This window comes from Bacillus sp. ABA4_010, from assembly GCF_056159105.1.
This window is the reverse complement of the sequence record NZ_JBSWUN010000003.1, coordinates 288,358-403,700: the sequence shown is the minus strand read 5'-3', so window position 1 is coordinate 403,700 and position 115,343 is coordinate 288,358. Positions and strand designations below refer to the sequence as shown.

The window sequence follows — 115,343 nt, the reverse complement described above, 5'->3', positions numbered from 1 at the left end:
TCGACATGATGTCCGGGGTCCACAACATTTAGTCCCATCATCATCGCATCATGAGCGACATGGAAATACAAATCACCCGTCACATAGACATCGGCCCCTTTATACTTGGCGTTTGAGATGTATTTATTCCCATCTCCGCCGAGCACAGCTACTTTGCGAATCTTGTCTTCAAGATTCCCTGTCACTCTTACCGCTTTGACATCAAAAGACGTTTTCACATGTTCCGCAAATTCCTTCAACGTCATTTCATGTTCCAGCTTCCCAATTCTGCCTAATCCATAAGTCATTCCTTGATTTTCTAAAAGATACACATCATACGCTACTTCTTCGTAAGGGTGGCTCTTTAGCAACGCTTGAATGACCTTGCACTCTAACTCTTCTGGGAAAACCGTTTCAATTTTAACTTCCTGAACGTTCTCGAGCTTGCCTTTTTGACCGATGAAAGGATCGGTTCCTTCCCGAGGCAAAAATGTACCTGTCCCTGATGTATTGAACGTGCAGTCACTGTAATTTCCGATATGACCCGCTCCAGCCTGGCAAATGGCAGCACGTACGTTTTCTGCATGTTCCACTGGTACGAAAACTGCCAGCTTTTTCAACTTCACATGTCCAGTCGGTATAAGTACGTCTGTATCCGTTAACTTCAACGCTTCCGCCAATAAATCATTCACGCCTCCTACCGCAATATCTAAGTTAGTGTGAGCCGCGTATATCGCAATATCGTGTTTAATACATTTTTCAAATAAACGCCCAGGCATTTGATCTGTAATAATTTGCTTAAGCGGACGGAAAATCGGCGGATGATGGGCAATAATTAAATCCACTTCTTTGGAGATTGCTTCATCAATTACTTCTTCTAAAACATCTAATGTAATCATCACTTTATGGATTGGTTTGTTTAATGTTCCAACTTGAAGGCCAATTTTATCGCCTTCCATCGCTAATTTTTTAGGGGCGAACGATTCAAATAGCTGAATCACCTCATGGCCATTTGGCAGTTTACTCACCTGTAAGCACCTCCTGAATAATCGCAACAGATTGCTGAAGCTCTCCTTTTCTCATTTTATTTTCAGGCGTTTCTTCTGCTTGCTCAAGTTGAGCAATTACTTTTTCCCAATGTTTTTGTTCATGTGCCCATTTTTTGATGAACGCTTCATTTTTCTCGTTCATTAAAATCGGTCCAAGCAATAAGCCTGCTTCTTTTCGGTCACCGTACGGCTTTAAAGAATCCCCCTTTTCAGCGGCGATAATTTCATAAATCCGTCCGTCTTCTTCTAAAATTTTTTCTTCTTTAATTTCCCATGAATGCTCTATGAGCCATTCGCGTAATGTTTTCGCACCAATATTAGGCTGTAGCACGAGGCGCTGAACACCTTCTAGCTTGCTTTTTCCCTCTTCTAAAATGCTGCGGATTAAGGTCCCTCCCATTCCTGCAATAGTAATGCAGTCCACTTCATTGGCAGAAATGACTTCAAGCCCGTTCCCTTTACGGACCTCAATCACTTGTTCCAACCCTGATTTTCTTACTTGCTGAACAGCAGATTGAAACGGACCTTCTGTAATTTCACCCGCAATAGCTCGTTGAATAAATCCATTTAAATAGGCATAACACGGTAAATATGCATGATCAGATCCGATATCCGCAATCACCGAATTGGCTGGAATAAGCTTTACAACTTCCTCTAAACGCTTTGATAATTGTAATTCGTTCATATTTTCACCTTTTACTATGTATTCGTCTCTTTTTATATGCGTGGTCACAATTTGCTGAGTCAGCTCTGAAGCTGCTCAAAAACACGTCGACATCACTTCACTTATAGACGTTCTCCTTAATCATAAATTGTTCCTCCAACACATGCAAGCGAACTTCTCTTCCTGTCTCCTCTTTGAAAACGTAAAAAAGATGTCTCGCTAAGCTGAATTCAACTTAGCAAGACATCTTCTCTAACCGCTTCATGATTGACGGTTGAAAACCTTGAAGCATGAAGTGATTCATTCAGTTCATTGTTATTTTAATGTACCAAGCCATTCAGCCACTTCATCAGCTTTATCAGCTGGCACCATTCCACCTGGCATGGAACCTCGTCCATTTACAAGAACGTCTTTAATTTCATCTTGAGATAAACGTTCCCCTACTCCCGTAAGAGCAGGCCCTACCCCGCCTTGGTATTGATCACCATGACAGCCAATACAGCTTTGCTTATAAAGTTCTTCTGGCGTTGCTGCAACAGTTTCCTGTTCAGCGCCGCCCCCTTCTTTTTCAGCAGCAATTTCTTTCGCATTGTTCTGACCATTAATGGATAAAACAAGCATAAGAACAAGACCTAATGCCATAATAAGAAAAAAAGGTGCCAACGGATTGCGATTCATTTCATTTACCTCCTTATGTATACGTTATCAATTGTGAATAGTGAGAAAAGTACAAACACAATCTATTTTACTTCAAAATAATAATGAACGAAACCCCTATTCTTTAGGTTCTGTCAGAATTTCACTAAATAACTGAAAAAGTGAAAAATCCTCTCACCCTACCATACCTCTTCTATATGTATAGAAGCTAATATACGATGTCATTCCTTGTCTCTTCTCTTCAACCATACCATAAATAAATGTTTTAAACACCTTTTATTTTACCATTCACGTCCGAAAATGTCATTAAATGGGTTGGTGTGTAATCACCGTCAAAATGTTATATCCTTTTAGCTTCTTTATCATTGTAAATACGCTTACATCAAAATTATAAAACAGCTCCCTTAATTTTCACAACTTTTAAATTTTTTAAAAATTTCATGTTATAATAAAAGAAACTTCTTTTTCTATTTCAAGGTTGCCAGGGCATTGTAGCTTCCCAGCCCATCGCCCTCCAACACAGCACTATTTGCTCATATGAAATATACTAAACGCTGCAATTAACACTAATCCAATAGCTCCTGCAATTTTGAAATAGGGAATCCGCAGACGCACACCTACAACGAGCCACATGACACAATGTAAACCAAGCATCGCAATAAGTATAAACGGATTGCTTGGAAAATAAAGCGAAACAGCTTCATATGACATAATCAATAAACAAAAGGCAATTACACTTAACAATCCATCAACCAAAACTTTTTTTTGTATATAAAATCGTAACGCCACTACACAAATGAAACAAAAAACAGCATAAAGGACCATTTGCAAAACGAAAGACAATTCAGTAAAATAAATGACAAGAAGGATTACTGGTAAAAATAACAAAATTAGTCCAAACAACCATCCTTGGAACTTTTTTTTCGGCGCTTCAGAAAAAGTATGTTCTTCTGTCCCTGCGTCTCCTTCTGTATATAATGCCAATAAATAATCACAGTAATGTGGTGGAAGCAAATGGCTTTCTTTCCACCATTTAATTTCATCGATAATGACATGTTTTTCTGCTTGGCGCTCCATCCGTTTCACTCCAAAAAAATAGTTTACTTCTATAATAAGAAGTAAACTATGGATTGTAAATATATTCTTTATTCTAAAAAGTCTTTTAGACGTTTGCTTCGGCTTGGATGGCGAAGTTTACGGAGTGCCTTCGCTTCAATTTGGCGAATTCGCTCTCTCGTAACACCAAATACTTTTCCTACTTCTTCAAGAGTCCGAGTACGGCCATCGTCTAATCCAAAACGTAAGCGAAGGACATTTTCTTCACGATCCGTTAATGTATCAAGAACATCTTCCAATTGCTCTTTTAATAGCTCATAGGCAGCATGCTCAGATGGAGAAGTCGCATCTTGGTCTTCAATAAAGTCTCCCAAATGTGAGTCATCTTCTTCACCGATTGGTGTTTCCAATGATACGGGCTCTTGGGCAATCTTTAAGATTTCTCGTACTTTATCTGGGGTAAGGTCCATATCTTCCGCAATTTCTTCTGGCGTCGGTTCGCGACCTAAATCTTGAAGTAGTTGGCGTTGAACGCGAATTAATTTATTAATCGTTTCAACCATATGCACAGGAATACGAATAGTTCTTGCTTGGTCAGCAATGGCACGGGTAATCGCCTGGCGAATCCACCATGTCGCATACGTACTAAATTTATACCCTTTGCGATAATCGAACTTTTCTACCGCCTTAATTAATCCCATGTTCCCTTCCTGAATCAGGTCCAAGAACAGCATACCGCGTCCTACATAGCGTTTTGCAATACTTACAACTAGACGTAAGTTTGCTTCCGCAAGACGGCGTTTCGCTTCTTCGTCTCCCGTTTCGATGCGCTGAGCTAATCGGATTTCTTCTTCAGCAGATAATAAGTCTACGCGTCCGATTTCTTTTAAGTACATACGAACAGGGTCATTAATTTTTACTCCTGGAGGCACACTGAGGTCATTGAGGTCAAACTCTTCCTCTTTCGATAAGTCTTGAATGTCCGGATCATCTTCATCGACCTCCGACTCATTCATTACCTCCACACCTTGTTCACCTAAGTATTCATAATATTCATCCATTTGATCTGATTCTAATTCAAATCCGGACATGCGCTCTGCAATTTCTTCATATGTTAAGACACCGCGTTTTTTCCCTATTTCTGTTAACTGTTCTTTCACTTGATCGAGGGTTAATTCAGAGTCCAATTCTTTAGAGCGAGCAGATTTTTCAGCCATTTGGCCCCCTCCTTCCGCAATTGTATTGCTATATGTTAAAGTTATCGTACACACTATTTTAATGCTTTTTTTAATTGAAGAATCTCCATCGCAATGGATGCTGCTGTCACGTAGTCTTTACGTCTGTCAGCTTCTTGTTTATCTTTTTCTTTTTCTTTTATTGTTAACCACTTTGGGTAATTCAACACTTGCTGTACATAATCGTTCAATGCTTGTTCTGAGAGCTCTTCATTAATTGATGTCATCGCTAATTCTGACACAAGTTGTACAAGGCTTTTTTCAGGCAAGTATTCAACAAATAAACTTACATTGGATTCGTGCCCTTCTTCATAAAACCCATATAGATAAGCAGCTAGCGCGCGATGTTCTTCCACATTAAAGCTGCCGCCAATAATATCTTGAATGCGAAAAGCGAGCTCCTGATCTTTCAACATATACGTTAAAAGAATTCTTTCTGCATTTTGATAGGCCGGTAACAAGCTCTTATGAGAAGCCGATTGTCTAGCTATATTATTTCTATTCGGATGAGCATTATCCTTTTTCTTTTTTTCAAATCTATAAATTTGATATTGCTGCTTGAGCGCTTCTAAAGAGATGGAGAATTCCTCTGACACTTGTCGCAAATAGTGATCTCTTTCTACAGCTTTCGGAAGAGAACCTATTTCTTTCAGAACATCATCAATATATTGCATCCGTTCTGCCTCATTTTGAAGATTTCTTCCTCTTCTTAAATACTGCATTTTAAACGACATTAATGTCAGACTTGCCTCAATCACCTCATGCCGGAATTTTTCTGCTCCGAATTGCCTAATATATTCGTCAGGATCATATCCTTTTGGCATCGTCGCAATTCGCACATAGCATCCAGCAGCTTCCAACGTATGTGCTGCCTTATGAGCTGCTTCAATTCCAGCATCGTCTGAGTCATAACAGACGACAATTGACTCAACATTTCGCCTAATGATTTTAGCCTGTTCATCCGTTAAGGCCGTTCCCATTGTCGCAATCCCATTTTCAAACCCTGCTTTAAACGCCGAAATGACATCTGCAAATCCTTCAAACAAGACCGCCTCTTGATGTTTCCGAATGTGCTTTTTAGCACGATGGAAATTATAAATGGTTTTGCTTTTGTTAAAAAGAGTTGTTTCAGGGCTGTTTAAATATTTTGGTTGCCCTTCTCCTAAAATTCTTCCGGAGAAAGCAATCGTTTTTCCTTGCAAATCGTAGATAGGGAACATCACCCGATTGCGGAAGCGATCAAAGTACTTTCCATCCGAATCCCTTTTAACGAGCAAGCCTGCTCGTTCCATTTCATCAGGTGAAAAACCGCGTTTTGTTAGAAATTTCATCGCAAAATCCCAGGAATCGAGTGCATATCCAACTTCAAACTCTTCAATCATATCACTTGTAAAGCCGCGTTGTATTAAGTAATCAAAAGCTTTTTGACCCTCTTTTGTATTTACTAATAAATGATGGTAAAATTTCTTTAAAAGCTCGTGAGCCTCCATCATCTTGTTTGCCGGTTTGTGAATGGAAGATTGAGGCTGATTTGCTGGAAGTTGTACAGGAATACCTACTTTATCCGCAAGCTGCTTGACTGCTTCGATAAAAGTAAGTCCTTCCATTTCCATCACAAACGAAAAAGCATTTCCTCCTGCACCACAGCCAAAGCAATGGTAAATTTGCTTTTCAGGGGCAACAGAAAACGACGGAGTGCTTTCACCATGAAAAGGACATAAACCAAAATAATTGCGTCCTTGCTTTTTTAATTGAACATAATCACTGACAACATCCACAATATCAACAGACTGTCGAATGCGGTCTATGACTTCATCGGCTATACGTTCTGCCATGCTTAACAGCTCCGTGTATTGTATTATTCTTCATAAAAAACTAAATTCCTGCAAGTTTCGACAATAACTTATTCATGTTTGTGATAAATCGTTGCCTTTCTTCTTCGCTAAAAGATTTAGGACCTTTAGAATGACGGCCTGCTCTTCGTTCTTTCGCCGAAAGGTATCGAAAAAAAAGAACCGCATCCATATCTTCTGTATTAAAACATTTCCCTCGGGGGGATAAAGTATAAACACCTTGTTTCACCAGAATGCTTGCTAGCCCTGTATCTTGTGTAACAACGACGTCATGCTTCTTTACATGATTCATAATGTAAAGATCGACCGCCTCCTGGCTCATGTCCACGTATCTCCACTCACCAGCATCTATTTTATGCTGAACGTGCGCGTAAGAAGCAACAAAAATTACATGAATATTATATGTATCGGCAAGCTCCAAAATTTCTTCTTTGACAGGACATGCATCAGCATCGACAAAAATATTGAATTTTCTCTGTGTATAACTCTCTATTCTACATCCCTCCACAGATTCCTTCTTTAAAATGCTATTTTTACTTGCTGATGAGAGGATTTGTCGAATTTTTATCCTATCTCAATTCACCATTTATATAAATAGTTTATTCGTTATAGACAAAGTCTAAACCTAAAACTATTCTTTTTTATCACAATTTTTTATTATAATATAAAATTCAATTATTTGCTACAAGAAAATAAAATATATAAAAGCAATCTCCTCTGTCCTGATTTGATCTGTTACATGAACAAATAAAATTGAACTGAGTGATTGCTAATTCATCTCTTTTATGACTGACGGTGATAAAGATTTAAAATGACATTTGCTGTCTCTTCGACCGCTTTATTGGACACATCAATGACCTGACAACCAATCCGCTCTACTACTTTATCGAAGTATTTAATTTCCTCTTTAATGCGCTCCACATTCGCGTAAATGGCCTGATCGTTTAATCCTAACGACTTTAGCCGCTCCCTGCGTATATGATTTAATTTATCCGGGCTGATTTTTAAGCCAAAACATTTTTCCGCTGGGACTAAAAACAACTCTTCTGGCGGCTCCACTTCAGGAACAATTGGAACATTGGCTACCTTCAATCGTTTATGAGCAATAAATTGTGACAACGGGGTTTTAGATGTACGCGAAATCCCAACCAACACAATATCTGCACGTAAAATACCGCGCGGATCGCGTCCGTCATCATACTTCACCGCAAACTCAATCGCTTCCACTTTTTTGAAATAATCTTCATCAAGCTTCCGGACCATTCCTGGTTCATGCTTCGGTTCTAAATTATAAGCCCCTTGAATTTTATCCATAATTGGACCGATAATATCAAATACCACTACATTCTGTCTACTCGCTTCTTCTAGTAAAAAAGTGCGCATCTCTGGTTTAACAAGCGTAAAGCCAATTAATGCCTTATTCAGTTTAGCAATGGATACTACCTCACATAAAGTAGCTGTATCTTCAACATATGGAACTCGCTTTACGATTACTTCTGCAGGATTGAATTGACTCGTTGCTGCCTTGACAACGAGTTCAGCCGTTTCTCCTACCGAATCGGAAACTACATAAATAAGCGGGCTAGTCATTTATTACACATCCCCTTTAATATCGTTATTCACCATGTTTCTCTATCTCTATGCTGTTAAACAACTTACACTACCTCATCGTTGGCCAATGCTACTAACAGCTTAGTAATATTAGTCTTTGTAATTCTCCCTATCACTTCGTACCCTGCACTTGTTGGTTTGACAACAGGCATCGCGTCAATTTGCTTATCAATTAACGTTTTCCCTACATCAATCAAGTAATCCTCTTTTTCACAAAAAGTAATATTCGGCATTCTTGTCATAATAATATTAACCGGGATTGATGTGAGCTCTTGCTTACCGATACTTGCCCTCAGCAAATCTTTCCTCGAGAGTACCCCAACTAACAATGAATGCTCATCTACCACAAACAATGTCCCTACATCTTCTAAGAACATCGTACAGATTGCATCATAGACAGACACGCCTTCATTTACGACTACCGGGACTGATTGATACTCACCCACTTTCACTTTCCGGATTTTATCCGTCAGCAACTGGGCACCTGTTTTTCCTGTATAGAAGTACCCTACTCGCGGTCTTGCCTCCAAATACCCCGCCATTGTTAAAATAGCTAAATCGGGCCTTAGCGTAGCGCGTGTTAAATTAAGACGATCCGCGATATGCTCACCGGTAATAGGTCCATGATCCTTTACAATTTGCAGGATGTGCTCCTGTCTTTTATTTAATTCGATTGTTCTCACCACCTTCATCGAACGCTATTGTGTCATACTGTTCATATAAATATTATATACTTTTTATTCGGAATAGAAAGAATAATGCACGAAATTTATTAAAAGTACTCTGTTCGCACACTCGTGTTGAACATTGTAGAGAACGCAAAGAAGGATGTGCTGCTTTTGAACACATCTTTTCTTTCCTGCACTCGCTTGACAAAGCCGTTTGTCAACCATTCATACAGTGCGATTCAATATATTCTTCTATCACTTCTCTGTCTGGAAGGTGTCTTTTAAATGATCAATCTGACTTAAAAATCGTTTTGACTTTAAATACAGACCTGAATATTCATCGTAATAACTGTCAATAATTTGCCTTAGTTGCTTTTTTGTCTCTTCTTTCACCGAAACCGTTCCAAGCCTCTTCATATCCATATAATAAAACAATCGAAGCAGTTTGACAGCACCAGGCGTCATCCGAAAACGATACGGATCTTTCTCAAAACACCGGTGACAAATAAAGCCGCCTTCTCTGACCGAAAAGCCAAACTCTCCATCTTTAGCGCCGCACACGCTGCATTCATCCAAACATGGGAATAACCCGAATACATTCAACATTTTCAGTTCATAAATAAATGTCAATACATCTAAATCATAGCCTTCATTCATAAACGATAATGTTTGATAAAGCAGTTCAAATAAAAATGGATTAGCCTTCTCATTGTCAGTCGCCTTATCTGTCAATTCCACAATATAAGAAGCATACGCGGTGATAAATATATCTTCGCGTATGCCTCGCATTGTTGAAATGACATCTCCCTGTTGAAGAGTCCCCATTCCAGAACCTTTTTGCACTAAGAACTGACCATACGTAAAAGGCTGTGTTAAAGAAGCAAGGCGGCTGCTTGGCTTTTTAGCCCCTCTTGCCATTACACCTATTTTCCCTGCTTCCCTTGTATATATCGTGACTACTTTATTGGCTTCTCCATAACTGTTGGTGCGGATTACAATGCCTTCACATTTTTTTAACAACCTGGCCACCTACCGTCTGGAAGGAACGTTTAGGAAATAGGAAGGTTATATTCGCCTACTTCCTCATCTTGGCTATTGTCGGGTATTTCCACGTACTCCTGCTGAAGTTCTTTAAAGAGGAGATACGTATCTATATTACCTGTGCTGCTGAAAACTTTCCAGGTAAAATCTAACATTAAAACCCCACCTTTCTAATCAAAAAGAGATCAGATATATAGTCCAATTCCTTAAGATTAGAGTGGCCTTCCTTCCTTGAAATCATGTAAAACAAATTTTGTCATTTATTTAATATTCGTCTTCACGGAATCCGAAATCACGCAATTGTGATGCTTTATTGCGCCAATCTTTCTGTACTTTTACCCAAAGTTCTAAAAACACTTTTGAACCAAGAAGTGCTTCAATATCAACACGCGCTCTCTGACCGATTTCTTTTAGCATTTTCCCTTGTTTTCCGATGATAATCCCTTTTTGCGAGTCTCTCTCTACAACAATGGTCGCCCCGACATAGACGGTATTACCTGTTTCTCTTCTTTGCATAGAGTCCATCATAACTGCAATAGAATGAGGAATTTCTTCACGTGTTAAGTGAAGGGCTTTTTCACGAATTAGCTCGGCCACAATAAAACGTTCTGGGTGATCCGTCACTTGATCAGCCGGATAATATTGCGGGCCTTCCGGTAATAAGTCTTTAATTTGCGTCAGCAATGTGTCTACATTGTTTCCTTGTAATGCAGAAATTGGAATAACTTGTGCAAAAGAATGTAAATTTTGGTACGTCTCAATAAGAGGCAACAGCTTGTCCGGGTGAATTTCATCAATTTTATTAATGACTAAAAACACAGGAGTATTGGTATCCTTCAGCCGCTCGATGATAAATTCATCTCCTCGCCCAAGGCCCTCTACCGCATTAACCATAAATAAAATTAAATCTACTTCTTTTAACGTATTTTGGGCTACTTTCATCATAAAATCCCCAAGCTTATGCTTCGGTTTATGTATGCCCGGTGTATCAATAAACACAATTTGAGAGTCTGCTTCTGTATAGACTCCTTGAATTTTATTTCTCGTTGTTTGCGGCTTATCACTCATAATAGCAATTTTTTGGCCGATGACACGATTTAAAAACGTTGACTTCCCTACGTTTGGTCTTCCAATAATGGAAACGAAACCTGATTTATATCCTTCTTTATTCATGTGAATCCTCCGCTGAAAATGCTCCAGGCAACTATCCTTCGACTGCAAACTCTTGTCGAGTAGCTTAAAAGCATTCGAAGGGATACAGAAAATCAACCTGACTTTCGCTTTCTGTCAGTTACGGAACATTGATTACTTGTAATAACTTATCTTATCAAAAATCAAGAAAAACAACAACTTTCTTCATTCGACTCGGTTAAAGAGAAGCTGTGTTTTCTTAAAATACATAAACCGCTGTCAAAGTATCATTCATCCCTTATCATTACGTCTTTCTTAGACGATATACTTACTAAATAAAAGGATTCCGACAATAACGGAGGCAGCTGCATAGACGAGAACCGCTCCAGCAGCCGCATCTTTCGCTATTTTTGCTAAAGGATGATAGTCTTTCGTCAAAAGATCCACCGTTTTTTCAACTGCTGTATTCATTAACTCCAGACTAAACACTCCAGTTATCATAATCATCAAAATCATCCAGTCATTCAGCGAAATCTCTAACCAAAAGCCTGCGAATATGGCAACAACGGCGGCAACCGTGTGAATCTGCATGTTACGTTCATGTTTTAAAGTATGAACGATTCCTTCCATCGCATAGTAAAAACTTTTCGTTAGCCGCTGCTTACCTCTTAAGGCCATACGCTTCTAATATTTCCTTTTGTTTATCAAACATTTCCTTTTCTTCCTCAGCCGTTTCGTGATCATAGCCTAATAAATGCAAGAAGCCATGGACCGTTAAAAAGCCAAGTTCTCTCATAAATGAATGACCGTACTCTTCTGCTTGCTCATAGGTTTTAGGAATGGAGATAATAATATCACCTAAAATTGAAGGGATGTTTTCACCAATAATCTCCACTTCTCCTTCCCCCATTTCTTCCATAGCGAAAGAAATAACATCCGTCGGTTTATCTTTATCACGATAGTCGCGATTAATCTCTTGGATTCGTTCATTATCTACAAATGTCACGGACAGCTCTGCTCCATCTGCTACATTTTCCATCTTAGCGGCTAACAGCAACAATTGCTCCAGTTCGTTTTGCTGTTCTTCTGTCACTCCATCGACTTCATCAATAAAATCAATTACCAACATGTTCTTTCACCTTTTCTTTCTTTAATTCTGGGTATTCAATGCGTGAATGGAATATTCCATTTAACGTCTCACAAAGACTTTTCGCAACAAGTTCCAGTTCTTTGAGCGTAATGTCGCATTCATTGAATTGTTCATCTTGCAAACGATCTTTAATAATGCTTCTAACGAGTCCTTCAATCTTTTCTGGTGTAGGGTTTGGCAAAGAACGTACAGCCGCTTCTACACTATCGGCGATACCGACGACGGCAGACTCTTTTGTTTGAGCTTTCGGTCCCGGATAACGATAGTCACTTTCCGTTACAGACAAATCCGTCTGTTCCAGCGCTTTATGATAAAAATACTTCAACAAGGTTGTACCGTGATGCTGTTCAGCAATGTCTACAATTTCCCGTGGAAGTTTATGTTTCCGTAAAATGTCTGCTCCTTCTGACGCGTGAGCAATAATAATATTTTTACTCACCTCAGGTGGCAATTTATCATGTGGATTCTTCCCACCAAGTTGATTTTCAATAAAGTATTGAGGTCTTCTCGTCTTCCCGATATCGTGATAATAAGCCCCTACTCTTGCCAGCAACCCGTTCGCTCCGATTGCTTCACAAGCGGAATCTGATAAATTTGCCACCATCACACTATGGTGATAAGTGCCTGGTGTTTCGGTAAGGATTTTACGCAACAACGGATGGTTCGGGTTTGAAAGCTCAATCAACTTCATTGTCGATAAAATGCCAAATCCCGCTTCAAAAAATGGCAGTAAACCAATGGTCAATACAGCCGCAATGACCCCAGACGCAATTCCCATGAGACCATAATAACTAAGCTCTACACTGTCCAAGTGTCCATTTTTAATTAATAAAATAGACAGCATCACCATAATATTAACAAGCGAGATAAATAAGCCGGCTTGAAGGATTTTCGAACGTCGATGCTGCTGACTTAAAAATAGCACACCTGCCAAACTGCTTACTAATAAATAAATTCCCACATATACATTAAAAGCAGTCGTTACCCCACCATTAAAAATCACACTTCCACAAATCGACAACATAATACTAGAAATAATCGCCAAACGTTCATTGAGTAGGATTCTAATTAATAATCCCCCTGCTGCTGCTGGAGCTAAGAACCCAATTTCTGATATTTCAATTCCTTGAAACAAACTTAATATTTTCATCACGAGTATAGTGACAGTAAAAACGATTACATATAACAACAGCGACCGATCATTGTTTCGCTTCAACCCTCTCACATAATGCATCACAAAACTAATCATAATAATGATAAGCAATAGCAATCCGGCAAGCGGCTGAATCGCACGATCACGGTCTAACAAGCCGACAAGCTGCAACTGCCGGTAAATATCTGTCGTAATTAACTGTCCTTCTTCCACAATAATTTGCCCTTGTTTAATTCGGACAGGCTCCACTCTTTCGCCCGCTTCTTGGCGATTTTCAGCTGTTTTTTGCGGATCATAAACAACATTGGGGATAATGGCAAATTGCGCAACATCATACATCGCTTTTTTCAATTCATCGCTAACATTCGTGTAAATGAGTTGATTTTGAACTTGTTTCTTTTTACTTTCCACGTCGCTAACAGTAATTCGATCTTTCATCACACTATGCACAGCTGTAACGACCGCGTCTTTAGCAATTTTTAGATCCTCACGATTAGCTTGAAGCAATTGCTGCATCGTTTCTGCCGACAAACTTTTTCCGATATTGGAAGGCAATTTCTCATTGAGTACTTGCTGTTGCTGTTCCAGTCTTTCTTCTGGTGTCCATGTTTCTTGCTCGGGAAAATCAGCAATTTCATTATTGACTTCCAAAATAAAATCGAAAATCGACCCCGCAAGATCTACTCGATTTTGAGCATACTCTGTTTTCAAAGTATAGACATCCGTTACTGCATCTTCCGCTTCTTGACGTTTTTTCTCCGTACTTTCTTTATCTTCTATTGCAATGGGAGAATAAACAGTTTGAGGTGATACAGAAAACAGGCGCAAATCTAGCTCCTCAGGCTTAATGTTACTATACATCATGGCATACATAATCATTCCAAGTAGTGTATATAAACCGATATGGACTAACTTAAAGCGGTTCACTTGGGCGGTAGTAAGCTTCCAAAACCTCCAATTTGACACCTGATATGTCTCCTTTCAAAGAAAATAGACCCTAGAAAAAAGGGTCTTATGCTTCATGTTTGTCGTACGCTTCAATAATTCGGCCAACTAATGGATGTCGAACAACATCTGAATGTTCTAAATATATGAATCCAATTCCTTTAACCTCTTTTAATATATCCTGGGTTACAGTAAGACCGGACTTCACACCTTTTGGAAGGTCCACTTGGGAAATGTCCCCCGTAATGACCATCTTGGAGCCAAACCCTAACCTTGTTAAAAACATTTTCATTTGTGCAGGTGTGGTATTTTGAGCCTCGTCCAAAATAACAAAGGCATCATCTAGCGTTCTTCCTCTCATATAAGCAAGAGGGGCAATTTCAATTACTCCCCGTTCAATTAAACGCTGCGTGTGCTCCATTCCTAAAATATCATGGAGTGCATCATATAATGGACGAAGATAAGGATCCACTTTCTCCTTTAAATCACCGGGTAAAAATCCTAAACTTTCTCCAGCTTCAACAGCTGGCCGCGTCAAAATAATGCGTTTAATATTTCCATTCTTCAAAGCATTGACGGCCATAACCACTGCTAAATATGTTTTCCCTGTTCCGGCAGGTCCAATTCCAAAAATCAAATCCTTTGTTCGAATAGCGGATACGTATTGCTTTTGCCCTAACGTTTTAATGCGAATGGATTTTCCTTTTACGTTCTTTGCGATTTCTTCGTTATACATGTCCGTAAAAAATTCAAGCGTTCCATTTTTCGCTAATTGTACGGCATACAACACATCTCGTTCTGAAATGTTAATGTTTCTCCGGATGATCACCAACAGCTTTTTTAAGATTTCAATTGCAAGTTCCGCCTGTCCCAAATCCCCTGAAACAGTAATTTCTTCACCTCGTGAGACAATTGTGACCTGCATTTCTTCTTCAATGCGCCTTAAATGAACATCTTGATTGCCGAATAAAGCAATCGCTTCATTATGATTTTCAAGTTGCAAGTTTGTTGTAACAATCTGTTCTGCCATTCGTCAATCTCCTTGGATAATTGGTTGAGTCGTCGTAATATTTTCAATAACTTGGTAATGTATCGTTAATCTTACTTTACCATTGTCATTAGTTTCGTGCAAAACTTTTTCGTCCTTAACTGTAGCATCTGCATCTAATTTTGAAATTAATTCTTTTTTACCAATTTCTTTCGCTTTTTCTACAGCCTGTTTCACACTGTACTCTCTTGTAACCGTTTCTTCTTCTCTCACTGTTACCGTTTCATAAAATAGAGGAAGCTCCCACTTTAAAAAGTAAACAGGTTTTTTCAGCGTTTCAATTTTCTCCTGTTCATATGACTCCCTTTGGAAAAAGCCCCAAACCGGAATCCCCATCTTGCCAATATATAAAACATGCTTTGTAAAGCTATTTCCTGTTAAAACACGAAAATCGGTTTTCAAAGGAATGTCTACGACCGACTTGTACCACGTTTCGCCGTACACTTCTCCTTTAGCCCCTACCACCCGCTCATAATCCTCTTTACCGATAATACCGGATACTAATACTTGACCTGGCTGTACAAAATCATTGACCTTCACTAAAGGTTGTCCGTTTTCGACAAACATCTTCGTAATGACCGCTTTCTTTTCAGCAACGATATGACTTGGTTTTGTCGCTTCCGCCTGCTTCGGTTTATTTTTTTCTACCGCTTGAAAATAAAAAGTCGTTCCTCTCAATTCAACCCCTATCCACGTGAGGTTGTGAATATTATTAGTCAATTCTCGTTGAATTGACTCGGGGTCTTCCACTAAAAATTGCAGTTTCCCTCTTTTGACTCCCATTTTATTCAGCTCTTGGAGGATTTGATGCTCCGTTTGAGGCTGGGCACCTTTAATCTCAATGTCCCATACCATATTTGAAAACAGCATTAAAAGAAAAAGAAACATCCCCACACCAATTACAAAGCCGCTATTTTTCCACATCCGCTTCATTAAAAACGGAATACCACGCTTTCGTGAAAAATAAATTTTACAGTCGCTTTGACGCACCATTTTTCGAATGGTAGGAATATCCTTCAATAAAATAGTGGCTGTCACACACTCTCCATCTATCCTTTTAATATCGGTCACCGCCAGCTGTTGACGGAAACATTGATTTAAAAAGCGCTCCATTCCCTTCCCTCGAATCGAGATTGTTACAGTGCCAGCTATAAAGTTTGTCCATTGGTTCTTCATCTTGCTCCCCCTCTGCTTACTCTTCTAAATAAAGCACTTGGCCAATTTTCCCTTCAAGAACAATTTCTTCAGGCATAATAACTTTAATAACAAGCTCTTCACCCTTTATTAACAATTGGCCCTGCTTTAATAAAATACGGATTTCGGTATCTGAAAAGGCTAGTAATCCTTTATGATTTTCAATATATACATGAACTTGACCGACCATTGTAATCCGGGGGAGATCTGTTAATACATCGGCTGGTAGTTCCATTTTGCTCGTAATCCAGTTTTTCATCTGATGTTTCCAAGATTTTGCCATAAAAAGAACCCCCTTTCATCTCATATTTATGAGAAAAGGAGGTTTTGTATCACTTCAATTTATTTTCTTTTTGCTTTAGGCGGACCTAAAATTTCTGACCAAATAACTCCTTGCATCGCTTGCTTTTTAGAAAACGTTAAAGAATAACGCCCTCGCCTTTCCTTTCTCAAAACAGGAGGAGAAGAAACGACAAGAGGATTCCGCTTTTCAACTGGCGGCTGAGTTCGGCTGAAGGCCTTCGCTTCCTCCAACTTCGCTTGAATGGATGCTGCCTGCTTTTGAAAACGTTTGGCTTCTTCAACTTCGGAGCGTACATCAACTTCATTCTCAGCTGCTTTTCGCCGCAAAGGCGGTGAAGCTTTCCGCTGCGGTTTCGCTTGTTCTCTGTAGCTTTTCATAATATTAAAGATAAAACCAGCGATGACGACTAAAATGAATGCATTGCTCATTAAGAAATCAAATAGGTTCATAAAAACCCTCCTTCCAAGTAAAGTTGCGCTTCACTTGAAATTGTATCAGCGTCGGGCTCGTTATGTTGCCTGACAACCTGCACAAACTATTTTTCGTCCTCTTCTTCTTCCTTTGTTACTTTGCCAATGGAATTACGCATATCGGTATCAGCCATTACGTTTTTGAAATTCATATAATCCATAACGCCGATATTTCCAGAACGAAGTGCTTCAGCCATCGCAAGTGGAACTTGCGCCTCTGCTTCCACAACTTTCGCTTGCATTTCTTCTACACGAGCACGCATTTCTTGCTCTTGCGCCACCGCCATAGCACGGCGTTCTTCCGCTTTTGCTTGAGCGATATTTTTATCCGCTTCTGCCTGATCAATTTGAAGGACTGCCCCAATATTTTTACCGATATCAATATCTGCAATATCAATGGATAAAATTTCAAAAGCCGTTCCAGAATCTAATCCTTTATTTAATACCGTTTGGGAAATCAAGTCTGGATTTTCCAACACCTTCTTATGGTTATCAGAAGAACCGATTGTACTAACAATCCCTTCACCAACACGGGCCACAATGGTATCTTCTCCCGCCCCCCCGACTAAACGGTCGATGTTGGCACGAACCGTAATTCTCGCCTTCGCTTTCACTTCAATTCCATCCATCGCCACACCTGCAATAAATGGTGTTTCAATAACCTTCGGATTGACACTCATCTGTACAGCTTCTAATACGTCGCGTCCAGCTAAATCAATCGCTGCACAACGTTCAAAGCTCAGCTCAATATTTGCGCGCTGTGCAGCAATTAGAGCGTTCACGACACGGTCCACATTCCCTCCCGCTAAGTAATGACTTTCCAGTTGATTAATGCTGACATCCAAACCAGCTTTACTCGCTTTAATCAACGGATTAACTACACGGGATGGAATAACACGACGAAGTCTCATTCCAATTAATGTGAAAATACTAATGCGCACACCCGCTGCTAATGCCGAAATCCACAGCATCACCGGAACGAATGTAAAAAAGACACCTAACAGGATAATGGCTAATCCTATTCCAATAAAAAATAATATATTTCCAATAATCATTCCTGTAACCTCCTTAATTTTTCGGTTCTTCCAACTTCCTCACAACAACTCGTGAGCCTTCTGTTTTTACAATCCTCACACGTACACCTTCTTGCAAATAACCGCCTTCTGTTACAACATCGACATACTCTCCATCAATCGAAATCGTTCCAGCCGGACGCAGAGGGGTCAATGAAACGCCTTCTTTCCCCATTAATTCTGTCCGATTTCGGTTAGATACATAACCAGCTTCTGTGTTCATAGAATCCATCAAAATAACTTTTTGAAAAGCTACCATCTTTCGTTTGAAAAATTTCATCATCACAAAAGCACCTCCAAGCGATATAACAATCGCTATTAAGATGGAAACGCCCATATAAACATAATTGTCAGAAGCCATAAAGAAACTTGTAATAATTGCCGCTGCTCCGGCAATCCCAGCAATTCCACCAGCTAAAAACAATTCCAACACCAGTAAAAGCAGACCAATTACAAAAAGAATTACTGCCTCTATGCCTGCTAATCCAGCGATGGTGTGGCCGTAAAAGAATAATAAAAGCGATGAAATCCCCATTGTACCTGCTAATCCAAAAGCAGGGGTATAAAGCTCCAGCACAAGCCCTAAGCTGCCAATAGACAGCAAAATCGGTACGACAATTGGATGTGTAACAAAGCGAGCCACTTTTTCTGCAACACTTTCCTCCATATACGTCACATATGCCTTTTCTTTATTCATCTGTTCTAGCAAATCTTCTAAGTCGTTGACCATCCCTTCAGAGTAACCGACTTCCACTGCTTGATCTGCCGTCAAAGTAAGCAGTCTTCCTTTTCCAGCGTCATATTTGGGCAAGTCAATACTCTCATCAGCCATAGCGAGCGCATAAAGCGGATTTCGCCCATTTTGCTCTGCAGCACTTTTCATCGCTGCATTCCAAAACGATTGAGCTTTTTTATCCGCCGCATTCCCTTGTTGGTCAATTACAGCTGCTGATCCAATGGTTGATCCTGGCGTCATATAAATTTCATCTGCATTTAAAGCGATGTACGCCCCTGCTGAGAGGGCCTTTTGGTTCACTAAGGCTACGTTAGGGATTGATGTATTCTTTACAATTTTTCCGATTTCAGATGCAGCATCAACTGCCCCTCCCGGTGTATTGACATCAAATACAATTAAATCAGCTTTTTGCTCCTCTGCCTCTTGAATGCTTCTGTTCAAAAAAGCATAAAGTCCTTTTTCAACTGTTTCTTCTACAGGAATAACATACACATGTTCACCTTCTCGTTCAGCAAAAGCAACAGGCTCCCAATGGCTAAATAATAAGGATAGCAAAAAGATTGCAGCATATATCCATGCCCGTCTTTTCAAAATCACACCGCCTTTCTTATAAGCGACAAGCAAATTTTCCACTGCCTATATATACGATGAAAACCATAAAGGGTTTCATTTGTATAAAAAAAAGCCTTACTAATTAGTAAGGCTTTTTTTTATGACAAGTTCTGAAGAACAAGCTTGTTGACAAGGGAGCCGTCTGCTTTGCCTTTTACTTTAGGCATAATGGCGCTCATTACTTTCCCCATATCAGCTTTAGAGCTCGCTTGTACTTCCGCAATCGCTTCTTTAACAATTTGTGTTAACTCTTCTTCAGTAAGCTGCTTAGGCATATAAACTTCTAAAACAGTTAGTTCTTTTTGAATTTTATCAACAAGGTCTTCGCGACCTGCTTGCTCAAATTCGTGGAGGGAGTCTTTACGTTGCTTTAACTCACGAGAAATAACAGTTAACTCGTCTTCTTCAGTAAGCTCTCTACCTAGTTTGATAGCTTCATTTTGCAAAGAGGCTTTAACCATGCGAATAACGGAAAGTTTATCTTTTTCCTTGTTTTTCATCGCTTGTTTCATATCATCATTTAAACGCTCAAGAAGACTCATAAATACACCCTCTTTTAGAATTTGCGTTTTCTTGCTGCTTCAGACTTCTTCTTACGTTTTACGCTAGGCTTCTCATAGAATTCACGCTTTCTAGCCTCTTGTAAAGTACCAGTTTTAGATACTGAACGTTTGAAGCGACGAAGAGCATCCTCAAGCGATTCGTTTTTACGAACAACCGTTTTTGACATTCTAATTCCCTCCCTCCGAACAAAACCACTAGCATGAAAGTTAAAAGACATGAAAAGACATGTCTTTTGCAATTATAACGCAACGAACTACCAAGGTCAACTCCTTTACCGAAGAAATCCTTTCCACCTAATTAATTTTATTCCTTGTCATATGTGGAAGGACTTGTCTATAAAAATGAAGAAAGAGGTGAATTGAATGCTGAATATTCTTTCTTTCTTCGCTGTCTATATTGCCATCTTTTTATTCGGCATGACGATATTGCGGACTGGATTGTATCATTTATCAAGAGACAGGATGAAGGAATGGCTAATTAAAGTAACAAACTCTCCGTGGCAAGGAATGCTGACCGGCACCATTATTACAATGATTCTCCAAAGCAGTTCAGCCGTCATGGTCCTTACAATCGGGTTAGTTGCTGCCGGCTATTTAACGTTCCAGCAATCCATCGGTATCATTCTCGGGACAAATATTGGGACGACGTTTACGACGGAATTGATCACTTTTCGCCTAGACGATTATATTATTCCCATGCTGGTTGGAGGCGCTGCGCTCCTGTTCATCCATCGGCGCATTCCTTTTTGTCTTGGGAGCATGTTGTTTGGTTTAGGGTGTATTTTTGTCGCCATGAGAGGATTTGAGCAGCTTGCCTTGCCTTTATCTAGCTTAGAAGCTATTCACCACATTATTGAACAAGCAAATACAAACGAAATGCTCGGATTAGGGATCGGTACACTTATAACCGCCGTCATCCAATCCAGCACAGCGACAACTGGCATTATTATGAGCTTTTTAAATGAAAATCTTTTAACACTTAAAACGGGCATTGTTATTTTATTTGGAGCAAATATCGGCACCTGCATTACAGCCTTGCTTGCCACAATAGGAGCGAATAAAGAAGCGAAACTGACCGCTTTTGCTCATGTGTGGCTCAATGTATTGGGCGTTATTTTTTTCTTTCCTTTTATTCAAATGTTTGAACAGCTTGTTAGCCAGCTAACTCCTCTTCCAGATGTGCAACTCGCTCATGTTAGTCTTCTTTTTAACGTATTGTGCTCCGTTTTAGCGCTGCCAATGACCGGCATATTAGCAGCTTTTATCATCAAAATGCATGGAAGGACTTCCTTTCAATAAAAATGACGCGGCCCATTTAATGCCGCGTCATTTTTATTAGAAGGTTTAGTAATCGCTGTCAGCCGTAAGACCATTAACGATAGAGACACCAGAACTCGCTCCAATGCGAGTTGCCCCTGCCTCGATCATGTCTTTTGCTCCCTGTACGTCGCGTACCCCGCCAGAAGCCTTCACGCCAATATCAGGTCCAACTGTTTTACGCATTAACGCAATATCTTCAACTGTTGCGCCGCCTGTTGAGAAGCCTGTTGACGTTTTTACGTAATCAGCTCCCGCTTTAACAGCTAGTTCGCAAGCTCTTACTTTTTCTTCTTCTGTTAACAAACATGTTTCAATGATGACTTTCGTAAGCGCTTTTCCTTTTGCCGCTTCAACTACAGCACGAATGTCACGCTCCACTAATGCGTCATCTTTATCTTTAAGCGCTCCGATATTAATGACCATATCAACTTCTGTCGCGCCTTTTTCAATCGCATCTTTTGTTTCAAACGCTTTCGTTTCAGGTGTATTGGCCCCTAATGGAAAGCCAATGACTGTACATACTTTAACATCTGAGCCGTTTAACATTTCAGCCGCCAGCTCTACCCACGTCGGATTTACACAAACAGATGCGAAGCTGTATTCTTTTGCCTCTTGGCAAAGAGTAACAATTTGCTCTTTTGTTGTATCTGCTTTTAAAGCAGTGTGGTCAATCATTTTAGCAACATTCATTGTCATGACCTTTCTCCTTTCAAACTCTCCTAAGTTGTCCGTACCTCTCCATCATATCATAAAATACAAAAACGAACATGCTTTTTTATTATGTGACTTTTACCGTTTTTTCATTATAAAAGGAGATGTCCAATAAGTCTCAAAATGTTTGGGAAAATGATCGTTTTTCTTTTTATGCAAAATGGACCGTTTATCAAAACCCGTAATATTCCTGGTTTTTTGTAACGGTCCATTTTGCGGGGGTGTCTGAAAAGAGGTGGTTTTCCTCTTTTCAGACACCCCCCTTCATGAATTAATGTCTGTTAAGAACTTATTTTCATTTCAGCTGTAACTGCATTATCCAATACACGAACAAATTGGCCTTCGCTATACGGGTAACCCGCTTTTGTAATTTTCACTTTCACAAGCTGTCCGACCATTTCCTCTGTTGCAGGGAATTTCACTTTCAAATAGTTATCCGTATATCCGATGTATAAGCCACTTTCCGGTTGTTCCTTATCCACCTCTTCTGGAATAACTTCCAATACTTCTCCTTCAAATTGGGAAGCATATTCTTTTGCCAACTGATTAGAAAGTTCAATTAAACGGTGTACACGTTCATTTTTCACACCTTCGTCCACTTGCTCATCCATCCGAGCAGCAGGTGTCCCTGTTCGCTTAGAATATGGAAATACATGAAGTTCAGAAAAACGGTGCTCTCGAATGAAATTATATGTCTCCATAAATTCCTCTTCTGTTTCACCTGGGAAGCCAACAATCACATCAGATGTAATCGCTAATCCAGGGAGCGCCTGTTTCAAACGATTTAATCGATCAGCGAAAAACTCCATTGTATATTTACGGCGCATCCGTTTTAGTACCGTGTCAGAACCTGACTGAAGCGGAATGTGAAGATGGCGGACAATGACGTTTGATTGATCCAGCACTTCAATTATCTCATCGGTAATTTGACTCGCTTCAATCGATGAAATACGAAGGCGTTTCAATCCAACCACTTGCTCTTCAAGATCTCTTAAAAGTTGCGCTAAATTATAATCCTTCATATCTTCACCGTATCCACCTGTATGAATGCCGGTTAAGACAATTTCTTTATAACCTGCGTCCACTAATTGCTGCGCTTGGCGAATTACTTCCTTTGGATCACGTGAACGCATTAATCCACGAGCCCAAGGGATAATACAGAACGTACAAAAGTTATTGCATCCTTCTTGTATTTTTAAAGAAGCACGCGTTCGATCTGTAAAAGCTGGAACGTCCAATTCTTCATACACGCGTGTTTTCATAATATTTCCAACGGCATTAATTGGTTGACGTTCTTCTCTATATTGTTCAATATATCCAAGCATTTTCACTCGGTCCTGTGTCCCTACGACAATATCCACCCCGGGAATCGCCATAATTTCAGCAGGAGAGGTTTGCGCATAACAGCCCGTAACACAGATAACCGCATCAGGATTATTGCGCACTGCGCGGCGAATCACTTGACGGCTTTTTTTATCACCTGTATTAGTAACCGTACACGTATTAATGACATACACATCGGCTGATTTTTCAAAATCAACACGTTCATAGCCATTTTCTTTAAATAACTGCCAAATTGCCTCAGTTTCATAATGATTTACTTTACATCCTAGTGTATGAAACGCTACTGATGACATTGTTTCACCCCATTAATTCAGTATGGTAGGAAACAGCCGCAAGTACATACAACGGTGCCGTTTCTGTCCGTAAAATACGCGGACCAAATCCGCACATGACAAAACCGCTTCTTCTAAACGACTCGATTTCCTGTTCGGTTAATCCACCTTCTGGTCCAATCACAACGAGAAGAGATTCACCTTGTTTTATATCTGATAAAAGGGAAGAGAGGCGGGATTGCTCTCCGCGCTTCGCTTCTTCCTCATATGCTACAATTTTATAATCGTACTGTTCACTCACTTGAAGTAAATCGCGAAAAGACACAGGTTCTGCAACATGCGGCACCACTGTCCGATGAGACTGTTCAGCTGCTTCTTTCGCAATTTTGCTCCAACGCTCAACTTTTTTACTACCCTTTTTACTGTCCCATTTGACGATGGAACGAGAGGCCATAAAAGGGATAAACGCAGATGCTCCCAATTCCGTTCCTTTTTGAATGACCAGTTCGAGCTTATCCCCTTTGGGCATTCCGTTCGCAATCGTTACCGAAACCGGCATTTCCTTTGCCTCATCTAACCATTCTACTACACGTAAATTTACTTCGTCACCGGAAATATCTTCTATTTTACAAAGCACCGATCGGCCGTCAGCATCACAGCAAATCACTTCGGAACCTTCTGTCATTCTCATGACACGTACCATATGACGAGCATCGTCTCCGCTGACAGAAACGGTATCGTTATTGATTTGTTCATTTGTCACAAAATATCGTTGCATGCTTTACACCTTCTCTAACAAGATGATTGTCGTTACTCGCTTTTTTGCGCAGTAATCGCTACCCAGTCTTCCATCACGGTTACTTCCTTGATAGCAAATCCTTCTTTTACTAAAGCCTCTTTCACTTCATCTTTTTTGGCACCAATAATACCAGATGTAATGAACATGCCTCCTGGCTTTAATATACGTGCTGCATCATCAGCAAAACGCACAATAATCTCTGCTAGAATATTAGCAACAACTATATCCACAGGACCTTCCATCCCATTTAGCAAATTATTTTGAGAGACCGTCACCACATCATCTACTTTGTTTAATTCAATGTTAGAACGGGCAGATTCTACCGCTACCTCATCTAAGTCTAGCGCTTGTACTTCTTTTGCTCCTAGCATAGCCGCTCCGATGCTCAATACACCTGAACCAGTTCCTACATCAATGATTTTATCGCCCTCTTGAACATTCCGTTCTAGCGCCTGTAAAGACATCACTGTTGTAGGATGTGTTCCGGTCCCAAAGGCCATTCCTGGGTCCAGTTCAATAATCAATTCATCGGTATTAACAGGCTCGTACGTTTCCCATGTGGGTACAATCGTAAACCGTTCCGAAATCTTGACCGGGTGATAATATTTTTTCCAAGCCGTCGCCCATTCCTCTTCATGAACCTCACTAATGGTCACTTTATTGGCACCAAGATCAAAATCATATACAAGAAGATTATTAATTGCTTCTTTAATCCCCTCTACTGTTTCTCCTAAAAAGCTATTGACAGGTAAATACGCTTTGACAAGAACCCCTTCTTCGGGATAGTCGTCTGAATTGAGTTGGTAGATTTCACCGAAAGTGGTATCCCTCTCTTGCAATAAATCATTCGGATCCTCAATCACAACTCCACTAGCACCCGCCTCATGTAAGATGTTTGATATCGGTTCAATCGCTTCACTTGTTGTATGAATACAAATTTCTGACCACTTCATCTCTACCAACTCCAATCCGTTTACTGTACATGTTATTTCCCATTTTTACCGCAGAAACATATTTCATTCGCTTAATGTTAAAATTCCACCATGAAAGAAGCCACGTATACTTCGCTAAACCCGTCTGTCATTTTACAAGGGTGTGCCGATACCCTTGGTCTCTCCCAAGCTATCAGCACACCCTCTTATTCGCCTTTAAAAGCTCTTTTTACTTTTGCAAAAAAAGAATCATGCTGCTCATCTACGATACCTTGGCCGCTTTGCTCACCAAATTCACGTAAGAGCTGCTTTTGTTTTTCAGACAATTTCGTTGGCGTAATGACACGAACGATAATGTGCTGATCTCCTTGACCATACCCGCGCACATTCGGCACACCTTTTGCCTTTAAGCGGAATTTCGTACCTGTTTGCGTGCCAGCTGGAATTTTCAGCTTCACTTTTCCGTGCAGTGTTGGCACTTCTACTTCATCACCAAGTGCTGCTTGAACAAACGTAAGCGGCATTTCACAATAAATGTCATCGCCGTCACGTTCAAAGAATTCATGGGAACGAACGTGGAAGACAACGTATAAATCCCCTGCTGGTCCGCCGTTGAATCCAGGTTCACCTTGGCCTGCAATTCGCAGTTGTTGACCGTCGTCTACTCCTGCTGGAATCTTCACGTTAATTTTCTTATTTTTGTTTACACGACCTTCTCCATGACACGTTCCACATTTTTCTTCAATAATCTTACCTTTTCCTTGACAGTGCTGACAAGAGCGACGATTAACCACTCGGCCAAATGGCGTGTTTTGTTCTACACTTACTTGCCCAGTCCCGTGACAATGTGAGCATGTGTTCACTTTCGATCCAAGCTTAGCACCTGATCCATGACAAGTTTCACACGTCTCTTCTCGTGGAATGTCGATTGTTGTTTCTTTGCCAAATACAGCCTCTTCAAAAGATAGCGTCATTGTATACTGCAAATCTGCTCCTTGACGAGGCGCATTTGGATCACGGCGTCTTCCTCCACCAAAAATGGAACTGAAAATATCTTCAAATCCAAAACCGCCGCCAAAATCGCCGCCGCCAAAGCCACCGAAACCTTGATTTGGATCTGTATGTCCAAATTGGTCATAGTGCGCTTTCTTTTGATCATCACTCAATACTTCGTAAGCTTCTTTTAACTCTTTAAATTTTTCGGCTGCATCTGCCTCTTTATTAATATCTGGATGATATTTTTTTGACAATTTCCGATAAGCTTTTTTCAGCTCGTCTTTTGTGGCACTCTTACTTACCCCAAGAACTTCATAGTAATCTCGCTTACTCATGAATATTCACTCCCGCTTCTTTTCACATAAAGGTAATTGTATCACTAACGGCATTTTCACCGCAACCTTTTACTCTCATCAAAAAAAGTCAAAGTCAAGGCAAGCCTGACTTTGACTTTTTTTAGTTGACCGTTGCTATGACAGAACGTCAGTCTTTTAAGCTCCGCTCCTTATTGTCTAGCTCTGAAAGCCAAGCTGTACAACTTTCACTTCTTCCTACGGTCATCTCACTCCTTCCTACAGAGGCTAAAACGCTTCTTTGTCCGGAGTTCCAATGCCCTATAGGAGTGAACGAGTTTGCTTCACTTTTCTTATTTATCGTCTACTTCTTCGAATTCCGCGTCGACAACGTTATCGTCTTTTTTCGCTTGTCCTTCAGCTTGACCACCTTGAGCTGCTTGTTGAGCTTGCTCGTAAAGCTTCATTGTCAATTGTTGAACGATTTCTTGAAGAGCATCTTTTTTCGCACGGATTTCTTCAAGGTCATTTGTCTCGATAGCCGCTTTTAAAGCATCTTTCGCTTCATTTGCTTTCGCTACCTCTGCTTCATCTACTTTTCCTTCTAGGTCTTTCAATGTTTTTTCTGTCGTAAAGACCAGCTGATCTGCTTCATTGCGCAATTCTACTTCTTCTTTTCGTTTTTTATCTGCTTCAGCATTCTCTTCTGCTTGTTTAATCATGCGATCGATTTCTTCATCAGAAAGACCTGAAGATGATTGAATTGTAATGGCTTGTTCTTTGTTTGTGCCTAAGTCTTTCGCACGAACGTTTACAATACCGTTTTTATCGATATCGAATGTTACTTCAATTTGCGGAATGCCGCGTGGTGCTGGTGGAATATCTGTTAATTGGAAACGACCAAGCGTTTTGTTATCGCCTGCCATCGGACGCTCCCCTTGCAATACATGGATATCAACAGCTGTTTGATTATCTGCAGCCGTCGAGAACACTTGTGATTTGCTTGTTGGGATTGTCGTATTGCGGTCAATTAACTTCGTGAACACACCGCCCATTGTTTCAATTCCTAATGAAAGTGGAGTAACGTCAAGTAAAACAACATCTTTTACATCACCTGTTAATACTCCACCTTGAACCGCTGCACCTAGTGCTACTACTTCATCTGGATTCACTCCACGATGCGGTTCTTTTCCAGTTGCTTTTTTAATAGCTTCTTGTACAGCTGGAATACGTGTAGAACCACCAACTAGGATGACTTTATCAATTTCATTTGCAGATAAACCAGAGTCTTGAAGCGCTTGACGGACAGGACCCATTGTACGTTCTACTAAGTGCGCAGATAGCTCATCAAATTTCGCACGTGATAACGTGACTTCTAAGTGAAGAGGGCCTGATGCACCAGCTGTAATGAACGGTAAAGAGATTTGAGTTGATGTAACACCTGACAAATCTTTTTTCGCTTTTTCAGCTGCATCTTTCAAACGTTGAAGCGCCATTTTATCTTGCGCTAAGTCAATGCCGTTTTCTTTTTTGAATTCTGCTACTAAATAGTCGATGATTACTTGGTCGAAATCATCCCCACCAAGGCGGTTGTCCCCTGCAGTTGCACGAACTTCAAAGACGCCGTCGCCAAGTTCAAGGATCGATACGTCAAACGTACCGCCTCCAAGGTCGTATACTAAAATTGTTTGATCTTCTTCCATTTTATCTAAGCCGTAAGCTAATGCTGCCGCTGTCGGTTCGTTAATAATACGCTCTACTTCTAGACCAGCAATTTTACCAGCATCTTTCGTTGCTTGACGCTCAGCGTCGTTGAAATAAGCAGGAACCGTAATAACTGCCTTTGTTACAGGCTCACCTAAATAATCTTCTGCATATGCTTTTAAGTGCTGTAAAATAATAGCTGAAATTTCTTGAGGCGTGTATTTATTGCCCTCAGCTTCCACTTTATGATCCGTACCCATGTGGCGCTTTACAGAAATGATTGTATTCGGATTTGTAATAGATTGGCGCTTTGCTACTTCTCCTACTTGGCGCTCTCCACTTTTGAATGCCACAACAGATGGTGTTGTGCGATTTCCTTCTGGATTTGGAATTACCTTTGGTTCGCCGCCTTCTAATACGGCAACACAAGAGTTAGTTGTACCTAAGTCGATACCAATGATTTTGCTCATTGACTTTACCTCCTAGATTGAGTATGTATTTCTTGTTATTGATTGACTTTTACCATGGAAGGACGAATAACTTTGTCCTTTAGCTTGTAGCCTTTTTGAAATTCTTCTACAACTGTATTAGATTCAAATGAAGAATCCTCTACTTGCATGACAGCTTGATGCTGGTATGGATCAAACGTTTGGCCGACTGCCTCAATTGCCTCTACACCTTCTTTTTGAAGGGCTTCAAGAAGCTGGCGGTGAACCATTTCCATTCCTTGCAGTACAGCTTTAAATTGCTCATCTTCTGTATCTACCTTTAACGCTCTCTCGAAATTATCAAGAGCTGGTAATATATCCATCACTAAGTCTTGCGCACGATATTTTTGTGCTGCTTCAGCATCTAAACGAGCGCGGCGGCGGAAATTATCAAAATCAGCTTGCAAACGTAAATAGCGATTTTCTTCTTCTTCCAGTTTCGCTTTTAGCTCTGCCACTTCTACCTCTAAAGAGTTCGCTTCTCCAACCTGCTCACCCTCTGTTTGTTCGTTTGACGTGTGCTCTGTTTCCTCAACTTGTGATTCCACTACATTTTCTTCTGTCATTTGCTTTTCGTTTGTCAACGAATTCACCTCCCTTTAATGTATTAGACAATCTTCACTTACAAGAAGGCATAAATGGTGAGGCGAAGCGGATAACCGCTCCTGCCCGTTAACCAATATAGCCTCGGCTATTTATTTTGATACAGTCTTCTCAACGCATTTGATAAGTCTGATGAGACAAATTGCAGTAAACTAATCACACGTGAGTATGGCATTCTTGTTGGCCCTAAAATAGCGACCGTGCCGAGCTGTTCATCACCTATTGCATAACTAGCTGTAATTAAGCTCGAGCTTTCCATTTCACTAAATGTGTTTTCTCTGCCAATTTTGACATCAATCCCACCCTTATGACCACGCAACAGTTCATATAGTTGCTGTTCTTGCTCCATCATCTTTAAGAGTGATTGAATTTTCCCTACATCATGAAATTCAGGGTGGCTCAACATATTCGTTTTGCCGCCAATAAATGCTTTTTCATCCTGTTTTAGTTGCAAAGCATTTTGCATCGTGTTGAAAAGCTGTTCATAATTCGTAATATGCGTTCTCAGCAGCATCGCTACTTCTTTATACATCTTATCCTTTAAATCCATAATCGACACGCCAGCTAACCGTTCATTTAAGATATTTACCATCTTTTCAATGTCCGATGGATTAACACCATCCGGCAGCGTCAACGTTTTGCTTTCCACATGTCCTGTATCTGTTACAATAATAGCAACAGCCGTTTCCTTGGATAAAGGAATCATTTGAATTTGTTTTAATTTATGATTGACTACCCTTGGTCCTAAAACAATCGACGTTAAATTCGTCATTTCTGACAAAATTTGCGCTGATTTTTGGACAATGGCTTCTAGCTCCACAATATGCTCTGCAAACACTGACTTTAGTTTAGCTGTATCAGATACTGTCAGCAATTGTGGGGATAATAAATGGTCAACATAGTAACGGTAGCCTTTTTCCGAAGGAACTCGACCTGAAGAACTATGCGTCTTTTCAATAAACCCCAATTCTTCCAAATCTGCCATTTCGTTTCGAATGGTAGCAGAACTGAAATTAATTTCTTCTTTTTTGGATAAGGTTCTTGAACCAACAGGTTGAGCAGATCGAATGAAATCATCTACAACGACTTGTAAAATTAACAATTGCCGATCTGTTAGCACATGTCATCACCTCTGTTAGCACTCAAAGAGACCGAGTGCTAAATCTATTAATAAATTACCAAATCACTCTGGCAATGTCAACGATTAGATTACTCCGATGAAGACTTGGAACACCTCATTACCAAGAAACCTACCTTTGCGCGTTAAGGAGACGTATTGATCGCTTTCCTGCAACAGTCCTTTAGTAATTTGCTCCTGTACTTGTTCAGCAAATACATCATTTAATTCCACACCGTACTTTTGTTTAAACACCACTTTGGAGACTCCTTCTGTTTTTCGGAGACCTAAAAACATTTCTTCTTCCATCATTTCTGTTTTCGTGACCGTATGCTCTTCTATGTGAGCGAAGCCAGCTTTAAAAATCGCATCCATGTATTTTTGAATTGGACCAATATTGGCTCGTCTTACTCCTTGAACATAACTATGCGCCCCAGCGCCAATGCCGTAATAATCTTCATTATTCCAATATGTTAAATTATGGCGGCTTTCATAACCACTTTTGGCAAAATTACTGATTTCGTATTGATGAAATCCATACTTCTCCATTTCTTTCATCAAAACATCATACATTTTGGCTTCTTCTTCCTGCGGGGGAACATGTAATTGACCTTTTCGCATCAAATTATAAAATACGGTTTTCGGTTCGATAATTAACGAATAAGCAGACATATGGTCCACATCTAATTGAAAAGCTTGTTCTAACGTTTCAAAAAAATCTTCCATCGTCTGCCCAGGAAGATTGTACATTAAATCAAGACTCAAGTTCTCAAACCCTTTTTTTCTTGCGACTTTAATTGTTTCAATCGCTTCGTTTTTCGTATGCACACGGCCAATCCCTTTTAACAGTTTATCATTGAAGGTTTGAACTCCGATACTTAAACGATTCACTCCATAATCTTTCAAGAGCTGGAGCTTTTCATCCGTTAGTTCATTCGGGTTGGCTTCAAACGTGAATTCTCCTCCTTCAGCTAAAGAAAGATGCTTCCGAGTGACGCGCAAAAAATGATCAAGTTGAGATGCTGTTAGTGCCGTTGGTGTTCCACCTCCCACGAAAATGCTGCGCAACGGAGCCTTCCCATGTTTTTCGACCGTATGCTCCATTTCTTTTTCCATTGCCTCAATATATTGATCCACAGGCTGATTTTCAAAAAACACTTTATTGAAATCACAGTAATGGCAAATATGATGACAAAACGGAATATGCAAATATGCTGCTTGTACCATTAGTTTCACACCTTTTTTTAATTTATCCTGCACAAACACAGTTCAATGTCACAGCGTGAAAGAATCGGATAAGGGCGGCTTGAAAAAGGAAAAATCCTTTTCAAGCCGCCCTTTTTATTATTTCTTTCCGCTGCTGTCTTCCATTTTTAACACAGCCATGAACGCCTCTTGCGGTACTTCTACCGATCCGACTTGTTTCATGCGCTTCTTACCTTCTTTTTGTTTCTCAAGAAGCTTACGCTTACGCGAGATGTCACCACCGTAACATTTTGCCAATACGTTTTTACGCATCGCTTTAATTGTTGAACGTGCCACAATTTTTTGGCCGATGGCCGCTTGAATTGGCACCTCGAACTGCTGACGCGGAATTAACTCTTTTAATTTTTCTACAATGACTTTTCCGCGCTCATAGGCAGAGTCACGGTGAACGATGAAGGACAATGCATCCACTTGTTCACTGTTCAATAAAATATCCATCTTCACTAATTTGGACGTTTTATATCCAATAAGTTCATAGTCAAAAGAAGCATATCCTTTTGTACTTGATTTTAACTGATCAAAGAAATCATATACGATTTCCGATAACGGGATTTCATAGATGATGCTAACACGGTTTTCATCCAAATATTGCATCGTCACAAAGTTTCCACGTTTCTTTTGGCAAAGCTCCATAACCGTTCCTACATAATCATTCGGAACCATAATCGTTGCTTTGACATACGGCTCCTCAATACGATCGATTTTTTGCGGGTCTGGCATGTTAGAAGGGTTATCAACCGCAATCTTCTCGCCATCTGTTAAAAAGACATCATAGATTACACTCGGAGCGGTCGTAATTAAATCGATATTAAATTCGCGTTCAATTCGCTCTTGAATGATTTCCATATGAAGCAATCCTAAGAATCCACAACGGAATCCAAAGCCTAATGCTTGCGATGTTTCCGGCTCAAATTGAAGAGCAGAATCGTTTAATTCTAATTTCTCTAAAGCCTCGCGCAAATCATTGTACTTTGCTGTATCGATCGGATATAATCCGCAGAATACCATCGGATTTAATTTACGGTACCCCGGAAGCGGTTCTGTCGCTCCGTTTTTCACGTGTGTAATCGTATCCCCGACACGTGTATCTCCAACATTTTTAATAGCTGCTGTTAAAAATCCTACGTCACCGACTGTCAATTCTTCTCTCAGTGTTGTTTTCGGAGTGAAAACCCCTACTTCCGTCACTTCGAATTCTTTTCCAGTCGCCATCATTTTAATTTTGTCTCCGACTTTAACTGTCCCTTCCACGACACGAATGTACGCTACTACGCCTCGATAAGCATCATATAAGGAGTCGAAGATTAACGCTTTTAAAGGTCCTTCTGGATCTCCACTTGGAGCTGGTACCTTTTCAACGATTTGTTCTAAAATCTCTTCGATGCCAATTCCGGCCTTCGCTGAAGCAAGTACTGCTTCCGACGCATCAAGACCAATCACGTCTTCCACTTCTTGTCGCACACGTTCTGGGTCAGCACTTGGCAAATCGATTTTGTTAATGACAGGCAAAATCTCTAAGTCGTTATCAAGTGCTAAATACACATTCGCCAACGTTTGGGCTTCAATCCCTTGTGCCGCATCGACAACAAGAATGGCTCCTTCGCAAGCTGCGAGACTTCGCGACACTTCATACGTAAAATCAACATGTCCCGGTGTATCAATCAAATGGAAAATATAATCATTTCCATCCTTCGCCGTATAGTTAAGTTGTACCGCATTTAATTTAATGGTAATCCCGCGCTCACGCTCTAGATCCATAGAGTCTAAAAGCTGTGCTTTCATTTCACGTTGCGTTAACGCATTCGTCTTTTCAAGAATGCGATCAGCTAGCGTTGACTTTCCATGATCGATATGAGCAATGATTGAGAAATTACGAATTTTCGATCGTCTTTCTAATCTTGATTCTTTATTCATCACATATTTCACTCCTACTAAAACTCGACAAGCATTTACACTAGGATTGATTATATCATTATCATCTATTCCATGTCATTATAAAGTAAAGGAGTTTTTACTTTGAGCCCATTGCCATTTGTCCCATTCTTTCGCTTTGTAAGCCCACTCATCCTCCAACACACGATTACCTGTCAATAGCTTTATCGATAATAGAATGAACGGCATCCGCAAATTTCTTCCCAAATGATGAAAAGAAATTAAAAGCTTTATGCTCCTCAAGTTGCTGCTGTTTTTCCTTCAAGTCTACCGCCCTTACTTTAGAACCAAGTACAGAAGCCTCCACTTCCCCTTTTTCTGTTTGGGAAACCGTAAAAGCACTATCAAGTTCCGGGTCTTGGTACCCTTTCATTTTAATCATTCCGTTATTGGCCTGTTGCATACCAAGCAACACTCCGAATAATAAAACCGTTGTCAGCAGGAAGGTTTTCATCATGAACTTGACCATGTTCTTCTCCTTTAATGCATTGTTTATTACTCATTATGGACGTTTCTTCATGAAAACATTACCTGCTTTTCTATTATTGTGTAGATTTAGTCGTTCCATTTACTTTCTCTGCTTGCCAATAGTATTCACTAAATACATCAGCTACGGCCTCGGCAGTCCGGTTCAACTCCTCAAATGAATTGTCAACACCCCCGAATTCAAACAAAATAGCATTTTGAGAAAGATCTTGATTGAACTTTCCATTTGTTCCTTCTCCTCTTTTTGTAATGACCCCTCTGCTCAAGCCGGGATATTTTTGATTAATTAAGTTATGCAAATCTTTCGCCAGCTTAACATTTTGTTCATAGTTGGCATTTTCGCCTCCAATAACAAAAGCAACTTTGGCGTAGTTTTTCCCGTTTATGGAAATGGTCGTTGCTTCTCTACGGTTAGCATCACGATGAAGATCAAATAAATACTGCAGCTCACGATTAGAAGCAAGCGCTGATTGCACGACCTCCCGGGAAGCCGCGTACGATTTAGCATAGTTCCAGCCTTTTTGCTTTAACTTCTCATTCATATCCTCCACATTCACTTGTGTTCCAATTCCTCGTTCCGCCAATTCTTCTGCAAGCTTTTTCCCGACCATTGTAATGTTTACTTTCGAATGATAGGCAGCATTAGGGTCCGTTACCCCTTTCAAGTGAGGCAAGTACGATTCACTGCTATGAGTATGATAAATAAAGACAACATTTTTTCCATTTGTCGATAAATTTGGAGGTTGAATAGGTTCCTGGTCTTCTACTGGCTTGTCCAACTCGGATAGATTTTGAATACTTGCTTCTCTTTCTGCCATCAATACTTCTAAAGGAGGTGCCGATTCATATGGAATGGTCGTATAATCCAACCCTTCTTCTGCCACAATAATCTCACTATCAAAATGATAAAATCCAGGAAGCTCGTTACCAAGCAAACTTCTTGGGTCATCTAGGTTAATTCTTGTTGCAAATTGAAACAATTCACTAAAATATCTCGGGGAAGGAATATCTGGTGAAAGGGCCTGCTTAAAATAATGGTTTTCATAGGACAATAAATGGACAAAAGATGAAATGGATAATTCGTCTGTCACTTCTCCCAAAGAGGAAGAAGCAATTCGATATTGAGGTTTTAACGACGTCAAAACCCCAACCATGACAAAGAGCATGACGAGCCCTAATATGAACACAATCACAAATTTCCGTATTACAGCACCGTTTACAGATACAATAAATTCACCCGGCCGCCCAAATTTCATGTGCTCACCCTTTCAACGCTTCTCTATCTCATGTATATGTACAAGCCTTAATTGATAGAACATTCTAAGCGTGAAGAGGTTTTTTTTCATAAAAATAAACCTTTTCGTTGATAAACTAACGGAAATGCTTCCATCAACGAAAAGGCTCCCTTCGAATTCCCCTGTTTTCTACACCATTTAATGAGTATAAGCTCCTACATTTCCTTGATCGATTTCATGATGCAGGGCGGCATTCAAACCACTTGCTACGACATTTGCCATATCTTCAATAAACATATCAACCTCTTTTGGAGTTACCATTAAATTATGCCCTAAAGGAGAAAGTACTTCATAAATAAGTCTTCGTTTTTCCTCATCAGGCAACATCCCAACAAGTCCAAGGTACGTTTGACGTTGCTCTTCTTCCGGCAAGTCTTCATCAGTCAGCGTCTTTTTTTCTCCAAAGGTCATACTTGACGGTACGAGAGCTTTAGACGGCTTCCCTTGTTCTCTCATCTCGCGTCCAAAATGTTTTAAAATAAAGTCAATCGTATCACTCGTGATAGAAACCGCATCGACTACCGTCGGGATGCCAAGAGCAATGACCGGTATCCCTAATGTTTCATAGCTAATTTCCTTTCTCTTATTGCCAACTCCTGATCCTGGATGAATTCCTGTATCCGAGACTTGGATGGTAGCATTCACACGCTCAATGGATCTCGCTGCAAGCGCATCAATTGCAATGACAAAATCGGGTTTTGTTTTTTGTACAACGCCAAAAATAATATCACTCGTTTCAATTCCAGTTAATCCCATAACACCTGGAGCAATGGCACTGACCGGTCGAAAACCGTCTGCTACATCCTGTGGATCCAGTTCAAATAAATGTCTCGTAATCAATAAATTTTCAACTGCCATTGGTCCGAGCGCATCAGGGGTGACATTCCAATTCCCCAATCCAACAACAAGGCAGCTTGCTTGATCAGGAATACCTAGCTGCCGAATAAAATGATGGAGCTCTTTTGCTAGTACTTCTTCCATCGTTTGTTGTGCTTCGGTGTCTTGTTGACGAATTCCTTGCGCTTCAAGTGTTAAATATCTCCCTTTTTTCTTGCTAATAGCTTCAGCACCCTGCTCTGTAATTTCTACGGATGTTACTTTAATTCCGTCTACTTCTCTTTCTTTGATGATTACTCCTTCAATCTGTCCACGTGTCTGCGCCTTGCTTTTCTCACTTTTTTCTCTTTCCTCTACCACCATTTCATGGGCTTCTACTGCCAAATCTGTACGAACGCTGTATTGACTCAAATCCAGGTTATGACTCATAATCCTTCCTCCCGTCCTAATATGTACTATCCTTAATGTGTACTAAAATTTCCCTTTGCTTGCATAGAAAAATTTACTATATTTATGGAGTAGCTATTTTTTTAGTTTCCCCGTACAATAATCAAGGGCAGAGAAACAACTTTCAAATTCTCATTGGTTTCTTATTTGTATATAGCCATCCGATTAATGAGCAGCAACTGTTCAAAAAATCGACGAGATTAGGCTAATGAAAAGTCGCCATTTTATAACAAAACTAGCTTATTCATATGTGCTTGTATTTTCACCGATTCAGTATTTGTTCATTCATCTCATCATTAAGAGATGTTTGTATAAAAATCATCTCGATATTCTATTGCATTCTTTTTGTTGGTTTGATAGAATATCATGTGTTCTAACTGTAAAAAATGTCGAGTTTAACATAATCTCGATTTTCAATTATTTCGGGAGGTGAAATAAATGCCAAATATTAAATCTGCGATTAAACGCGTAAAAACTAGCGACGCTCGTCGTGCACAAAACGCTCAAGTTAAATCTACAATGCGTACTGCTATCAAAAAGGTAGAAGCATTAGTAGCTAACAACGATATCGAGAACGCAAAAGCTGCTTTCGCTGTAGCTTCTGAAAAATTAGACAAAGCTGCTCGTAAAGGTCTTATCCACAAAAACGTTGCTGCTCGTCAAAAATCTCGTTTAGCTAAACAAGTTAACGGATTATCAGCATAATAAAAAAACGCTTCTCCTTCATGGAGAAGCGTTTTTTTATTATGCTGTATCACCAAAAGATTTTATTCCCTTGACGATGTTACAGAACTTAAGAAAAATAGTTCCAAAATAAGCGATTTATCCATTTTTCCCATTTTCATTTCATAATCCGCTTGTGCAAGCTGTTTCATAATGCTTTGAAGACGTTCTTCACTAAACAATTTACTTTGCTGAGCCGCAAGCTTAATCCGAAATGGATGCACCTTCAACGATTGAGCAATTTGCTGTTGCCCATATCCTTGACTGCTTAATAGCTTGGAGTGATAAATCAACCGAAACTGTGCGACCAATAAAGATAAAATTTTAATTGGTTCTTCGTTGTTTTGCAATAAATCGCGGTATAGAGACATCGCTTTTAACGAATCTTGCTTGACGACCGCCTCGACAAGAGAAAATACATTTTGCTCCAGCGATCTTGCAACGAGAAGTTCGACGGCTTCTTCTGTAATGACTTCTCCTTCTCCTACATACAAAATTAGTTTTTGCAGTTCATTTAACACAACCGTTAAATTGAGACCCGTCAATTGCAACAGCAACTGCTTAGCACCATCTCCCATCGTGACAGATGCTTCTTTGAGCTCGTTCTCCATCCATGTTTTGATGTCCTGCTCTGCCAATTCATTCGCTTCGATGCATTCAGCTTGTTTTTTTAGGTGCTTAGTAATTTTTTTCCGTTCATCAAGCTTTGGATACGGTACGAGAATAACGAGTACTGCAAATGGAGAGGGCGCATCTAAATAACTCTGTAATTTATCAAGATTATGTTCTACTTTCTGCTTCGATTTTTCAGCGGTCAAAAAAACCGCATTGTTAAGAATAATGACACGCCGATCCCCGAAAAACGGCAAAGTTTCAGCATCTTCTACCGCTTGCTCTACAGGAGTCTCCTCCATATCGTAAAGGGATAAATTAAAGCTTTGTTCCTCTTTGCTTAAGGCCGCATCAATAATTTTTTTTCGTGTCTCATTCAACAAAAAGGTGTTAGTACCATATAATAAATACACTGGCGCCAGTTGATTTTTTTTTATTTTTTTCCAACTATGTAGTCCCAAAATCGTTGCCTCTCCCATTCGTTCTTGATCTTCTTTACTATCGTACATAGATTACGCCTTTTTTACAAGTTGTCCGTTTCATCTTCATAATCAAAGGGAATTGCACACGAAAAGCAATTCCCTAATCTATGATAAACACTGACAAAGTAAGTCCCGGGATACTTTTTTGTCAATGATTGTCCCTTTCTAATTATTATGGACAGCGGGGATTGAACTATTTGTGACAACTCTTGTCAACAGAGGAAAACGGTTTCTTGCATATGGATTTTTTCATATTTTTGCCTTATACTAAAAATGATGAAATAGGAGGGGTAGCCGTGAATCAGTTTGAAAAAAACGTCCAAAGCACACGAAACGACGCCGTTGATTCAGGTGTTGGTTTCATCGTTTCATTCGGATTTTTCGCAACAATGTTTATTATCGCAACTATCGTACAACTTGTCGCATCTTGATGTTCGACACAATATCATGACCTACCGCTAGTAGGAAGAGAGCTGTTGAAAAAGACTTTCAACAGCTTTCTCTTTGCTATATGTTATGGGATTTGCCGGTAGAACGTTCCTTTGTTTTGCCAAAAACTATAATGAATGGCTCCATTTTGGTCTGTACGAAAAACGGTAATCCCTCTCGACTCCAGCTCTTGTATAACTGACATGTGCGGATGCTGATATCGGTTGCGCTTTCCCACAGAAATAATGGCCACTTTCGGTTTAATATGATCTAACAGTAAAGACGATGTTGATGTGTTGCTCCCATGATGACCTACCTTCAACACATCAACAGGCAGATGCGGGAACTTTTCGACAAGTCGTTTTTCTCCTTCTAGTTCCAAATCACCCGTAAACAACCATGAAGCACCTCCTAGCGTCGCATAAAGGACGATGGATTGTTCATTTGTTGATCGTTCCTTTCCATTAGGCGATAAGATGTGAAAGGAGAAATCCCCCTTCTGCCATTGAGCTCCTGTTGATACTTGTACAACGGAAATACCATTTGCTAACGCTTGCTTCACCAACTTTCTTTCTAATTCATTCAATGAAGTCTTTTTGCCAATTACAAGCTCTTTTACCTTTACATTATTCAAAAGTGACAAGCCAGCCCCTGCATGATCATAGTCACCATGTGTAATTAACAGCTTATCAATTTGGCGAATCCCTCGTTCATGCAAAAATGGAAGGAGAATATCTTCTCCTACCTCAAACGACGAACGTTTTTTTTGCCATGCTTCTTTTTCAAATGAAAACGAGCCCCCTGTATCCACTAAATACACACCTTTACGATAAGGGAGTTCGATGAGGATGCTGTCTCCTTGTCCAACATCAATTATCGTGATGCGACCTTCCGGGTTGAGGTGAAATTGATAATATTGAAAGATCATAAGCAAAAAGAAGCTAACGCACGACCATTTCCACTGCTTCCCTCCTTGTTCTCCTGTGTGAAACAACCACAATACGGCGACAATTAGACTTATTATTCCCCAAAGAGAGGGACGCCCAAAAATGAGCTGCGTATAGGGGATGGAAACCGTTAACGCTACGATATTGTTGCTTATATTAAGCAGTATGTTAAGCAAAAACACGAGTATATCTGCCACCGACGGAACGATCACCATACAGCATAAAATACATACGCAAATAGGCAGGACAATAATAGAAAAAAGAGGGATGAACAAAAGATTGAGCGGAAGACTTAACATGGAGATTTTATGAAAGTGGTATAAAATAAGGGGCAATGAACTTAATTGGGAGACAATGCTTGCTACCAGTAGCTGAGATCCGAACGAACATGCACGGTTTTCAATAAGACGTGCTGACATGACGAGAGAAAATGTAACGGCAAACGAAAGTTGAAAGCCAACATGGTACATATAATAAGGGTTGAATCCCGCCATGAGAAGAAAAGTGACACTGACAGCATCTTGAGGAGTAAGTACTCTTTTAAAAAGCAACACAGTCAACATCAATTCGGTCATAAGAACAGCTCGAATAACTGAAGGCGCAGCGCCTGCTATAAGTCCATAGAACGGAAGGGTGAACAACAATACTATCATAGCCTTTTCTCGAGTCACACCCAATCGAATCAATAAGTAAAAAACGGCACCTGTTAAAAAGCCGACATGCAAGCCCGATATCGCTAATAAGTGAATGATTCCTCCCTCTTGGTAATGCCGGAGCGTTTCTTCACTAATATATTTTCGCTCACCGTAAATAAGTGCCTGCATCATTCCATTTGCAGGCTGCGGGACATGTTCTTCAATGAAACGAATCCCTTTGTCCCGCCACCTCGGAAACAAATCTCTTATCGTCACATTATCTGTGCATGCTTCAATGGAAAGATGAGAAATCTGCAAAATCCAATGAATTTGTTGATGATATAAGTAGCGCTTATAGTTAAAGGCACCTTCATTTCTCGCTGACTCCGGTTTTACAAGCTCCCCTTCCACCCTACACACAAATCCTGGTTTTAACGATTGAAGCAGATTTTTTTGTTCCATAGTAGGAATCGTATATACCGCTGCAACCTCTTCTTCTGAAAGCTGAAATGCAAACGATAGCGTTTGCCCATTGAAATCGGGGATAGAGGTGATACGTCCATCAAAGAAGCGTTGAGAAGTTGAAAGCGAGGTTTGATTATGCTTTTCAAGCAGTAGATAGTGGACACATAGAACAACCGTAAAAGCCATACCTATATAGAGGACTGGGCGGGGTAGATGAAGGAACAGCCACATGATATAAGCAATCGATAATAGCCATAACACAGGCTCTCTCACAGTCCATCCTACGAATGCTAACGCAACCAATAGCGCTACATACACCCAGTGCCCTTTCAATTCTTTTATCATTCACATATGCAAACACCTCCACGATTCACCGAAACAGCTGATTGATTCTCCCCCTTTATCTTTTATACAGGTTTCTTTTCAGGATGGGGCAGATGAACAACTTCAATATCTTTTAGAAAATATTGGTTCCATTCGTTTGGATAGGCGTTTCGATACACAATTCTTGTAATGCCTGATTGTGCTAACGTTTTGGAGCATTTTTCGCATGATTCATGTGTAATATAAGCAGTCGCTCCTTTGAGCAAATGTCTATCAGCATGAAGTACCGCGTTCTCTTCGGCATGAAGACAACGAATACATCGACCGTTGTGGTCTTTCAAGCACCCCGCCTCATAGCAATGTTCATGTCCATGAATGGAACCATTATAGCCTGTTGATACAATATGACGATCTTTCACAATGACACATCCTACATGAAGTCGTTGACAAGTCGAACGTGTCGCTGCCACTTCTGCAATTTCCAAAAAATACTCATCCCAGCTTTTTCTAGTCACGTTCTTTCTCCCCCTTATGAAAGTTATGAAATATGACATTGGAGCTTAAATTCAGTACGCACCCTCTGCCACTCTTCGCTTTTCTTAAGTGTAGTCCTTTTCGGTAAATGCCGTCAATACGCTTCTCTTTTGCCTTCTTTTTACTGAATGGTGATATGCTCTTTAATTTTTTCAAATGACTTCTCCCCAATTCCTGATACATTTAATAAATCTTCTTTTTTTTGAAATCCCCCTTGTTCTTCACGATAAGCAATGATGGCTTCTGCCTTAGCAGGTCCAATGCCTTGCAGCGTTTGAAGTTCCTCATTTGATGCTGTATTAATATTAACAAGAGCACCTTCGTCCGACTGCTCTATAGCAGCAACAAACGGTGTTGATGGCAGTTCTCCCTCCTTCGGAACGTAAATCACAAGTTCATCTTTCACCTTAGCAGCTAAATTCACTTGTGTTTGGTCAGCATCGTCATGAAATCCCCCTGCCAATTGAATGGCATCTGTGACCCGGTCACCTAGTTTCATTACGTATACTCCAGGTTGCTTCACAGCTCCTTTTACATCTACCATCACTTCATGCTCTTCACGTTCAGATAGCGATGGTTCAAGCGGCTCTTCTTCTTCCGTCTCAAGCATTTGATCCCATTCCCCCGCTGTTGTAGCCGTTTCAACTGGTGAGGGCCGGGTAATGGAAAGAGCTAACAAAAACACAGCCACTAAACTTGCCGCAATCACACTGATAGTTGTTTTAGATATGGTCACCATGCATCTTCCTTTCAGGCAACTTGTATTCATAAACCTATCACTTTTTTCATATTGTGTAGGAGAGAACTTTCCTTTATCTTTTACACCTGTCCGGGATTCCCCTCTGAACATAGACGGAAACGGACAGAAAACACTTATTTACCTCATTATCTTTCAGTGAAAAATGATGAACCACTGGAAGAAATGTCACTTCGTAAAGGAGGGGATGAAACAATGAATATAGGATTTATCGGAACGGGAAATATGGGGAGAATATTAATTGAGGCACTACTTGACTCAAAAGCAGTAGAAGCTCAGCAAGTGACCATTACTAATCGTACGAGTGAAAAAGCATATGCCATAAAAGCACAGCATCCCTTAATCAAGGTTGTGGAATCAGCGAAAGAAGTGGTGCAACATTCAAATATTATCTTTATTTGTGTCAAGCCATTAGATATTCACCCCCTTTTAATACAATTGCAGCATGATTTGCAACCACACCAATGTATCGTGTCCATTACAAGCCCTATTTCCGTTGAGCAACTGGAACGTGCCTGTCAATGCCAGGCTGCACGCATCATACCGAGCATTACGAACCGGGCTTTATCTGGTGTTTCACTCTTTACGTACGGAGAACGTTGCAGCCAAGCATATCAAAAAGTCTTACATGAGATGTTTTCCGCTGTCTCTCATCCTGTTATCATTGATCATTCAATTACGCGAATCGCTTCAGACATTGTCAGCTGCGGACCGGCCTTCTTCAGTTTTTTGCTGCAGCAATTTATTGAAGCAGCAGAGAAAGAAACGAACATTTCAAAAGAAACCGCAACAAATCTTGCGAGCCAAATGATTATCGGAATGGGAAAACTACTGGAGAATGGGGTTTTCACACTGCCTACTTTACAAGAAAAAGTATGTGTCAAAGGCGGAGTGACCGGTGAGGGCATTAAAGTGCTTGAAGCGGAAGTGGGACCATTATTTGAGCATGTATTTCAGCAAACACACGCCAAATATTACGAGGATCTTGAGCAGATTCATCATCAATTTGATACGTGAATGACCATTTTACATTTTTGACATGCATCGACGATTTTCCTGCTACCTTTTCTTTTTTTACATGAAAAACCGCCTGAAAAAAATCAGGCGGTTTTCTCACATTATGTGCGTTTTACAGCTGAAAAAAATAATCGTTCGCTCGTAGTTGAGGGGTGTTCACTGGAAAAATCAGCCGTTATGCGTATCTCCTCAAACCCCGCTGCCCGAAGCCATTGTTTATACGTCTCAGCCGGAAATGTCCGCTGTCGATGCGATTCTTCAAACCGTTCATATCGACCTGTTTCATCTTGGACAAAAAACGTTAATTCATGTTCGACAGCATGCTCTTGTTCTCCGGAAAAACATTCCCAAATATACGATACATCTTCTCCTGTGTAGGCAAATGTTTCTTCTGCAAACACTTCATCCATTTTATAAAGAGAGTGAACATCAAATAAAAACAGTCCACCTTGTTTTAAATGCTGAAAAACAGCTGAAAAAGTTTGTTGCACTTCTTCAGCAGACTGTAAATAATTTAACGAGTCACAAAAAATGCCGACGCAATCAAACGTCTTTCCTAACTCAAGCTCTGTCATATTTTGCTGGAATAAAGGAATAGACAAACCTGCTTGCTCCGCTTTTTCACGAGCAATCATCAACATATCATCAGATAAATCGATTCCAGTCACTTCGTATCCTTTTTGCGCTAAACGAACCGCAATTTGCCCCGTTCCGCAGGCTACATCCAGTATGTCAGGTTGGTTAATCCCAGCTCGATGAAGCTCGTTTTGAATATAGGCTGCCCATTGATCATACGGAACATCTTGCATTAATTGATCATATACATAGGCAAATTGGCCATAACTCATGAATGAAGCACTTCTTCAATATTCACTTCAGGCGCATCTCCCCATAGTCTTTCAAGATTATAGTACGAACGCTCATCCTTATGGAAAACGTGGGCAATAACATCCCCAAGGTCTACTAATATCCAGCGTGCTTCATCAAAGCCTTCCAATCGTTTCACGTCAACGTTGTTCTCATTTGCACGCTCTTTAATTTCACGAGCAATTGCTTGCACCTGCTTATCTGAATTCCCGTGGCAAATGACGAAATAATCCGCAATTAATGAGATCCCTTTCATATTTAATACAATCATATCATCTGCTCTTTTGTCATCTGCTGCCTGAACGGCCATTGATAATAATTTACGTTCTTCCATTTGTTTACCTCCTGCAACTAAGCTGTTGTATGTAAAAATTGTGTCCGGATAAACGGCTCGATTTTTTTTCAATAAAAATGATATCGTGTTCGTTAACGTTTGAAGTAGGGCTTTATCTAAATCTTGCTTTGCCAAGTCCCGAACCTCTTCTACCCCTGGAAAAGCCCTTCCTGGTTCGATATAGTCTGCTACATAGACAATTTTCTCTAAAAGTGTCATGCGAGGTCGTCCCGATGTATGGTAGCGAATTGCATTTAACACCTCTGAATCTGTGATGCCCACTTCTTTTTCCACTAAATATGCTCCAACAGGGGCGTGCCATAATTCAGTATTATGTGTGAGAAGATTCGACGGCATACGTTGTTCCTGAATAATTTTCTTCATTTCTTCCTTTGAGCGAAACTTCGCGTAATCATGAAAGATGGCTGCTAATTCCGCTTTTTTCTCATCCGCTCCGTATTGCTTGGCCAGTTCGACGGCTGTTTCCATGACACCGACAGTATGAATATACCGGTGGTCAGTCAACTGTTCTTTCACAATGGCTAGCGCTTTCTCACGATTCATATAAACGATTCTCCTCTATATAGGTTTTCACATTATCAGGAACTAAATAGCGGATCGTTTTTTCTTCCTTTATTTTCTTTCGAATGATGGAAGAAGATAAATCAACCGCCGGAGCCTCTACTTGTAAAATTGGATATGGAGACTGTGTATGGTAGCCCGGGCGGTTCACACCGACAAACTGAACCAAATTCAGCAGTTCTTCAATGCGGTGCCACTGGGCTAGACTTTCAATCATATCGGCTCCAATAATAAAATAAAAAGCTATCTTTGGATATTGTTCCCGTAAAAGCATCATCGTGTCATATGTATAGGAGGTGCCTTTCCTTTCATATTCAATGGCTTGAACACGAAAGGAAGGCTGACCTTCTATCGCCTTCTCAATCATTTTTAAGCGATGAAGCGGATTTGTTGTCTCATCATTTTCTTTATGTGGAGGCACATACACAGGCATAAACCAAATCTCGTCAAGCAGTAAAGCATCTTTTACTTCATTGGCCATAATGAGGTGCCCTATATGTGGCGGATTAAATGTACCGCCCAAAATACCGACTTTCTTCAAGAATTTCTGCCTCCTTTTATAAATTAGCGAGGAAGAACAATCTGTTTGTTCTCTTTTGACTCCTTGTATAAGATAATGGTATTGCCAATAACTTGTACAAGCTTAGCCTTAGCCCCTTTTGTCAACTCTGCCGCAATTGTATCACGGTCTTCATCACAGTTTTGCAAAATGCTCACTTTAATCAGTTCACGAACCTCAAGCGCGTCCGCAATTTGCTTCACCATGTTTTCATTCACACCGCCTTTTCCTACTTGGAAAATAGGTGTAAGATGATGAGCCTTTGCGCGTAAAAAACGTTTTTGTTTACCAGTTAACATTGTTTTCCTCCAGTTTGCTCTTTTGTTTTATTTCTCAGTTGTTTTAATACGATTTCTTCCATAGCCTCGATGTCTGGGCGGACGGCTGTCCATTTTTCAAAAGCGAGTGCCCCTTGCATGACAAACATCCCGATTCCGTTATGAACAATGCCCCCATTACTAGCAGCATCCTTCAACAACTTTGTTTCAAGAGGATTGTAAATAATGTCGCTAACGAGCGCTCCTTCTTTCATTCCATGAAGTCGCAATGGAGATTCGTCTATATGTGGATACATGCCTACAGAAGTAGTGTTGATGATAACATCGTACGTAGCAATCGCTTCTTGTGCTTCTTCAATGGACAAAGCTGCCGATGCAGTAGACGCTGCATTATCCAGCATTAATTGCTCGGCTTTAGCAACGGTTCGATTACAAATATCAACCCGCTCAGGAGCTTGTTGATGAGCTAATAACGTAAAATAAATTGCCTTTGCCGCTCCTCCAGCCCCAATGATTAACACTTTGCACGTTTCTAGTTCTTTTCCTTGAAGGGCGTGAAGCAGCGATGTAACATACCCTTCTCCATCTGTATTATATCCAATTAAACGCCCATTTTCATTGACAACGGTATTGACGGCACCAATCTGCTGCGCCAACGGATCGATTTCATCCAAATGTTCCATTATTTTGATCTTATAAGGAATGGTAACGTTGAACCCCTCAACTTTTAGCGCCTTTAATCCATCGATCGCCGTCTGGAACTGATCAGGAGAGATTTCAAACGCATGATAATACCCTTCCAGTTTTAAACGCTTGAAAGCATCATTATGCATAATCGGCGACATAGAATGTCCAATCGGATACCCAATAACTCCATACAGCTTTTTCACCAACCGCTCCCCCTCATGGAATGTCTTTTTTCTATTGTCCACACAGAGAAAGAGGGATTTTTAACGATTGCTTCCCCGTTTGACTCTTCTCCCTCTTTCAACTGTGACGATATTCTTCAACGATATAAAAATCCGCAACTTGTGCGCAACGTCTTTAAATAAGAGAAGCTCTTAAAAAGACGCCGACCCCTTTTGGTGCATAGGCAATAACCTTTGCTCCAGGCTCGTTAACGGTTACCCAACCAAGTCCTGAAAACACAATATCAGTTTTCGCTTCTTTAATGACAAATTGATGGGCCTCTAGCTCCGGAAACTCATCCATTTGCTCTCGTCTTGGAGGTTGCAACAACTCTCCTGCATGATTACGATACAGTTCGTCTGCTTTTTCCATCTTTGTACGGTGAATCATTAAATCATTGGAAAGATAACAAGTTAAACTTCTTCTTCCTCCACTCACATAGTCAAGACGTGCCAATCCACCGAAAAATAACGTTTGTTCTTCATTTAATTGGTACACTTTCGGCTTAATCTCTTTTTTCGGCGAAATAATTTTTAAATCGCGCTTATCTACAAAGTGTGCCATTTGATGATGGTTAATAATACCTGGCGTATCATACAAAACAGCGTCTCCATCAAGTGGTATTCCAATTAAATCAAGCGTCGTTCCAGGATATTGAGAAGTGGTCACGACATCCTGCTCCCCGCTGAATTCTTTAATTAACGTATTGATAAACGTTGATTTTCCTACGTTCGTACATCCTACAATGTATACATCTTTACCGAAGCGGTAAGCCTCAATAGCTGCTGCCAGCTCTTTAATACCTTGTCCTTTAGCTGCACTAATTAAATGGACATCCATCGGCTTTAATCCAAGTTCTTTCGCTTCTTTTTTCATCCAGTTAATTAATCGGTTTTGCTTCACAGACTTCGGAAGCAAGTCCACTTTATTTCCAACTAAAATGACATTGTTGTTTCCAACGAAGCGGTGCAACCCAGGGAGCCAGCTCCCATTAAAGTCAAAAATATCGACAATTTTCACAACCAGTGCATCGGATTGTCCAATTCCATTCAAAATTTTCAAGAAATCATCGTCCGTTAACGAAACATCTTGAATTTCATTATAATGCTTTAAACGAAAACAACGTTGACAAATAATCACTTCTTTTTCTAATGCTGATGGCGGAGTATACCCAAGCTCATTTGGCTTTTCCGTTTGCAGAGCCACTCCGCACCCTACGCATTGCAGTATTTGTTCACTCACGAATTTACTCCTCCCAATTTATCATGCCTTTTTTCTTCATCCAATTTAAAATGTGACGCTCCATTTTGCGATTGAATCGGGTGAAAAAGCCGTCTGTTTGCGCAACAGGTACGACTAAAATGGTATAAAGACCAAGACGGTTTCCACCAAGAACGTCTGTTAAAAGCTGATCACCAATCACGACAATTTCGTCATTTTGGACCTTCATCAAGCTCAGTGCTTTTCGAAACGCTTGCCCCATCGGCTTTCTTGCTTGAAAGATAAAGGGAATCCCTAAAGGGTCTGAAAACAGCTTAACTCTTTTCTCCACGTTATTCGAAACAATTGTTACTTGAATGCCGTGTTCTTGCATGTCTTTAAACCATTCCATTAGCTGAGGAGTTGCATTTGGACGGTCCCATTCGACTAAAGTGTTGTCAAGGTCCGTGATGATCCCTTTTACTCCTCTTTCCTTTAACATTTGCGGCGTAATATGAAAAATGCTTTTTACATGTTCATTTGGCAAAAAAAGTTTTAACACGTATGTCACACCTCTATTAATAAAATAGCGTTCCTCCGCCTTTAATATAGTCACAGGCGGAATAAATACACAATAAACAATTATAACGCTAGTTCTTCATTTTCCAACAAAAAACTTGTTAAAACGACCTGTATTTCTTCACAAACAAAGGAAAAACGTCCAACCTCTGAAAAAAGAGTAGTTTTTTGACGTTTAATGCAAATATTTCGACAAGCTCCTCGCTGCGCCCTGCTGTGGATAACTTTATACACATTTTACCAAGCGACTTTCAACAATTAATGGTAATTATAAACAAATTACCCACAAATTATCCACTACTCATTGTGGATAAGAGAACGGTTGTTCCATTTTTCATTTCATGGTAGATTATGGTTACCAACTATCCATCTTATGATTTTTCGGATACTAATAGAACACCTATTTATGAACCATAAAAAATATCGGAGGTGAAGGCCTTTTACTAAATGTAGATAAAAAAGGTAAAATAGAGACTCCCCGCTATTTCGACCTGTATTTTTACCTACCTTTAAAAGGCAAATGTATGCAAAAACTATCTGACAAGCTCCTAATTGAATCTTATTTAAAAGCTACCGAGTTGCAGCTAAGCCCTGAGTTTATTGAATTAATTGAACAAGAAATGAAAAGAAGATCTCTAAGCTTAAAAGTAAAGTTATCTTCTTAAATTGGTCTTTGCTTATCGGCATAAACCGATAAGCTGACCAACCTGAACAGCGTGACCTCTTTTAATACTTGATTCAACTGTAAACGTATCTTTTTCAAATAGCAGAACAACCGTAGAACCAAACGTAAAATATGCCATCTCTGCGCCCTTTGTAACGGTATCACCATCATGCGTTCTTTCAATACTGTTGACATACATGGCACCGACCTTCACCATCAATACATGTCCATTGCTATGCTGGATTTCAGTTAGTTTCCGATAATTTTTAACGAGCGGATCTTTGCCATATTTCAATCCCCATTTGTTAACCGGATATGATGATTTCCCTAAAGTCCACATGTTTGTAATTTTTCCGTTTACTGGACTATGAATACGATGATAATCGCTCGGACTCAAGTATAGAATCATAAATTGGCCTTCAATGTACTTTTCAAGTCGCTCATCGTCGCTCACCATTTCCTGAATGGAGTACATTTTCCCTTTAACTTCAATCTGTTTTGTCGGTTGAACAAAGCCATAATCTTCAACGACCGCATCTACCGGGCTCACGACTCCACCCGGCGTCTGTTCAATTGGACGGACGCCTTCTTTTAATTCCCTCGTAAACAGTTCATGCAGCGTTTTATACGAGGAAAGGGGATTTATCATTTCTGCTTGATTAATTTTATAGACACGAGCATATGATGATATTAGCGATGAACTTGCACGGGACGTTGAAAACTTTTGCAGCCATCTCGAAAAGAGGGCATGGTTCGTTAACTCAATAAAAATTTGATAAATGCGTTCAAACAAGAAAGTTGACCTCCAATTATTTAATAGCCCTTTACTAACTTAGGCTTTACGTCTACAATAAGTATACGTCTGAAAATAGGTGCATCCCATTCTCTGCAAAGGAGTGAAGAGAATGTTTTTATTAGAATACTTAGACCATACAGTCAAAAAGATTAAAGCACAGGCAGCAAATGCGTTAACTTTATTAAATCTAAGTCTAGGGGCTTTCGCAATTCTTTTTGTACTAAAAGACAACCTTAAATTGAGCGTTTTATTAATCTTTTTAGCGGCTTTAGCCGATCGCTTTGATGGGATGACAGCGAGAAGGTTAAACATTGAATCAGAATTAGGCAAACAGCTCGATTCCATGTGTGACATTATATCATTTGGTATCGCTCCAGCCTTACTTCTCTATGAGGGCATCCTAATTGAATACGGAGCACCAGGAGCATTATTTACCATTTTGTATATTGCTTGCGGTGCACTAAGATTAGCACGATTTAATATTTCAGAGAACAACGGCTATTTTACCGGTTTGCCTATTACAGCTGCCGGCTGTATCCTCACATTAAGCTATTTAGGCATTCCTTATTTCCCGGAACAGTTTTTCATGTTTTTAATCATTTTTCTAGCCTTTTTAATGGTTAGCACGTTCAAGTTGAAAAAAATATAAAAAGCTCATGGGAAACCATGAGCTTTTTATATTTTAACAGAAATAATTTTGATGGCAATAGAAAGCACGAAATATGACAATCAAAACAGAGAACCTACTCATTGCAACCAGCCATAATATTGTCAAAATTAATGGAAGTCTTAAAAAGTTATACGGAGAGCATAAAGATTAAGCGAAATATGTCGATAAAATGGTAGAGGCAGAACTATCAAAATATGTACTACAGGGTGATTATATGGACAAAACTTCTTTATTTGGAATTCTTTTAGCTCTTATCGGCGTATTTGTCGGAATGGTACTAAAAGGGGTTAGCCCCGCCGCTTTATTAAACATTCCTGCATTGCTCATCATTTTCATTGGTACTGCAGGGGCAGTAACCATCGCTTTTCCATCGCGGGATATTAAAAACGTTCCGAAGCTTTTTGGAATTTTATTCAAAGAAGATAAAACTCCAAAAATTGAAGAGCTAATTCCGCTATTTGTTGATTTAGCAACAGTAGCAAGAAGAGAAGGGTTGCTCGCTCTCGAAAGTAAAATAAATGATATTGAAGATCCTTTTTTGAAGAATGGCTTAAGTTTAGCCGTCGACGGCCAAACACAGGAATTTATTCGCGATGTCATGACGGAAGAAACGACAGTGATGGAAGAACGCCATCAAATCGGTGCTTCTATTTTCACACAGGCCGGTACATACGCTCCTACTCTCGGGGTATTAGGAGCCGTTGTCGGTCTTATTGCAGCCCTGTCGGATATGAGTAATATGGATGCTCTAGGTCATGCCATTTCAGCCGCTTTCGTTGCCACACTATTTGGGATTTTCAGTGGTTACGTTTTATGGCATCCATTTGCAAACAAATTAAAGAGAAAATCAAAATACGAAGCAAAAGTTCGTTATTTAATGATTGAAGGTGTACTATCGATCGTCGAAGGTCAAGCTCCAAATGTAATCGAACGTAAATTAGCTTCCTATTTACCTGTAAATGAGCGTGAAAAATTCTTTAGTGAAGGTGAAAAAACTAATGAGTAAAAAGAAACAGCATAGTCATCACGAAGAACATGTTGATGAATCATGGCTCATTCCTTATGCGGACTTACTGACACTGCTGTTAGCTTTATTCATCGTTTTGTTTTCCATGAGCAGTATTGATGCTGTCAAGTTTAAAGAAATGTCTCGCGCACTGAATTCATCATTTGACGGCGGAACTGGAGTGTTTGACTATCCGAGTGCCATCCCTCCGGAAAATAGCTCTGTTACCTTAAGTAAAGAAGAGGAACAGCAAGAAGCAGCACATGCGGAGAAAAAATATTTACAAGAAATTCAGCAAAAAGTAAATGAATATATTACAAGTCGCGACCTAACCGGAAAACTCAAGACAAGTTTAACCGATGAAGGTCTTCTCATTACCATTTTAGATAACGTCCTGTTCGATTCAGGAATTGCCGAAGTTCGTCCGAACGACCGACAGCTTGCTAAAGAAATTTCGCAACTGCTCGTTATGGACACTCCTAAAAAGGTGATTGTTAGCGGCCATACAGATAACGTTCCCATTCGAAACCGTTATTTTGATTCCAATTGGGATTTAAGTGCGATGCGCGCCGTCAATTTTACAAAAGTACTGTTAGAAAATAAAAACTTGAATCCGGCACTTTTTAGCGCCAAAGGATATGGAGAGTACCAACCGATTGCAGATAACTCCACGGCAGAAGGCAGACTAAAAAATCGTCGCGTAGAAATTTTAATTGTTCCAGACGAAGGAACCGCGCAATAACCGTAATATTTAGCCTATAAATGACCGGGAGCACATTGAAAGACCTGTGAAAGCAGGTCTTTTTTTGTTGTACAGACACGGCCAAGCAAAACAAAACATATGAATAAAGTATGGGTTAAGGTTTGGGATAAGGCGTAGATACAGATAGCGGAGGTGAGGAGATATGTCCGCATTGATTACAGGATTGGGCTATTTAATCAAAGAACTCATTTTCCTGGTTTCCTATGTCAAAAATAATGCTTTTCCACAGCCTCTTTCTTCAAGCGATGAGAAAAAATATTTAATTCTAATGGAACAAGGCGACCAGGAGGCACGAAATTTACTTATTGAACACAACCTGCGACTTGTAGCCCACATCGTCAAAAAATTTGAGAATACAGGCGAAGATCCAGAAGACTTAATTTCCATCGGCACGATTGGCTTAATTAAGGCGATTGAAAGCTACTCTCAAGGGAAAGGGACGAAGCTGGCAACATATGCGGCAAGATGCATTGAAAACGAAATTTTAATGCATTTACGTGCGTTAAAAAAGACAAAAAAAGATGTGTCTCTACATGATCCGATCGGACAGGACAAGGAAGGAAATGAGATTAGCCTCATTGACGTTTTAAAGTCAGAGTCAGATGACGTCATTGATATGATTCAACTCAATATGGAACTAGAAAAGATTAAAGAGTATATTGATATTTTAGATGAACGGGAACGGGAAGTAATTGTAGGGCGATTCGGACTGGACTTACAAAAAGAGAAAACACAGCGAGAAATCGCAAAAGAATTGGGAATTTCCAGAAGCTATGTATCGCGGATTGAAAAAAGAGCGTTAATGAAAATATTTCATGAGTTTTTCCGGGCCGAAAAAGAGAAGAAAATGAAATAAATAGAAGAAAGAGCCGTCATAAACGCTCCAACGTATTCAAGAGGTTTAGACGGTTCTTTTTTTATTGTTTGGCCATTTATCTAAATGAGGTATTTAAATAAAAAATACATTGTTTCGGCTTTGCTTGCATGCGACTTTTCCGTACAACCTACTGGAAACTGTGCTGTTCTTACGCCTCTTCCCGCTTTAGTTCTTCGCGGAGCTTTTTAATTTTATTCACAAAATAAAAGGCTAGTGACAGCAAAAAAACTGTCGTACCTGACATAACCATCAGTTGAATTGGAGCTTTTTCTCCGTTACCAATAATCGTGCCTAAATAGAGGAACGTACTGACAGCGAGTAATATATATATATATCTAGTATAATCAGAAATTCTCATTTGGATGTTTCGTTTTAATTGTTCGTTCATGTGCATCACCCTTATTCAACATGATACTTTTACTGTACCATAAGCTAGCAAGCTATGAATCATGTAAATTCAACCAAAAAAGCTGCGGCAATCGCCTCAGCTTTTTTGGTTGAACTTATTTTCTTCTTACGCTAATGCTGCCTTCAAGTCCTCAATTAAATCTTCCACATCTTCCAAGCCTACAGAAATACGAATTAATCCGTCTGTAATTCCAAGCTCTTCACGACGCTCTTTTGGGATAGACGCATGAGTCATTTTTGCGGGCACCGAAATAAGGCTTTCCACTGCACCAAGACTTTCTGCTAACGTAAAATATTTCACGTTGTTTAACACTTGCTCTACTTTCTCTTCACTGCCTACATCAAATGAAACCATGCCCCCAAATCCACTGCCTTGTTTTTTCGCAATATCATGGTTAGGATGGTTCTCTAACCCCGGATAATAGACTTTGTTCACTTGAGGGTGGCTCACTAAAAATTCAACGATGGCTTTTGTATTTGCTTCATGCTCTTCCATACGCACACCTAATGTTTTGATTCCACGCATTAACAACCATGAGTCTTGAGGGCCGAGAACGCCTCCTGTGGAGTTTTGGACAAAATGCAAATCTTCAGCAAGCTGAGCGGAATTCACTACCGCTAGACCAGCAACAACGTCGCTATGGCCTCCTAAATACTTCGTCGCACTATGAATGACGATATCGGCACCGAATTCAATCGGGGTTTGCCAATACGGTGTACTGAATGTGTTGTCGACAATTGTCAATAAACCGTTCGCTTTCGCAATCGCTGATGCTCCTTCAATATCTGTAACTTTTAATAACGGATTTGTTGGCGTTTCTAAATAGATTGCTCGCGTCGTCGGACGGATTTCTTTTTCGATATTGGAAAGGTCGCTCGTATCAACAAACGTAGATTCAATCCCTAATCGATTTAACACTTTCGTCATGACACGGTACGTACCACCGTAAACATCGTCTGTTAAAATAACATGGTCTCCGCTGTTGAACAGCATCATAACAGCCGTAATAGCTGCCATCCCTGAACCGAAAGCAAAGCCAGCCTCACCGCCTTCAATATCTTTAATTAACTCTTCCAGCGCATGACGTGTCGGATTTCCTGTACGTGAATACTCAAATCCTTTATGACCGCCAACTCCCTCTTGTTTGTACGTGCTTACTTGGTAAATGGGTACCGATACCGCTCCAGTATGTGGATCTCCTGCAATTCCACCATGAATTAACTTTGTTTTCCGTTTCATGTTAAATGCCTCCTTCATATATCTTTTTACTTAAATAACGATCACTGCTATCCGGGAAAATCGTGACAATATTTGTTCCTGCCGGCGCTTTTTCTGCTTCTACTAAAGCTGCATGTAACGCTGCACCTGACGAGCTACCTGCTAAAATTCCTTCTTTTTGGGCCAATTCCTTCACGCGTTTAAACGCATCTTCGTCTAAGATAGTATGGATTCCGTCGAAATAAGCCTCATCCATATACTCCGGTAAAAATTCCATTCCAATTCCTTCTGTCTTATGCGGACCTGGTGCACCACCATTTAAAATAGAGCCTTCCGGTTCGACAATTACCGTTTTAATGGCGGGAATATGCTCTTTCAAATACTTGGCTGTTCCCATAAACGTGCCACCGCTCCCTGCTCCTGCCACAAAGATATGAATTTCTCCATCAAGCTGCTCGTAAAGCTCAGGGCCCAGCGTTTTATAATAAGTAAGCGGATTGGCTGGGTTTCCAAATTGCTGTGGCACATAAGCGTTTGGAATCTCGCTAGCAAGTTCATATGCCTTATTGATTGCCCCTTTAATTCCATCACTTGTTGGTGTATGAACAATCTTGGCTCCAAAAGCTTTCATAATCTCTTGTTTTTCAATACTAAATTTTTCCGGCACACAAAATATTACTTTCATTCCATGCTGAAGGGCCGATAATGCCAAACCAATTCCCGTATTTCCTGCAGTAGGCTCGATAATTGTTCCTCCTGGTGCCAATTTTCCTTGCTCCATCGCATCGCGAATCAATTCTTGGCCAAGACGGTCTTTCACACTACCTCCTGGATTGAAATTCTCCAGTTTTGCAAATAAGCGCACACCTTCGGGCAACGGAAACTTGGTCAGCTCAACGACAGGTGTTTTTCCGATTAATTCATGGATGCTTTTGACAACCTTCACGCTTTCACCCCATCTATGTTCTCGAAACAAAGTAAACACCCTTGTTTACTTTGTTTTTATTTACACTACACTCTATTTAGCATCGTAACGTTAGCTTTTCATAAAAGACCCTCCCCCCTCCTCTATGAAATGGAAAGGGAGAGGGTCTTGTTGTAACTCGTTTATTAAGCTGTTGTTTTCATTTTTTCTACAATGCGCACAACAAGGTTCGTTGAATTGATGGCCGCTGTTTCTAAAAATTGCTCAAATGAAACATTGGATTCTTTCCCTGCAATATCCGATAATGCACGGATAATGACGAAAGGCTTACCGAATTGGTGACATACTTGGGCAACTGCTGCTGCTTCCATCTCAACAGCCTGTAAATCTGTAAATTTCCCGCGCACAAACTCTACACGAGTTGGATCATTCATAAAAGAATCACCTGTTACAATTAATCCTTTTACAACTTGTACATCGGAAATTTCCTTCGCACTTTCTTCAGCGATGTTTACTAAATCCGCTGCTGCATCAAAAGCAGCTGGCATGCCCGGTACTTGCCCGTACTCATAACCAAAAGCTGTTACATCCACATCATGATGGCGAACTTCTGTTGAAATGACAACATCTCCTACGTTTAATGCAGGATTATAACCTCCCGCAGATCCTGTATTAATAACGTAGTCAGGCTGAAATCTTTCTAGTAAAATCGCTGTGGAAAGAGCCGCGTTCACTTTTCCGATACCTGATTTTAATAAAATGACCTCAACTCCGCCTATCGTTCCTTCAGAGTACTCACAACCGGCAACGATTGTTTCTTTTCGATTCTCTAATTTCCCGCGTAAAATGGTGACTTCTTCTTCCATTGCACCGATAATAGCTACTTTCATGCTGGACCCTCTTTCTTTCCATTCGTTATTGTTTCACAGCATTTAACAACCAAACGAAATGATTATAACGGGTAAATGTAACGTTAAACCCATGCTTTTCAAAAATATAGCGAAGCACTGGAATAGTCGTGTAATACTCGCGCTCTAAATCTTCCGCTAAATTATTAAACCCTTGCTGTTTTGCCTGCTCAATGGTGTCTGAAAATGTCTTATCACTCTCAAACATTGTATCAGCAAATATTATTTTACCACCAGCCTGCAGTAACTTTCCATACTTTGCAGCAGCTTCTTCTTTTTCTACATCGGTCAAATGGTGAAACGCATACGTACTAACAATGCTATCGATTTTTTTAGACGGCAAAGGAAAGTTTAAAAAGTCCCCGTCTTCAATTAATACTTGCTCGCCCAACTTCTCAACCGCCAATTCCCTCATCGGTTTTGACGGCTCAATTCCATATACATCCAGCCCTTTTTGAAGGAGCTTTGCTGTTAAATTGCCTGTTCCCACTCCAAATTCCAATACGTGACCAAATGCTTGATCAGCTGTTCCTTGTAAAATGAATTCGTAGTTCGCAAAAACTTCTTTATATTCCTCATCATGGCCATAAACGGAAGAATCATATTGTTCTGCCCAACCCTCAAAGATGTTTAAAAATTCCCGTCCCATGTTCAGCACCCTTTCAATACTTATAATTCCTATCAATATACTATGTTTTAAAAGATGAATTGTCCTTAAAATATCATAAAACGATACCTTTCATCAAGAAAAAAATCTTGGAAACAGACTAAACGATTCCTCTTTGTCTCAAGCACAGAACCTTGTATACTATGTAAGACAGTATTTGCAGAAGAAGGAGTGAAGGAAGTTGCCGTTTCAACTGGATATTTTAGAGGATAAAATTGAAGTCTTTGAAGCAACTGACATTCAAACATTAGAAAAACAAATTAACGAGAAAATAGAGCAAAATAAAGCCATCTTGCTCCACGTTCACAATGTGTCTCACCAAATGTCCATTGATTATGAGCATGGCCGCAAATATTATTCTGCCGTCGTCCACTTCAAACTAAAAAGCACTCTTAAATAACCATAAAAAGAAACGCGTGTGACTCATACGAATCATACGCGTTTCTTTTTATTGTCTCAGTTCTTCTACAACGACTGGCTTCCATCCTTCATTTTCCACCCAATCAATTTGAACTCGATATTTCTGTTGGCTTGTCTTTGATGAGATGGTCGCAACGGCTTTATTTGGCCCCCCATTGTTTCCGATACGCCATACCGTCATGTCATCAGTGCTTACCCCTGTGGCATAACTGACTGCCTGAAGCATCTCGTTCCAGTCGACAGAGCTGGAATCATACGTTGCTGTATGAGGCTCAGATTGCTGTGTGCCAATTGGCTCCCAAGCTGGATTGGTAATAATTCTTGCAGCATCAGAAGAAGGATCAGTATTTTCTTCAATAATCGGCTCTGATTCTTCTGCCATGGCCTCTTCACTTTCTTCTTCTGTTGTCTCCTCTTCAGAAGCTTCTTCCTCCGAAGTCGCTGGTGTTTCTTCTGCTTCTTCATAAATGGACATGCTATCTTCATTATCCTGTTTATTCGTTTCTTGTTCTTGTGATGTTGCCGCTGTACTCGCATTTTCTTGTTTGTCTGATTTGCCAAACATCATTTGTCCGCCGACAAACACAATGAGTACCCCCACTAATACAATCAACACATTATAAACACGATTGACTTTTAACTGCCTTTTTTTATGTCGTTGTTCAAATCGTAATTTTTCCATTTGTACAACTTCCTCCAAATTCTATAATGCTTTATTTTAACATTAGAAGCGATTTCGATGAAGTCTTGACGGATAATTGACGCATAAATGTAACGTTTTTGATACATTTTACCTATTTTTCATTTGATCAATTTCATAAATCTCTTGGACTATATCATAGTACATACTATTTGTAACCGCTTTTTCACTTGTTGTAGACAAATCCACGACAACGAGCGCATATTTAGGAGCAGAAGCCGGAAAATAACCCGCAAACCATTTATTCACTAAATTGTTTTCTTTTCCGCCAAGTTCAGCGGTCCCTGACTTTCCAGCTACTTCATAAGGCAATGATTGAAACCTTCTCCCTGTTCCCTTATCATCTGTTACAACTTGGCGCAATACCTTTTGAAGTTGAAGAGCCGTATATGGTTCAATCTGTTCAGCCTTTACCTTTTGGTTAGAAAATTCATATAATGAAGCGCCGTTTTTATATTGAATCTCATTGACTGCTTTGACTGTATATCTTTCGCCACCTCTTGCAATGGAAGCCATCATGTTCGCAACAGCGAGCGGCGTTACTTTAACATCCTTTTGCCCTATCGCTGTTTGACTTACTTCTTTCCAATAGCGCTGGTTGCTTTCGGTGCTCCACACCACTCCAAGCTTCTCTTCTTTCAATTGCCGAAAGTGCTCAAAATGAAACACATCTCCATACCATCCGGTCAAATCAATTAAGCCTAGCTTTTCGGCATACGTTTGTAACACTTTAACGTCTTTTTCCATCATTTCGTTCGCCAGTTCTCCAAATGTATAGTTACAACTTTGCGCAAAGCTCTCTTCAAACGTCAATAATCCCATTTGTGCGTCCTGTTCTAACTTCTCTTGATAAATGTCTAAATCACAATCAAATAATCGTCCGTAAATATCTCCTTTTTCTTCAATCGCTGCCGCAGCGACAACCGTTTTAAAAATTGATCCTGGTACTTGAGGTGTAAGCATGCGGTTTTCAATTCCTTTTTGCTCGTCGTACGGATTAGCACGATTAATATCAGGTTTGCTGACCATTGCCAGCAGCTCATTCGTTTCTACATCAAGCAAGACAACTCCGCCTTGTTTTAACGCATATTTTTCAGCCATTTCTTCCGTCATCTTTTGCATCTGCTCATCGATAGTTGTTTGTACATTAACTGGATAGAAAGGGTTGGCTGTTCCTGTATACTTCACATTAAGTCCAAATAAAGGACCACCGAAACGATCGACATGATAAAGTAGCTTCGATTCTTGTTCCGGAAGCAAAAATTCATCAAATGAAGATTGCAATCCTGTAATACCAACAGGAGTATGAACAGACAAATCACCTTTTTGTACTGCGTCTCCATATTTTTGCTCAATCAATTGCTCGTTTTGTCTTACGACACCGACAAGATGATAAGCAAGAGGTAGCGAATGCGTTTCCTGCAAAGAGACCGCAAACACCCCTGGATATTGCAAATCATTAATTTTCTTCATCTCCAAAACAGTCAGCTCTTTGTCGATAATGACAGGTTGTTTTTGATCGTTTAATTCGCCAATCAACTGAGAAGCAGAAATATTCATAATGGCTGCGATGTCGTTCACAGGCCACTCCATGTTTTCAAGAAAAGGAAACAGCACTAATCGATTTTTCAATTCATATGTAAGTGGTTCTCCATTCCGCGACATGAACTTCCCACGGCCATCATCAATCGTCATTTCCTGTGTTCGTTGTTTTACACTTGCTTCAATTAAATTCACATTTTTTTTAGAGAAAGATTCGGTACTAATCAACTGAATGTGCGCCAATCTCCCAATTAAAATAAAGATGAGACTCATAACCACCGCAAGCAATATATAAAAACGCTTTGTATTTTTCATAAAAAAACACCTCGTTACAATTGTCGACGAGGTGTTTCTGTTTAAATCATGAAATTGAAATTTTTTTAAAAGCAGACATAGTACTGATGCCTGCTCTCACTAACAAATAAAACGGTAATTTTTTACCGACGGTTACTTTTAGCTTACAGAAACGATACGAACGTTCATTTCGCCGCCTGGTGTTTGAACAACCACTTCATCCCCTACTTGCTTGCCCATTAAGCTTTTAGCAATTGGAGAATCGTTTGAAATTTTTCCTTCGAACGGATCTGCTTCTGCACTTCCGACAATCGTATACGTTTCTTCTTCGCCATCTGGCAACTCTACAAATGTAACCGATTTCCCTAAAGAGACTGTTGTTGAGTTGTCTGCATCTTCTTGAATGATTTTCGCATTGCGAATCATGTTTTCAAGCGTCGTGATGCGTCCCTCTACGAAAGCTTGTTCTTCTTTCGCTGAATCGTATTCGGAGTTCTCCGATAAATCACCAAAGCTTCGTGCGATTTTAATACGCTCGACTACTTCTTTACGTTTCACCGATTTCAATTGTTCAAGTTCTTGCTCTAACTTTTCTTTTCCTGCTTGTGTCATTGGAAACACTTTTTCTTGTGCCATAGCCCTTCACTCCTTCTCATTTTAAAAGCCATCTCTAACATGCTGGTTCTCTTTATGTATAAATGACAGAAAACTTGCAGATGTTGACTGAAATAGACGGTATCATGCAACTGTGTATAAAGCATGATATGTTGAATCAGCTTGATGACGCTATGCATCATCAAGCTGGACTGTCAATGTCGTATTCTTTATAATTTGTGTTTCTTCTGAAAAGAATATGAATATGTGACAAACAATTTTTCAAAATTTTTTCCAAATAAATTCCGTCATCTCTGATATGTTATTACAAAATGGCATTTTGTTCAAGAATTGTTTTAATCTTCGTTACCATCAAGTCGATTGCAACGTGGTTTTGACCGCCTTCTGGAATAATAATATCCGCATAACGTTTTGTCGGCTCAATAAATTGGTTATGCATTGGACGAACAACCCCAACGTATTGCTCAATGACCGATTCCAACGTGCGGCCTCGTTCTTTAATGTCACGAAGCATGCGGCGGATGATGCGTAAATCAGCATCCGTATCCACATACAGCTTAATATCCATTAAATTGCGAAGACGTTCATCTTCTAGCACTAAAATTCCTTCTAAAATAATAACGTCTCTCGGCTCTACATGAATGACTTGTTCGGAGCGTGTATGAACAGTGTAATCATAAACAGGCTTCTCAATGCTGTTATAATTCAACAAGTCATTCAAGTGATCAATTAATAAATCATTGTCAAACGCTAATGGATGGTCATAGTTCGTTTCCAATCTTTCCTCAAGCGGAAGATGGCTTTGATCTTTATAATAATAATCTTGTTCAAGCAGCAAGATTGAATGACCTTTAAAGCATTCATAAATTGCTTTTGTAACACTTGTTTTACCAGAGCCCGATCCTCCGGCAATTCCTATTACAACTGGCTTCTTCCCCATCTGTTGTTAAATCCCCTTTCGCATCATATTGTATGGGAAGACAGGTTGGTCTACCTTAAATCGGACAATCTGCAGCGGATGACGGGCAGCGTCTAATTCATTTCCATCTTCGTCCCAAATCGTCTCAATGACTTGTGTAAAGTTTTCAATTTCCGGACCGAAGAATTCCACTTCTTGGCCTGGCTTGAAGTAATTGCGTTGCTGTAATGTCACCATTTTCGTTTCTTCATTATAGTCTAGGACGAGACCAACAAAATCAAACGTTGTTTTTTTGCTATGATTTCCAAACATTTGCTCTTTATGCCCTGGCACCCCTTCAAAAAATGCCGGTGCTGTATCACGATTCGCACATTTATCAAGCTCATCAAGCCACTCTTGTTGGATAACAAAGTTGTCAGGGTCTGCACAGTATGCATCAATCACTTTACGGTATACACTAACAACTGTTGCTACGTAATGGATTGACTTCATGCGTCCTTCAATTTTCAAGCTGTCAATGCCCAGCTCAATCATTGTCGGAATCGACTGAATTAAGTTCAAGTCTTTTGGACTCATCGCAAAAGGGGCATCCTCTTCATCAAACAATGCTACTTCCTTTTCGCTATCGTCTAATTGGTATAAATCATAATCCCAACGACATGACTGACAGCATCCACCGCGGTTAGAATCACGTGCAGTCATATGATTACTAAGCACACATCGACCTGAATAAGCAATACACATTGCTCCGTGAATAAATGCTTCAATTTCAATGTCTACTTTTTCTTTCATTTCACGAATTTCTTCTGCACCTGTTTCACGGGCTAATACAACACGCTCCAGCCCTTCTTCTTTCCAAAACTCCACAGCTTTCCAGTTTGATAAAGATTGCTGAGTGCTTAAGTGCACTTCTAATTTAGGGGCTACTCGGCGGCACGTTTCAATAATTAGCGGGTCTGCTACGATAATTCCCGTTACGCCAGCTTTCTCTAACCCTTGTAGATATTCTTCTAATCCGTCCATGTTTTCGTTATGAGCATAAATGTTTGTTGTTACATAAATTTTCGCCCCATATTTATTAGCGAATTGTACACCTTCTGCCATTTCTTCCAATGAGAAATTATCGGCGTTCGAACGAAGACCGTACTCTCTTCCTCCAATAAATACCGCATCCGCTCCATAATGGACGGCAACTTTTAATTTTTCGAGGTTGCCTGCGGGCGCCAATAACTCAGGCTTTTTCGTAATGACACGCTTTCCGTCAATCACTGCATCAATTTTTACAGCCATCGTTGTTACCTCCTTTGAAATATATAAACTATCCGTTCATCTTTATATGAAAATTGAATGCATCCAACGAAGGCATGCATTCAATTGTTCTTAATAAACGCTTTCCTTAAAGAAGAACCCTGTATCTAATGGACGGTTTACTGGTTGAATTTCTTCAATTTCAGCTAGTAAATCATCTTTAATATCTTCGTATTCATCACGGTTTTCCACACATGTGTCAATCGCTTGACGATATTTTTTCGTAACTTCAATAATGTACTCAGGCTTCTTTAGCACTCCATCAATTTTAAAGGAGTCCACACCCGCATCAATCATTTCTGCCAGTTCATCAATAATACAAATATCGTTTGGACTCATAATGTGTGTCCCGTTTTCATCTTCATAGATTGGGTATTTATTCCCGCGTTCCTTATCATGTAAAAACATGTCTTGTTCTAGACGGCGGTTTTCGACTTCCATCACTTTATCCTGATAAAGGAAATAGTTCCCTAAAAGCGAACGTTTTGATTGGAACATACAGGTCATGCCGTGCACTTGTACTTCGATTTCAACTTCTGCATGTTCTTTCATCTCAAGAATCGTATCCATGCTTAACTCTCTCGCAAGTACCGCACGCTTTGCCCCTTTTCTTCCCCAATAATTACACGTAAACCAGTTCGTCGCTGTTGTTTCCGTATTCCAGTGGAGGCGCATGTCAGGAGCCGATTCACGTGCTGCCATTAACACCGCAGGATCTCCAAAGACCACCGCGTCAACACCCACTTGACTTAAAAAGGACAAATACTCGCCTAATTCATCCACTTTATCATTATGAAAAATGGCGTTCATCGCCACATATACTTTTTTATTTTTAGCGTGGGCCGTTTTGACAGCTTCGGCTACTTCTTCACGTGTAAACTCACCAGCTAGACGTAAACCGTAACGCTGTTCCCCAATCATAAAAGCATCTGCACCTGCGTCTGCAAGAGGGGCAATGTCAGCAACGGAAGTTGGTGTCACTAATAACTCTGGCTTCTTCATTTCTCTTCACCTCTTCTTTTAGTAATGGCGATGCCATCTCCGATCGGAAGAATCATCGTATAAAAGTTTGGATGATTCATCAACCATTCATTATATTTCTTAATTTTTGCTGTTAAACTTCGAATCCGTTTCGTTTCAATCATCTCTTCGGATTCCGCTACATACCCTTTAAACAGCACATTATCTGAAATGATTATCCCGTTTGAACTTAAATACGGTTCAAACAGTTCAAAGAATTTTTGATACTGTCCTTTGGCAGCATCAATAAAAATCATGTCATATGGAGCTTTGCTTTGAATTCCTTCCGTTACCTCAAAAGCATCGCCAAATAAGACATGAATTTGTTCTTGCTTATTAGCTTTCCCGATAAAATAAAGAGCTTTATCATAGCGATCCTTGTCCCGTTCCACGGTTACAATCGAACATTCAGGAACAGCCGTCGCCATACGTATAGCTGAATAGCCAATCGCTGTACCGATTTCTAAAATCGTTTTCGGCTGTTGAATACGCAAAAGCTGCAATAACGTTTCAATTCCAATCAATTCCATAATCGGAACTCGCTCTTCTTTTGCATATTGCTCCATTTCTTCCAACAAGGGTGAACGAGCTGGAATGAGGGACTCTATATATATTTCCACTTCTTTTGAAAGCAAGGACATTTCCTCCCATCAGCGAAGCATTTCGTTTATTTAAACGTCCAATTCGAACACTTCATTTAAAATGCAACCTTTATATTATAACGATTTTAATCCACCTAGTAAACCCGATATATTTTAACACAAAGTTCAACTTCCATCAGCAAAAATGCTCGATTGCCGACGGAAGTTGAACTTTACGAACCTGAATTTTGTTTATTCGTAATATGAATAGCCTTTTGCTCATTATGCTCTTTTAACGTTTTCGTGAAAATAACCTCGCCGGTAGAAGTAGCAAGGAAAAATAAATAATCCGTTTGAGCCGGTTGTAAGGCTGCTGAAATTGACATTTCTCCTGCATTCGCAATCGGGCCAGGCGGCAATCCTTTGATTTTATATGTGTTATATGGAGAATCCACTTTCAAATCTTTATAGAAGACCCGATCTTTATGTGTGCCAAGTGCATAAAGGACCGTTGGATCTGTCTGAAGCGGCATTCCAATTTCAAGCCGATTGTAAAACACGCTGGCAATTTTTTCGCGATCTGTTTGCTGTGTCGCTTCTTCTTCAATCAAAGACGCCATGGTCAATAACTTATGCCCTGTAACATTTTGTTCTTTCATTAACGAAGAATAATTTTGAACGACTTCGTTCGTTTTTCCTACCATTTTGTCCAAAATTTGTTCAATCGAAACTTGATCTGTGTAAAATAAGTATGTGGCCGGATACAAATAGCCTTCAAGCGGGTATTGAACTGATTCGGCAAACACTTCATCTGTTAATAAATCCGGATACTTTTTCATCAAGGATTCAATAAACGATTTATCTGAGAGCTTGTTTAAGACGTCTTCTTCCGTATACTTTGTATTTGTAGCAATGATTTCAGCAATTTGCCAAAGCTGACTTCCTTCTGGAACGGGAAGTTTGAATTTTGGCGTTTGAGCGCTTTCTCCTTTTTGGAGACTATCAATAATATCGGCGACCCCCATCGTTTGGGCAAACGCATAACTTCCGGCTTGAAAGCCTTGCTCTTTTTTCAGTTTGACGTAGTAACGGAACACTCTCTCATCACGAATGACCCCTTCATCTTCCAACTTTTTTGCGATGCCAACAATAGATGAGCCAACAGGGATGGTTACTTCTACAATCTCTTTATTTTCTGGATTTACCGGCGCTAAAGCCGATTTGATGTATAAATAAGAACCTAATGCCACACCAGCCATCAGCAAGCCTGCCACTAAAAAAAGAGCAGCCATTTTTTCGGCTTTCGTCTTGATGATTGATCATTTACATATAATGGCTTTGACAAACCAATCATCCTCCCTTCACTGCGTTTTATTATACTACAATTTTTCGTCATTTTCGCCACCGTTAGACAAAAAACTACTGCCAAAAGATACCGTATACTGTATAGCCACTTCGTTCCCACAAGACTGAAGTTAGCTGGCATAAATTTTTCTCAATGAAAGAGACAATTGTAAATCTACTGGCTGAATAAACAAAAAAGAGGACGTTCCTTATAAGGAACGTCCTCTTTTTTGTTTATTCGCCTTCTTCTTCGTCAAGGAACGTATTAAGCATTTCTTCGATTAAATCCCACTCTTCTTCTGATTCAATCGGTTGAAGCTCGCCGTCTACACCATTTTCTCCTGCTGTAAAGCTAGACGCATGAATTTCAATCTCTTCATCGTCTTCTTGCTCACTGCTCATTGGATAGTAAAGAACATAAGATTTTCCGAATTCTTCAGAGTCAAATGTGAAAAGTACCTCACATAATTGCTCATTTCCATTTTCATCAATAACTGTAATATTTTTTTCGCCGTGTTCCATTGTTTTACACCTCATTTTTTTATTTGAGTGATGACTCTGACTAATAAAGGTAGAGACGAGACCATCATTTTCCATCCAAAAGCGGATGATCTCGCCTGCCACTGGAGTTCCTTATGAGCAAACAGCTGGCATCATTTTCCCTTACTGTCCAAATATCCTTGCAGAATCATCACCGCTGCCATTTTATCAATGACTTTCTTACGTTTTTTTCGACTGACATCAGCTTCTAACAGAACGCGTTCTGCCGCCATGGTAGAAAGACGCTCGTCCCACATGATGACCTCTAAGTTGAGCGTTTGCTTTAGCTGTTCAGCAAATTGTAAACAAGCTTCACCACGCGGCCCAATCGTGCCATTCATGTTTTTCGGCAGCCCTACCACAAGCTTGTCTGCCTCGTATGTCTCAATAAGCTCTTTTAGCCTCGGGATGGCCTTTTCTGTCTGTTCGTCTTCAAACCGGATGGTCTCCAGTCCTTGCGCCGTCCAGCCCATACCATCACTCACGGCTACGCCTATTGTTTTTGTTCCGACATCAAGTCCAAGTGTGCGCATGCATTAACCCTCTCGCTGTTGTTTTAAATAAGATTTTACAAGCTCCTCAATTAGTTCGTCGCGCTCCAACTTTCGAATGATGTTACGTGCGTCTTTATGACGCGGAATGTAAGCAGGATCCCCCGATAGTAAATAACCGACGATTTGGTTAATCGGATTGTAGCCTTTTTCTTGCAGAGCATCATAAACTGTAAAAAGCACCTCATGGACATTTGTATCTGCTGGCTCTTCGTTAAAGTTAAACTTCATCGTTTGATCAAATGAGCTCATGCTTTGCACCTCACTCTCATAGTCAATGGACGAACTCTCGCTGACTTGTCTTATTCTATTCTACACCAAATGTACGGAGAATTAAACGGATTTCACCCATTGTTCAACGAAGCTTAACGCTTCTTCAATTTTGCTGGCATCTTTTCCGCCGGCCTGAGCCATATCCGGACGTCCGCCGCCGCCTCCGCCGCAGCGTGTTGCAACTTCTTTTACAAGTTTTCCAGCATGGTAGCCTTTATCCATTAAATCTTTTGTAACACCCGCTACAATGTTGACTTTATCGTCATTAGCAGATGCTAATACGATAACAGCAGAGCCTAATTTTTGTTTTAAATCATCTACCATTCCACGTAAATTGTTCATATCTGTTGCATTCACTTTGCTTGCAAGTACAGGAACTCCATCTACTTGCTGTACTTTATCAACAAGGCTTCCAGCTTCAATATTACCCAATTTTGCCGCAAGTGATTCATTGTCACGCTGTAAACCGCGAATCTCTTCTAACAGCCCTTCAAGACGCGTCACTAAATCACGAGGGTTGGCTTTCACTTTCGCTGCCGCTTCTTTCAATAGTGTGACTTGATCATTCATCAATTTATAAGCATGCTCGCCTGTGACTGCTTCAATACGACGAGTTCCTGCACCGATCCCGGATTCAGATACAATTTTAAATAATCCAATAACAGATGTATTTGGAACGTGGCATCCTCCGCATAGCTCTAAGCTGTAATCTCCTACTTGAACAACGCGAACGATATCGCCGTATTTTTCACCAAATAACGCCATTGCTCCCATCGCTTTCGCTTCATCAATGGCTTTATTTTCAATCACAACCGGGATGCTTTTCCAAATTTTCTCGTTTACAATTTGCTCAATTTGCTCTAATTCTTCTTGTGTAACTTGACCAAAATGTGAGAAGTCAAAACGTAAGCGCTCAGCGTTCACAAGAGAACCTGCTTGGTTAACATGTGTACCAAGGACATCTTTTAATGCTTGATGCAATAAGTGTGTCGCTGTATGGTTTTTAATAATATGACCGCGTTTTTCTTCGTGAATGGCCGCTGTGTACGTTTCACCTGTTATTAATACACCTTCCACTACTTGAACGTGGTGCAAGTTTTGGCCGTTCGGTGCTTTTTGTACATCTTTTACAATTACTTTTGTTGTGCCATTTATAATCTCGCCTCGGTCAGCAGTTTGACCGCCGCTCTCTGCATAGAAAGGTGTTTCGCGCAAAATAATTTGTGCTTCCTCTCCTGTTTGAACTTTGTCTACAAGCTGTCCATCTTGAACAATAACGTCTACAAATGTTTCCACTTTTGATTTATCGTATCCAACGAATGTGCTCTCTGCTTTAATTTCTCCTAGCACACCGCCTTGAACCTGCATGGAATCTACATCTTGACGAGCGGCACGAGCCCGTTCACGCTGAGCGTTCATTTCATGTTCGAATCCTTCGTGATCGACTTTCATCGCTTCTTCTTCAGCATATTCTTCTGTCAATTCCACTGGGAATCCGTATGTGTCATATAAACGGAAAACAGCTTCTCCAGAAATGATGTCGCTTCCCTTTTCTTTTTCCTTCTTGATGACGCTCGATAAAATAGCGAGTCCTTCATGAAGAGTTTCATGGAAACGTTCTTCTTCATTTTTGATAACTTTTTGGATGAAGTCTGTTTTTTCTTTTACTTCCGGATAGTAATCCACCATGATTTCGCCCACCACTGGCACAAGCTCATACATAAATGGACGGTTAATGTTCAATTTCTTTGCATAACGAACAGCACGGCGCAGTAAACGGCGAAGAACATAACCTCGCCCTTCGTTTGAAGGAAGTGCTCCATCGCCAACCGCAAATGTTACCGTACGGATGTGGTCAGCAATCACTTTAAACGCTTCGTCCTTTTCTTTCTCTACCCGATATTTTTCACCAGCAATCGCTTCTGTCGCTTCAATAATTGGCATGAACAAATCTGTATCAAAGTTTGTCGGTACATCTTGAATAACTGAGCACATGCGCTCTAAGCCCATTCCTGTATCGATGTTTTTCTTTGGAAGCGGCGTATAGGTACCATCTGGATTATGGTTGAACTGCGAGAACACAAGATTCCACACTTCTAAATAGCGCTCATTTTCCCCGCCTGGATACAATTCAGGGTCGCTCGGGTCGTTTCCATAAGCTTCACCGCGGTCATAGAAAATTTCCGTATTCGGTCCGCTTGGGCCCTCTCCAATATCCCAGAAGTTGCCTTCTAAACGAATCATACGCTCAGCCGGAACTCCCACTTTCTTCGTCCAAATATCATAAGCTTCCGTATCTTCTGGATGCACAGTAATAGAAAGGCGCTCAGGATCAAACCCAATCCACTTCTCACTCGTTAAAAACTCCCATGCCCATTCAATAGCTTCTTCTTTAAAGTAATCGCCAATAGAGAAGTTGCCTAGCATTTCAAAAAATGTATGATGGCGGGCTGTTTTCCCAACATTTTCAATGTCATTTGTACGAATGGATTTTTGTGCATTACAAATTCTTGGATTGTCTGGAATAACACGTCCATCAAAATATTTCTTTAGCGTTGCTACACCACTGTTAATCCATAACAACGATGCATCGTCAATCGGCACTAGCGGAGCACTCGGCTCTACTGCATGGCCCTTTTCCTGGAAGAAGTCTAAATACATTTGACGCACTTGCGCTGAAGTAAGCTTTTTCATGTCAAATAACCTCCTTGGTTTATTATCATTTATCTTCGCTGCTGTACTTATAACAACGTCAAAACGGGGTAAACGGCAAACAAAAAAACCCTCATCCCTGACAGGGACGAGAGTTTCGCTCGCGGTACCACCCTGATTATGGGCATAATAAACACACCCATCACCTTAACAGCTTTAACGTTGCTTGTACGGCAGGTTTTTCCTGCACTCGGGATTAGCCTTCTGTCGCTCTTCATCTGGACTGTCTTTCAGCCAAGGACATTCCTCTCTTGTAGACGGGCTTCGACATACTCGATCCTTCTTTGTTTTTAAAATATGTAAGGCTTTTCGAATACTTATGGCGCTATTATGACAAATTCAGTCCCCTTTGTCAACGTTCCGAAAACCGCAGACGCAGATGAAGAATAGTCACTTTTAGAACGGCCAAAACAGGGACAGCCAAAATCAGCCCAATCACTCCTCCCACCTCGCCTCCAATTAAAAGAGCGAGCATAATAAACAGCGGATGGATATGGAGTGTTTTCCCGACAATCAAAGGCGATAACACATTTCCTTCTAAAAATTGCAGAGCAAATACAATAGCCAGCACGATGAGGACAAGTTTCGCAGAAGTAGCAGCGGCAATAATTGCAGCTGGAGCCGCACCGATAATAGGACCAAAATACGGAATGACATTGGTTAACCCGATAATGATGCCAAGCAACAAAGGATACGGAACATGAACAAGCCAAAGTGCCACTGCCGCAAGCGCTCCAATAATTAAACAAACTAATAACTGGCCACGAATGTAATTGCCGAGAGATTCATCCACATCTCGCAAGAAACGTTGACCTGACTGATGCCACTTTTGAGGCGTAATCCACCCCGCTGCCTTCTCAATCAGCGGAAAGTCTTTCAGCATATAAAACACGATAAATGGAATCGTCACAAGTAAAATGATGTAATTTAACATTCCTTTAAAGCCGGTCATAATACTTGTTAACCATGCTCCTAAAGTAATTTCCAACTTGTTAATGCTAGACTCTATTCGCTCATGAAACCCGTTAGGAAGTGAGGAGGTTTGTTCATGAACTTCAGCAATCCACCCTCGGTACATTTCCGTAAATTGAGGCAAATGCTCGTTGAAATCTTTAAGCTGATGAATAAAAAGCGGAATGCCTTTATACAGCCCGTACCCGACTCCACCGAAAAAGAACAAATATATAATAAAAATAGCCAAAGGTCTCGGCACACCACTTTTATGCAATTTTTCAATAATAGGATGCAGCAAGTACGTAATAAATCCAGCGATGATAAAAGGGATTAACGCTGTAAAGACGACTTTGACAACAGGTATCCAGAGAAACTGAATTTTAAAAAAGACATACACACATAAAAAAGAAAGCAAGATGATTCCTAACCGATAAAACCATATTACTGACACTTGTTTCATCCAAAAACGCCTCCTATCGGTTAGTGTTAGGCATCTTTCCACTAATCTATACGAGAAATCGTCTTATTTCTACCATGACAGTTTCTTCTCTAATCGTTCAAAAAGAAAAGAGGGCTTCGCGCCCTCTTTTCTTTTATGAAAAACTTTTCATCACACGTTTGCGCATTTTATTCATATTGCGTCTTGTTAGCATTTTTCGATCATCTGCCATTTTATACGCGTATGCACCGACTCCAAATGCAACCATTGATGAAATTAGTCTGTTCATGGTGATCCCCCCGTTAGAGATTGATGGTGCGCTCATCATCTGAAAACAAGTCGTCCAATGAACTTAATGTACCGTCTTCTTCTACTTGATGTGTATGAATAACCCCTTTAGAAAGAGTCAGCTCAATAAAACAGTTCCAGCAATAATACTGATTAACACCAATTTTGCCGACATCAATGCTTTTGCAGTTTGGGCATTTTAACAACAAGGACAAACACCTCTTCGTTTCGTTTCTTTTTACTCAGTGTTGTCCTTTTTCCCATTAATATACACATCAAGCGAAATTTATCCAGCATGGACACGAAGATGAACGAGCTCGCACATTTTCATGTACGACTACACTTAGCGTTCCATTCCTTATAAGAAGTCATACGGCGTAACGTTTTCCATTCCAATATTCGCATCCTTCATAAAGGGCACTTCATCTTCTATATCTTCCTCTGCTAGCATCTCCATCAACGTTGTTTGACGCAATGCATCATCATCTCGCTTCACACTTAGCTGCAACGCTTCCTCTTCACCGCATAAAATAAGGAACTGCTTACTTCGTGTCACTGCCGTATAAATTAAGTTCCGACGCAGCATCCGGTAATAACTTTTCACCACTGGCAAGATGACAATCGGAAATTCGCTTCCTTGAGACTTATGAATGGAACAGCAATATGCGTGGGTGATTTGGCCAAAATCTTGCTTCGTATATGTGACTTCATTTCCATCAAAGGAAATGACGAGCATATCTTGCTTCTCCGTGTTTTCTTTCGCGTAGAAAATCGATACAATCTCCCCCATGTCACCATTAAAAACATGGCTTTCAGGCTGATTGACTAGTTGCAGCACCTTATCCCCGACGCGGTATGTCACGTCTCCATATTTCAATTCCCGCCTCTGTCCATTTTCTGGATTAAACAGTTCCTGTAACACTACATTCAGACGATCAATTCCGGCATTGCCTTTATACATCGGAGCGAGCACTTGAATATCTTTCACACTGTATCCTTTTTTTAATGCACTGGCACAAACTTTCTGCACTACATCCGTAATTTGATGAGATTGACATTTTATAAAGGAACGATCGGGCTTGGCCACTCCGAGATCGGCAGGCAATTGTCCATTTTTAATGGAATGCGCCAGCTCAATAATGGAGGAACCGCCAGCTTGACGATATACATCCGTTAACCGAACAGTCGGCACTGCGTTGGAACGAAGTAAATCCTTCAACACTTGTCCAGGTCCGACCGACGGAAGCTGGTCTTCATCTCCTACGAGAATGACTTGCACATGGTCAGGTAATGATTTAAATAACTGATGAGCTAGCCAAATATCAACCATCGACACCTCATCGACAATGAGAAGTTTTCCTTCAATTGGATTGTCCTCTCCATGTTCAAAGCCTTCCTGACCGTTCCATTTCAACAACCGGTGAATGGTCACAGCAGGAAGTCCCGTCGCCTCACTCATTCGTTTCGCTGCCCGTCCAGTCGGTGCCACAAGCAAGACCGGAAACGGATTATCCTTTTTATAATCTTTCGGATCTAAAGAGCAGCCATGCAAATCCGCATATAATTCAACAATTCCTTTAATGACCGTTGTTTTTCCCGTTCCCGGTCCTCCTGTCAGCAGCATCATCGGTGAAAGCAACGCAGTTTGAATGGCTTCTTTTTGAGAAGGTGCGTATTGTACGCCAAGTCGTTCTTCCAACTGACCGAGCGCCAGCAAAAATTCCGATTCAGGAAACTGACTTTCATATTCAGCTTGAGAAAGAACTTTGTTAACGGCCTTGACGACTCCTTTTTCCGCGTAGTATAGCGGCGGAATGTATACTTTATCTTCCATAATCTTCACTTTTTTATCTACTTTTAACTGCTCAAGCTCTCTCATAATGTCGATATCCGAGACCGGTTCGTGTCGGCTGTGACCTAATAAAGCAGCGGTCTGCTCCAATAATTGATCAAGCGTCAAATAAATATGACCAAGTTGGACACACTCTTGTTCAAGCACATATAAAATACCCGCTCTCATGCGGTCAGGATGATTGTTGGCCATTCCGAGATGCTTCCCAAGCTCATCTGCCCGATTAAAACCGATGCCTTGAACATCTTCAACGAGCTGATAAGGATTTTCCCGAATGACAGCGAGCGCTTCATTTTTGTAAGCCTGAAAAATCTTCATTGACAACTGTGGTCCGAATCCATAATCGGACAACCGCACCATTACCTCTTCCAGTCCTTCATGTTCCCTCAGCTGTTGGACAAGCGACTGAGCTTTTTCTTCTGACAGCTTTGGGACTTGCTTTAGCACAGAAGGATCGTGCAACATTTTATATATGGCTGTCTCTCCAAGAACATCGACAATTTTTTCGGCCGTTTTCTTTCCTATTCCATGAAACAAATCGCTCGATAAATATTGAATGACTCCTTGTCTTGATTGCGGAAGCTCTTTTTTAAAGCGCTCGACATGAAATTGCCAGCCGAAACGCTGATGTTCTTTTAATGCTCCGTAAAAAGTGTACGCTTCACCTTCATGAAGACGAGGAAAATAACCAGTCACAGCCATTTCTTTTTCCTCTGTCTCCACATCTGTTTCTTGAATGCGAATGCGTGACACATTGTACAAATTGTCCTCATTATGAAAAACCGTTACAATCAACGTTCCTTTTATGTATGACAAATCACCTTGCCCAGACGGCCGTGTTGTATCGTCCATGTTCCCCCTCCTTTCCGTCCATCCTCATTCTGTTAACGGCCAAAAAGAAGATCCGAACTCACTGCTCCTCTGTCAATAGACGCAAACCATTCCCTGCTAAAAGATGATCTGGTTGGATTTCAACAGCTTTTTGGAACATTTCAATGGCCTTTGGTTGATCTTCTTTAAACGCATACGCCACCCCGAGATTATAGTAAGCGTCAGCATGTTCTTCCCGTTCGGTAATTTGAACAAACTGCTCCATCGCCTCATCAAGCATCTCAAGTTGTGCCAAACATAACCCATATTGAAAACGTGCCTCGACATCCTCCCCGTTTAGCTCAACTGCCCGTTGTAAATAAGGCAATGCAAGGCGAAACTGGTTCGTATAAACAAGAGATAATCCGAGCATAAAATGAACATCAGCCGAATCTAACCCCTTTCGAAGTGCTTGTTCAAAATGCTGCCTCGCTTCATCCAACTGTTCTAACTTAAAATGAACGTTCCCTGCCCCATAATGTGCCGTTGCCGCTTCTGAATCCATTTCAAGGGCACGTTCAAAAAACTTTAATGCTTTTTCATTTTCTTCTACTTCTGCTAATAGATTGCCGAAATTAATGTAGCCAATGGCTTCTTTCGGCTGTTCTTCAATTGCTGCCGAAAATGCTTGGGCTGCTTCGTCATATTTTCCTTCTTGCATATATTGAATTCCTAATTGATTATTATCCAATGTTGATCACTCCAATATTTACTCATTTTTCTACGATAAGTATAGCACAAAGCGAAATGAATCATGTTTTGGAAACGAAAAAAGCGAAAGATGGGATGCCTATTCAGGCACCCCATCTTTTACACATACCAAAGTTCTTCTTCGTTTTTAAACACTTGATCGATTGTTGCTCCACCAAGGCATTCGTCGCCATTGTAAAACACAACCGCTTGTCCAGGTGTAATCGCACGAATCGGCTCATCAAACACCACTCGTACCGTATTCTCATCCACTTTTTCAACCGTCACTTTGTTGTCCTCTTGACGGTAGCGGAATTTTGCCGTGCAAGAAAAAGATGCTGGCAATTCACGATCGCTTACCCAGCTGACATTGGTCGCCATAATGGAGTCTGAATAAAGGACATCATTGTGGAAGCCTTGGTCAACATATAAAATGTTCTTTTCGAGATTTTTGCCGACCGCAAACCAAGGTTCTCCGCTTCCTCCGATGCCAAGGCCATGACGCTGACCGATTGTATAATACATTAAGCCGTCATGCTTGCCTTTCACTTCTCCATCGAGCGTTTGCATCTCGCCAGGCTGCGCAGGTAGATATTGACTTAAAAACTCTTTAAAGTTGCGTTCACCAATAAAGCAAATACCTGTACTATCCTTTTTCGTCGCAGTTGCAAGACCTGCCTCTTTCGCGATTTCACGAACCTTTGCCTTATCAATATTCCCAATTGGGAACATCACCTTCGACAATTGCTCTTGTCCAAGTTGATTTAAGAAATATGTTTGGTCCTTATTTTCATCAAGTCCACGCAGCATTTTATATTCGCCATCGCGGTATTCAACACGCGCATAATGACCTGTTGCTAAGTAGTCTGCCCCAAGCGTCATCGCATGCTCTAAAAAGGCTTTAAATTTAATTTCTTTATTACACATCACATCCGGATTCGGTGTACGTCCTGCTTTGTATTCATCTAGGAAATACGTAAACACCTTATCCCAATATTGTTTTTCAAAATTGACAGCATAATAAGGTATGCCAATTTGATTACATACACGAATGACATCTTCATAGTCTTCCGTAGCGGTACATACTCCGTTTTCGTCTGTGTCATCCCAGTTTTTCATAAAAATCCCGATGACATCATACCCTTGTTCCTTCAGCAGCAATGCTGCAACAGACGAATCGACACCACCGCTCATTCCGACAACAACACGTGTGTCTTTCGGCGCTTTTGTCAACTTGTCCACCTCCATATTATCGAGTGAGCCGCTTTACGATTTTAGCCGTTTCACGTGCCGCTCTTTCAATTTGTTCTATTGTTGTACCAAGCCCGAAGCTGAATCGAATCGAAGAAATCAACCGCTCATCCCCTTTGCCGAACATCGCGACCAGCACATGCGAAGGGTCGATGGAACCTGCTGTACAAGCAGAGCCGCTTGATACAGCAATTCCAGCTAAATCAAGATTCACAAGCATGGATTCAACATTCGTTCCCGCCAATGCAAGATTTAGCACATGCGGAAGAGATGACTCAAGTGAGCCATTAACGGAGAAATCTACGTTCTCTTCTTGCAAAATCTCCATCATCTTTTCTTTATATTTTGTATAAAGAGCGGATTTTTCCGCTGATGTCTGCTGAAAAAGCTTAACTGCCTCTTCAAATCCTGCAATACTCGTTACATTTTCCGTTCCGGCTCTCCGTTTACGTTCCTGCTCCCCTCCAAATAAAAGCGGAGACATCGGAACATGGGAAGCCGCATATAAAAAACCGATCCCTTTTGGTCCGTTTATTTTATGAGAAGATACGGATAAAAGATCCACGCCAAGTTCTTGTACAGAAAGCGGAATCAGTCCATATGCTTGAACAGCATCCGTATGAAAAAATGCTTGATGATGTTTCAAGATTTCACCGATTTCAGCGATGGGCTGAATCGTTCCCACCTCGTTGTTTCCATACATGATGGTGACAAGAATCGTATCATCTCTCAATGCTTCTTGCAACTGTTTTGCACTAATCATTCCTCTTTCATCCACCGGCAAATACGTTACATCAAATCCTTGTTTTTCTAAAGCCTGACACGTATGGAGTACTGCATGGTGCTCAATTTGCGTCGTGATAATATGGTTACCTTTATGACGGTTAGCGAGCGCTACTCCCATTAACGCCATATTATCCGCTTCCGTACCGCCGCTCGTAAAGATGATTTCATTTTGTTTTGCCCCAATACTGGAAGCCATCGTTTGTCGGGCCTTGTCTACATATTGTCTGCTTTCACGTCCATAAAAATGAATGCTGGAAGGATTTCCGAACACCTCCTTCATAACAGTCGTCATTTTATCAATCACGGCTGGATGCATCGGTGATGTCGCAGCATGATCTAAATAAATTCTTTCCAACCTTAACACTCCTTTAAAAGCAAATTCTCGTATAGCTAAAGATCGTTCTATATGTAAAACATATACGAACTGGCATCTCCTTCACTATGATTCGCTAAATCTTCTAATGTTGTACTATCAAGCACTTCTCTTACCGCATCGCGAATGCGAATCCATAATTCCCGTTTCGCTGGCTCCTCTTCTTCAAGTCCCTCAACCGGACTGATCGGTCCTTCCAAAACCGAAATGATATCCCCTGCTGTAATAAGCGCAGGTTCTTTCGCTAAAATATACCCGCCGTACGCACCTCTTATACTTTTGACAAGTCCTGCATTACGCAAAGGAGAGATTAGTTGCTCTAAATAGTGTTCGGATAAATCATGCGTATGAGCAATCGTTTTAAGCGAGATTGGTCCTTCTCCTGATTTTCTTGCCAGTTCAATCATGATGGTCAGTCCGTAACGTCCTTTTGTTGAAATTTTCATATAGGTCACCCTTCCATTCCGGTCTCTTTTATCTATAAAATAAGTGATTCTATTATATCAAGTAATCCTATCGTTATTGTACCAAAAATAAGACCATGACATTATAGCATATTATCCATATGAGATGCATTTTCGCCTACAGTTCCCTATAATAAGGCTCATGTATAGTAAATAGGAGAGATGACTATGAGCAAAAAACCGCTCGCTTTTCGCATGCGGCCTGAGAGCCTTGAAGATGTGATTGGCCAGCAGCATCTTGTTGGAGAAGGAAAAATCATTCATCGAATGGTCAAAGCAAAACATGTTACTCCCATGATTTTGTATGGTCCTCCAGGTACGGGAAAGACGACCATTGCAACAGCTATTGCCAAAAGTACTCATACCGCCTTCCGTCAACTAAATGCTGTCGTCCATAACAAAAAAGACATGGAGATTGTCGTACAAGAAGCAAAAATGTCCGGCAAAGTCATTCTTTTGCTGGATGAGGTGCACCGGCTCGATAAAGCGAAACAAGACTTTCTTCTTCCATATTTAGAAAACGGCATGATTATCTTAATTGGCGCCACTACAAGCAATCCCTATCATGCTATTAACCCTGCGATCAGAAGCCGCTGCCAAATCTTCGAGTTACAGCCGCTTACACCTGAAGAAGTGAAAACGGCTTTGCTTCGCGCTTTAGAAGATGATCAAAATGGACTAGGACGCGAAAAAGTGACCATTACCGATGAAGCGATTGAGCATTTTGCCAGCGCCTCCAACGGCGATGTCCGCTCGGCTTTAAGCGCTTTAGAATTAGCTGTATTATCGACCGATTCTGATGTACATGGAACGATTGTCATTAACCTTGCCATTGCAGAAGAATGTTTGCAAAAAAAATATATGACACATGATAAAAACGGGGATGCCCATTACGATGTACTGTCTGCCTTCCAGAAATCCATTCGCGGAAGTGATGTGAATGCCGCTCTCCACTACTTAGGTAGGCTGATTGAAGCAGGAGATTTAGTAAGCATCAACCGAAGATTACTCGTGATTGCCTATGAAGATATCGGGCTGGCAAATCCTCAAGCTGCTCCGCGAACACTTGCGGCAATTGAATCATCTGAGAGGCTCGGTTTTCCGGAAGCGAGAATTCCGCTTGCCAATGCGGTAATTGAACTTTGCTTATCACCAAAGTCCAACTCCGCCTATAAAGCGCTCGATGCCGCTCTAACCGATATTCGAACAGGGCGAACCGGCCCTATTCCCGCTCACCTGAAAGATGCACACTATAAAGGAGCTAAAGAGCTTGGTCGCGGAATTGGCTATTTATATCCACATGATGCCGAAACAGGCTGGGTAAAACAGCAATACTTGCCAAATTCCATTAAACATCAGAAATATTATGAACCTAAAAAGACAGGAAAATTTGAGCAAGCCCTTGCCCAAATTTATGAGAAGATTAACCGCAGCGAATAATGGACCGTCCTACAGGTAAGCCTATTAGCAACAAATCTATTAACGATAGGAGTGGGTCCCGTGAAGGTTAGACAAGATGCTTGGTCTCATGAAGACGATTTACTCTTGGCCGAAACAGTGCTCCGCTACATTCGTGAAGGGGGCACGCAGCTGGCAGCTTTTGACGAAGCAGGAGATACGCTGAACCGCACATCTGCCGCGTGTGGTTTTCGATGGAATGCGGAAGTTCGAAGAAGATACACTGAAGCAATTAGTCTTGCGAAAAAACAGCGAAAAGAACGAAAAAGAATGCTGGATCGTCAGAAAAAAGAAGCCGTTCAATCATCTGCGCCTCCCATCGAATCTTTACGAAAAAAGCCGGAACAGCCGACAATACAGGAGAATACTCCTGACCTTACAACCCCTTTCTCCACTATTGGGTTAGGCGATGTTATTACGTTTTTAAGCGAGCTGAAAACAAACACTGCTCAATCCCATAATCTTATAAAGGAAAATGAAGCACTTCGCTTTGCCAATAAAGAGCTGGCTATTCAAAAGGAACAGTTAGAAGCGAAATTAGCCTCTTTGCAGAAACAGCAAGCCATCGTTCAAGAAGACTACCGCACACTCCTTGCCATTATGCAGCGAGCTGAGCGAATTGTTTCTTTAGAGGATGATGAACCTCTCCCTTTCCTACCTGATGAAACAGACGAAGCACTAATCATTCAAACATAACAAAAGCTTGTCAGCCACACGGCTGACAAGCTTTTTTATTTCGGATCTTGACCGACACGGTAAATCGTAATATCGCTTAACAATTCTGTTACAACATGTCCTCCCATAATTAAACCAGCGACAGACGGCACGAACGCATTAGAAGACGGCGGCATTTTCGCTTTACGAATTTGTGCTTTGTCGTTTCCAACTACTTGGCGCACCTCTTCACGAGTGACAATTGGGCTTTCATCAGAGAAGACCACCTTGATGCCCTTTTTAATTCCTTCTTTGCGCAAGCGAGTGCGAACGACTTTTGCAATTGGGTCTGTATGTGTTTTGGAAATATCCGCAATACGGAAACGCGTCGGATCCATTTTGTTCGCCGCACCCATACTAGAGATAATCGGAATGTTGCGTCGTAAACATTCCTTCATCAAGTGAATTTTGTACGAAATGGTATCAGAAGCATCAATAACATAATCTAAGCCATAGCTAAAAAATTCTTCATATGTCTCTTCTGTATAAAACATTTTAAGCGCGATCACTTCACATTCTGGATTAATGTCGGCAATACGCTCTTTCATTAATTCTACTTTTTGGCGCCCGACTGTAGACAAGAGGGCATGGATTTGACGGTTAACATTTGTAATGTCGACATCATCTTTATCGACTAGCACAAGGCGACCAACACCTGAACGGGCTAATGCTTCTGCCGAAAACGATCCAACTCCGCCGATTCCGAGAACCGCAACGGTGCTCCCTTTCAATTTATCTAACCCTTCTTTTCCTATCGCAAGTTCATTGCGCGAAAATTGATGCAGCATTTGTTTCACACTCCGTTATTTTTCTGATTCTTGTGTAGTATTTGTTTAAAGTTTGACTATATCATACTTTTTTGTTAATACTACTAACTCGATTGGTTTTTACCTCTTTAGAAATTGCATATGAAAACCCTATGCAATTGTGCTGCATAGGGTTAAATATACGAATCAAGTCAAAGAAAGTCCCAATCGTGCCGTCTTCAGATGCCTTCGTTTTGAACCCGCTCACAGCAGGTGGGTGCTCTGTTTCCATCGTTGTGAGTCCCTGTGAAAAAGGCATTCACGCTGACAAAAAACTCCGAGCTCCCTTATAACTTATTGTTCGGTCAAAACAATAGGTTATAAGACGAACACATCAGGACTTCTTGTTTCTTGACAGTATCTTATCATAGAATAAATTCGTTTTCAAGCGAGCAAAAGAAAACGATTACTCACTTTTTTTAACGCGTGTTTCTAGATGAAGCTCATCTAATTGAGCCGTACTTACTTCTCCAGGAGCATCGGTCAGCACGCAGCTCGCGCTTGCCGTTTTCGGGAAAGCAATCGTATCACGCAAGTTCGTACGTCCTGCTAATAGCATAACAAGACGGTCAAGACCAAGGGCAATTCCGCCATGCGGAGGCGTTCCATATTCGAACGCTTCAAGTAAGAAACCGAACTGCTCTTGAGCTTGCTCAAGTGTAAAGCCAAGAACTTGGAACATCTTCTCTTGAATATCACGTTCGTAAATACGCAATGATCCTCCTCCAAGCTCATAACCGTTTAACACAAGGTCATATGCTTGAGCGCGCACTTTTCCTGGGTCTGTATCTAAGTAAGATAAATCATCGCGAACAGGCATCGTAAATGGATGATGCGCTGCGTAATAACGACCTTCTGCCTCATCGTACTCAAGAAGTGGCCAATCTGTTACCCATAAAAAGTTGAATTTCGTTTCATCGATTAAACGAAGTTCTTTTCCAAGCTTTAGACGAAGAGCGCCTAGAGCATCTGCTACAACGTTCTTTTTATCTGCGACGAATAATAGTAAATCTCCAGGAGCCGCATCTAGTGCTTTAATAAATTGCTGTTGCTCGTCTTCATTAAAGAATTTAGCGATTGGACCTTTTAAGCCGTCTTCTTCCACTTTCAACCATGCTAACCCTTTTGCCCCGTATACTCCCGCATATTCCTGTAAACTGTCAATATCTTTACGCGAGTAGTTAGCAGCTGCACCTTTTACATTAATCGCTTTAACTTGTCCGCCGTTTTGAACTGCACCACTGAACACTTTGAAGCCGCAGTCTTTCACAAACTCAGATAAGTCTACTAACTCCATCCCAAAGCGCGTATCCGGTTTATCAGAACCATAACGGCTCATTGCTTCATCATAAGCCATACGTGGAAATGGCGCCGGTACATCAATCCCTTTTACATCCTTCATCACTTGAACCATCATTTTCTCTGTTAACGCGATAATCTCATCTTGTGTGAGGAAAGATGTTTCAATATCGACTTGCGTAAATTCTGGCTGACGGTCTGCACGTAAATCTTCATCACGGAAGCAGCGGGCAATTTGGTAATAACGCTCTACACCGGAAACCATTAGCAACTGTTTGAAAATTTGCGGTGACTGTGGGAGTGCATAAAACTCACCAGGATGCACACGGCTCGGCACTAAGTAATCACGTGCTCCTTCTGGTGTACTTTTCGTTAAAATCGGCGTTTCCACATCTAAAAAGTCGTTATCGTCTAAATAGTTACGAATAGTCTTTGTTACGTCACTGCGCATTTTCAATGTTTCAAACATCATCGGGCGACGCAAATCCAAATAGCGATATTTTAATCGAACATCTTCTGCGACATCCGTTTTATCTTCAATCATAAACGGTGGTGTTTTCGCCTTGTTCAACACTGTAATTTGGCTAGCGTGCACTTCAATTTTTCCTGTTTTTAAATTGTTGTTGATTGTATTCTCTTCACGCGCCACGACCGTCCCTTCAATATGAAGAACAAATTCGTTACGTACGCTTTCTGCTACTTTCAACGCTTCTTCTGACACTTCTGGATTGAACACCACTTGAACGATGCCGGCACGGTCACGAAGATCAATAAAAATAAGTCCACCTAAGTCACGACGTTTTTGAACCCACCCTTTTAATTTAACGGATTCACCAATCGCTTTTTCTGTTACTTCTCCGCAATAATATGATCTTTCTTGCATGATGAATGTCCCCCTTTATTGTAATCCCTTTAAATATGTCATCAGTTCAGCAATTGCTACTTCTTGCTGTTCGCCCGTTTCCATGCTTTTTACATTGACCACTTGCTTGTCCAGCTCTTCGTCTCCAAGCACAATGACAAAACGAGCTTTTAATCGGTCAGCCGCTTTAAACTGGGCTTTCATTTTTTTATCTTGGTAATCTTTCTCGGTAATAAAGCCGCCCATGCGTAAATGGTTCACAATGGATACTGCTTCATCTTTCGCTGCATCGCCCATTGCCACAACATAACAATCAATGCTTTCTTGAATTGGCAGCTCCACGTTTTCTGCTTCAAGAGCCGCCAGCAAGCGCTCAATACTTAAAGCAAAACCGATTCCCGGTGTTTCGGGACCGCCAATGTCTTGAACGAGGCCATTGTATCGTCCGCCTCCGCAAAGCGTTGTAATCGACCCGAACCCTTCCGCATCACTCATAATTTCAAATGCTGTATGATTATAATAATCAAGACCGCGCACAAGATTTGGATCAACGACAAACTCAATTTGCAAATTCGTCAAATATTGCTGCACCTTTTCAAAGTACTGTTTGGAATACTCATTTAAATAATCAAAGATGGACGGAGCTGTTTTCATCAGTTCATGATCTCGGTCTTTTTTACAGTCAAGAATGCGAAGCGGATTTTTCTCTACACGACTTTGGCAGTCTGCACAAAATTCTCCGATTCTTGGGGAGAAATGTTCAATAAGTGCTTGGCGGTGTGCCTGACGACTTTCTGCGTCCCCTAAACTGTTAACGACAAGACGTAATTTTTTCAATCCAAGCGATTGATAAAATTGCATCGCCAACGCCATTACTTCTGCATCAATTGCTGGATCGCTGCTTCCTAATGCTTCTACGCCAAACTGTACAAATTGACGGAAACGTCCTGCTTGAGGGCGTTCATAGCGGAACATTGGCCCGATATAAAATAGCTTTGTCGGCTGATTAGGACTTCCAAACATTTTCTGTTCCACAAACGAACGAACAACAGCAGCTGTCCCTTCTGGACGAAGCGTTAAATTACGGCCCCCGCGATCTTCAAATGTGTACATTTCTTTTTGAACGATATCTGTTGTATCTCCTACACCGCGTTGAAATAATTCCGTATGTTCAAACATCGGTGTGCGAATTTCTTTATAGTTAAACGTGCGGCAAATCTTTCTCGCCTGCTCCTCCACATACTGCCAAAGTTCCACAGTGCCTGGAAGAATATCTTGTGTACCTCTTGGAATTTGAATAGACATAAGTCCTGTGTGCCTCCTACTTTCTTTTTTCCAGCTTTCTTAAAAAGCTTCGCCAAAGACCATTTGTTGTCATAAGGCTTAAAAAAACAAAAAACCCCCATCCCTACACAAATAATATGTAGGGACGAGAGTTATTTTTCTCGTGGTACCACCCTAATTGAAGCAGCCAATATGCACTGCTCCCACTTAAGTCGTTAACGCCTGAATACGTTCAACTCCTACTAAGCTAACAATCGCTTTTCAGAGAGAAACCTCGAGAGTGTTCATTCGTTCAGTCATCATGTAGAAATGTTTTCAGCCTCAGACATTTCCTCTCTTTTCCATGTGTAATCTCAACTACTTTTCTCTGTCAACGGTTTTTTACTGGTCTTTATTCGTATGTAGAATGATAGCAATTGTCTACTATATTACGAATGAAATTCCGAATTGTCAAGCACTTAATTTACGTTCCAGAAAGCATCAACAAAAGCATTTTTCGACCGTTACACCTTCCACATTTCCTTTGTTGTTCAGGAACGTGACAAATTCTTCTTCAGCGCTTGAACATCTCGCAACGTCAGGCCAAATTCCGATGCCAATTCAACTGGAGTCGTCGTCGCTTCCCGCTGGATAAAATCGTGAAAATTCACTCCAAACATTTGATTTCGATGCGTGAATGACTGTTCCCCTTTAGAACTGAATTTCATCAAATCCCCTTCTTTCCTGTCAATGAATGAACGATGGTCTACTTTCATATCCTTTCCATTTTTCCGTGGGAACTTACAGGAATTTTCCGTTTTCCCTAGAAATAGTAAGTGACAAATAAAGGAAAAGGAGTTGCCGGTGTTATGGCTAAATATAAAAAACTTTTACTTTATGCTCTGTTCGGGCTCTGCCTCTTTTTTTTAACTTTCCAGCCGGAAACGAATGCCCAAAGTGAATTTGTATCCGTTAAGGTGAATGTGCTAAATGTCCGGAGTGGTCCAAGTACAACTTATGAAATCGTGGAAAAAGTAAGACACGGAAGTATTTTATCGGTTTTAGAAAGGGAAAAGGACTGGTATCATGTACAATTAACGAGCGGTCTAAAGGGATGGGTAGCCGAGCGTTACGTCGGTTCTTTACCAGACATTCCCGATTCTCCCTTCAATCAGCAGTACCTCACCTTTTCCTCTGCTTTACAACTGCAAGACTTGTATGGCGCCTCACTGTCTACACTTGAAAATAAAACCATCGTCATTGACCCTGGGCACGGTGGACACGATAAAGGCGCAACCGGAACGTTTGCCTCTACACTTGAAAAAGATTTAAATTTGATTACTGCGAAACTGCTTGAAAAACGATTACAAACACTCGGCGCAACTGTCATTTTGACCCGTTCAACCGACCAATACATTTCACTGGAAGAAAGGGTGGCCATCGCCGAAGAAAACAAAGCCGACGTTTTTTTAAGCATTCACTATAATAGCTCACCTGACACTTCTTTAAAGGGGATCATCACTTACTACGACAAACACGCACAGCTTGCGGAAAATATTCATGATGAATTAATTTCGCTCACCGCCTTTGCCGATAAACATGCACGTAGCGGTGATTATTATGTCCTTCGCGAAAATGCTCAACCTGCCGCCTTGCTGGAGCTTGGCTTTTTAAGTCACGAAAGGGAAGAACAACATTTGCAGACAAAAGAATTTCAATACAATGCCGTGACGGCCATTATTAAAGGACTCGCCGTCTATTTTTCAAAAGAAGCGTCCTAAACAACAAAAAGACCTTTCTCCCAAACGTGTGGCTTTCTACACGTTGGAGCGAAAGGTCTTTTGTCCATCTTCTTTATTTACTTTCTATAATGAGCGTAACAGGGCCATCATTGGTAAATTGGACATCCATCATAGCACCGAATATCCCAGTTTCTACCTTTAAGCCTTTTTTTCTTAGCTCTTCATTAAATTGCTCATAAATGTCATTCGCATAGTCAGGTTTAGCCGCGTCCATGAAATTAGGGCGTCTGCCTTTTCGGCAATCTCCATATAAGGTAAATTGGGAAACCGATAGCACTTCCCCGCCTATGTCTAATAGAGACAAGTTCATCTTTCCAGATTCATCTTCAAAGATACGCAAATTCGCCACTTTTTCTGCGATATAAGCCGCATCCTCTGCCGTATCCGAATGGGTAACCCCCACTAACAGCATGACTCCTTGATCGATAGCGCCTACCGTATTTCCTTCGACCACTACCTTTGCATTTTTTGCTCGCTGAACTACTACACGCATAGAGAAAAATCCTTTCTAATGCATAATTCTTCGTACTGAATAAATATCCCGGATTTGCTTAATCCGCTCGACCACCTTATGAAGGTGATTAATATTTTGAATGGAAATCGACATATTGATGGTAGCCATCTTATTCCGATCAGATCTCCCTGACACAGCCGAAATGTTTGTCTTGGTTTCATTGACAGCTTGCAAGACCTCATTCAACAAACCTCGGCGGTCAAAACCGGAAATTTCAATTTCAACATTGAATTCCCTGCCCTCTTTAATGTGAGACTCCCATTCCACTGCGATAAGACGGTTTTCCGCTTCTCCTGTATGAACATTCAAGCAATCGCTGCGGTGAACAGATACCCCGCGTCCTTTTGTGATAAATCCGACAATTTCATCTCCAGGTACAGGGTTACAGCATTTGGATAAACGAATTAATAAGTTATCAATTCCTTGAACAACTACACCAGAATCTCGTCTTTTCCCTTTTAGAGCTGGCTTGCTTTCATTCATAATTTCTTTAATTTCTTGCTCTTGGTCCCGCTGTTTTCGCCATTTTTCGGTTAGACGGTTCGCAATTTGAGCAGCTGTAATACCGTTATAGCCAACGGCGGCATACATATCTTCTTCATTGGAAAAGTTAAATTTCTCTGCCACTCTTTTTAGGTTATCTTGAGTAAGCACTTCTTTAAAATCAAAGTCGGAATTACGGATTTCTTTTTCAACAAGCTCTTTTCCTTTTTCAATGTTTTCTTCACGACGCTGCTTTTTGAAAAATTGACGGATTTTATTTTTCGCCTGAGAAGTTTGAGAAAGTTTTAACCAATCTTGGCTTGGTCCGTATGAATGCTTCGATGTTAAAATTTCAATGATGTCACCGGTTTTCAATTTGAAATCAAGCGTCACCATCTTGCCGTTTACTTTCGCACCAATTGTTTTGTTGCCGATTTCTGAATGGATGCGGTAAGCAAAATCGATTGGAACAGATCCCGCAGGAAGTTCAATAACATCTCCCTTCGGCGTAAAAATGTACACCATATCCGAAAACAAATCGACCTTTAATGATTCCATAAACTCTTCTGCATTTGTGGACTCATTTTGGAATTCTAGTATTTCTCTGAACCATGTGAGCTTGTCCTCAAAAGAAGCAGGATCATTCACGGTTTTCCCTTCTTTATAGGCCCAGTGTGCCGCTACCCCGTATTCAGCAATATGATGCATATCGACTGTACGGATCTGCACTTCTAGCGGATCACCTTTAGGTCCAATAACCGTTGTATGAAGAGATTGGTACATGTTTGGTTTCGGCATCGCTATATAATCTTTAAACCGGCCCGGCATTGGTTTCCAGCATGTATGAATAATACCTAATACGGCATAACAATCTTTAATGCTATTAACGATAATCCGAACCGCCAGCAAATCATAAATCTCATTAAATTGTTTGTTTTGCAACGCCATTTTTCGGTAAATAGAATAAATATGTTTGGGTCTCCCCGAAATTTCCGCTTTAATGGAAACTTCGTTCACCCGTCCCCGTACTTCGTCAATCACTTCTTCAATGTATTGCTCGCGCTCTGCACGCTTTTGTTTCATTAAATTGACAATCCGGTAATATTGTTGCGGATTTAAATAGCGCAAAGCCGTATCTTCTAATTCCCATTTAATTTTGGAAATCCCGAGACGATGAGCAAGCGGCGCAAAAATTTCCAACGTTTCATTGGCAATACGGCGCTGCTTTTCTTGAGGCAAGTGCTTTAGCGTACGCATATTGTGCAAACGGTCTGCCAACTTAATTAAAATGACACGAATATCACGAGCCATCGCTACAAACATTTTGCGATGATTTTCCGCCTGTTGCTCTTCTTTTGACTTATATTTAATTTTTCCGAGTTTGGTCACACCATCGACTAACATGGCAACGTCATCGTTAAATGTGTCTCTTAATTGTTCAAGTGTAACATCTGTATCTTCTACCACATCATGTAAAAATCCCGCTGCAATGGTCGTTGGATCCAACTCTAAATCAACCAAAATCCCTGCTACTTGAATTGGGTGAATGATATACGGCTCCCCTGATTTGCGATATTGCTCACTATGAGCATCTTTTGCAAATTGATAGGCTTTTGCTACTAAGTCTATATCATCACCAAACAAATATTTCCCAGCATTCTCAATTACTTGTTCAGCTGTTAACACTTGCTCATTTGCCATGAAATCACCTTTTATCAATAAAATAAACCTTCCATCATTGAAAGGGTCTATAATGTCATTTTATAAATTCATATTGTAACTATTATCATGAAAATGTTCAAAGATGTAAAGCATTTCTCGAAAGATTTTTCAGACACCTTCCGTTTCATCTTGCTCATAAACATTTCGGGATAAACAGAAATCACCTTTTACCATTCATAAACAATGGTAAAAGGTGATTTCCTGTGTTCATTTGAATTGAACGCATCCAAAGAACTTTTTGGGTTCTTCGGCAATTCTTATTAATAGTTCATTAATGTAAAGACATCGTAGCCGTTTAATTTGTCACGGCCGTTTAATTCTGACAGCTCAATTAAAAATGCCGTACCTACAACAATTCCGCCAAGTTGCTCAACAAGTTTAATTGTCGCTTCAATCGTGCCGCCAGTTGCCAATAAGTCATCTGTAATTAATACACGTTGTCCAGGTTTAATGGCATCTTTATGCATCGTGAGAACATCTTTTCCGTACTCAAGACCATACTCAACTTTAATGACTTCACGCGGAAGTTTGCCTTCTTTACGAACCGGTGCAAAGCCCACACCTAAAGAATACGCAACTGGGCATCCAATGATAAAGCCGCGCGCCTCTGGGCCTACGACGATATCAATTTCCTTTTCTTTTGCGTATTTCACGATTTCATCTGTTGCTGCTTTATACGCTTCGCCATTATCCATCAACGTTGTGATATCTTTAAAGATAATGCCCGGCTTTGGCCAATCCGGCACGATTGTTATATATTGCTTGAAATCCATTAATTTGTTGCCTCCTCATCAATTTCGCAGTTGTTCAGTATCTCATCAAACAACTGCTTCAGTTGGCCATACGATGTGTATACAAATTTTTTCTCCAACTGAATTTGTTCTTGTTTGCGACGATAAGTCGCAGATTCTATTAAATCACGTTTTGCTCCATTTTTCATCAACGAAATGAGACCATTTTTTATTGTAACAAATTCTAATTCAAAAAACACCTTTGACATGAAATCAATTGTATCTTTTGACCACCCTTTTCGGATCGCTAGTTCCTCTTTATAACGATTCAAATCAAATGGACTGTTTTTCGCCAAAAACGCATAATACCATTTAAAATGATCGCGTGTTGGAATCGTGTGAAAATAATGGTCCTCTTTTGATAGAAATACGGTATAAATCCGTGAAGGTGTTCCACTCCGGAAAAGCGTTTCTATAAGCTCCATAGAGGAAGGCAAGTCCAGTAACACTACCTGTTTTTCATTTGAATCAAAAGCGGACGCTGCTTCCATCCCTGGAATATAGACGAGATGCTCCCCAAACGTTTGCTTGTCGTTTTCTGTAATCGTCTCTTCAGCAAAATAAACGACCGTCATATCTGTTGTGAACATGGATTTAAAAAATTGTTCTGTACTTCTTACGCTTCGATAATCAAACAGCTGCCACTCGCTAACGCCAATATCTTCAATCATTAACTGCGGCTTTCGCATATTATTCCATTCGTTAATCGTCAACTCGCCCACAAGGGAAATTTTCGAAATGGGGGATATTTCATCATATAAACGACCTAAACCGAAACCAACTCCGTCTACTGTTTTCCCGTCTTCTTCAAACGTCAATTTCAAATGAGTTTGATCGGCTCCAATTTTTCGAATGGATGAAATATGGACATTTTCTACGAGTACTTTCGGTTTCGTATTGCTCATGCCGAAAGGAGCCAGTTTTCGTAGCTGTTCAATGGCGGAAAGAGTAATATCTTCTACCTGACAAACAGTATCGACCATAGTAATGGGAATAAAATCCTCTTCGGTCAGTTTTTCGTACGCTAGTGTGTTCAAGCGGCTTCTTAATTCATCGACATCCTGCATTTGCAAGGTCATCCCAGCTGCCATTGGATGACCGCCAAAGTGGGGCAAAATATCTCGGCATGTTGATAAATTAGCAAATAAATCGAAGCCTTCAATGCTTCGGGCAGAGCCTTTGGCCATGCCTTTTTCAGAATCGATGCTTAACACAATAGTCGGACGATAAAAACGTTCCACTAAACGTGAAGCCACAATGCCGACTACCCCAGCATTCCAGCCTTCTTGGGCAATAATAAGCACACCATTTTCTTCAGGGGGATACAGATTTTCAACGATAGAAATCGCTTCTTCCGTCATTTCATTGACTAACTGCTGTCTCTCTTTATTTAATCCGTCAATTTCTTCTGCAAGTTCCCTCGCTTCGCTTTCATTTGTCGTCATAAGCAAATGAACGGCCGGATCTGCCGATTGCAAACGACCAACCGCATTAATACGCGGACCGATAGCAAACCCAATTGTATCTTCATTGATGTCTTCCTGCTTAACACCACATACGCGCAAGAGCGCCTGAATGCCAGGACGGTTCGTTCGCTGTAAATGCTTCAATCCTTTGCTTGCAATAAGACGGTTTTCACCTTGCAGCGGCACCAAATCGGCAATCGTTCCAATGACAGCAAGCTCTAGCAAATGCTCTGGCACTTCCCCAAGTAAAGCATGAGCAAGTTTAAAAGCAACACCAACACCCGCCAATTCTTTAAATGGATAGTGGCTGCCAGGCTTTTTCGGATGGATAATGGCATACGCTTCTGGAAGCTCCGGGCCTGGTTCATGATGGTCTGTAATAATTAAGTCAAAGCCAAGCTCTTTCGCCAAAGCGGCTTCATGAACGGCCGATATTCCTGTATCGACCGTAATAACGAGCTGATAGCCTTGTTCACTAATCAAACGAAAAGCTGACTCATTCGGTCCGTACCCTTCTGTAAAACGGTTTGGAATATAAAAATCGACGTCCGCCCCCATCATAGTTAAAGCTGTCAGCAGAACAGATGTACTACTGACCCCATCCGCATCGTAGTCGCCAAATATCATAATCTTTTCATGATGTTCAATTGCTTGTTTAATTCGTTCCACCGCTTCATTCATTCCATCCAATAAAAATGGATCATAGAATGATTGTTGATCTATCTTTAAAAACTGTTCCGCAGATTCAATTGTCGTAATGCCGCGATTAATTAACAGTGAAGCAACGAGAGGTGTAATCTCGAGGGTTGTCACAAACTGTTCAATCAGTTCATGATTTGTCTGTTGAATCCTCCATCGTTTTTTTGATTTCAGCATATCCTCACCCCTTAACCCACATTATTATACTAGAGTGGATGCGGACCGGCAATGGAACGATGCTTGATAGTTATCAATCCTCTGAATAAGGATTAATATGCACTAATACATCTTGAATGTTTGGCTCTTCCATCAGCTTCATTTTCACCGCTTTTCCGATTCGGTGCCCTTCTTCTACCGTAATCATCGGATCTACTGAAATCTTTAAATCAATGATAACATAATGGCCATGTTCCCTTGCCTGAAAGGACGTTAGTTTCTTCACCCCCGGTACTGCCATGACCATTTCTCTCAGCTGAAGAGTATCTTCGTAATGAAGGACATGGTCCAATGTATTGTGGATGGATTGTGAGCCAAGCTGCCATGCCATCTTTAATACCAGAAACGACACAAGGAGACCAGCCATCGGGTCTGCATAGACAAGCCAAGGTACACCAATTCGTTCACCAAGAATGGCTGCCCCGATTCCAATTAAAGCTGCGATAGATGAAAACACGTCTGAACGGTGCTCATAAGCATTAATAATAATCGCGTCGCTTTTAATTCGTTTCCCTAACTTATATTTATAACGAAACATGCCTTCTTTCACGATAATTGACAGCAATGTAGCATAAATAGCGAGCATTTTCGGAGGTTCAATCGGTTCAAAAAACGCTTCAACGGAAGATTTGAAGATCTCAATCCCTACAATAAACAACAAAACAGCTACAATAATGGCTGCAATCGATTCGGCCTTGCCATGTCCATACGGGTGATCCTCATCAGGCGGCTCCTTTGCTACTTTTACCCCTATGTAAACCGCCAAAGAACCAGCCACATCGGATGCTGAGTGAACCGCATCTGCTACAAGGGCACGACTGTTTGAGACAACGCCAGCCCACCATTTAATGCCGGCTAATATAATATTGCCAACAATCCCTATCATCGCTGCGAACTGGGCTTGCTTAAACCGCTCTTCTTTATTCACATTCCACACCTCTTTTAAATGAGCATCACTAACAGTATATAGAATACCCGACTTTTCCCATGACATGAAGATTTCCCGCTTTTCTCTTCTTTTACACAAAAAAGCCGCAAGAAATTTCCTTGCGGCTTAGCATTGAATTATGGTTCAATGATGTCTTCTTCAATTTTACGCGGTTTATTTAAAGATTTTGTCTTCCATACAAGCCATAGCTGTGCGGCAATAAATAAGGAAGAGTATACCCCTAGTGTTAATCCAACAAGTAAAGCAATAGAGAAGTTTAAGATTGCTTCGCTTCCAAAGAAAATAAGGGCTACAACGGTGAAGATTACCGTCAACACTGTGTTAATGGAGCGAGCAAACGTTTCTCGCAAGCTTCGATTCACAATGTAAACTAAATCTTCTTTCGTCTTCACCTTTCTATCGTTCATATGTTCACGAATACGGTCAAACGTAACAATCGTATCATTGATTGAATAACCAATAATAGTCAAAACAGCAGCAATGAACGTTAAATCCACTTCTAAACGTGAAAGGCTAAAGAACGAAATCATAAAGAATGCATCATGCAGCAACGCAATAACAGCTGCTAACGCCATGTAAAACTCGAAGCGCACAGATACGTATAAAATAATGCCGATTGATGCAATCAACACAGCAATCAAAGCATTGCGGGCTAATTCTTTTCCGACTGTCGGCGAAACCGTGCTAACATTCGGTTCTGCTCCATATTTCTCTTTGAAATATGTTTTCAATTCTCCGATATCGTCTTTTGAAAGAACCCCAATAAAACGAGCCACCCCAACATCATTGTTATTACCAGAGATGACAACATCTTTCGGTTCTAAATCAAGATTTTTTAGCTCTTCTTTAATGCTATCAGCGGAAACAACTTCTGTTGCTGTAATTTCAACACGTGTTCCACTCGCAAAGTCAATCCCTAAATTCAGTTTGAATATGGCAAGAGACAACACACCTAAAACCGTAATAACAATCGAGAAGGTAAAGAATACCTTTTTATATTTAACAAAGTCAAGGCGGTCAAATCGTGTTGGAATCTCTTGATTTCCATCATCTTTTGATAAATCTTGAATATCAGAAGGTTTCACACCGAAGAAAGAAGGTTTTTTATTTAAGATGCGACTGTTGACCCATAGCCCTAAGAACAACCTCGTTCCGTATACCGCGGTAATAAAGCTTGCCAAGATACTGATGATAAGCATCGTCGCAAATCCTTTAACAGAGCTTGTACCATACGCAAACAGCACACCTGCTGCCAAAAGGGTCGTAATATTGGCATCTAAAATGGTCGTCAGCGAGCGTCGGTTACCTGCTCGATAAGCGGAAATGACCGACTTCCCTGACTTCAGTTCATCTTTAATCCGTTCATATGTGATAATATTGGCATCTACCGCCATCCCTACCCCTAAGAGAAGGGCTGCAATACCAGGAAGCGTCAGAACCCCGTTCATCCAGTCAAACACAAGTAAAATAAGGTATACGTAGATGCTTAATGTGATGACTGCAATTAAGCCTGGTAAACGATAGTAAAAAAGCATAAATAAAAAGACAATTCCAACCCCGATAAATCCTGCATTAATCATTTTATCAAGAGCTTTTTCACCAAACTGAGCACCGACCGATGTAGAATACATTTCCTCTAATTCAACTGGTAATGCACCTGCGTTCAATAAATTCGCTAACTCTTGCGCTTCTTGTACCGTGAAGCTTCCAGTAATCGTCACTTCATCAGTGTTGAATACTTGGTTTACAGATGCTGCGGATAAATATTTCGGCTCTTGTTGTCCTGTTTGCGCTTGGAAGGAATCTTTTCCTTCCTCATAATCAAGCCAAATAACAAGAAGGTTGTTTGGTGAACCCATGCTGAGCACTTGCTCTGTCACTTGTTTGAACTTCTCTGCACTATTCAATTTAAGTGCCACATTCGGTTGACCTGTTTCATCAAACGATTGCTGGGCACCATTTTGCGCCAAATCTGTTCCATCCATCAATAATTGATCATTCACATCACGGAATGATAATTTCGCTTGAGTAGATAGAAGTTCACGAGCTTTGTTTTGATCCTTTACGCCCGCGAGTTGAACACGAATGCGATTTTCGCCTTCAATCTGAATGCTGGGCTCACTCACTCCCAGTACGTTAATACGCTTGTCCAACGCTTGCACAGTGCTATTCAGCACTTCTTGATTAATGACATCGCCCTCTTTAGCCGGCTTCACTTCATATAACACTTCAAAGCCGCCTTGAAGGTCCAGGCCGAGCTTAATTCGATTTGTAATGTCGCTGACTGTCGCTCCCATTGTGCCAAAAATAAGCAGCACTAAGAGGAAGAACGCAACGATACGTCCTCTCTTTACCATTCGTAAAAAATCCTCCTTCTTATGTAAGCAAGAACATGCTGAGAAAATAAGGAAAGTAACTCACCAATATTCCTATTATCATTCATAAAAACAAACCTGTCAAACAAGCTTTTCTTATCTTTATTTCAATAAGTCCTTCCATTCTTCCATAAAATCCTCTTTTTCAAAAGAGGTATTTTTATATGATTGCATGGCCATAAAATTAATGATATCCCCTGCTTTAACGGTCATGATATCGTTAATAATCTGATGGAGCATTTTGTCTCCCTCATCTTTTTTCCATTTTTTATTTTCTAAATAATCCCATATTTGTTTTTCTTCAATATGACCATACCCTATTAATTGGAATTCTTCCATTTTACTTTGAATTGCCGGCTGTGCTTTTGTCCGCAGCTGCCTTGCTCCTTCATTCAACATCCAACCCACCCTCTTCATTTCGCACTTACATCACGCGCTTTTTTCATTATCGTCCAGCTTTTCTGTTTCCAATCTCCCTTATAATTTTGACGTCTTCATCCTCCGCTCATTGATTCATTCGGTTATCCTTCCTCTTAAGAGGATAACTTCTTCACGCTGTAAAAGGATGACTGTAGATTTAGATAACTGTCATGCTTGGCCATGGGACTTGCATATATTTTCATTGTATAAAATAATAAATCGTTTGAGAAGGCAGGGAGTATAGCATGTCTAAATTTTTGAAAGGTACGCTCATTTTAATCCTTGCTGGATTAATTACACGTGTACTTGGATTTATTAATCGAATCGTGATTGCACGGTTAATTGGAGATGAAGGTGTAGGACTGTTCATGATGGCTGTCCCTACGATGTTTCTTATTATAACAGCTACACAGCTTGGCTTGCCCGTAGCCATTTCGAAGCTAGTGGCGGAAGCCGAGGCACTAAATGATAGACGAAAAATAAAAAAGATTTTAATTGTTTCTCTTTCCCTTACATCCATACTAAGCGTCATTTTTACCGTTTTATTAGTTGTAATGGCCCCTCTCATTGCGAAAACGTTTTTTACAGACGAACGTACCTACTATCCGCTTATTGCCATTACGCCTGTTATTCCTATTATCGCAGTTTCTTCCATCATTCGCGGTTATTTCCACGGAAGACAGCAAATGAAGCCTGCTGCTTATTCTCAAGTAATTGAACAAATTGTTCGGATTTTACTTGTCGCTGTCTGCACAAAAGCGTTTCTCCCATACGGAATTGAATATGCCGCGGCAGGCGCTATGCTATCAGCCGTCTTCGGGGAGCTCGCATCTTTGATATATATGTTGTTCATGTTCAAATTAAAAAAACACGTTAAAGTTCGCCCACGTTTTTTCCAATCGTTAAAAAGCGGAAAAGTCACATTTTACGAATTAATGAGCATTGCCTTGCCGACAACAGGAAGCAGAATGATTGGATCCATCTCTTGGTTTTTAGAACCGATTGTTGTTGCTCAAAGTCTAGCCATCGCGGGGGTGACAACGATTACAGCGACTAAACAGTACGGGGAATTAACTGGATTTGCTCTACCCCTTCTCATGCTCCCTTCTTTTATTACCGTTTCGCTTTCCACCTCTCTCGTTCCCGCCATTAGTGAAGCAATGGCCCAGAAATATTTTTTACAAATTCAACATCGGCTTCATCAGGCATTGCGCTTGTCATTCGTGACAGGAGGACTGGCTGTTGTTGTGCTATATATTTTCGCAGAACCAGTCATGCAACTCATGTACGGCTCTGCGAAAGCAGCTGTTTTCGTTCAAGTTATGGCGCCATTTTTTATTTTTTATTACTTCCAAGGCCCTCTACAAGCGGTACTACAGGCTTTAAATCTGGCACAGGCTGCGATGATGAACAGCTTTATTGGCGCCGCTGTTAAGATTGCGTTAATTTTCATGCTGGCGACAAGACCAGGTTTTGGCATTATGGGCGCTGCGCTTGCCATCGTCATTGGCATCATGCTTGTCACACTTCTTCACCTCTCGACAGTTATGAAAGCTATATCCTATAAACTTCATATTGCCGATTATGTGAAAGGGTTTATCGTGATGATTTTAACTGGATTCATCGCCCATTTTACTTATATGCCGTTTCTGGAAAAAGGAAACTTAGCCCTTAACACCCTTGCAGCTATTTCCATGACGTCCATCATCTATTTCCTCTTGCTCTACCTATTCAAACTAGTTACGAAGGAGGAAATCCGGCGCTTTTCTGCTTTAAATCCGTTCCGAAAACGATAGAACAGTTTGACTCGATAACGACGAACCAATAGCAACAGCCCGAACCGAAAACATATACACGATGCTTTCAGTTCGGGCTGTTCATTCATCTTTTAAATCGATATAGAAGACACCGTTGTTATAGCTGCAATATGAAATTTGCTTTATATCCTTGTAACCGAGTTTCCGCAATTCTTGCCGAAGCCATAAATGGGTTTTATCTTCACGTGCTAGGTGATTCTCTTGAATGATTCCATCCACAATGAAGGGAAGATTTAAGCTCGTTGGCTGTTTTTTTCGTTTATGCTGTTCTTCTTTTTCAAAGACAGACAGCTTTCCAGACGGCTCTAAAATGGCAAATTCCACATCTGCAATGTTCTTAATGTTTTTATCCCGAAGCTGGACGAGCAAATCATTAAAATTGTAACGCTGTTTTTTCATTTCTTCTTCATTAATTTTTCCGTGCTCAATAATTACGCTAGGCTTCCCATCAAGCAACTCTCTTACTTTTTGGTTTTTTAATGACCAATAAGCTAATCCCACTTGAATTACAAACAGAACAACCATCGGTAAAATCGTGTGAATTAACGGATCTTTCGGCTCCTCGATGGCCAATACCGCCATTTCTGCAATCATGATGAACACAACGAGATCTAAAATGCTCAATTCGCCTATTTCTCTTTTTCCCATCAATCGAAAAATGACTAAAATGATAAAGTACAAAAGAACCGTACGCGCGACAATGATGAGCAACTCCATGTTTATAACCTCCGTCTCAACATGTATCACCACATAGTGTGTACAAGTAGATAAAAAACATGACAGCAAATCTGTAATTCTATTTTCGGAACAAGCTGAATATGCTCGTACTAAAGGTATCTACATTATCCAACCGCTAAAAGGAGGCGTGCATCATGGACAGTAGACGAATGGGAAGTGCCGTTTTATTCGGGGTAGGAACGATTTTGGTACTGGCGCTTATGGTTGGGCTTTTATTTTCTCTTTTATTAAAATTCACCAACCTTAACGAACAATCCATTTACTTACCTGTTTTAATTTTATCTTTCCTCACATTGTTCATCGGAGGATTTGTATCAGGAGGAAAAGGTCAAACAAAAGGATGGCTACTAGGAGCAGCTACAGGTCTTTGTTACTCGGTTGTTGTATTTTTAATTCAGTTTTTAGGCTATGATACACTCTTCACCCCCCAGCAGCTAATGTTTCATGGCGCATTTATCGCTACAGCAGTTTTAGGCGGCGTTTTCGGGGTAAATCTTACAGCCAATAAATGATGAAAAAATCGTAAAACCTTTTCAACATCGCTCACTCACATAATGAAAAAAGCCCTCTTCCTTGTCACGGTTTATCCGGGAAAGGAAGAGGGCTTCACACATTAGTCGTTTTTCACTTCACGAATGGCTGCACGATCAAACGTTAAACGAGCGCCATCGCCACTTTTAATGACAACCTGTCCTTCATCGATAGCATCCACCATTCCGTGCATACCGCCGATTGTGACAACTTTGTCCCCTTTTTTCAAATCAGACTGCATTTGCTGTACAGCTTTTTGACGCTTTTGCTGTGGGCGAATTAACAAAAAGTAAAAAATCGCAAACATTAATAAAAGCGGCCAAATACTTGCAAAAAGTTCCATTATGTATGTTCCTCCTTTTTTATAAAATGGTCGGCTTCTTCTCAATAACGCCGCCTATTTCTCCTGACTGATGACATCGTGAAAGCAGCAACAGTTCGCTATTTCCTCGTTTCTCCCAAACAGAAGAGGCTAGAAAAAGCCTGACATATAAAGCAAACTTCCGCTCTAAAAAGGAACGATACCTTCTTTTGAGCAGAAGTTGAACTTATCGACAATGACGGACCGCTTATTCTTCGTCAAGCGGACACTTTAAGATAAGTCTAAGAGAGTAGATCCCTCTCTTTTTCCAACCTTTTTGTGGCATTAGAAATTTTTCGCGTTCGGTTTATTGAACCCGTATTTTTCAAAGAACTCTTCACGGAAATCGCCCAGACGGTCTTCACGGATTGCTTCACGTACTTGCTCCATCAATTTTAACAGAAAATAAAGATTATGGTAAGATGTTAAACGAATTCCGAATGTTTCATCACAGCGAATTAAGTGGCGAATGTACGCTCTTGAATAGTTTTTGCACGTATAGCAATCACAATTTTCATCAAGCGGGCGGAAATCATCCGCAAACTTAGCGTTTTTCACCACAAGTCTTCCTTCGCTTGTCATTAACGTGCCGTTACGGGCAATACGTGTTGGCAATACGCAGTCAAACATATCGATTCCACGAATCGCTCCATCAATTAAGGAATCTGGTGTTCCTACGCCCATTAAATAACGCGGTTTGTTTGTTGGCAATAGCGGCGTCGTAAACTCAAGCACACGATTCATCACATCTTTCGGCTCTCCAACAGACAACCCTCCGACTGCATACCCTGGGAAGTCCATTGAAACTAAGTCATTCGCACTTTGTCGGCGCAGCGCCTCATACTCGCCTCCTTGAACGATACCAAACAACCCTTGGTCATTTGGACGCGCATGGGCTTGTAAGCATCGTTCTGCCCAGCGGCTTGTACGCTCGACAGACGACTTCATGTAATCATATTCAGCTGGATATGGTGGACATTCATCAAAAGCCATCATAATATCCGAACCAAGTGCATTTTGAATTTCCATCGCTTTTTCTGGGGACAAGAACAGCTTATCGCCATTTAGATGGTTGCGGAAGTGTACCCCTTCCTCTTCAATGCGGCGGAACTCACTCAAACTGAATACTTGGAAGCCGCCTGAATCTGTTAAAATCGGACGGTCCCAGTTCATGAAACGATGCAGTCCACCTGCTTTTTGCACGATTTCGTGCCCCGGACGAAGCCAAAGATGGTACGTATTGCTTAAAATAATTCCAGCACCCATTTGTACCAATTCTTCCGGCGACATCGTTTTAACTGTCGCTAATGTTCCGACCGGCATGAAAATCGGTGTTTCAAACGAACCATGAGGTGTATGAACGATACCGAGACGTGCTCCTGTTTGCTTACAAGTTTTAATTAATTCGTAACGTATAGCCGTCATGTTTTTTAATCTTTCCTTCCTATGTTTTTAGCTGTGACAAAAGTTCACCAAGCCAAATGTTTAAATAATCAGCATTGCATCGCCAAAGCTAAAAAAGCGATATTTTTGCTCTACCGCCGTGTTGTAAGCACGCAATACGTGTTCACGACCGGCAAGGGCACTCACCAACATAATCAATGTTGATTTCGGCAAATGAAAATTCGTAATCATCCCATCAATGGCCTTAAATTCATAGCCTGGGAAAATAAAGATGCTTGTCCAGCCTGAAGATGCGATAAACTTCCCATCATGCTGAGACGCAATGGTTTCAAGCGTTCGCGTTGTCGTCGTCCCGACAGAAACGATACGTCCGCCTTGCTTGCGTACCTCGTTTAACAAAGAAGCTGTCTCTTCGCTCATTTGATAAAACTCCGCATGCATATCGTGCTCTTCAAGATTATCTACACTAACAGGTCTGAACGTTCCAAGACCGACATGTAGCGTAATGAAAGCAATATGTATCCCTTTGCTTTTTATTTCTTCAAGTAATTCTTCTGTAAAGTGAAGTCCTGCCGTTGGGGCAGCAGCCGATCCTTGTTCACGAGCAAACACCGTTTGATAGCGCTCTCGGTCATCCAGACGTTCTTTAATGTACGGCGGTAAAGGCATTTCGCCAAGTTGCTCTAACACTTCATAGAAAATACCGTCATACTTAAATTGAAGTACACGACCTCCCTGTTCGCCCATTCCGACACATTCCGCTTGCAAACGGCCGTCTCCGAATGTAATAATCGTTCCTTCTTTCACTCGTTTAGCAGGCTTAATAAGAGTTTCCCACACGTCACCTTCCGTTTGCTTCAAAAGGAGCACTTCAATTCCAGCACCCGTATCTTCTTTTGTTCCGAATAAACGAGCCGGCATTACTCTCGTGTCATTTAACACAAGGCAGTCTCCCTCTTTTAAATGGGATAACACGTTAGGAAAGGTTTCATGCTGCAAATCGCCCGTTTCTTTATTTAATACCATTAATCTTGACGCATCTCGCTGTTGAAGCGGGGTTTGAGCGATTAATTCCTCTGGTAAATAAAAATCAAACAAATCCACTTTCATACTTGTCACCTGTTTCTGTATAAATCTTACTTAATGTTTTCACATCATTCATCGTTTTTATTCTTGCCGTCCTTTTCCACATTTACTTGACGTTCACGCAGAAAAGGAAAAATCACTCCACATTAGTACTTTAATATGGATTATTTTATTTTGCCAATTATAAAGAAAATCAATGATAACACAACACTCACCACAATAGAAGTAACAATGGGAAAATAAAACGTCGTGTTTTCCTTTTTAATCACGATGTCACCAGGGAGCTTTCCGATAAATTGTAAAAGAAAGCCAACAATCAATAAAAGGCCCCCCATTGCCATCAGCATTTTTGGAAGCTCTGTCATCTTTCCGGTACCTCCATTTGAAAATGCTCATACACAAGATTTGTAACAATTCGTCCACGCGGTGTTCTTTGCAGAAAACCAATTTGCAGTAAGTACGGTTCATACACATCTTCAATGGTGTGAGACTCTTCTCCAATGGTAGCAGCAATGGTATCGAGTCCAACAGGGCCCCCGCGAAACTTTTCAATAATCCCCGTCAACAGTTTATGGTCAATATGGTCAAGTCCTAATCGGTCTACTTGAAGGAGTTCTAACGCTTCTCCCGCCAGTTTCGTCGTAATGTCTCCATCGCCTCGCACTTGGGCAAAATCACGAACACGGCGCAATAAGCGATTGGCAATACGCGGCGTGCCACGAGACCTTCTCGCAATTTCAACGGCGGCTTTCGCTTCAATCCCGACGTCAAGAATAGCAGCGGTCCTTTCTACAATATTAGCCAAGTCCTCTGTTTGATAATACTCCAAACGACTTAACACCCCAAAGCGGTCTCGAAGAGGTGATGAAAGCAACCCGGCTCTCGTCGTCGCCCCAACCAATGTAAAAGGCGGTAAGTCAAGACGCACAGACCGGGCGCTCGGTCCTTTCCCAATGACAATATCCAGACAAAAATCCTCCATGGCTGGGTAGAGAACTTCTTCTACCGAACGATGAAGACGATGAATCTCATCAATAAATAATACGTCACCTGGCTCTAAACTAGTTAAAATGGCTGCAAGATCCCCCGGACGCTCAATTGCCGGTCCTGATGTCGTCCGAAGCTGTACGCCCATCTCGTTGGCAATAATCGCCGCAAGCGTTGTTTTCCCCAATCCTGGCGGACCATATAAGAGTACATGATCCAACGTCTCATGGCGCATTTTGGCTGCTTCAATAAAAATCTCCAAATGAGATTTCACTTTTTGCTGACCAATATATTGCTGCAGCGTTTGGGGACGCAAGCTTTGTTCCAAAAGTTCTTCTTCTTGCATCGCATCCCCCGTTATAATTCGTTCATCCATACAATCCCCCTCTCCTTTTCCCGCCATCATTCTTTCTTCACTGTCTATGTTCATCTGTCCATGTCAAACCGGTCTCTATTTTAACAGCTTTTGCAAAGCTTTTTTAATATATTGATCCGTTGTCAACTTTTCTTTCATTAGCTCCGGAATGACTTTGTTAATTTCACGTTCCGCATAGCCGAGTACTTTTAACGCTTCAACCGCTTCATCCAACGCTTCTGACCCGCTTGTCATTGTGTCGAGCTCCTCAGCATCTGTAAACAAGTCTGGCATAACACCAGGCAGTAAATCTTGAAGCTTTCCTTTCAAATCTAAGATCATCTGCCTCGCCGTTTTCTTTCCGACCCCCGGGAACTTCACGAGAAACTTCTCATCTTCCTCTTCGATGGCCTGAACAAGCTGTGTTGGATTTCCTGATGCCAAAATCGCCAACGCTCCCTTTGGACCAATTCCTGACACACTCAATAACTTCATAAATAATCCTTTTTCTTGACGGGACGAAAATCCGTATAATGCAATGATATCTTCACGCACATAATGATACGTGTAAATGGTCGCTTCCTCTTCTAAATTAATCGTAAATACATACGGATTCGGCGTGAACAATTGATAGCCAATTCCATTGTTTTCGATGACAACATATTCAGGATTTAAGTACGTAATAACTCCTTTTATATAATCAAACAATCTATTCTCTCCCTCAATGATTTCACTTCGTCATTCTTAAACTGGTACTCATTTTCATATCCCAGTGTATAAACAGCAGACTACTGCCTATAAACAGACATTTTCTTTATGCTACCACATTTAAAATGAATTTGACTACTTCCATTATACCATGTTCAACAAACGTACGTTCCTTCATTTTAGGGCAGTTAGTTCCAACTTCATCTTCTCCGATTACCCAAGTTTTGAGGTCTAGATTCTACTGCCCATTAATACGAGACAAAAATTCACCGCTTCTGCATGCTAAACGTTCTTAAGTAGCCTGCAAAAGCGGTGAAAAACTTAGTCGTTTACGGGGAACGAAGCGAGTACAATTGAAAAAATTCCATAAGCGCTACATACTCATCCTTTGAATGAACCCGTATACCTTTTTTTAATTTTTGTCGATGATGACTTTCGAGCTTCTCTACATCAATTTGAAAAAACGATTGAATAACTTTTGTAGATTCAGCAGGGTCTCCTTCGTAAATGGACAAGATATTGTCAACGGAAATGCCTAAATAGCCGTTAGCCTTTAATAACGGAGAAATATCATCGACATACGTACGCAAAATCAGCTCACGTTCTCCCTCTTTAATCACCCTCCAAGGCTCATAAACCTCTAAAATCTCTTGTTTCGAATTGCTTGCATGACGGATGACTTCTTGACTGACCACTCCGTCCACATATACCCTTTCTAAAAAAACGGTGATGCCTTCTTCAACTTGTTGGGCTTGAACGCTTTCACCAAATAGATTTGTATATATGAATACGCCGATCATCAAATAAAAAATGCCGGTTCGCTGATGAATGAACATCCCATCTCACCTTCCTACAGACAAAATTAAAACTTCTAAATGGGGATAAGACTATTTATATCTTTTCCTCATCTAGAAGTTTTATCCTTTTTAAATAAATCGACCTAGAAAGCTCAGCATGACCAAGGAACAGATCATGTCGGGCTTTTTAGACCTAAGCGGCTGTCGCCCCCCTTTCGAGGTTGGCGTCAGCCGCTTAGGTGAAGCTTTGTCGGTTCACTCAAGAGGGACATAAAGAACACCAAATCAGCGTTATTTTTTCCATATAAAACCACATTTAGTTATAAAGCAGAATATATCCGTCCGACACACTGAAAGAACGGATATGCCAAACTTTTTCATTCTACTAGAAAAGCATATGTGCAATGAGTGCAGCAATTGGCAATGTCACAAGGGTGCGCTGGAGGAAGATAATGAATAGCTCTACAAAAGTCAGCGGAATATTAGAGCGCATAATTAAGATACCGATTTCCGACATATAAATTAATTGTGTTAACGAAACAGATGCAATGACAAAGCGTGTCAATTCACTCTCAATGCCGCTTCCAATAACAGCCGGTAAGAACATGTCAGCAAACCCAATCATTAATGCTTGCGCCGCTTGTTGGGCTTCTGGGATTTGCAGAACATTCAAAATCGGGATAAGCGGATACGAAATAATTTGGAAAAAGCTTGTGTACTCCGCAACAATTAAAACTACTGTTCCTAAACTCATCACAAGCGGTAATAATCCAAACCAAATATCAAGCACCGTTTCCACTCCATTTTTAGCGAGTGTTTTCGCATCGGCAGCACGATTGGCTTTGTCTGCTGCTTGCTCTAGTCCCCACTTCCACTTAGACACGCCTTCGGGAATCGTTTCGTCAATTTGCTTTCCAGCATGTTCATAATACGTATCTTGCTTTCGAGAAAGAGGAGGAATTCTCGGAACGATGACCGCTGCCACTACTCCTGCTATAACAACGGTTAAGTAAAATGGCACAAACATATGGCTTAAATTTAGAAAACTAATGACAATTAAACTAAAAGCAATGGAAGCAATGGAGAAATTAGTCGCGATGACCGCGGCTTCCCTTTTCGTATAATAGCCTTCATCGTATTGTTTAGTTGTTACAAGCACCCCGACTGTGCCTGCTCCCATCCATGAAGCAAGGCAGTCGATGGACGAACGCCCCGGTAAAGTAAACAGCGGACGCATAATTTTTTGAACTAGTACACCAATGAATTCCATTAAGCCAAATTCCACGAGCAGCGGAAGCAAGAGACCTGCAAAGAGGAACCAGGCTACTAGAACGGGTGCAAGATCAAATAACACGACCCCTCCCGTCCCTCTTGACCAAATGAACTCTGGACCGATTTGCCATAAAGTAAGCGCCGCAAACACAAACCCGACGACGCGAACAATGATTAACCCAACACCGACTTTAAACAGCCCGCTAAAAAAACGACTCTCATTAATTCGCTTTATGTCAAATAGTTTACATACAACCGATAATAAAGCGGAAACCCCCATAATGGCTACAATGAGACCTGGTAAATAATCAGCCAACATCTCTTGCAGATAAGCGGCCATAATCCCTACACCGATAGTCACTTCTCCCTTATAGGTGACTGGAATTAAAAACAACAAAACTCCAATTAATGAAGGAAGAAAAAATTTCAAGTACCCTTTACTGCCTGCTCGTTCTTGAATTTTAATTTCTGCCTTCATCCGCTATGCCCCCATTTCATTTGCTGTTCATATTCTTGAATGGCTTCCTCCAGCACGTGTAACCCTAAATCAATTTCTTCTTTTGTAACCACTAACGGAGGAATCATGCGAATAACTTGCCCGGAGTTTCCGCATAAGTAAAATAGCACTCCTTTTTGCAAAGCCGCATCTAAAATCTTTAACACCGCTTCTCCATCCGGTTCATTTGTCAGCGGATTGCGGATTTCAATACCAATCATTAGCCCCACTCCGCGCACGCTTGAAATGATGGAATATTGATTTTTAAGCTGTTCTAGCTTTTCCATCGCATAACGCCCTGTTTCTCTCGTATGTTCAAGAAGCCCTTCTTCTTTTATGACCTGCATAGAGGCAAGTGCCGCTGCACAAGCAACCGGATTTCCTCCAAAGGTTGTACCATGGGCACCAAGCGGCCATTTCGCCATTAATTCCTTCGACGCAACCGTCGCACTAAGCGGCAGACCCGCGGCAATTCCTTTTGCAATAGCCATAATATCTGGTGTGACTTCAAATGTATGAGCGGCAAACCATTCCCCTGTGCGACCAAACCCTGTTTGCACTTCGTCGAAGATTAACAAGATTCCGTAACGATCACAAATTTCGCGCACTTTCTGCAACCAGTTTTTCGGTGGAATAATGTAGCCGCCTTCTCCAAGAACCGGTTCAAGAATAACGCACGCTACTTCTTCAGGGTCTACTTGATGATTGAAAAGGGTTTCAAAATCTCGCTCCAGTTTTTCTGTTAAATAACGTTCTACTTCCACACCTTCCGGACATAATTCAGGATCCGCATACGGCAGCTGATATGTGAGCCACGATGGTTGCATATGCTTGCGGTACTTACTTTTTGAAGTCGATACACTTAATGCTCCCATTGATCGTCCATGAAAGCAGCCAGTAAATGAAATTACGTACGGACGCTTCGTCGCATATTTAGCTAACTTAATTGCCCCTTCAATCGCTTCTGTTCCACTATTGGCAAAGAAAAAGCAATCCAAATCCCCCGGTGTGATGGCTCCTAATTCTTCTGCCAACCGTAAAATGGATTCATAAATGATGACACCTGAAGGTCCATGAACGAGATGATCAATGCTGTCCTTCATCGCTTCAACAACTTTTGGATGGCGATGACCAACGTTTTCAACAGCAATTCCTGAGGTGAAATCTAAATATTTACGCCCATCTGCTCCGTAGTAATAACAACCTTCCGCCTTCACAACAGGCAAATTAGGATGGTCTTTTGCCATACTCGGTGCTAATAAATTTGAAATATTATCCACTAATGAAACCCAATCTTTTGTCATCATACATGTCCCCCGCCTTTTATCTAATAGATGTTTTCGTTACTTTGTGTATTTTTTTAATTTTCTGACCACACTAGGCTGACTAATCCCTAATACTTTAGCCATTTCAATGGTTGTCCCGCATGTTTCTAACGCTTGTAAAATCATATTTTTTTCTACCTGCTCCAACACTTCTGGCAGCGTTTGATTGCTATCTAAAGACAGGCTATTCTTTCCTTTCAGTGATGAATACGAGGCTGATCCATCTTCTTCATAACCAACACTAACATCCCCCGTAATGACCATTCGTTCCATCACACTCTCTAGTTCTCGTACATTGCCTTTCCATGAAAGACTTGTTAATCCATTTAGTACGGAATCCTCCAAAGTTATGCTTTTCTGATGAAGGGAAGAAAATTTGTCTAAAAAGAATGGAATTAATGCCACTAAATCTTTTTTCCGTTCTCTTAATGGCGGAATATGGATTGGAATGACATTCAACAGGAAAAATAAATCTTCTCGAAACACGTTTTCCTCAACCGCTTTTTCCAATTGGTGATGAGATGCGGCAATTAATCGGAAATCTGCCTTAATCGGTGTTTTTCCGCCCACACGGTAAAACTGTTTTTCCTGCATAACTTTCAGCAATTTCACTTGCATCGGTTTAGAGAGCTCATTTATTTCGTTTAAAAACAGCGTTCCTTCTCTAGCCATTTCTAAAATTCCGACTTTTTCTTGCTTGTCTGTGCCGTCGAATGTTCTTCCTTCGTACCCAAAAAACTCTGCCTCAAACAAAAGCTCTGGTGTTGTGCTGCAATTAACCTCAATGAACGGACCGTTTTTTCTTGAACTTTGTTGATGAATCCATTTTGCAATGGTCGATTTCCCTACTCCAGACTCCCCCGTTAACAGTACGGTTACATCAAAGTCAGCCACTTTTTTCGCTTTCTCTACTACATGCTTCATTTCTTCACTTTCGGCTATCAGACCTGAAATATGAAGATGCTGCTGCCTAAGCACCGCTAGTTCGCCTTTCATTCTCGACATCTCTTCTTCGAGCTCTTTCAAATAATCTTTGATGACAAGCATCTCTGAAAGGTCATATGTGTAGCTAATGATGCGTTGAATGGCTCCTTGTTCATCAAAAAGCGGAATACCTGTAACTAAAATTTTCTTTCCTGTGGAAGTTGTCTGAATTAAAATCACTTTTTTCTTTTGACGCAGTACGTACGGAGTAATAGCCGGATCGAATACCCCTTTCTTCTCCAAATCATATACATTCTGACCGAGAAGACTTTCCGGCTTCACTCCATAATGCTCTCCACTTCCTGTCGTCACCTTAATGATTTTTCCGCTAACATCTGTAACGATGATGTCTTCATCAAATGACGAAAGAATTTCTTCTTTCTCGTCCCATTCAACCAAAATATTCATATCATGCATCTTCATCCCCCCTCCCACCTTATTCAGTTATGAATAACACTATACACAAATGAATATAAAAACAACATGATGAATAAAATTTCATTAATTGATGTCATTATATACTAAAACCATTGATAAATACCACTTTTTTTCAAAAAAAACTAAAAATTTTTGCACTTTCACTACTTCGTTTTTATTCGATTATAAATATATTATTCATAAAAGAATAAAATCCTTTCATCCGTGAGTTTTTTATTTTTTTACTGCTCATCGTTTGTTGACATTACGGGTTTACTAACCATTAATAAGACACCCTTTCGTAAAGCAAAAACAGATTCACACACAAAAAAAGCCGTCATAAAAACCCTTTATGACAGGATTTTTATGACGGGTTGTTGTAAATATTGTGTTGATGTTTTAACTTAGCGTGTACTTCGGTTTACTTGTTCATCAATGGTTTCAAACAAACTGTTAATGTTTGTGCGAATTAATCCATCAGCTCCTCCGTCACGTAAATCATTGTCAATGTTGCGGGCACTGTTATAAATCCCATCATCAACTGTAACTTGAAGGTTGTAAGCTGATTGAACATCTGATAATCGCTGACGAATTTCTTTTTCAAGCAAAGCAGAATTTGTCGTATCGGCGTCCACGGCTACAAGCATACGCTTGCCCTCTTTTAGTACGCGTGCATCTTCTACACCTTTTATACGTTCTACCCTGTTCACAATATCTTGAAGAAAGTCGCCATCTTTTCCTTCATAATAAGAAGTCTTAGCTCTGGCATCCGTCGAATTTAAATGACCATGGTAATTACGGTCATCGTCTGCACCAAGTCGGGCACTCCCGTAAAACAATCCATCCCGTTGATGTCCGTATGGGAGCGTAGGCGCTTCTGACATCGTGTTCATACGGTTAATGCTATTACGTACATTCAACGTGTCTCCATTTTTAACACCGGCATCTCTTGTCGTACGATCCATGATTTCAGTAACTGGACCATCGTTGTCATTCATAATAACAGCATTTCCGTTGCGATCGTTTGCATTGTTTCGATTTACCATACGCATATCTTTTTCATTGGAGTAATACCCAATAGGTCTTGTTGTATCATCATAGCGCTGGTTTCCCGCTTCGTCGTTTGTATTACAAGCTGTTAAAGCAGCGGCACAGGCAAAACTAATTACGGCGGCATTTACTTTATTCAACACAAATCCCCCCTACGCAACATTTGAGCGCACAAAACGATAACGCTCCTTCATAGCATTTAGCTTTTACGGGAGGATTATGCTGTTAGTTACCGGTAACTTATCCAAACGTCTCATTACTTCATGCGTAAAGGACTGACGATAATGGATTTCTTCTTTCGTTCGATTAACTAAAATTTGAAGTCGATTTGCTGGAATAGCCCTTGGCCATGCGCATAAGTGATTCCACTCTCTCATCAAATCCGAAGGAAACAGAAGTAAACATAGCACCCAATGGCTCTTCAGTAAATTCCGGATAAACAGATGCTGTTCCAACGTCGATAACGACCATTTCGTGTAGATGAAAAATCGCTGAATAAGCTGAATGTATTCATATTCTTTACATCCAACAGCCATTAAGTCAAAATCAATAAGCCATAACCTGGCATTTTGCGTTCTCAACACGTTATGTGATGCAAGATCTCCATGTAAAATAGTGCCACTTGCGGATGGCTTTGACCAAAGCTGCTGAAATAGAAAAAGACTTTTGCGTCCCCATTCGCTCATTAATTTTTGATCCGATTCTGATATGTACGGAAGCAACTTCTCATAGTTTTCCTCAAATCGTCTTAACCTGCTCTTCCAATAGTCAGCTAAATAAAACTGTGGCAAAAAATTAGATATAGCAGATAAGACGCTCTTCCCGCATTGATGAAACCACTTCATTAAGTAAATCATCTCCTCCCTGTCATGGAAGGTATCGTACCGAATTGGTGAGCCAGAAGGAACATATGGCATCATCGCCCAATGTTGATTGCTAAACAAAACAGCCAATTCTCCATTCGGATAAGGCTCATATAAAACCGCATTCGTAAAACCAGCGTTCACCATTTCCTTCAACGAGACATGAATCGATTGAAGGCGAGCCAAATCTGCATAGCCTTTAATGACCTTCTTGCCTCTCTTTGTGTAAAGAAGATACATGTTCTTGTTAAGAACCGAAGCTCCATAAATAGGCAGACCTGTTTGCTTCTTTAGAAAGAAGACGAGACGATTGATAAACAAATCGTCTCGTTCTACTCTGCTATTAAACGATGTCGTCATCGTCTTCTTCAAAATCAGGGAAGCCAAAGAAATCATCGTCTTCCATGCGCGGTTGTTGTGCGTATGGCTGTGCCATTCCCATTTGCTGCGGCATGTAGCCAGGCATCATTCCGTATGGATTCATTTGAGGCGCGTACCCGTATGGAGCAGCCGCCTGTGGCATATAACCATATGGAGCTTGCGGCATCGCATAAGGCATAGGTGCATAATAAGGCTGAGGTGCGCAGCCACAGTCCTGCATCGGTGGCATTGGCATGTACGGAGCAGCACCATATCCTTGAGGCATTGCCATCCCTTCTACCCCTTGCATACCTTCTTGCGGCATCATTGGGGCCCCTTGCATCGGCATATCATATCCTTGTTCGGCGTCCATACCGTAGTCAGACATGTGAGGTGGCATATACCCTCCATCTCCCATGTCTTGCATGCCCATCACTTCAGGTGACTCTTCCATCATAGGAACTCCTTGCATTTCTTGCCCAGCCATCATCGAAGGGGCATACATTGAATGATGACCCATAACTGGGTACTGCATCGGCATGGCACCAGGAGGACAAGGGACGCATGGAACAAAATTGTATCCATAACCTGGCATCACCGGCGTGATTGGAACAGGCATACATGTCGGATGTACCGGAACGCATGGCGGCATATAGGTCGGTGCGGCCATCGGCATTTGCGGCATTTGTGGCATCATCGGCATCTCCATCTCTTCTGAAGACTCTTCCATGACCGGCATTTCTTTCTCTGGCTTTGGCGCTTCCGGCGGCTTTGGTGGAAGGGACATGTTTAACGTATAAAAATTTGTATTAATGTCTGTATTCGTCACATCTACATCTTGTTTCATCGGCTGAATCGGAGGCAGCTTTGGCAGTACCGGCATTTTAGGTACGACTGGCATTTCTTTTTTCGGAGCCACCGGCGCTTCTTTCATCGGCTGCATTGGCATTTCTTTTATCGGCATTGGCTGCATCGGCATCTCTTTTACTGGCATTTTAGGAGCAGGTTCATCATCAATTTCCGTCACTGGATACGTTTTTGTTTGATCTGCATATGGATGTTCTGCCATCGGCATTTCTTTCATGCCACCTGACATTCCTTCTTTTTTAACTGATACGCTTCCGCTAGGAACTTTAATTTTCATTCCAGGCATAATCATATCAGGGTTGCTCAATTGTGAGTTCATTTTCTTTAACTCTTCAAAATCGACTCCATACTTTTTAGCGATTTTCCAAAGAGTATCCCCTTTTTGGACGATATGGATTTTCAAAATAATTCCCCTCCCGAGAAAAAATCTTTATAGTGTATGTCGTTATAGGCAAATTGCTAATATGCTTCATCACAACATATGCTTGGGATGGTTGATTTATTCTTCACAAAAAGAGGCTGGCCCACTCCACACCAAAAGCACACCAGCTTATCAGCAACCTAAACAGTTCAAACTAAAACATTCTCTGCAATGCTTTTATCGCGTCGTCTGCCGTTTTTTCAGGAACAGTGATTCGATTGATTGGTTCTCCCTGCTCCACTGATTCTAGCGCCCAGACAAGATGCGGCAAATCAATTCTGTTCATAGTCAAACATGGACACATATGGGGATTTAATGAAATAATTTTTTTATCCGTATGCTGATTGATTAACCGTTTCACTAAGTTCATTTCTGTTCCAATTGCCCATTCAGAACCTGAAGGCGCTTCTGAAATTTGATCGATAATATATTTGGTCGACCCTGCCTTATCAGACAAAGCTACCACTTCTCGGCGGCACTCGGGATGAACGATAATGTTCATCTTTGGGTAGTTTTGGCGAATGTCTTCTACATTGGCAACCGTAAAATTTTCATGAACAGAACAATGACCTTTCCATAAAATCACTTTTATGTCTCGTATATCCCCTTCAAACTCCAACGCCTCAGTGAGCGGGTTCCAAACAGCCATTTGTTCGAGCGGAATACCGATGTCATACGCTGTATTACGACCAAGATGTTGATCCGGAAGGAAAAAAGCCGCTCTTTTTGTGTAAAAGCCCATTGAATCATCTTTTGTGCATTGGATGACGTAACGGTCGCTCCGCCATTTCGTCCGACAAACGCTTTAATTTCAGCCGTGGAATTGACATACGTCAATGGCAGCATGCTCTCTCCGAACAGCTGCTGAAGCTTTTCCCATCCTCGCTCTGTTTGCCTTATATTGGCCATATCGGCCATCGAACAGCCTGCCCGCATATCAGGTAAAATGACTTTTTGATGGGGCTCTGCTAAAATATCTGCCGTTTCAGCCATAAAATGTACCCCGCAAAACACGATAAATTCTGCGTCTTTCTGTTTGGCTGCCACTTCGGCCAATTGAAGGGAATCTCCTGTTGCATCTGCAAATTGAATAACTTCATCCTTTTGATAATGATGCCCTAAAATAAACAGCTTTTCCCCCATTGTCTGTTTAATAGCTCTAGCTCTTGCGACAAGTTCTCCTTCGGTCATCTCTTCATATTTGGACGGCATACCGTTAGCTGCCGCCTGTTGTAAAATGGATAACATTCCTTCTCATCTCCCCTCATATTGCCTTATATGTTAATATCTAAACTAATGTCCAAGCTTTTCACAGAATGCGTAAGCAGCCCCAACGAGATATAATCGACACCTGTCACACCGTATTCGTGAAGCTGATTCAACCCGATCCCTCCAGAAGCTTCCGTAACGATGGAAGCTGGCACAAGTTTTATCCATTCTTTAATCACAGCTGGTGAACAATTATCAAACATAATAACGTCCACTTTGGCGTCAATTGCTTCAAGCAACTGCTCTTTCGTTTCCACTTCCACTTCCACTTTCACCATATGTCCCGTTTTATTACGAATTAGCTGCACAGCCTTTTGAATTGAGCCCGCAAAAGCAATATGATTGTCTTTTAACATGACACCATCATATAACCCGTAGCGATGGTTTACTCCACCACCACAGCGAACTGCATATTTTTCAAACATCCGCAATCCAGGTGT

General features: G+C 40.8%; 114 protein-coding genes, 1 other RNA gene, 2 pseudogenes and 2 other annotated features (2 of these 119 only partly in view). Of the genes and pseudogenes, 15 read left to right on the top strand and 102 right to left on the bottom strand.

The window, feature by feature from the left end:
• The 23 genes from ACXAEO_RS03180 to rpsU form a co-directional block, all read right to left on the bottom strand.
• On the bottom strand, positions 1–1,007 hold the 5' portion of the coding sequence (locus ACXAEO_RS03180) for a Nif3-like dinuclear metal center hexameric protein (protein ID WP_474877895.1). It extends 115 nt beyond the left edge of the window; only the first 1,007 of its 1,122 coding nucleotides appear in the window; the start codon lies at positions 1,005–1,007; the stop codon falls past the left edge of the window.
• Positions 1,000–1,713: a tRNA (adenine(22)-N(1))-methyltransferase gene (locus ACXAEO_RS03175; protein WP_474877891.1), complete on the bottom strand. Its 714-nt coding sequence runs from the start codon at positions 1,711–1,713 to the stop codon at positions 1,000–1,002. The genes ACXAEO_RS03180 and ACXAEO_RS03175 overlap by 8 nt, the downstream gene beginning before the upstream one ends.
• 294 nt (positions 1,714–2,007) lie before the next feature.
• Positions 2,008–2,370: a cytochrome c550 gene (gene cccA, locus ACXAEO_RS03170; protein WP_474877888.1), complete on the bottom strand. Its 363-nt coding sequence runs from the start codon at positions 2,368–2,370 to the stop codon at positions 2,008–2,010.
• Between the two features lie 504 nt (positions 2,371–2,874).
• Positions 2,875–3,426 (bottom strand): hypothetical protein, encoded by a 552-nt coding sequence (locus tag ACXAEO_RS03165; RefSeq protein WP_474877886.1) that lies wholly within the window; start codon positions 3,424–3,426, stop codon positions 2,875–2,877.
• 68 nt (positions 3,427–3,494) lie between these two features.
• Positions 3,495–4,622, bottom strand: a complete 1,128-nt coding sequence (gene rpoD, locus ACXAEO_RS03160) for an RNA polymerase sigma factor RpoD (RefSeq protein ID WP_474877883.1) — start codon at positions 4,620–4,622, stop codon at positions 3,495–3,497.
• Positions 4,623–4,675: 53 nt separating this feature from the next.
• On the bottom strand, positions 4,676–6,475 hold the full coding sequence (dnaG, locus tag ACXAEO_RS03155; protein WP_474877879.1) for a DNA primase: 1,800 nt from the start codon (positions 6,473–6,475) through the stop codon (positions 4,676–4,678).
• Between the two features lie 40 nt (positions 6,476–6,515).
• Complete coding sequence (locus ACXAEO_RS03150) at positions 6,516–7,001, bottom strand: YaiI/YqxD family protein (protein WP_474877875.1); 486 nt, start codon at positions 6,999–7,001, stop codon at positions 6,516–6,518.
• 275 nt (positions 7,002–7,276) lie between these two features.
• Positions 7,277–8,083: a pyruvate, water dikinase regulatory protein gene (locus ACXAEO_RS03145; RefSeq protein WP_474877873.1), complete on the bottom strand. Its 807-nt coding sequence runs from the start codon at positions 8,081–8,083 to the stop codon at positions 7,277–7,279.
• Between the two features lie 65 nt (positions 8,084–8,148).
• Positions 8,149–8,787, bottom strand: a complete 639-nt coding sequence (gene ccpN, locus ACXAEO_RS03140) for a transcriptional regulator CcpN (RefSeq protein ID WP_474877870.1) — start codon at positions 8,785–8,787, stop codon at positions 8,149–8,151.
• A gap of 240 nt (positions 8,788–9,027) precedes the next feature.
• Positions 9,028–9,792 carry a DNA repair protein RecO gene (gene recO, locus ACXAEO_RS03135; protein ID WP_474877867.1) on the bottom strand — a complete coding sequence of 255 codons (765 nt, stop codon included), beginning with the start codon at positions 9,790–9,792 and terminating at the stop codon, positions 9,028–9,030.
• Between the two features lie 29 nt (positions 9,793–9,821).
• A complete protein-coding gene (locus ACXAEO_RS03130; protein WP_474877864.1) occupies positions 9,822–9,968 on the bottom strand; it encodes a YqzL family protein in 147 nt (48 codons plus the stop codon).
• 109 nt (positions 9,969–10,077) lie between these two features.
• Complete coding sequence (gene era, locus ACXAEO_RS03125; protein ID WP_474877860.1) at positions 10,078–10,986, bottom strand: GTPase Era; 909 nt, start codon at positions 10,984–10,986, stop codon at positions 10,078–10,080.
• Positions 10,987–11,259: 273 nt separating this feature from the next.
• A complete protein-coding gene (locus tag ACXAEO_RS03120; protein ID WP_474877858.1) occupies positions 11,260–11,622 on the bottom strand; it encodes a diacylglycerol kinase family protein in 363 nt (120 codons plus the stop codon).
• A complete protein-coding gene (gene ybeY, locus ACXAEO_RS03115; RefSeq protein WP_474877856.1) occupies positions 11,606–12,073 on the bottom strand; it encodes an rRNA maturation RNase YbeY in 468 nt (155 codons plus the stop codon). Before ybeY ends, ACXAEO_RS03120 begins: the two co-directional genes overlap by 17 nt.
• Positions 12,060–14,213: an HD family phosphohydrolase gene (locus ACXAEO_RS03110; RefSeq protein ID WP_474877854.1), complete on the bottom strand. Its 2,154-nt coding sequence runs from the start codon at positions 14,211–14,213 to the stop codon at positions 12,060–12,062. The genes ybeY and ACXAEO_RS03110 overlap by 14 nt, the downstream gene beginning before the upstream one ends.
• A gap of 46 nt (positions 14,214–14,259) precedes the next feature.
• The gene (locus tag ACXAEO_RS03105; RefSeq protein WP_474877852.1) at positions 14,260–15,222 is read right to left on the bottom strand and encodes a PhoH family protein; all 963 of its coding nucleotides are present in this window, start codon (positions 15,220–15,222) and stop codon (positions 14,260–14,262) included.
• Positions 15,223–15,225: 3 nt separating this feature from the next.
• The gene (yqfD, locus tag ACXAEO_RS03100; protein WP_474877850.1) at positions 15,226–16,416 is read right to left on the bottom strand and encodes a sporulation protein YqfD; all 1,191 of its coding nucleotides are present in this window, start codon (positions 16,414–16,416) and stop codon (positions 15,226–15,228) included.
• 16 nt (positions 16,417–16,432) lie between these two features.
• Entirely contained in the window at positions 16,433–16,717 is a 285-nt protein-coding gene (yqfC, locus tag ACXAEO_RS03095) for a sporulation protein YqfC (RefSeq protein ID WP_474877848.1), read from the bottom strand.
• A gap of 59 nt (positions 16,718–16,776) precedes the next feature.
• Complete coding sequence (locus ACXAEO_RS03090) at positions 16,777–17,187, bottom strand: hypothetical protein (RefSeq protein ID WP_474877845.1); 411 nt, start codon at positions 17,185–17,187, stop codon at positions 16,777–16,779.
• An 86-nt stretch (positions 17,188–17,273) separates the two neighbouring features.
• A complete protein-coding gene (floA, locus tag ACXAEO_RS03085) occupies positions 17,274–18,263 on the bottom strand; it encodes a flotillin-like protein FloA (RefSeq protein ID WP_474877842.1) in 990 nt (329 codons plus the stop codon).
• 13 nt (positions 18,264–18,276) lie between these two features.
• A complete protein-coding gene (locus ACXAEO_RS03080) occupies positions 18,277–19,614 on the bottom strand; it encodes an NfeD family protein (RefSeq protein WP_474883934.1) in 1,338 nt (445 codons plus the stop codon).
• A gap of 113 nt (positions 19,615–19,727) precedes the next feature.
• Complete coding sequence (locus ACXAEO_RS03075) at positions 19,728–20,171, bottom strand: GatB/YqeY domain-containing protein (RefSeq protein WP_474877839.1); 444 nt, start codon at positions 20,169–20,171, stop codon at positions 19,728–19,730.
• A gap of 14 nt (positions 20,172–20,185) precedes the next feature.
• Positions 20,186–20,359 (bottom strand): 30S ribosomal protein S21, encoded by a 174-nt coding sequence (gene rpsU, locus ACXAEO_RS03070; RefSeq protein WP_003152957.1) that lies wholly within the window; start codon positions 20,357–20,359, stop codon positions 20,186–20,188.
• 196 nt (positions 20,360–20,555) lie between these two features.
• On the opposite strand from rpsU, the gene ACXAEO_RS03065 reads away from it, so the two are divergent.
• Complete coding sequence (locus ACXAEO_RS03065; RefSeq protein ID WP_474877837.1) at positions 20,556–21,491, top strand: Na/Pi symporter; 936 nt, start codon at positions 20,556–20,558, stop codon at positions 21,489–21,491.
• A 45-nt stretch (positions 21,492–21,536) separates the two neighbouring features.
• On the opposite strand, the gene deoC is transcribed toward ACXAEO_RS03065, so the two are convergent.
• The 13 genes from deoC to gpr form a co-directional block, all read right to left on the bottom strand.
• Positions 21,537–22,202, bottom strand: a complete 666-nt coding sequence (deoC, locus tag ACXAEO_RS03060; RefSeq protein WP_474883931.1) for a deoxyribose-phosphate aldolase — start codon at positions 22,200–22,202, stop codon at positions 21,537–21,539.
• A gap of 302 nt (positions 22,203–22,504) precedes the next feature.
• Positions 22,505–23,860 (bottom strand): tRNA (N(6)-L-threonylcarbamoyladenosine(37)-C(2))-methylthiotransferase MtaB, encoded by a 1,356-nt coding sequence (gene mtaB / locus ACXAEO_RS03055; RefSeq protein WP_474877835.1) that lies wholly within the window; start codon positions 23,858–23,860, stop codon positions 22,505–22,507.
• Positions 23,861–23,864: 4 nt separating this feature from the next.
• Entirely contained in the window at positions 23,865–24,617 is a 753-nt protein-coding gene (locus tag ACXAEO_RS03050; protein WP_474877833.1) for a 16S rRNA (uracil(1498)-N(3))-methyltransferase, read from the bottom strand.
• 32 nt (positions 24,618–24,649) lie between these two features.
• On the bottom strand, positions 24,650–25,591 hold the full coding sequence (gene prmA, locus ACXAEO_RS03045) for a 50S ribosomal protein L11 methyltransferase (protein ID WP_474877830.1): 942 nt from the start codon (positions 25,589–25,591) through the stop codon (positions 24,650–24,652).
• Positions 25,592–25,776: 185 nt separating this feature from the next.
• Positions 25,777–26,901 carry a molecular chaperone DnaJ gene (gene dnaJ, locus ACXAEO_RS03040; RefSeq protein ID WP_474877828.1) on the bottom strand — a complete coding sequence of 375 codons (1,125 nt, stop codon included), beginning with the start codon at positions 26,899–26,901 and terminating at the stop codon, positions 25,777–25,779.
• A 311-nt stretch (positions 26,902–27,212) separates the two neighbouring features.
• Positions 27,213–29,033, bottom strand: a complete 1,821-nt coding sequence (dnaK, locus tag ACXAEO_RS03035) for a molecular chaperone DnaK (protein ID WP_474877826.1) — start codon at positions 29,031–29,033, stop codon at positions 27,213–27,215.
• Between the two features lie 35 nt (positions 29,034–29,068).
• Positions 29,069–29,635 (bottom strand): nucleotide exchange factor GrpE, encoded by a 567-nt coding sequence (grpE, locus tag ACXAEO_RS03030; protein WP_474877824.1) that lies wholly within the window; start codon positions 29,633–29,635, stop codon positions 29,069–29,071.
• Between the two features lie 107 nt (positions 29,636–29,742).
• Positions 29,743–30,774, bottom strand: a complete 1,032-nt coding sequence (hrcA, locus tag ACXAEO_RS03025) for a heat-inducible transcriptional repressor HrcA (RefSeq protein WP_474877820.1) — start codon at positions 30,772–30,774, stop codon at positions 29,743–29,745.
• Positions 30,775–30,858: 84 nt separating this feature from the next.
• Positions 30,859–31,998 (bottom strand): radical SAM family heme chaperone HemW, encoded by a 1,140-nt coding sequence (gene hemW, locus ACXAEO_RS03020; protein WP_474877818.1) that lies wholly within the window; start codon positions 31,996–31,998, stop codon positions 30,859–30,861.
• 117 nt (positions 31,999–32,115) lie between these two features.
• On the bottom strand, positions 32,116–33,954 hold the full coding sequence (gene lepA / locus ACXAEO_RS03015) for a translation elongation factor 4 (protein WP_474877816.1): 1,839 nt from the start codon (positions 33,952–33,954) through the stop codon (positions 32,116–32,118).
• A gap of 163 nt (positions 33,955–34,117) precedes the next feature.
• Complete coding sequence (locus ACXAEO_RS03010; RefSeq protein WP_474877813.1) at positions 34,118–34,438, bottom strand: YqxA family protein; 321 nt, start codon at positions 34,436–34,438, stop codon at positions 34,118–34,120.
• Between the two features lie 73 nt (positions 34,439–34,511).
• On the bottom strand, positions 34,512–35,711 hold the full coding sequence (spoIIP, locus tag ACXAEO_RS03005) for a stage II sporulation protein P (protein ID WP_474877811.1): 1,200 nt from the start codon (positions 35,709–35,711) through the stop codon (positions 34,512–34,514).
• 177 nt (positions 35,712–35,888) lie between these two features.
• Positions 35,889–37,016 carry a GPR endopeptidase gene (gene gpr, locus ACXAEO_RS03000; RefSeq protein WP_474877809.1) on the bottom strand — a complete coding sequence of 376 codons (1,128 nt, stop codon included), beginning with the start codon at positions 37,014–37,016 and terminating at the stop codon, positions 35,889–35,891.
• 456 nt (positions 37,017–37,472) lie between these two features.
• On the opposite strand from gpr, the gene rpsT reads away from it, so the two are divergent.
• Positions 37,473–37,739, top strand: a complete 267-nt coding sequence (gene rpsT, locus ACXAEO_RS02995; RefSeq protein WP_474877807.1) for a 30S ribosomal protein S20 — start codon at positions 37,473–37,475, stop codon at positions 37,737–37,739.
• 62 nt (positions 37,740–37,801) lie between these two features.
• On the opposite strand, the gene holA is transcribed toward rpsT, so the two are convergent.
• A complete protein-coding gene (holA, locus tag ACXAEO_RS02990) occupies positions 37,802–38,878 on the bottom strand; it encodes a DNA polymerase III subunit delta (protein ID WP_474877803.1) in 1,077 nt (358 codons plus the stop codon).
• 269 nt (positions 38,879–39,147) lie between these two features.
• Here holA and ACXAEO_RS02985 point away from each other — a divergent pair, with 269 nt between their 5' ends.
• Positions 39,148–39,282, top strand: coding sequence for a YqzM family protein (locus ACXAEO_RS02985; RefSeq protein ID WP_474877801.1), 135 nt, complete (start codon positions 39,148–39,150; stop codon positions 39,280–39,282).
• A gap of 83 nt (positions 39,283–39,365) precedes the next feature.
• Here the strand turns inward: ACXAEO_RS02985 and ACXAEO_RS02980 are convergent, their stop codons facing one another.
• From ACXAEO_RS02980 to ACXAEO_RS02970, 3 genes are all read right to left on the bottom strand, one after another.
• Positions 39,366–41,672, bottom strand: a complete 2,307-nt coding sequence (locus ACXAEO_RS02980; RefSeq protein ID WP_474877799.1) for a DNA internalization-related competence protein ComEC/Rec2 — start codon at positions 41,670–41,672, stop codon at positions 39,366–39,368.
• 62 nt (positions 41,673–41,734) lie between these two features.
• Entirely contained in the window at positions 41,735–42,166 is a 432-nt protein-coding gene (locus tag ACXAEO_RS02975; RefSeq protein WP_474877797.1) for a deoxycytidylate deaminase, read from the bottom strand.
• Positions 42,167–42,306: 140 nt separating this feature from the next.
• Positions 42,307–42,921: a helix-hairpin-helix domain-containing protein gene (locus ACXAEO_RS02970; protein WP_474877795.1), complete on the bottom strand. Its 615-nt coding sequence runs from the start codon at positions 42,919–42,921 to the stop codon at positions 42,307–42,309.
• A gap of 216 nt (positions 42,922–43,137) precedes the next feature.
• Between ACXAEO_RS02970 and comER the strand changes: the two genes are divergently transcribed.
• Complete coding sequence (comER, locus tag ACXAEO_RS02965; protein ID WP_474877792.1) at positions 43,138–43,959, top strand: late competence protein ComER; 822 nt, start codon at positions 43,138–43,140, stop codon at positions 43,957–43,959.
• Positions 43,960–44,060: 101 nt separating this feature from the next.
• Here comER and ACXAEO_RS02960 read toward each other — a convergent pair whose 3' ends face one another.
• From ACXAEO_RS02960 to ACXAEO_RS02925, 8 genes and pseudogenes are all read right to left on the bottom strand, one after another.
• Positions 44,061–44,807, bottom strand: a complete 747-nt coding sequence (locus ACXAEO_RS02960; RefSeq protein ID WP_474877790.1) for a class I SAM-dependent DNA methyltransferase — start codon at positions 44,805–44,807, stop codon at positions 44,061–44,063.
• A complete protein-coding gene (gene rsfS, locus ACXAEO_RS02955) occupies positions 44,804–45,136 on the bottom strand; it encodes a ribosome silencing factor (RefSeq protein WP_474883928.1) in 333 nt (110 codons plus the stop codon). The genes ACXAEO_RS02960 and rsfS overlap by 4 nt, the downstream gene beginning before the upstream one ends.
• Positions 45,137–45,169: 33 nt before the next feature.
• Positions 45,170–45,724, bottom strand: a pseudogene (yqeK, locus tag ACXAEO_RS02950) (bis(5'-nucleosyl)-tetraphosphatase (symmetrical) YqeK); the annotation flags it as partial.
• Complete coding sequence (locus ACXAEO_RS02945; RefSeq protein ID WP_474877786.1) at positions 45,714–46,283, bottom strand: nicotinate-nucleotide adenylyltransferase; 570 nt, start codon at positions 46,281–46,283, stop codon at positions 45,714–45,716. The gene ACXAEO_RS02945 and the pseudogene yqeK, both read right to left, overlap by 11 nt.
• Before the next feature lie 23 nt (positions 46,284–46,306).
• Positions 46,307–46,600, bottom strand: coding sequence for a ribosome assembly RNA-binding protein YhbY (gene yhbY, locus ACXAEO_RS02940; protein ID WP_474877784.1), 294 nt, complete (start codon positions 46,598–46,600; stop codon positions 46,307–46,309).
• Positions 46,594–47,469, bottom strand: coding sequence for a shikimate dehydrogenase (gene aroE, locus ACXAEO_RS02935; RefSeq protein WP_474877782.1), 876 nt, complete (start codon positions 47,467–47,469; stop codon positions 46,594–46,596). Before aroE ends, yhbY begins: the two co-directional genes overlap by 7 nt.
• A 154-nt stretch (positions 47,470–47,623) precedes the next feature.
• Positions 47,624–48,730: a ribosome biogenesis GTPase YqeH gene (yqeH, locus tag ACXAEO_RS02930; protein ID WP_474877780.1), complete on the bottom strand. Its 1,107-nt coding sequence runs from the start codon at positions 48,728–48,730 to the stop codon at positions 47,624–47,626.
• A gap of 4 nt (positions 48,731–48,734) precedes the next feature.
• Entirely contained in the window at positions 48,735–49,250 is a 516-nt protein-coding gene (locus ACXAEO_RS02925) for a YqeG family HAD IIIA-type phosphatase (protein ID WP_474877778.1), read from the bottom strand.
• A 541-nt stretch (positions 49,251–49,791) separates the two neighbouring features.
• Between ACXAEO_RS02925 and ACXAEO_RS02920 the strand changes: the two genes are divergently transcribed.
• Positions 49,792–49,932 (top strand): sporulation histidine kinase inhibitor Sda, encoded by a 141-nt coding sequence (locus tag ACXAEO_RS02920; RefSeq protein WP_474877776.1) that lies wholly within the window; start codon positions 49,792–49,794, stop codon positions 49,930–49,932.
• A gap of 12 nt (positions 49,933–49,944) precedes the next feature.
• On the opposite strand, the gene ACXAEO_RS02915 is transcribed toward ACXAEO_RS02920, so the two are convergent.
• Entirely contained in the window at positions 49,945–50,724 is a 780-nt protein-coding gene (locus ACXAEO_RS02915) for a phosphatidylserine decarboxylase (protein ID WP_474877772.1), read from the bottom strand.
• Between the two features lie 112 nt (positions 50,725–50,836).
• Here ACXAEO_RS02915 and pssA point away from each other — a divergent pair, with 112 nt between their 5' ends.
• The 4 genes from pssA to sigK all read left to right on the top strand — a co-directional run bounded on the left by pssA (position 50,837) and on the right by sigK (position 54,022).
• A complete protein-coding gene (pssA, locus tag ACXAEO_RS02910; RefSeq protein ID WP_474877769.1) occupies positions 50,837–51,376 on the top strand; it encodes a CDP-diacylglycerol--serine O-phosphatidyltransferase in 540 nt (179 codons plus the stop codon).
• Positions 51,377–51,611: 235 nt separating this feature from the next.
• The gene (gene motA, locus ACXAEO_RS02905; protein WP_474877765.1) at positions 51,612–52,403 is read left to right on the top strand and encodes a flagellar motor stator protein MotA; all 792 of its coding nucleotides are present in this window, start codon (positions 51,612–51,614) and stop codon (positions 52,401–52,403) included.
• Positions 52,396–53,145 (top strand): flagellar motor protein MotB, encoded by a 750-nt coding sequence (gene motB / locus ACXAEO_RS02900; protein ID WP_474877763.1) that lies wholly within the window; start codon positions 52,396–52,398, stop codon positions 53,143–53,145. The genes motA and motB overlap by 8 nt, the downstream gene beginning before the upstream one ends.
• 163 nt (positions 53,146–53,308) lie before the next feature.
• A complete protein-coding gene (gene sigK / locus ACXAEO_RS02895) occupies positions 53,309–54,022 on the top strand; it encodes an RNA polymerase sporulation sigma factor SigK (protein WP_474877760.1) in 714 nt (237 codons plus the stop codon).
• Between the two features lie 169 nt (positions 54,023–54,191).
• Here the strand turns inward: sigK and ACXAEO_RS02890 are convergent, their stop codons facing one another.
• The 5 genes from ACXAEO_RS02890 to ACXAEO_RS02870 all read right to left on the bottom strand — a co-directional run bounded on the left by ACXAEO_RS02890 (position 54,192) and on the right by ACXAEO_RS02870 (position 58,152).
• On the bottom strand, positions 54,192–54,431 hold the full coding sequence (locus ACXAEO_RS02890; RefSeq protein WP_474877757.1) for a YrhC family protein: 240 nt from the start codon (positions 54,429–54,431) through the stop codon (positions 54,192–54,194).
• Between the two features lie 126 nt (positions 54,432–54,557).
• The gene (locus ACXAEO_RS02885; protein ID WP_474877755.1) at positions 54,558–55,691 is read right to left on the bottom strand and encodes a bifunctional cystathionine gamma-lyase/homocysteine desulfhydrase; all 1,134 of its coding nucleotides are present in this window, start codon (positions 55,689–55,691) and stop codon (positions 54,558–54,560) included.
• Between the two features lies 1 nt (position 55,692).
• Entirely contained in the window at positions 55,693–56,616 is a 924-nt protein-coding gene (locus ACXAEO_RS02880) for a PLP-dependent cysteine synthase family protein (RefSeq protein ID WP_474877752.1), read from the bottom strand.
• 164 nt (positions 56,617–56,780) lie between these two features.
• Complete coding sequence (gene mtnN, locus ACXAEO_RS02875) at positions 56,781–57,485, bottom strand: 5'-methylthioadenosine/S-adenosylhomocysteine nucleosidase (RefSeq protein WP_474877749.1); 705 nt, start codon at positions 57,483–57,485, stop codon at positions 56,781–56,783.
• A 25-nt stretch (positions 57,486–57,510) separates the two neighbouring features.
• Positions 57,511–58,152: a class I SAM-dependent methyltransferase gene (locus ACXAEO_RS02870; RefSeq protein ID WP_474877748.1), complete on the bottom strand. Its 642-nt coding sequence runs from the start codon at positions 58,150–58,152 to the stop codon at positions 57,511–57,513.
• 199 nt (positions 58,153–58,351) lie between these two features.
• Here ACXAEO_RS02870 and ACXAEO_RS02865 point away from each other — a divergent pair, with 199 nt between their 5' ends.
• Complete coding sequence (locus tag ACXAEO_RS02865) at positions 58,352–58,570, top strand: DUF2536 family protein (protein WP_474877746.1); 219 nt, start codon at positions 58,352–58,354, stop codon at positions 58,568–58,570.
• Between the two features lie 48 nt (positions 58,571–58,618).
• Here the strand turns inward: ACXAEO_RS02865 and ACXAEO_RS02860 are convergent, their stop codons facing one another.
• The 20 genes from ACXAEO_RS02860 to cymR all read right to left on the bottom strand — a co-directional run bounded on the left by ACXAEO_RS02860 (position 58,619) and on the right by cymR (position 78,938).
• Complete coding sequence (locus tag ACXAEO_RS02860; protein ID WP_474877743.1) at positions 58,619–59,272, bottom strand: YrrS family protein; 654 nt, start codon at positions 59,270–59,272, stop codon at positions 58,619–58,621.
• Between the two features lie 108 nt (positions 59,273–59,380).
• Entirely contained in the window at positions 59,381–61,147 is a 1,767-nt protein-coding gene (locus ACXAEO_RS02855; protein WP_474877741.1) for a peptidoglycan D,D-transpeptidase FtsI family protein, read from the bottom strand.
• Between the two features lie 138 nt (positions 61,148–61,285).
• The gene (gene greA / locus ACXAEO_RS02850; RefSeq protein WP_474877739.1) at positions 61,286–61,762 is read right to left on the bottom strand and encodes a transcription elongation factor GreA; all 477 of its coding nucleotides are present in this window, start codon (positions 61,760–61,762) and stop codon (positions 61,286–61,288) included.
• 283 nt (positions 61,763–62,045) lie between these two features.
• Entirely contained in the window at positions 62,046–62,681 is a 636-nt protein-coding gene (gene udk, locus ACXAEO_RS02845; RefSeq protein ID WP_474877737.1) for a uridine kinase, read from the bottom strand.
• Positions 62,682–62,687: 6 nt separating this feature from the next.
• Positions 62,688–63,950, bottom strand: coding sequence for a peptidase U32 family protein (locus tag ACXAEO_RS02840; protein ID WP_474877735.1), 1,263 nt, complete (start codon positions 63,948–63,950; stop codon positions 62,688–62,690).
• A 90-nt stretch (positions 63,951–64,040) separates the two neighbouring features.
• Positions 64,041–64,970: a peptidase U32 family protein gene (locus tag ACXAEO_RS02835; RefSeq protein ID WP_474877732.1), complete on the bottom strand. Its 930-nt coding sequence runs from the start codon at positions 64,968–64,970 to the stop codon at positions 64,041–64,043.
• The gene (locus ACXAEO_RS02830; protein ID WP_474877730.1) at positions 64,967–65,623 is read right to left on the bottom strand and encodes an O-methyltransferase; all 657 of its coding nucleotides are present in this window, start codon (positions 65,621–65,623) and stop codon (positions 64,967–64,969) included. Before ACXAEO_RS02830 ends, ACXAEO_RS02835 begins: the two co-directional genes overlap by 4 nt.
• 179 nt (positions 65,624–65,802) lie before the next feature.
• On the bottom strand, positions 65,803–66,861 hold the full coding sequence (gene mltG / locus ACXAEO_RS02825) for an endolytic transglycosylase MltG (RefSeq protein WP_474877727.1): 1,059 nt from the start codon (positions 66,859–66,861) through the stop codon (positions 65,803–65,805).
• Between the two features lie 286 nt (positions 66,862–67,147).
• Positions 67,148–67,435, bottom strand: coding sequence for a DUF1292 domain-containing protein (locus tag ACXAEO_RS02820; protein WP_474877725.1), 288 nt, complete (start codon positions 67,433–67,435; stop codon positions 67,148–67,150).
• A 131-nt stretch (positions 67,436–67,566) separates the two neighbouring features.
• Positions 67,567–67,986 (bottom strand): Holliday junction resolvase RuvX, encoded by a 420-nt coding sequence (ruvX, locus tag ACXAEO_RS02815; RefSeq protein ID WP_474877723.1) that lies wholly within the window; start codon positions 67,984–67,986, stop codon positions 67,567–67,569.
• 3 nt (positions 67,987–67,989) lie between these two features.
• The gene (locus ACXAEO_RS02810; protein ID WP_474877721.1) at positions 67,990–68,256 is read right to left on the bottom strand and encodes an IreB family regulatory phosphoprotein; all 267 of its coding nucleotides are present in this window, start codon (positions 68,254–68,256) and stop codon (positions 67,990–67,992) included.
• A gap of 81 nt (positions 68,257–68,337) precedes the next feature.
• Entirely contained in the window at positions 68,338–70,971 is a 2,634-nt protein-coding gene (alaS, locus tag ACXAEO_RS02805) for an alanine--tRNA ligase (protein ID WP_474877719.1), read from the bottom strand.
• Between the two features lie 99 nt (positions 70,972–71,070).
• Positions 71,071–71,283: a binding site (T-box leader), on the bottom strand.
• 58 nt (positions 71,284–71,341) lie between these two features.
• Entirely contained in the window at positions 71,342–72,403 is a 1,062-nt protein-coding gene (locus ACXAEO_RS02800) for an AI-2E family transporter (protein ID WP_474877717.1), read from the bottom strand.
• Positions 72,404–72,536: 133 nt separating this feature from the next.
• Positions 72,537–72,671 carry a YrzQ family protein gene (locus ACXAEO_RS02795; RefSeq protein ID WP_474877715.1) on the bottom strand — a complete coding sequence of 45 codons (135 nt, stop codon included), beginning with the start codon at positions 72,669–72,671 and terminating at the stop codon, positions 72,537–72,539.
• Between the two features lie 13 nt (positions 72,672–72,684).
• Entirely contained in the window at positions 72,685–72,876 is a 192-nt protein-coding gene (locus tag ACXAEO_RS02790) for a hypothetical protein (protein ID WP_474883926.1), read from the bottom strand.
• Between the two features lie 152 nt (positions 72,877–73,028).
• The gene (gene recD2, locus ACXAEO_RS02785) at positions 73,029–75,374 is read right to left on the bottom strand and encodes an SF1B family DNA helicase RecD2 (RefSeq protein WP_474877713.1); all 2,346 of its coding nucleotides are present in this window, start codon (positions 75,372–75,374) and stop codon (positions 73,029–73,031) included.
• 58 nt (positions 75,375–75,432) lie between these two features.
• Positions 75,433–76,083 carry a tetratricopeptide repeat protein gene (locus ACXAEO_RS02780; RefSeq protein ID WP_474877711.1) on the bottom strand — a complete coding sequence of 217 codons (651 nt, stop codon included), beginning with the start codon at positions 76,081–76,083 and terminating at the stop codon, positions 75,433–75,435.
• Positions 76,084–76,202: 119 nt separating this feature from the next.
• Positions 76,203–77,315, bottom strand: a complete 1,113-nt coding sequence (mnmA, locus tag ACXAEO_RS02775; RefSeq protein ID WP_474877709.1) for a tRNA 2-thiouridine(34) synthase MnmA — start codon at positions 77,313–77,315, stop codon at positions 76,203–76,205.
• Positions 77,316–77,331: 16 nt separating this feature from the next.
• Entirely contained in the window at positions 77,332–78,474 is a 1,143-nt protein-coding gene (locus ACXAEO_RS02770; protein ID WP_474877707.1) for a cysteine desulfurase family protein, read from the bottom strand.
• Positions 78,475–78,521: 47 nt separating this feature from the next.
• The gene (cymR, locus tag ACXAEO_RS02765; RefSeq protein WP_474877704.1) at positions 78,522–78,938 is read right to left on the bottom strand and encodes a cysteine metabolism transcriptional regulator CymR; all 417 of its coding nucleotides are present in this window, start codon (positions 78,936–78,938) and stop codon (positions 78,522–78,524) included.
• A gap of 186 nt (positions 78,939–79,124) precedes the next feature.
• On the opposite strand from cymR, the gene ACXAEO_RS02760 reads away from it, so the two are divergent.
• Positions 79,125–80,396, top strand: coding sequence for a replication-associated recombination protein A (locus ACXAEO_RS02760; protein ID WP_474877702.1), 1,272 nt, complete (start codon positions 79,125–79,127; stop codon positions 80,394–80,396).
• A 60-nt stretch (positions 80,397–80,456) separates the two neighbouring features.
• On the top strand, positions 80,457–81,110 hold the full coding sequence (locus tag ACXAEO_RS02755; protein ID WP_474877699.1) for an RsfA family transcriptional regulator: 654 nt from the start codon (positions 80,457–80,459) through the stop codon (positions 81,108–81,110).
• Positions 81,111–81,145: 35 nt separating this feature from the next.
• On the opposite strand, the gene ACXAEO_RS02750 is transcribed toward ACXAEO_RS02755, so the two are convergent.
• The 5 genes from ACXAEO_RS02750 to ACXAEO_RS02730 all read right to left on the bottom strand — a co-directional run bounded on the left by ACXAEO_RS02750 (position 81,146) and on the right by ACXAEO_RS02730 (position 86,086).
• Positions 81,146–81,916 (bottom strand): tRNA threonylcarbamoyladenosine dehydratase, encoded by a 771-nt coding sequence (locus tag ACXAEO_RS02750; protein ID WP_474877697.1) that lies wholly within the window; start codon positions 81,914–81,916, stop codon positions 81,146–81,148.
• A 175-nt stretch (positions 81,917–82,091) separates the two neighbouring features.
• Positions 82,092–82,278: non-coding RNA, 6S RNA (gene ssrS / locus ACXAEO_RS02745), on the bottom strand.
• Positions 82,279–82,340: 62 nt separating this feature from the next.
• Positions 82,341–84,116 carry an aspartate--tRNA ligase gene (gene aspS / locus ACXAEO_RS02740; RefSeq protein ID WP_474877694.1) on the bottom strand — a complete coding sequence of 592 codons (1,776 nt, stop codon included), beginning with the start codon at positions 84,114–84,116 and terminating at the stop codon, positions 82,341–82,343.
• A 15-nt stretch (positions 84,117–84,131) separates the two neighbouring features.
• A complete protein-coding gene (gene hisS, locus ACXAEO_RS02735; RefSeq protein WP_474877692.1) occupies positions 84,132–85,400 on the bottom strand; it encodes a histidine--tRNA ligase in 1,269 nt (422 codons plus the stop codon).
• Positions 85,401–85,517: 117 nt separating this feature from the next.
• Positions 85,518–85,762: a binding site (T-box leader), on the bottom strand.
• A 147-nt stretch (positions 85,763–85,909) separates the two neighbouring features.
• Entirely contained in the window at positions 85,910–86,086 is a 177-nt protein-coding gene (locus ACXAEO_RS02730) for an RNA polymerase subunit sigma-70 (RefSeq protein WP_474877690.1), read from the bottom strand.
• A gap of 141 nt (positions 86,087–86,227) precedes the next feature.
• Between ACXAEO_RS02730 and ACXAEO_RS02725 the strand changes: the two genes are divergently transcribed.
• Positions 86,228–87,139, top strand: a complete 912-nt coding sequence (locus tag ACXAEO_RS02725; RefSeq protein WP_474877686.1) for an N-acetylmuramoyl-L-alanine amidase — start codon at positions 86,228–86,230, stop codon at positions 87,137–87,139.
• Positions 87,140–87,212: 73 nt separating this feature from the next.
• Here the strand turns inward: ACXAEO_RS02725 and dtd are convergent, their stop codons facing one another.
• The 7 genes from dtd to ACXAEO_RS02690 all read right to left on the bottom strand — a co-directional run bounded on the left by dtd (position 87,213) and on the right by ACXAEO_RS02690 (position 96,774).
• Positions 87,213–87,653 (bottom strand): D-aminoacyl-tRNA deacylase, encoded by a 441-nt coding sequence (gene dtd / locus ACXAEO_RS02720; RefSeq protein ID WP_474877684.1) that lies wholly within the window; start codon positions 87,651–87,653, stop codon positions 87,213–87,215.
• Positions 87,654–87,668: 15 nt separating this feature from the next.
• A complete protein-coding gene (locus ACXAEO_RS02715) occupies positions 87,669–89,858 on the bottom strand; it encodes a RelA/SpoT family protein (protein ID WP_474877681.1) in 2,190 nt (729 codons plus the stop codon).
• Positions 89,859–90,139: 281 nt separating this feature from the next.
• On the bottom strand, positions 90,140–90,652 hold the full coding sequence (locus ACXAEO_RS02710) for an adenine phosphoribosyltransferase (RefSeq protein WP_474877676.1): 513 nt from the start codon (positions 90,650–90,652) through the stop codon (positions 90,140–90,142).
• Positions 90,652–93,012: a single-stranded-DNA-specific exonuclease RecJ gene (recJ, locus tag ACXAEO_RS02705; protein WP_474877674.1), complete on the bottom strand. Its 2,361-nt coding sequence runs from the start codon at positions 93,010–93,012 to the stop codon at positions 90,652–90,654. The genes ACXAEO_RS02710 and recJ overlap by 1 nt, the downstream gene beginning before the upstream one ends.
• 73 nt (positions 93,013–93,085) lie before the next feature.
• Positions 93,086–93,979, bottom strand: coding sequence for a cation diffusion facilitator family transporter (locus ACXAEO_RS02700; RefSeq protein WP_474883923.1), 894 nt, complete (start codon positions 93,977–93,979; stop codon positions 93,086–93,088).
• Positions 93,980–94,116: 137 nt separating this feature from the next.
• Positions 94,117–96,357, bottom strand: a complete 2,241-nt coding sequence (secDF, locus tag ACXAEO_RS02695) for a protein translocase subunit SecDF (protein ID WP_474877671.1) — start codon at positions 96,355–96,357, stop codon at positions 94,117–94,119.
• Between the two features lie 120 nt (positions 96,358–96,477).
• On the bottom strand, positions 96,478–96,774 hold the full coding sequence (locus ACXAEO_RS02690; protein ID WP_474877668.1) for a post-transcriptional regulator: 297 nt from the start codon (positions 96,772–96,774) through the stop codon (positions 96,478–96,480).
• Positions 96,775–97,040: 266 nt separating this feature from the next.
• On the opposite strand from ACXAEO_RS02690, the gene spoVB reads away from it, so the two are divergent.
• Entirely contained in the window at positions 97,041–98,591 is a 1,551-nt protein-coding gene (gene spoVB, locus ACXAEO_RS02685; RefSeq protein ID WP_474877665.1) for a stage V sporulation protein B, read from the top strand.
• Between the two features lie 81 nt (positions 98,592–98,672).
• Here the strand turns inward: spoVB and ACXAEO_RS02680 are convergent, their stop codons facing one another.
• On the bottom strand, positions 98,673–99,329 hold the full coding sequence (locus ACXAEO_RS02680; protein ID WP_474877663.1) for a DUF421 domain-containing protein: 657 nt from the start codon (positions 99,327–99,329) through the stop codon (positions 98,673–98,675).
• Positions 99,330–99,484: 155 nt separating this feature from the next.
• On the opposite strand from ACXAEO_RS02680, the gene ACXAEO_RS02675 reads away from it, so the two are divergent.
• The gene (locus ACXAEO_RS02675) at positions 99,485–99,862 is read left to right on the top strand and encodes a TIGR04086 family membrane protein (protein ID WP_474877661.1); all 378 of its coding nucleotides are present in this window, start codon (positions 99,485–99,487) and stop codon (positions 99,860–99,862) included.
• A gap of 101 nt (positions 99,863–99,963) precedes the next feature.
• On the opposite strand, the gene yajC is transcribed toward ACXAEO_RS02675, so the two are convergent.
• The 15 genes and pseudogenes from yajC to nadC all read right to left on the bottom strand — a co-directional run.
• The gene (gene yajC, locus ACXAEO_RS02670; protein WP_474877659.1) at positions 99,964–100,224 is read right to left on the bottom strand and encodes a preprotein translocase subunit YajC; all 261 of its coding nucleotides are present in this window, start codon (positions 100,222–100,224) and stop codon (positions 99,964–99,966) included.
• 303 nt (positions 100,225–100,527) lie between these two features.
• Positions 100,528–101,667 carry a tRNA guanosine(34) transglycosylase Tgt gene (gene tgt / locus ACXAEO_RS02665; RefSeq protein WP_474877656.1) on the bottom strand — a complete coding sequence of 380 codons (1,140 nt, stop codon included), beginning with the start codon at positions 101,665–101,667 and terminating at the stop codon, positions 100,528–100,530.
• Positions 101,668–101,727: 60 nt separating this feature from the next.
• Positions 101,728–102,756: a tRNA preQ1(34) S-adenosylmethionine ribosyltransferase-isomerase QueA gene (queA, locus tag ACXAEO_RS02660; RefSeq protein ID WP_474877654.1), complete on the bottom strand. Its 1,029-nt coding sequence runs from the start codon at positions 102,754–102,756 to the stop codon at positions 101,728–101,730.
• A gap of 140 nt (positions 102,757–102,896) precedes the next feature.
• Entirely contained in the window at positions 102,897–103,097 is a 201-nt protein-coding gene (locus tag ACXAEO_RS02655; protein WP_474877651.1) for a DUF2905 domain-containing protein, read from the bottom strand.
• On the bottom strand, positions 103,094–104,095 hold the full coding sequence (ruvB, locus tag ACXAEO_RS02650; RefSeq protein ID WP_474877649.1) for a Holliday junction branch migration DNA helicase RuvB: 1,002 nt from the start codon (positions 104,093–104,095) through the stop codon (positions 103,094–103,096). Before ruvB ends, ACXAEO_RS02655 begins: the two co-directional genes overlap by 4 nt.
• A gap of 75 nt (positions 104,096–104,170) precedes the next feature.
• Positions 104,171–104,782, bottom strand: a complete 612-nt coding sequence (gene ruvA / locus ACXAEO_RS02645; RefSeq protein ID WP_474877647.1) for a Holliday junction branch migration protein RuvA — start codon at positions 104,780–104,782, stop codon at positions 104,171–104,173.
• Between the two features lie 329 nt (positions 104,783–105,111).
• Positions 105,112–105,618, bottom strand: a complete 507-nt coding sequence (locus ACXAEO_RS02640) for a BofC C-terminal domain-containing protein (RefSeq protein ID WP_474877645.1) — start codon at positions 105,616–105,618, stop codon at positions 105,112–105,114.
• A 346-nt stretch (positions 105,619–105,964) separates the two neighbouring features.
• Positions 105,965–107,329 (bottom strand): YjiH family protein, encoded by a 1,365-nt coding sequence (locus ACXAEO_RS02635; protein WP_474877643.1) that lies wholly within the window; start codon positions 107,327–107,329, stop codon positions 105,965–105,967.
• Positions 107,326–108,651 (bottom strand): aspartate aminotransferase family protein, encoded by a 1,326-nt coding sequence (locus ACXAEO_RS02630; protein ID WP_474883921.1) that lies wholly within the window; start codon positions 108,649–108,651, stop codon positions 107,326–107,328. Before ACXAEO_RS02630 ends, ACXAEO_RS02635 begins: the two co-directional genes overlap by 4 nt.
• 39 nt (positions 108,652–108,690) lie before the next feature.
• Positions 108,691–110,079 (bottom strand): sigma-54 interaction domain-containing protein, encoded by a 1,389-nt coding sequence (locus ACXAEO_RS02625; RefSeq protein ID WP_474877641.1) that lies wholly within the window; start codon positions 110,077–110,079, stop codon positions 108,691–108,693.
• 398 nt (positions 110,080–110,477) lie between these two features.
• Entirely contained in the window at positions 110,478–111,263 is a 786-nt protein-coding gene (locus ACXAEO_RS02620; protein ID WP_474877637.1) for a YhcN/YlaJ family sporulation lipoprotein, read from the bottom strand.
• Positions 111,264–111,329: 66 nt separating this feature from the next.
• Positions 111,330–112,346, bottom strand: coding sequence for a phosphotransferase (locus tag ACXAEO_RS02615; RefSeq protein ID WP_474877634.1), 1,017 nt, complete (start codon positions 112,344–112,346; stop codon positions 111,330–111,332).
• Positions 112,330–113,616 (bottom strand): SafA/ExsA family spore coat assembly protein, encoded by a 1,287-nt coding sequence (gene safA, locus ACXAEO_RS02610; protein WP_474877632.1) that lies wholly within the window; start codon positions 113,614–113,616, stop codon positions 112,330–112,332. The genes ACXAEO_RS02615 and safA overlap by 17 nt, the downstream gene beginning before the upstream one ends.
• Before the next feature lie 172 nt (positions 113,617–113,788).
• A pseudogene (gene nadA / locus ACXAEO_RS02605) lies at positions 113,789–114,846 on the bottom strand (quinolinate synthase NadA).
• A 62-nt stretch (positions 114,847–114,908) separates the two neighbouring features.
• Positions 114,909–115,343, bottom strand: the 3' portion of a protein-coding gene (gene nadC, locus ACXAEO_RS02600) for a carboxylating nicotinate-nucleotide diphosphorylase (RefSeq protein WP_474877629.1). 399 nt of this gene lie beyond the right edge of the window; only the last 435 of its 834 coding nucleotides appear in the window; the start codon falls outside the window, past its right edge; its stop codon occupies positions 114,909–114,911.

Bases quoted from the DNA above. Each gene is read 5' to 3' on its own strand.
- ACXAEO_RS03175 (WP_474877891.1), bottom strand. From the start codon at position 1,713: ATGAACGAATTACAATTATCAAAGCGTTTAGAGGAAGTTGTAAAGCTT.
- cccA (WP_474877888.1), bottom strand. From the start codon at position 2,370: ATGAATCGCAATCCGTTGGCACCTTTTTTTCTTATTATGGCATTAGGT.
- ACXAEO_RS03165 (WP_474877886.1), bottom strand. From the start codon at position 3,426: ATGGAGCGCCAAGCAGAAAAACATGTCATTATCGATGAAATTAAATGG.
- rpoD (WP_474877883.1), bottom strand. From the start codon at position 4,622: ATGGCTGAAAAATCTGCTCGCTCTAAAGAATTGGACTCTGAATTAACC.
- dnaG (WP_474877879.1), bottom strand. From the start codon at position 6,475: ATGGCAGAACGTATAGCCGATGAAGTCATAGACCGCATTCGACAGTCT.
- ACXAEO_RS03145 (WP_474877873.1), bottom strand. From the start codon at position 8,083: ATGACTAGCCCGCTTATTTATGTAGTTTCCGATTCGGTAGGAGAAACG.
- ACXAEO_RS03130 (WP_474877864.1), bottom strand. From the start codon at position 9,968: ATGTTAGATTTTACCTGGAAAGTTTTCAGCAGCACAGGTAATATAGAT.
- era (WP_474877860.1), bottom strand. From the start codon at position 10,986: ATGAATAAAGAAGGATATAAATCAGGTTTCGTTTCCATTATTGGAAGA.
- ACXAEO_RS03120 (WP_474877858.1), bottom strand. From the start codon at position 11,622: ATGGCCTTAAGAGGTAAGCAGCGGCTAACGAAAAGTTTTTACTATGCG.
- ybeY (WP_474877856.1), bottom strand. From the start codon at position 12,073: ATGTTGGTAATTGATTTTATTGATGAAGTCGATGGAGTGACAGAAGAA.
- ACXAEO_RS03105 (WP_474877852.1), bottom strand. From the start codon at position 15,222: ATGGCAGAACAGATTGTTACAACAAACTTGCAACTTGAAAATCATAAT.
- yqfD (WP_474877850.1), bottom strand. From the start codon at position 16,416: ATGAAGAACCAATGGACAAACTTTATAGCTGGCACTGTAACAATCTCG.
- yqfC (WP_474877848.1), bottom strand. From the start codon at position 16,717: ATGGCAAAATCTTGGAAACATCAGATGAAAAACTGGATTACGAGCAAA.
- ACXAEO_RS03090 (WP_474877845.1), bottom strand. From the start codon at position 17,187: ATGAACCTATTTGATTTCTTAATGAGCAATGCATTCATTTTAGTCGTC.
- floA (WP_474877842.1), bottom strand. From the start codon at position 18,263: ATGATTATTGGAAATATATTATTTTTTATTGGAATAGGATTAGCCATT.
- ACXAEO_RS03075 (WP_474877839.1), bottom strand. From the start codon at position 20,171: ATGAGTCTTCTTGAGCGTTTAAATGATGATATGAAACAAGCGATGAAA.
- rpsU (WP_003152957.1), bottom strand. From the start codon at position 20,359: ATGTCAAAAACGGTTGTTCGTAAAAACGAATCGCTTGAGGATGCTCTT.
- ACXAEO_RS03065 (WP_474877837.1), top strand. From the start codon at position 20,556: ATGCTGAATATTCTTTCTTTCTTCGCTGTCTATATTGCCATCTTTTTA.
- deoC (WP_474883931.1), bottom strand. From the start codon at position 22,202: ATGAATGTTGCTAAAATGATTGACCACACTGCTTTAAAAGCAGATACA.
- mtaB (WP_474877835.1), bottom strand. From the start codon at position 23,860: ATGTCATCAGTAGCGTTTCATACACTAGGATGTAAAGTAAATCATTAT.
- ACXAEO_RS03050 (WP_474877833.1), bottom strand. From the start codon at position 24,617: ATGCAACGATATTTTGTGACAAATGAACAAATCAATAACGATACCGTT.
- prmA (WP_474877830.1), bottom strand. From the start codon at position 25,591: ATGAAGTGGTCAGAAATTTGTATTCATACAACAAGTGAAGCGATTGAA.
- dnaJ (WP_474877828.1), bottom strand. From the start codon at position 26,901: ATGAGTAAGCGAGATTACTATGAAGTTCTTGGGGTAAGTAAGAGTGCC.
- dnaK (WP_474877826.1), bottom strand. From the start codon at position 29,033: ATGAGCAAAATCATTGGTATCGACTTAGGTACAACTAACTCTTGTGTT.
- hemW (WP_474877818.1), bottom strand. From the start codon at position 31,998: ATGGTACAAGCAGCATATTTGCATATTCCGTTTTGTCATCATATTTGC.
- ACXAEO_RS03010 (WP_474877813.1), bottom strand. From the start codon at position 34,438: ATGGTCAAGTTCATGATGAAAACCTTCCTGCTGACAACGGTTTTATTA.
- spoIIP (WP_474877811.1), bottom strand. From the start codon at position 35,711: ATGAAATTTGGGCGGCCGGGTGAATTTATTGTATCTGTAAACGGTGCT.
- gpr (WP_474877809.1), bottom strand. From the start codon at position 37,016: ATGAGTCATAACCTGGATTTGAGTCAATACAGCGTTCGTACAGATTTG.
- rpsT (WP_474877807.1), top strand. From the start codon at position 37,473: ATGCCAAATATTAAATCTGCGATTAAACGCGTAAAAACTAGCGACGCT.
- holA (WP_474877803.1), bottom strand. From the start codon at position 38,878: ATGTACGATAGTAAAGAAGATCAAGAACGAATGGGAGAGGCAACGATT.
- ACXAEO_RS02980 (WP_474877799.1), bottom strand. From the start codon at position 41,672: ATGATAAAAGAATTGAAAGGGCACTGGGTGTATGTAGCGCTATTGGTT.
- comER (WP_474877792.1), top strand. From the start codon at position 43,138: ATGAATATAGGATTTATCGGAACGGGAAATATGGGGAGAATATTAATT.
- ACXAEO_RS02960 (WP_474877790.1), bottom strand. From the start codon at position 44,807: ATGAGTTATGGCCAATTTGCCTATGTATATGATCAATTAATGCAAGAT.
- rsfS (WP_474883928.1), bottom strand. From the start codon at position 45,136: ATGGCCGTTCAGGCAGCAGATGACAAAAGAGCAGATGATATGATTGTA.
- yhbY (WP_474877784.1), bottom strand. From the start codon at position 46,600: ATGTTAACTGGTAAACAAAAACGTTTTTTACGCGCAAAGGCTCATCAT.
- ACXAEO_RS02920 (WP_474877776.1), top strand. From the start codon at position 49,792: ATGCAAAAACTATCTGACAAGCTCCTAATTGAATCTTATTTAAAAGCT.
- pssA (WP_474877769.1), top strand. From the start codon at position 50,837: ATGTTTTTATTAGAATACTTAGACCATACAGTCAAAAAGATTAAAGCA.
- motA (WP_474877765.1), top strand. From the start codon at position 51,612: ATGGACAAAACTTCTTTATTTGGAATTCTTTTAGCTCTTATCGGCGTA.
- motB (WP_474877763.1), top strand. From the start codon at position 52,396: ATGAGTAAAAAGAAACAGCATAGTCATCACGAAGAACATGTTGATGAA.
- sigK (WP_474877760.1), top strand. From the start codon at position 53,309: ATGTCCGCATTGATTACAGGATTGGGCTATTTAATCAAAGAACTCATT.
- ACXAEO_RS02890 (WP_474877757.1), bottom strand. From the start codon at position 54,431: ATGAACGAACAATTAAAACGAAACATCCAAATGAGAATTTCTGATTAT.
- ACXAEO_RS02885 (WP_474877755.1), bottom strand. From the start codon at position 55,691: ATGAAACGGAAAACAAAGTTAATTCATGGTGGAATTGCAGGAGATCCA.
- mtnN (WP_474877749.1), bottom strand. From the start codon at position 57,485: ATGAAAGTAGCTATTATCGGTGCAATGGAAGAAGAAGTCACCATTTTA.
- ACXAEO_RS02870 (WP_474877748.1), bottom strand. From the start codon at position 58,152: ATGGGACGGGAATTTTTAAACATCTTTGAGGGTTGGGCAGAACAATAT.
- ACXAEO_RS02860 (WP_474877743.1), bottom strand. From the start codon at position 59,272: ATGGAAAAATTACGATTTGAACAACGACATAAAAAAAGGCAGTTAAAA.
- ACXAEO_RS02855 (WP_474877741.1), bottom strand. From the start codon at position 61,147: ATGAAAAATACAAAGCGTTTTTATATATTGCTTGCGGTGGTTATGAGT.
- greA (WP_474877739.1), bottom strand. From the start codon at position 61,762: ATGGCACAAGAAAAAGTGTTTCCAATGACACAAGCAGGAAAAGAAAAG.
- udk (WP_474877737.1), bottom strand. From the start codon at position 62,681: ATGGGGAAGAAGCCAGTTGTAATAGGAATTGCCGGAGGATCGGGCTCT.
- ACXAEO_RS02840 (WP_474877735.1), bottom strand. From the start codon at position 63,950: ATGGCTGTAAAAATTGATGCAGTGATTGACGGAAAGCGTGTCATTACG.
- ACXAEO_RS02835 (WP_474877732.1), bottom strand. From the start codon at position 64,970: ATGAAGAAGCCAGAGTTATTAGTGACACCAACTTCCGTTGCTGACATT.
- mltG (WP_474877727.1), bottom strand. From the start codon at position 66,861: ATGGCTGCTCTTTTTTTAGTGGCAGGCTTGCTGATGGCTGGTGTGGCA.
- ACXAEO_RS02820 (WP_474877725.1), bottom strand. From the start codon at position 67,435: ATGGAACACGGCGAAAAAAATATTACAGTTATTGATGAAAATGGAAAT.
- ruvX (WP_474877723.1), bottom strand. From the start codon at position 67,986: ATGCGCACACTTGGACTTGATGTCGGAACAAAAACAATAGGCGTAGCC.
- ACXAEO_RS02810 (WP_474877721.1), bottom strand. From the start codon at position 68,256: ATGAGCTCATTTGATCAAACGATGAAGTTTAACTTTAACGAAGAGCCA.
- alaS (WP_474877719.1), bottom strand. From the start codon at position 70,971: ATGAAAAAGCTTACTTCAGCGCAAGTGCGTCAAATGTATTTAGACTTC.
- ACXAEO_RS02800 (WP_474877717.1), bottom strand. From the start codon at position 72,403: ATGAAACAAGTGTCAGTAATATGGTTTTATCGGTTAGGAATCATCTTG.
- ACXAEO_RS02795 (WP_474877715.1), bottom strand. From the start codon at position 72,671: ATGAACAGACTAATTTCATCAATGGTTGCATTTGGAGTCGGTGCATAC.
- recD2 (WP_474877713.1), bottom strand. From the start codon at position 75,374: ATGGACGATACAACACGGCCGTCTGGGCAAGGTGATTTGTCATACATA.
- cymR (WP_474877704.1), bottom strand. From the start codon at position 78,938: ATGAAAATTTCAACAAAAGGACGTTACGGACTGACCATCATGATTGAA.
- ACXAEO_RS02760 (WP_474877702.1), top strand. From the start codon at position 79,125: ATGAGCAAAAAACCGCTCGCTTTTCGCATGCGGCCTGAGAGCCTTGAA.
- ACXAEO_RS02750 (WP_474877697.1), bottom strand. From the start codon at position 81,916: ATGCTGCATCAATTTTCGCGCAATGAACTTGCGATAGGAAAAGAAGGG.
- aspS (WP_474877694.1), bottom strand. From the start codon at position 84,116: ATGCAAGAAAGATCATATTATTGCGGAGAAGTAACAGAAAAAGCGATT.
- hisS (WP_474877692.1), bottom strand. From the start codon at position 85,400: ATGTCTATTCAAATTCCAAGAGGTACACAAGATATTCTTCCAGGCACT.
- ACXAEO_RS02730 (WP_474877690.1), bottom strand. From the start codon at position 86,086: ATGAAATTCAGTTCTAAAGGGGAACAGTCATTCACGCATCGAAATCAA.
- ACXAEO_RS02725 (WP_474877686.1), top strand. From the start codon at position 86,228: ATGGCTAAATATAAAAAACTTTTACTTTATGCTCTGTTCGGGCTCTGC.
- dtd (WP_474877684.1), bottom strand. From the start codon at position 87,653: ATGCGTGTAGTAGTTCAGCGAGCAAAAAATGCAAAGGTAGTGGTCGAA.
- ACXAEO_RS02715 (WP_474877681.1), bottom strand. From the start codon at position 89,858: ATGGCAAATGAGCAAGTGTTAACAGCTGAACAAGTAATTGAGAATGCT.
- ACXAEO_RS02710 (WP_474877676.1), bottom strand. From the start codon at position 90,652: ATGGATTTCAAGCAATATATAACAATCGTGCCGGATTGGCCAAAGCCG.
- recJ (WP_474877674.1), bottom strand. From the start codon at position 93,012: ATGCTGAAATCAAAAAAACGATGGAGGATTCAACAGACAAATCATGAA.
- secDF (WP_474877671.1), bottom strand. From the start codon at position 96,357: ATGGTAAAGAGAGGACGTATCGTTGCGTTCTTCCTCTTAGTGCTGCTT.
- ACXAEO_RS02690 (WP_474877668.1), bottom strand. From the start codon at position 96,774: ATGTTGAATGAAGGAGCAAGGCAGCTGCGGACAAAAGCACAGCCGGCA.
- spoVB (WP_474877665.1), top strand. From the start codon at position 97,041: ATGTCTAAATTTTTGAAAGGTACGCTCATTTTAATCCTTGCTGGATTA.
- ACXAEO_RS02680 (WP_474877663.1), bottom strand. From the start codon at position 99,329: ATGGAGTTGCTCATCATTGTCGCGCGTACGGTTCTTTTGTACTTTATC.
- ACXAEO_RS02675 (WP_474877661.1), top strand. From the start codon at position 99,485: ATGGACAGTAGACGAATGGGAAGTGCCGTTTTATTCGGGGTAGGAACG.
- yajC (WP_474877659.1), bottom strand. From the start codon at position 100,224: ATGGAACTTTTTGCAAGTATTTGGCCGCTTTTATTAATGTTTGCGATT.
- tgt (WP_474877656.1), bottom strand. From the start codon at position 101,667: ATGACGGCTATACGTTACGAATTAATTAAAACTTGTAAGCAAACAGGA.
- queA (WP_474877654.1), bottom strand. From the start codon at position 102,756: ATGAAAGTGGATTTGTTTGATTTTTATTTACCAGAGGAATTAATCGCT.
- ACXAEO_RS02655 (WP_474877651.1), bottom strand. From the start codon at position 103,097: ATGACAGAGCTTCCAAAAATGCTGATGGCAATGGGGGGCCTTTTATTG.
- ruvB (WP_474877649.1), bottom strand. From the start codon at position 104,095: ATGGATGAACGAATTATAACGGGGGATGCGATGCAAGAAGAAGAACTT.
- ACXAEO_RS02640 (WP_474877645.1), bottom strand. From the start codon at position 105,618: ATGTTCATTCATCAGCGAACCGGCATTTTTTATTTGATGATCGGCGTA.
- ACXAEO_RS02635 (WP_474877643.1), bottom strand. From the start codon at position 107,329: ATGAAGGCAGAAATTAAAATTCAAGAACGAGCAGGCAGTAAAGGGTAC.
- ACXAEO_RS02630 (WP_474883921.1), bottom strand. From the start codon at position 108,651: ATGACAAAAGATTGGGTTTCATTAGTGGATAATATTTCAAATTTATTA.
- ACXAEO_RS02625 (WP_474877641.1), bottom strand. From the start codon at position 110,079: ATGAAGATGCATGATATGAATATTTTGGTTGAATGGGACGAGAAAGAA.
- ACXAEO_RS02615 (WP_474877634.1), bottom strand. From the start codon at position 112,346: ATGACGACATCGTTTAATAGCAGAGTAGAACGAGACGATTTGTTTATC.